The organism is Shewanella sp. QJM3NY_23 (assembly GCF_056173105.1).
In genome coordinates, this window is the sequence record NZ_CM149657.1 from 2825903 (window position 1) to 2941245 (window position 115343).

A 115343-nucleotide genomic window follows, 5' to 3' on the forward strand; every position below is an offset into this window, starting at 1 on the left:
AAGTTATCTTCATTGCAGTTTAACTTGAGACGATTAACCCGGTTTTTAAACTGCGATAACGACTCCTCAGCGGTGCAGTAGAGTGACGGCATGATCTGCGACATGCGTGACACCAAGTCGGACAATATCGTGGTTTTACCCGCCCCTGGATCGCCAGAAATAATATTCACTGAACCTGTGGTTAAACCGCCGCATAACACCCGGTCAAGTTCTCCAATACCCGTGAGCATTTTTTTGGCTTCAAACTCCTCCACTTCACTGAGTTTTTTCGAGCCACCGCCCACCGCACCAGCGTACCCCGATACCGATGTTTTAGTCGATTTACTTGGGGCTAATCGCACCTCAGTAATAGTATTCCACTCATGACAGGCACTGCATTGTCCCTGCCAGCGCGGAAAATCTTGACCACACTCGTTACACACAAACGCTGTTTTATTCTTAGCCATAATCAATTCTAATGCCGTATTTCGATATAAATCGGTCGCACTGGCCGACCATAATGCCTTACACTGTTTCGATAATAATAATCATCAGTGTTCGCGGCAAAAAAATTTGTTTTAATAAACAGAAGGCTATCAAGTTTTCCCACTTGTTGCCGACACAATATTAGCCGTCACTGAATCATTTCGCACCTTAAAAAGATACCGCCGATGAGTTTTGAGCAACACAACGCCTTGATTGAACAGCTAAAACCTTTACTCATGGAAACTAATTTCGATGAGCTGTTCGATAATTTGACCGCGCAAGAGTCGAACTCTACGCGTTTCTTACTCAAGATGGAACTCAAACGGCTATCCTCATTATGCACCCGTATCATAGATTTAAGAGACAAGTCAGAGCTACCCTGTGAGATTTTCACCAGTGGCGAGCAGAGCCACTTCATCGATACCCCAGCCAAAAACAGTTTTATCGAAGCCCTAGCTCTATATCAAGGCCATTATACCCTTGGTGTCTATGAGCAAGTGATGAGTGCCCATAAATTAAGACGCCAAAAATCCCGCAATAATAGGGCCACAAAAGAAGTGGTGCAGACCCCTTATCTCGCCTCAGGCGCTGTATTAGGCAGTTATTTTAGCCGCAGCGAAGAGCGTATGAACTACTCCATTCGCATTGGCGTCATTCAAGCGCCATTAAGCGAGATCAGTGGTATTACCGTAGATTTATCTGTGGGAGGCGCCCGGATCCGCTTGCCGCTGGAACATGGACTCAATACCGACAAACCACTACGAGTCAAACTGTTAGAGCTTAGTGACGAGTACTATTTCCAAGACTTACAGCAAGGGGTCGACTACCAAGTGGTCGATATTGAGAGCAATCACGAATACAGTTGGTTACGCCTTAAGCGCATTGGCGGTAGCGACGCGTTATCAGACATGTTAGGCAAACTGATCCACAGTTATAAGTTTCGCTACAAGGTCGATATCAACGATATTCTAGTGGCGGCTAACGGCTTGGGGTTTGAACGTCACTACTTACCACATCTGCCGCACCTGCCCTTATATGTCGAGCAAAATAACGGACAATATGTAGTAACCCATAAATTACTCAGCCGTGATAATCAGCGCTTACAACACTTCTTTATCGATGAAAAAGAGGTTAGTCAGCTGTCGGGCATGCTCACGCCATCACGGCTCAATGCCTTGATTAATCAGCCCAATAATGAAGCGCATGCGCTATTTTTTTGCTTTACCTTTCAGACTCAAGGCAATATCTTTTTTTACTCAGCCACTTTAGCTGAGCTGTTAGAGCAGGATCTGCTGGGACTGTTTATCCACTTTGGTGCCAGTAAATCCAGTTGGAGCATCTTTAAGCTTGTCAGTCACCAAGTCGATCATCAAACCTCTTATAAATCGAGCATTTTGCCTGGTGATAGTAGCCATTATTCAGCGCTCACAGAGGCGCAGCTTAAGCGTTTTACCCATGTGTTACAGCTAATCGATTTGACTAATGAAGAGATGCTAGAACGTTACCGTCAGTGGCAACCTCAAGGGCGAGAGGTCAATGAACTCAAACCCTTTGGCCAACAAAAAATCAACGAAAGCCAAATTAAGCTCTTATCACTCCAGTTTACCGAAAGGCGCAATGAAGCCAGGTTCTCATTTAAAACTCAGGTGACCATTAGCCAAGGCAAACAGTCGGTACCCGGCTTTACCTTAGACATCTCGGGCAAAGGCTTACAGGTTAACTTAAATGATCCAGCCGACTTTGACAGCAGCGAACCCTTACTATTGAGCTTTCCCAAATTGCAACCTTTAGCGGGTAAAGCCAAGTTATCACAACTGCCATACCGATTAATCCGTACCCGTAAAAACGGCGTTACCATACATTTAGCCGCCATGATAGGTCACACTCAGCATGTCGGCGTCGCCTTTTTAAACCGATTAATCGAGACCAATCGCGATAAACTTAAAAAATTAACCGAAGCCAATGGTGACATGAAAGAGTTGTCAGATGGATTAAAAAACATACTCATGCGCAAGCTAGCTTCTGTACCTTACTTTATCGAAAAAAATCCAAAGTCGGCGACATTAAGCGTATTAGGTGTGAGTAAGCATGCTAATGAAATCGCTGATTTATTTGCCGCCACCGCACAGCAATCGCTGCAATATAATCTGGCCAGCGTACTGGATAACGGCCGTCTTAAACGCGACTTTATCGATCCTATACGTCAGATGAAGCCTCAAGATGGGCTCAACTTTTTTGAAGTATTCCTGCAGGTTTCAAGGCAATCTCAGGGGCGCATAAAACTAAAGTGCATGACCCCGCAAGAGGTTGGCGATGAAGCTGCACAAATTCATTTTATTCGCCAAAGCCAAAGCTTAGGTAAATTTATGGCACTGCGGATTTATCGCGGCGCGACAGCAAAACCGGATCTGAGCTACATTAAGCGCGAGTTAGAACACATTAGCCTGCACGCGCATCACAAGGCCACGCAGCTAGAACAATTGATGTGGCGGATCATAGGGGTAGGTGAATTTCTCGATATTACTGGCGAGGTACTATTGCGCTACCCTAATCGTTATCATGAACTTACCCAGCCAGTTAAACATTAATTGCTCAACACCTTAGCAAGCTGACTTATCAACACCATTTGCGCTTAGATACCAACTGAGCACCTGCGGGAAGTGATCGTCACTGGCATCTTTATGGGTGAGCATTTCAGCGTGGCCATAATCATGGCGATAGCCGTTGGCTTTAGATAACAAGGTGTAGTTAACATCATGGCAGTGACATTCGGCTAACATCCGCCGCACATCAGCGGGATTACCCAGTACCGCATCGCCTAAACCGGCAATAAACCAAGCCTTAGGCCAACCTTTGCGAGCCCCTAACTGCTTAGCCGCCTTTGCATAATTAAAGCCATCATCATGATCTATCCAATCGCCTCGCACCCAATCGATACTTTGCGCGAGTGACGCTTTGCTCTCGTTGTCCATCCCCATGCGCCAACGGTCGGCGGCCAGATACCCATGACCTTTCGCAATGGCAGGTGCAAGGGTATTCCACGCCACATCGACCATCAACCACTTCTTAAACGAGCGCACTTTGATGGCACGTTTACTGCCAAAAGTGAGTAATGAGGCCACATTGTGCTGAAAAAAATCGAAACGAGCAATCGCACTGGCCATCAAGACTCCGCCCCATGAATGACCGCACCAATGCACTTTGCCAGCATGTGGGTGCTGAGACAAAATATAGTGCTGCACTAACGGCAACTGCTCGCGGATCACCTCACCTTGGCCATGGTTGGCACCCGCGGCGAGCTTGGGCGTACTTAAGCCTCTGCCTAAGGTATCCAGTACATACACCACAAACCCTGCCTGAGCTAAATAACAGCCTAAACCTTTGCCGCTATCGCTATAAAACACCCGTCCATTAGACATGGCACCATGGAGCATCAATATTGGCGGTTGACTCATATCGGCATCGGGTAATTTAAGCTGCTTAAGGTGTAACTGACCTTGACGATAGGGAATATAAAGCGATTGCTGCATTAGTTTCAAAATGGCATCAACTAAAAATGAATTTTAACTAAGCTACTGACAAATATGAGCTAAAACAAGCAAATTAACCTAAACCGCACAGCTGGATCGCGCTAAGTAAACACTTGTTTAAAAAAATCAACTTATAGATCAGGCAATAAATCTCTGATTAAAACGGTGAGCTTACAATAAATAATGTGAGCGCTAAATAACAAACTCAGCGCTTATCGGCACGTAGGGGAAATAATAGGGACGACCATTCAGTCGCAGTCGCCCCAGCCTTATTCACTATTGCTCGCTAAGATCGAGCAACATATAAGGTAAAACACGTAAATCTAAATGCGCTATAGCCGCATCGGCAGCAAGACGTAATTTGGGTTTGGCATGAAATGCGATACCAAAGTCGGCCATTTGCACCATAGGGATATCATTAGCACCGTCACCAATGGCGCAGCGCTGACCCGCTTTTATGTCCCACAGCTCGGCGCAGCGCGCTACGGTATCGGCCTTAAACTGTGCATCTACCACAGTGCCACGCACCTCACCTTTAAGGGTACCCGATTCGATCACCAGCTCATTAGCATAGGCTGCATCTAACCCGAGCAAGTCTTTAAGGTGGCCGACAAATGGGGTAAACCCACCCGAGGCTAACACCAAACGCCATTGGCATGCTTGTAACAGGGTTATCATGGCTTCGAGACCCGGCATCAGAGGGAGCGTAGCACATAGCTTATCTATGATGCTCGCATCGGCTCCGGCGAGCTGGCTCACACGAGCGCGTAAGCTTTGCTCAAAATCAAGCTCACCCTGCATGGCTCGCTCTGTGACTTCAGCCACCGCCTCGCCGACACCCGCCATTTTCGCCAGCTCATCGATACATTCTATCTCAATGGCGGTGGAGTCCATGTCCATGACCAATAAACCGGGGAGATCTAACCTGACAGGCTGCTTAGGCATCTCAATCACCTCAAGCTTAGGCAAGGCGGATAAGAGAGCACGCTGCATTTCGGTTAAAGGCGAATTTAAACACAGCTCAACACACCAAAGTCCTAACGGACGTTGGATGGTCGCCATGCTCACCAACGAAGGCAGCAACATAAGACTATCTGTGAGTGGCGTTTCAAGGTCGACAGAGTCATAAACCAAACGAACTCGCAAAGTCCCCTCTGGCACCTCTGCCTCTGTATGGCGACCAAACGGCTTGCCTTGGTATTCAAACTGGTCGCTGGCCTGTTCATATAGCCACGAAAACAGTGAGGTTTGGTGCTGACTTTCCATTGGTGTTGCATCTCCGGCTATCGGGTTTAACCATAATCAATTATGATTAATCAAACCCTTATCATCTTCAGGTACAAAGTGTTTTTTCTTAAAGGACTCAAAAAAACCCAGCGGCTATCGCGATTACTGCAAATTGGCATTGCGCTAGTGCTTATGGTGGGCCTATTTCAATTATGGGAAACAAGCCTACTACAAGGTCAGCAGCTTCTAAAGTCCCAAACGCAAAAGATGGCACGATTACTAGTGCAACAGACCGCTTATGGCGCAGGACCTGCATTGCAATTGCAAAATGATGAACAACTTCAGTGGTTAACCAGTGCATTAGTACTGGATCCTAAAGTCATGTCTGCCGCTATTTATAGTGAGCAAGGCCAACGGCTCTCATTTGCGCAAAGCGTGACTAAGCAGGATTTAGATCCCGACTCCGAAGAGTTAAAGGCCTTGTTAGCCGACTATCCGCCTTATGTTGAGGCTGTACTGCAGGGAGATAAAAATTTAGGCTATGTAGAGGTGCGTTTAGTGCCGGAACTGTTTTTTAACGAAATTAAAGAGGCGCATCAGCTCAATATGGAGCAACAACAGATGATGCTGATCATCGCTGGTCTGATTGGCATGTTGTTATCACGGGCATTATCGTTTAAGCGAGCCCACTTCGATCGCTTAAAGAGTAAAAGTAGGCTCGGGAAAAAATTGGCGGCAGCCCTCACGGCAGACTCGACAGCGAGCCCCAGTGCAGATCAATCTGACACGACACCACAAGCAGAATCTGAACTTGAACCAACTAAGAAGTCCACACCGGATAACGCTAAAACACAGGCAAGCAAATCTGATTAACGTCACCTAAATCAGACATTTGGTTAATGCTAACTCACATATCATGCGAGCAGGCTTGTCTAATGTCAGTCAGTTAAGAAAAGTATAGATACAACAAGGGCTACAGAAGGTTTACTCATAATCTCCCGGTAGCCCTTCGCGTTTCTGATGTTGGGTATTTATTGTGATATACAAAACTATCTCACAACTGAATATATGGTGACTAAATATTCAAAAAAGTGCTTAACTGATAAGCATTAAGCAGGCTTGCCAACATAACTTAAAGCAAAGGGCTTAAAGCAAGGTGATATCTTGTTTGTACTGATATAACTAAGAGGTCGGTGCAACTGATATCAGCCCACCGATAACGCAATTAGTTTAATATGGGCAACAAAAAAACGGGCACTAGGGCCCGTTTTAATCGATTAAAAGTGGTTGAGCCAATTACAGAGTAATTGCAGCTTCCAATGTCATTTCAATCATTTCGTTGAAGGTAGTTTGACGCTCTTCTGACGTGGTTTTCTCACCGGTACGGATATGATCTGATACGGTGACAACACATAAGGCTTTAGCACCAAACTCTTTAGCGACGCCATATAGACCAGCCGCTTCCATTTCGACACCTAGTACGTCCATTTTTTCCATTACGTCAAACATTTCTGGATCTGGCGTATAGAACAAATCGGCAGAGAACACGTTACCTACGCGGTACTTAGTACCACGAGCGTCGGCAGCTTTAACCACAGCGCTTAGTAGGCTGTAATCACAAATTGCAGCGAAGTCTTGGTTTTTGAAACGCAGACGGTTAGTTTGCGAGTCAGTACAAGCACCCATACCGATGATCACATCGCGCACTTTAACGTCGGTGCTGATCGCGCCACAGGTACCAACACGGATTAGGTTTTTAACACCATAATCTTTAATTAATTCAGTTGCATAGATTGAGCATGAAGGAATACCCATGCCAGAACCCATAACTGAAATGCGCACGCCTTTGTAAGTACCAGTGAAACCTAGCATGTTACGCACGTCAGTGACTTGCTCAACGTTCTCAAGGAAAGTTTCAGCAATGTATTTAGCACGTAGTGGATCGCCTGGGAATAACACGGTATCTGCAAATGCACCGTCTACTGCATTAATATGTGGTGTAGCCATCTATTTAACCCCTATTTTTTTAGACTTAAGTCTTTCTAGTACTGGCGGAAAATCAGCTCCGCCAAATCAATAATTCTAGACCATTTACAGGTAGATTAACCTACAAATGATGTGCCATATTCCATCGGTTCAAGCTCAAAGTAGCTTGCGATACTCTGGCCAATATCGGCAAAACTGTTACGCAGCCCAAGCGAGCCTGCGGTTAACCCGGCGCCATAGGCTAATACCGGTACACGCTCACGGGTGTGATCGCTACCAGGCCAAGTCGGGTCACAACCGTGATCGGCAGTCAGGAGTAATAAATCATCGTCATCTAGCAGTGCCAATATTTCAGGTAAACGGCTGTCAAAATATTCCAGTGCACGAGCATAGCCAGCGATATCGCGGCGATGACCGTAATGAGAGTCAAAATCAACAAAGTTGGTAAAGACTAGAGTACGGTCACCCGCCAGCTTAACTTGCTCAAGTGTTGCATCGAATAGGGCTTCTAAGCCAGTCGCTTTCACTTTTTGAGTAATGCCACAGTGAGCGTAAATATCGGCAATTTTACCGACACTGACCACTTCGCCGCCAGATTCTTTCAATTTATCCAGTACGGTTTTTGCTGGCGGCTCAACCGCATAATCACGACGATTGCCGGTGCGAGCAAAATCACTAGGGCCTGTGCCAACAAAGGGACGCGCAATAACGCGGCCAATGTTATATGGCTCAAGTTCTTCACGGGCGATAATGCACAGCTCATACAGTTTCTCGAGACCAAAGGACTCTTCATGGCAGGCAATTTGGAATACCGAGTCGGCTGAGGTGTAAAAAATTGGCATACCAGAACGCATATGCTCTTCACCCAGCTCTTCTAAAATCGCGGTGCCAGAAGCGTGACAATTACCTAAATAATCGCTCAGACCCGCTCTTGCCAAAATCTTATCAGTCAGCTCTTTCGGAAAAGAGTTGGTTAGATCGCTGAAGTAGCCCCACTCATAAAGCACTGGCACGCCCGCCATTTCCCAATGGCCACTGGGAGTATCTTTACCCGAACTTAATTCATCGGCATGGCCATAAGCCCCAATGATCTCAACGTCATCGCTGAAACCTTGTGGCATCTTGCCCGTGCTCTCTTTAGCCGCTAACGCTAAACCCAGTTTAACAAGGTTTGGCAACTTTAATGGCCCTTCGCGACCATCGTTAGCTTTACCTTCGGCGCACGCTTTGGCGATATTACCAAAGGTGTCTGAGCCCACATCACCAAACGCTTGTGCATCTGATGCTGCACCGACGCCGAATGAGTCAAGCATCATAATTACTGTTCTTTTCATCGTTTACTCTCCTAGAGATCAGATTGACGAATGTAACGATAGATCTCTGGTGTTTTTTCTGGCGCGGTATCGCCAATATGAATCGCATTTTGTACGGCCTGCGCCGCGGCATCAAATGCATCTTCCGATTGTGCATGGATCATGGCTATGGGTTTATCGGCCGTGATTTCATCACCTAATGCACAGACTTGGGTTAACCCGACACTGTAATCGAGTTTATCCCCTGGTTTACGCCGTCCACCACCTAAGGTCACCACAGCTAAACCCAGTTCGCGAGTGTCCATTGCCGTAGCAAATCCGCTGCGGTTAGCATACACAGGACGAATAATAGATGAGTGTGGCAGATAGTTGGCGTAGTTTTCGATAAAGTCACTCGGACCACCAAGACCAGAAATCATCCGACCAAAAATTTCGGCAGCTTTACCGTTATCAAGCACGCGATTAAGCATGTCACGCGCTTGGGCTTCGTTGGCCGCTAAGCCACCCAGTTGCAACATCTCGGCGCACAGCCCCATAGTGACAGCATATAAACGGGGATTACGATACGCGCCCGTTAAGAAATCGACCGCCTCTTTCACTTCAACGGCATTCCCCGCACAAGACGCCAAGACTTGGTTCATGTCGGTTAATAATGCGGTGGTCTTTGTTCCTGCGCCATTGGCAACAGCGGTGATAGAACGTGCTAATTCTTCAGATGCTTCGTAGGTCGGCATGAAAGCGCCGCTACCCACTTTGACATCCATCGCTAGCGCATCAAGGCTGCAGGCCAGTTTTTTCGACAAGATAGAAGCGGTGATAAGCGAAATAGATTCAACCGTGGCGGTATTATCCCTGATAGAATAAAAACGCTTATCGGCAGGGACTAAGTCACCCGTTTGACCAATAATAGCAACGCCAACGTCTTTAACCACCTGTCGAAACAGCTGACTGTCGGGCTCAGTTTGGTAACCTGGAATAGCATCAAACTTATCTAGCGTACCACCAGTATGACCAAGCCCTCGGCCAGATATCATCGGCACATAACCGCCACATGCAGCGGCCATGGGGCCAAGCATGAGGCTTATCACGTCACCCACCCCGCCGGTACTGTGTTTGTCGATAATTGGGCCATTTAGCCCCAAACTATCCCAATTAAGCACGGTACCAGAGTCACGCATCGCCGTGGTGAGCGCAATACGCTCATCCATATTCATGTCATTAAAATAAACCGCCATGCCAAGGGCAGCGATCTGCCCCTCTGACACACTATTATCAGTGATCCCTTTAACGAAAAACTGAATCTCTGCGGTGGTTAATGCTTCGCCATTACGCTTTTTACGAATAATTTCTTGTGCTAAAAACATGGTGCTGCCTCCAAGTTTGCCGTTAATGCTATGCAATAGCGACAAACTCTTTTATAAGACGCCATGCCAGTCTACGGATAAGGTAAAACTCTGGCTGAAATGGCGTCTTCAATTAGATTTAGATCACACTTAATTTAAACGCTAACTCACTAAACTGATTAAGCCTTAGCTCAAGCTTTAGTAGCCTTGCGGCCCTTTGGGGGCATCGGCTAACTCTAAAGTATGTAGCAAGTTAGTGAGTAGGCTAGATGCACCAAAGCGGAACGTTGCAGGACTGACCCAATCATCACCGAGTATGCGTGCAGCAAGGCCTAAGAACTCGGCGGCGGCAGCTGCATCACGAACACCACCGGCAGGCTTAAAGCCCACTTTAGGATTCTTTTCGCTGATCACTGTCATCATGATTTCAGCCGCTTCTAAGGTAGCATTTACTGCAACTTTACCTGTTGAGGTCTTGATAAAGTCAGCGCCAGCATCAATAGACAACTCTGATGCACGGCGAATTAATGCTGGATCTTGCAACACACCCGATTCGATAATGACTTTTAGCAAGACATCATCACCGCACTCTTCTTTACAGGCTTTAACAAGTTCAAAACCTATGGTTTCATTGCCTTCCATTAACGCACGGTAAGGGAACACAACATCCACTTCATCGGCGCCATAAGCCACTGCCGCGCGGGTTTCGAGTACCGCAATAGCAATGTCATCGTTGCCATGAGGGAAATTAGTCACTGTGGCGATTTTAATCTCTTCACAGCCCATATCATTGAGGGTTTTGCGCGCAATAGGAATGAAGCGAGGATAGATACAAATGGCGGCGGTATTGCCTGCAGGGGTCTGCGCTTTATGACAAAGCTCAATCACTTTTTGATCGGTATCGTCGTCATTTAACGTGGTCAAGTCCATCAATTGAATGGCTTGTTGTGCTGCTTTTTTTAAATCGCTCATAATAGCTCTCCGAGACGTAATTTATTAATTGAAAATAATAAAAAGAGATCGACGTATGACAGCGCCTAAGAGTTGGCAATTGTGATTATTGTTATGGCCGGGCCTTCAGCGTTGGCATAAAACAAGCCAATACCCATTACAGGAATATGGCATATGCTTTACACATTCAGGAGTTCATTGCCGCACACTATGTTGCGAGCCATCCTGAAACAAGGTAACGACTTGAATCCTTGAAGACCGGGAAGGGGAACGAATTATTATCACTGTAGAGTAGTGTTCCTGCCTTTCCGCGAAAAATCCATTTTAGCGCGTAAAACGACTAACCTTTATCTAAACAAGCTCTATCAATATAGTTCATGCTTAAGTAAAAATTAACCTATCTCGTAAGATGAAGCTCCTTTACAAGATAATAATTTGGAGCCGCCAACGCGGCTCCAAATACTCACTTATTCTATTCTTAGAACTTGTAAGTTGCTGAGAAATAGTGGCTGATGCCGGTAGATTCAAAAGCATCAGTATCTTGAATCAAATAGACTTCGTTGTATGCTTTCAGACCATAGCCAAGAGCGTAACGATCTGAATGCCAATATAGACCTAAGAACGCTGCACCACCATTAGTAGCTTGCTCGCCACCATGGTACTCTTTATCTGCACCAAACTGGTAATCAACATAGCCTTGGAATGATAGGAAGCTCTTGTTGTCGAAGAAGTAAAATGGCTTGAACCAGTTAGCAGAGAACTGGTAACCGTTCCAATCTTTCTTGTTCAGATCATAAAGACCATAAAGGTTCACACCAGTTTTGCCTAACCAAGGTACCATTACATCGGCACCTATACCCCAGAAAGAGTTATTTGGATTAAAGTCACCATGCCCACCACCCCAGTTAAATAGAGTAGAAAAATAAACTTCTGTTACTGGGCCAAAAGATAGGTCTTTGCCTGTCAGCGCATCGATAGAAACACGTGGAGCAAACTTCATGAACATTTTATCAGAGTCTGCTTTATCGCTTGAACTTCTCTCTGTAGGGTTAAATAGATCTACATAGCCATAAAGATCAAAAATACCAGAACGACCACCAAATTCCATTTCAAGATAATCATGACCTGAATGAGCATCTGGCGAACGCGGTTGTTCTTCTAGAGCATACATATAGTTGAACTGCATCCACTTGTAATCGCTACCGTGTAGGTCTGAGCGATCAGCAGCAAACGCTGTACCTGACATTGCAGCTACGGCTGTAGCAGCTAAAGCTAAAGTTTTAACGTTTTTCATCATCAACCCCATTATTTTATGGTTTTACTGCTCTTAAAGAGTCAGTGCTTCTTTTTGTTTCGCGCCGCATTTTACCCAAATGGTATTAAATCACAATACAATTAACGTAAAAATGTGAACACAATTTTCTAACATAAAAACAAACTGCAATAATTGGTAATCGTTAGTAAATATTGACCCTATTTACTGACCTGACTTATCTGAGTTCGTTGGTCTAGCATCCTCATAAATCTGCCGCCTGCAGCAACAAACACATGATTAGCTAGTACAGTGTTAATTAATAACGCTGTTTTGCTTGTTATGAAAAATGGTGTAGTTAACTTTGACTCTGCCCTGCTGGGCAGAGTCATCATTCAGGGGCATCCCCCCAAGGAATTACCTGAGACTTATAACGCTAGGAATAGACCCGCAAGCGTCGCACTCATCAAGTTTGCTAATGAACCAGCAATCACAGCACGGAAACCTAGCTTAGCAAGGTCGTGACGACGGCTTGGCGCCATTGAACCTAGACCACCAAGTAAGATAGCGATTGAAGATAAGTTAGCGAAACCACACAGTGCGAATGAGATGATAGCTTTAGTTCTATCCGTCATCACAGCATTAGTTGCTTCAACTAACAGACCACCATCAGCCACATCTTTTAGGTATGGAGCGAAGTTTAGGTATGCAACGAATTCGTTAACCACAATCTTTTGACCGATGAAAGAACCGGCAACTAAAGCCTCGTTCCAAGGTACACCGATAAGGAATGCAAGTGGCATAAACACATAGCCTAAAATTAGCTCTAGGGTAATACCCTCTAAGCCAAACAGACCCGTTACACCACCAATGATGCCGTTAAGCATGGCAATCAGACCAACGAAGGCAAGTAGCATAGCACCCACGTTTAATGCTAAATGCATACCCGATGAAGCACCTGCAGCAGCAGCATCTAATACGTTAGCTGGCTTATCTGGATCTTCTGGAAGCTCAGCCATTTCATTAACCGTTTTATCGGTTTCTGGATGCATAAGCTTAGCCATTAACAGGCCACCTGGAGCCGCCATGAAAGATGCAGCAACAAGATACTGGATAGGTACACCCATCTGCGCGTAACCGGCTAACACCGAACCCGCGATTGAGGCTAAACCACCAACCATGATGGCAAACAGCTCAGATTGCGTCATAGTCGCGATAAACGGACGAACCACAAGTGGCGCTTCAGTTTGACCAACGAAGATGTTGGCAGTCGCAGACATAGACTCAGTACGGCTAGTACCCAAGGCTTTTTGTAGCGCACCACCGATAATACGGATGATCCACTGCATGATGCCTAGGTAGTAAAGTACGGCGATAAGTGAAGAGAAGAACACGATAACCGGTAGCACGTTAACCGCGAAAATGAAACCAACTTTGAAGTTAGCTAGATCGCCGAAAAGGAAGCTAATACCGTCTTGTGCGTAACTAATAACGCTTGATACGCCATTAGAGACTGTTTGAAGAATATCTTTACCGACTGGAACATATAACACGAAACCTGCGAAGAACGCCTGAATAGCAAGCGCGCCAAACACAGTGCGGAAGTTAATAGCTTTTTTGTTATTCGATAACAAAAAACCTATTGCAAGTAGGGTGACCACCCCTACCAAGCTCATTAAAATATCCATTAACCATCACCCTATTGTTAATAATTTTTAATTATGTTGTTAACCAACCTTTTTTCAACTCCAGATTATACCCGAGCGATTGGCTAAAATCGTCGTTTTGATCAAGTTTTTGAAGTTTTATTTCAATACGTTAGACCATAAATTTGATGCGGCCCACATCTGTTTTTTAAAAATCAAATTAGAGGTCAAAGAGTTGCATGGTATTTAGAAACACTTGTTCTGAAACTAGAACGCGAGATTTTTTCTGCAATGTCGCAATTTCTGCGATCAGTAAATGCAACATTAAGTTCGATTCGCTGATATTATCGGCAACATCTGGTTTTTCCTGCTGTAAAGCAAGAGCCAGATCCGTTTCAACCACTAGAGATGCTAATGGAAGGTTGACAATGGACTCTCGTAGCTTTTTGGCCGTTTGGTTTAATAGTAGATGGCCGATCCCCAGCTTCATACCACAATCAAGATACTGCTGCGCCAATTGAGTACTGCCATAAAAGCCATGGATCACTCCCGCTTTTTTTAATGGATAACGTTTAAGTAAATGCAGTACTTCATTATGAGCTTTGACACTGTGGATTATCACTGGCAAGTCAAAACGCTGCGCCAAACTTAACTGCGCCTCAAAACAATCAATTTGCGCATTCCAAGTGTCACGATATCCGCCATCGAGGCCACATTCACCAATCGCCACTAAGCGTTTGTCTTGCTTATTTGTTATCAGTAATTTTTCAAGTTGAGCAATTTCGCTAGGCCACTGCTGATTGCAATACCAAGGATGAATGCCTAAGGCATAACTGCAATCATATTGCTTCGCTACGGCGCGTTGCTTAGCCCAATGGGCAGCAGATACCCCGGGGATAACCGCATGCACTAAACCCAGTCGCTGCATGTGCAACATCAATATGTCACGTTTTGCATCGAACAAATCAAAATCTAGATGGATATGGCTGTCAATAACGGGCATCACAGGCGCCTTAGCATTAAAGGTAAAACAATTGACCATATGCTTAAGTCCTCCCTTTAATGGCTGTCATGCTGTGAACACTTTGCCGATGGTTCAATTTCATCAGACGTCAACTTGGATGAAGTTACATCTTGCGCTTTAGCCTTTTGCGCCGAGCGCGCATTACTTAAACTCGGCTCAGCCAATCTAGGCGCGCAGCATCGCTGGCTATTTTCGGTAAATCCCATGCGATCGCACCAAGCAATGTAGGCTTGCCACCATTTATATTTCATTTAACGCCTCTCGCAACGAGCATGCTTACAATAAGGGGTTTAAATTACACGACTAAAGCCACTCTATTTTAGGCACAAAAAAAGCAGACGGGTCTGCTTTTTTATCTGCAATGCTGAGCTCAATAATATCGAGCCACGCTTGATTAAACCTTAGTTTTCGCGTGTTTTGGCAAACTCAATATCTGGATAACGCTCCATCGACAAGTTGAGATTAACCATTGTGGGGGCGATATAGGTTAAGTTATCGCCGCCATCAAGTGCTAAGTTATTGCTGCACTTGCGCTTAAAATCATCCAGCTTTTTGTGATCGTCACAATAAACCCAGCGGGCCGTTGCTACGCTGATCGCTTCGTAAATGGCTTCCACTTTGTATTCGCTTTTTAAGCGCTGTACAACCACCTCAAACTGCAGCACACCGACAGCGCCGACGATTAAATCGTTAGTATCTAAAGGTCTAAACACCTGTACGGCACCCTCTTCCGACAGTTGCACTAAGCCTTTTAGCAGTTGCTTTTGTTTTAATGGATCTTTTAAGCGAATACGGCGGAACATTTCCGGGGCAAAGTTAGGGATGCCGGTATAGCGAAATTTATCACCTTGAGTAAAGGTATCACCAATTCGAATAGTACCGTGGTTATGCAGACCAATAATGTCGCCAGGATAAGCCGCCTCAGCGCGATTACGATCTCCAGCCATAAAGGTCAAGGCATCACTGACATTGACATCTTTACCTATGCGCACATGATGCATCTTCATGCCTTGTTCGTAACGTCCAGTGCAGATACGCATAAAGGCAACACGGTCACGGTGTTTAGGGTCCATGTTGGCTTGAATTTTAAACACAAAACCACTGAATTTTGGCTCTTCAGGGTCCATGACTCTGACATCAGTTTCTCGAGGCTGAGGACGCGGAGCCCACTGCACGATACCGTCAAGTATATGGTCAACACCAAAGTTACCCAATGCAGTACCAAAGAAAACCGGAGTCAGCTCACCTTTTAGGAAGGCATCTAAATCAAACTCATTAGAGGCGCCTAACACGAGTTCCATCTCATCACGGATCTCTTGCGCATAGCTGCCAATGGCTTGGTCTAGCTCCGGATTATTTAACCCTTTAATGACGCGCGAGTCTTGAATCGTATGTCCCATACCATTTTGATACAGGATCACCTCATCACGTAATAGGTGATAGACCCCTTTAAACTCTTTACCTGCACCAATAGGCCAAGTGATTGGAGCACAAGCAATATTGAGTACATCTTCAACTTCGTCCATCAACTCAATCGGATCTCGAATATCACGGTCGAGCTTGTTCATGAAGGTGACAATAGGCGTATCACGTAGACGCGTCACTTCCATTAATTTGATGGTACGTTGCTCAACACCTTTAGCCGAATCGATCACCATCAAACAAGAGTCAACGGCAGTCAATGTGCGATAAGTGTCTTCCGAAAAGTCTTCGTGACCGGGAGTATCAAGCAAGTTAACCAAGGCATCACGATAAGGAAATTGCATCACAGAGGTGGTAATAGAAATACCACGATCTTTTTCCATCTCCATCCAGTCTGATTTAGCATGCTGGCCTGATTTTTTGCCTTTTACCGTACCGGCTTTTTGCAAAGCGTTGCCGAACAGTAATACCTTTTCAGTAATGGTGGTCTTACCGGCATCGGGGTGAGAGATAATAGCGAATGTTCTTCGCTTATTGATTTCGTTAAGGAAAGTCTGGTCAGCCATTAAAAGTTCTTTTTAGTTGGTACACGAAATTGAGCACGCGTTACTGTAACCCATGGGGCGACTGCGTTAACCAATCCGTTAGGTGAATAATCATTGGCGCCTATTTTCACCGATTTAGGCGTTATAAACAATCAATGCGGTGCAGATAGATGGGGCTTTTTTACTAAAGCCTAAGATCAAGATGTGAGGTTTAGTGTAACACTAGCACTAAACCTCAATCATAAAGACATAGATTTAACGTCATATTGACTAAAGAAATAATGCGATGGCATATTTACTGCTTAGCACGCAACCTGCTAACCATTTGAAAGTAAAGCTTATTATAAAAGCGTTTCACTCTTCACGGTCACAAGGAAAATGATAAGACATTGAACAAATTATTATTCTTCCAGCCAAAACAATGCAATTTATCTCATTAGAATAATCACTCTTCGTTTAAGCTTTGGCTGATCCTAGCTAACTCAACTCTGGCATATCTATGTTCGACAAAATCATAAATATTGGTGGCCAGCGCTAAACGGAAGTAATTAGCGGCATCATTGTAGCGCTGCTGTTGTTGTGCCACTTTGGCAATATAAAAATAAGCTTCACATAGTCGCTCAGCATATTCATTAGGGTGTGTTAACCCCTGCTTGGCTAAATCAAACACTTTTTCTCGGCTAGCATCGCCTAAATAGTAGTCAATGATAATCGTCGACCAAGCACTATCAGCCAATTTATTACGGTGGGCTCGTAAATTCTTTTGTGCTCGTTCAATATCGATTTTAGCTTCAGTTATGTATAACCATAATGCACGATAACCATCTTGATCATCACCATCATAAAAGCTCTGCATATCGGTTAGCGCTAACTCATTACGTTCACCGTAGTAGAGCGCGATACCACGATTTAAATAGGCATAGTCATAATCGGGTGAAAGTTCTAATACGGCATCGAAAGCCTCATAGGCACTCTCAAACTCACCTTCTTGAGTATAATAAATACCAAGAAAATTATAGGCATCGGCTAAATTTGGCTGTAGTTTTAACGCTTGATGAAAATCGATTCGGCTTAAAATGCGTAACCCAACACTGTCGTAAATGACGCCACGATCATAATGAAAGCGCGCACGTTGCTCTGTGGTCAATTCAGCTGAAGCTAAGATGTCATTTAGGCGGGCAAGGGTCACTTCTAACTTATAATCGGGCATTACTGGTGCAACAATCAGTTGGCCCTGCTCTGCATTTTGTCCTAATTGAGTCGATACACATCCTGTAAGCAGTATACTCAGAGCAGCCATCACCGCGACTGTAGTTGTACGCAATTGATAAGTCATCCATTTAACCTTATTTGCTTCGCTAATAGCCTCAATCATAGCAATCCCTAATAGCAACGGCTATCTGCATTTTAAAAATTCCAATAAAAAAGGAGACCTAAAGGTCTCCTTTAATTAATTAGCGAAAAAATTACTCGCTAGCAGTTTCCGCTTTAGGCTGAGCTTCTTTCATTGAAAGACGTACACGGCCTTGACGATCAACTTCCATCACCTTCACTTTTACATCTTGACCGACTTCAAGGAAGTCAGACACATTCGCTACACGCTCTTCAGCGATTTGAGAAATGTGTACTAGGCCGTCTTTACCTGGAAGAATGGTAACAAACGCACCAAAATCAACGATACGAACCACTTTACCGTTATATACAGTGCCCACTTCAACTTCTGCAGTGATCTCTTGAATACGACGAATCGCTTCTTGAGTCGCTTCACCGTTTGAAGATGCGATCTTAACAGTACCATCATCTTCAAGCTCGATAGTCGTGCCAGTCTCTTCGGTTAGAGCACGAATAGTTGCACCACCTTTACCAATCACGTCACGGATCTTCTCAGGGTTGATCTTGATAGTGGTGATACGTGGAGCGTGATCAGAGATATCGTCACGATGTGAACCAATGGCTTGGTCCATCACATTGAGAATATGTACACGAGCGCCATAAGCTTGTTGCAGTGCAATTTGCATGATCTCTTGTGTGATACCTTCAATCTTGATATCCATCTGCAATGCAGTGATACCGTCGCGAGTACCCGCCACTTTAAAGTCCATGTCACCTAAGTGATCTTCATCGCCTAGAATGTCAGAAAGCACGACGAAATCATCACCTTCTTTAACAAGACCCATAGCAATACCAGCAACAGACGTCTTGATTGGAACACCCGCATCCATTAAGGCTAACGAGGTACCACAAACAGAAGCCATTGAACTTGAACCGTTAGATTCAGTAATTTCTGATACGACACGAACACTGTATGGGAACTCTTCAGCAGATGGCATAACCGCATTAATACCACGCCATGCTAGCTTACCGTGACCAATTTCACGACGCTTTGGTGAACCAACCATGCCTGTTTCACCAACAGAGTATGGAGGGAAGTTGTAATGCAACATAAAGCGATTAGTGTATTCGCCCATGATGCTATCAACTTTCTGCGCATCGCGCTCGGTACCTAAGGTACAGGTTACTAATGCCTGAGTTTCACCACGAGTAAACAGTGCACTACCGTGAGTACGTGGCAATACGCCAGCCATCACGCTAAGCGCACGTACCATATCAGGTTCGCGACCATCGATACGTGGGTTACCTGCGATAATACGGTTACGTACGACACTCTTTTCTAAGCTGCCCAGTAACTTGTCTAGCTCACGTAAATCAACGTTAGCATCTTCTTCAACTAACTTGGCAACGGTCGCTTCTTTTAATGCACTAACGGCATCACGACGTTCATGCTTAGCAGTGATTTGGTATGCTGCTGTCATCTCTGCTTCAGCTAATACCTTAATCTTCGCCACTAAGTCTTCATCCGCTTTTGGCGCAGTCCAGTCCCAAGCAGGCTTACCAGCTTCGGCTTTTAGTTCGCTAATCGCATCGATAACTAATTGCTGTTGTTGATGACCATAAACCACACCACCTAGCATAACTTCTTCTGGTAGTGCATCGGCTTCTGATTCAACCATCAGAACTGCACCTTGAGTACCAGCAACAATCAAATCGAGTTGGCTATCAACAAGTTGACTAACTTCAGGGTTTAATACGTACTCGCCATTGATATAACCAACACGAGCAGCACCCAAAGGACCATTAAACGGCAGGCCTGAGATAGCTAGCGCCGCAGAGGTACCAATCATAGAAATAACATCAGGATTGATTTCAGGATCGACAGAAAGTACTGTGATAATTACCTGAACTTCATTCTTGAAGCCATTTGGAAATAGTGGACGGATTGGACGGTCAATAAGACGTGCAATCAGTGTTTCGTTTTCAGATGGACGACCTTCGCGCTTGAAAAATCCACCTGGGATCTTACCTGCTGCGTATGTCTTTTCCTGATAATTAACGGTTAGCGGGAAAAAGTCACGACCTGGCTCTTCAGCTTTCTTTCCGACAACAGTTACCAGTACTGTTGTATCACCCATACTTGCTAAAACAGCAGCGTCAGCTTGACGTGCAATAACCCCAGTCTCTAATGTGACTGTATGTTGACCATATTCAAAACTTTTTACGATTGGATTCACGTGAACCATTCCTTAATTTAATAACCTTATTTTCCCGTGTAAGTATACTTCAAGTCTATTCAATAGATAAAGAGCACATGTGGATGACAAAGCTTAATCTTTTCTCTAAAGTGGAAAGTTAGGTGGTTTTCTGCAATCTCTAGCGGCTTTTTTTGTAATATACTGTAAAGAGTCGCCAAAATAGGAATGGCAAATGAGCGCGAGTTTCAAGTCATTAACATGGAAACAGACAACCTTAGTGGTATTTTCGGCGCTTTTTTTTGCCATTGCCATCTTCATTGTCGAAATTGCACTAGTCAGCATTTCGGCCAGACAACAATTGCTCGAAGCGCAATTTGAACTACTCAACTCTGTTGAGCAGCCTGCCGCAAATGCGGTATGGGCGCTGGATGATCATTTAGCCAAGCAAACCTTAACTGGCGTGTTAAAGGTCGAGCATGTAGCACAAGCCAGTATACAGCTCGATGACGGCATACAATTTGTCACTATGGCCAATGCGCCAAGCGACAGGGCCATCATAGGTCTACTCAGCCAAAGACTGTTTAGTGACCTAAAACAAACATCACGGACATTACACCGCCCCTCAACATCCGACGTTGCCATATCACCAGAAATTATCGGTACCTTGATTGTTCGTTATAACACTCAACAATTAACCGACTCACTACTGTCACAGCTTAAATTTAGCTTCTTGGCAACTTTACTAAGGGCACTGTTGGTAACGTTGGTATTATCGGTACTGTTTCACCGCTTTTTGACTAAACCTATAGCACAAATAAGCGAAGCGATTGATAAAATTGATCCTGAATCCCCTGATGAAAACTTACTGCCAATGTCACCTGAGCATAAGGATGATGAACTAGGTTTAGTCACCTCTAAATTTAACCAAATCCTCATTCAGTTTGGTCAAACTCAAAATAAACTCCGTAAAATGGCGACCCGCGACCCGCTTACGGGGCTTTCTAACCGTACCTTATTACTCGAAACAATCGCCATATCGATACAGCGTGCGCGCGTACATCAACAAGCTTTTAGCCTACTTTTTATCGATCTGGATCGTTTTAAAAACATTAACGATTCACTGGGACACGCGATGGGAGATCAATTCCTCGCCAGAATCGCTAGAGTATTAGAACGAGTGATTGGCGACACAGGCACGGTCGCAAGGCTCGGCGGTGATGAATTTGTTATTTTAGCTAATGAAGCACATACACCGGATCAAGCCGCTGACTTAGTCGACAAACTGTTAGTGGAACTCAACCTCCCACTGCAACTTAACGAGCACACTATCCATCCAGCGGCATCAGTCGGTATCGCACTATACCCAGATGACGGCTTAACTGCTGAAGACTTGATCCGCCATGCCGATATTGCCATGTACAGCGCCAAAGCAGCCGGCACTAATCAGTGGGCATTCTTTAAACAGCAAATGACAGAGCGCGCTGCAGTACGGTTAAGAACCGAAGCCTCATTACATGATGCCTTTAAAAACAATGAGTTTTTATTGTACTTTCAACCCAAGTTTAATATTAAAACGGGTGAGGTCGTCGCCTGTGAAGCGTTAATTCGTTGGAAAAAAGAGGGACGTCTGATCAGCCCAATGGCATTTATTCCCATCGCCGAGGAGACTGGCATCATCATTCCACTAGGGCGCTGGGTTATAGAAGAAGCCTGCAAAACCCTCAAACATTGGCAACGACGTTACAACGTAGCATTACCTATAGCCGTCAATGTGGCCTCACAGCAGTTTGCGGACCCCAGTTTAGTACCTGATATCAAACAGCTCTCCTTAAGGTACCAAATCGAGCCACATTTACTTGAGTTTGAGATCACCGAAACGTCATTGATGAACGATATCGAATTGGCCATCAATAAACTGGAGCAGCTAAAATCGGCCGGTTTTAGTATCGCTGTGGATGACTTTGGTATCGGTTACTCATCTTTGTCTTACCTCAAGCATTTGCCTATTACCACCATGAAAATCGATCGCTGTTTCGTAAATGACTTGCCACACGAAAGTCCGATAGCCTCGACAATTTTAATGTTAGGTCAGCAACTTAATTTACACATTGTTGCAGAGGGCATTGAAAATGAAGCCCAATTGAATTGGTTAAAGCAGATGAATTGTGAAATTGGTCAGGGATTCTATTACAGTCAACCACTGCCATTAGATGAATTTGAAGCTAAATATATTGCGCCAAATACCGCAACTATTAGTCAGATATAAAACGAGAAATAGATAGCTAATACATAGTGTATATTATTCATTGATTTTACTGAAATATAAGCAAAAAAAAGGAGGCTTAGCCTCCTTTATTTACTACCATACACTAATGTAATATTAGCGACGTAGACCTAGCTTTTTGATCAGTTCTTGGTAGCGAACGTTTTCAGTACGCTTAAGGTAAGCAAGAAGCTTACGACGAGAGCTAACCATACGAAGCAAACCACGACGTGAATGATGATCATGGATGTGCTCTTTGAAGTGACCTTGCAGATGGTTGATCTGTGCAGTCAAAAGAGCTACTTGAACTTCAGTAGAACCAGTATCATTCTCACAACGACCGAAATCAGCCAAAATTTGTGCTTTTACTTCTGTACTTAGTGACATTTTTATCTCCAAAAATAATATAAATACTTTAGCCGATCACTAACTCAGCCAAAGAGAGCGCGATATAGTAACGATTTTAGTCATCACTTGCAAGCATTAAGCCTGTTCATCACGTAAAACAATCAGGCGCTTGGGCGCTAGCAAGCCGTCATCATTCATTTCACCAATACCAACAAATTTGTGCTCATCACCAATGGTAATTCTCACTAATTGGTCAATAGGTAAATTGGCTACCTGAACTGGATTACCATTCATGAGGTAATGTGCCAACTCACTAGATACATTGATCTCTTTAAAGCTACTAACCGCGGTATCCATTGGTAGCAATAACGGGTCGAGTAGCTCTTTCGGTGGGCGCTGCTCACTTTCAGCTCGGGCTAATAACGCCTCTAACTGTTCAAGCGTGACCATCTTGTCATAAGGGTAACCAGCCACACCAGTGCGGCGCAGCATGATGACATGAGCACCGCAACCGAGCATCTCACCTAAATCATCGGTAATGGTGCGAATGTAGGTACCTTTAGAACAATGGATCTCCAAGGTTAGCTCATCACCATCTAGCTTAATAAAATTAAGCTCATATACGGTTATAGGCCTTGCCTCTCTAGGTACTTCAATCCCTTCACGCGCATACTTATACAGTGGTTGACCTTGATATTTCAATGCCGAAAACATTGAAGGCACTTGCATGGTCTCACCGCGAAAAGACGCTAAGGCCTCTTCAAGTTGTGCCTGGGTAAAATTGAGCGGACGCGTTTGTACCACTTCACCATCAGAGTCACTGGTATCGGTGCGTACACCCAGTTTCGCCGTGACTAAATAACGCTTATCTGCATCAAGTAAGTGCTGCGAAAATTTGGTCGCTTCACCAAGGCAGATAGGTAACATACCGGTAGCTAATGGATCTAAAGCACCGGTATGCCCCGCTTTAGCGGCATTGTATATACGCTTAACACGCTGCAATGCAAAGTTGGAGCTCATCCCAGTGTCTTTATCGAGTAGCACTATGCCGTCGATAAACCGACCTTTAGGTTTACGCGCCATTACTTATCACCTTGCTCATGTTCATCAGTGTCTGCTACGTCAGAACCATGCTCTTTCGCTTTAGCCTGATCAGAGCTGATCACTTGGCTCACCAAGTTAGACATACGCATACCTTCAACTAACGATGCATCATAAATAAATCGAATTTCAGGCATCACACGCAGCTTCATACGGCCGGCGACCAATGAACGAACATATCCAGCGGCGGTTTCTAATGCAGCAAGCTTTTCCTCGACCACAGCTTTGTCCTCTTCAAAGAAGGTAACATAGACTTTGGCGTAGCTGAGATCGCGAGACACATCGACGTCATTGACGGTAACCATACCAATACGCGGATCTTTTATATCACGCTGTAACACTTGAGCAAGCTCTTGCTGGAGCTGCTGAGCAATACGACGGGTACGACTAAATTCTTTTGCCATAATTATTGCCATCTCTTAACTAAAAAAGGCGGCTTGCGCCGCCCCTTTTCGATTATAAGGTTCGAGCGATTTCGATCGTTTCGAAGACCTCTATCTGATCGCCAACTCTGACGTCATTATAGTTCTTCACACCGATACCACACTCCATGCCATTACGCACTTCGCTAACATCATCTTTAAAGCGACGCAGTGACTCAAGTTCACCTTCGTAAATAACCACGTTATCACGCAGTACACGAATTGGCGCGCTACGCTTAATGGTACCTTCGGTAACCATACAGCCAGCAATAGCACCAATCTTAGGCGACTTAAACACATCACGAACTTCAGCAAGACCAATGATCTCTTGCTTAAATTCTGGCGCTAACATGCCGCCCATTGCAGCGCGAACTTCATCGATAAGATGATAGATAACGCTGTAATAACGTAGGTCAACACTTTCGCTGTCGATAGTCTTACGCGCTTGTGCATCGGCACGAACGTTAAAGCCAACCATAATCGCATTTGATGCTGCTGCAAGTGATGCATCAGTCTCGGTCAATCCACCTACACCGCTAGCAATGATGTTAACTTTAACTTCATCGGTAGACAGCTTGTTAAGTGAATCAGAAATCGCTTCAAGTGAACCTTGTACATCGGCCTTAAGCACGATGTTAAGCTCCTGAACTTCGCCTTCTGTCATGTTAGCAAACATGTTTTCAAGCTTAGACTTCTGCTGACGAGCAAGTTTCACATCGCGGAACTTACCTTGACGGTACAGTGCAACTTCACGCGCTTTACGCTCATCACGTACAACGGTTGCTTCGTCACCAGCTGATGGTACACCTGACAAACCTAAGATCTCGACAGGAATCGATGGACCCGCTTCAGTGATAGCATTACCGTTCTCATCTTTCATCGCACGGACTTTACCGTACTCAAGACCACACAGAACAACATCACCTTGTCTTAGGGTACCTTCTTGAACCAGTACGGTAGCCACAGGGCCACGGCCTTTATCAAGCTTAGATTCCACAACAACACCAGCTGCCATACCTTCACGAACCGCTTTAAGCTCTAATACTTCGGCTTCAAGCAAGATACCTTCAAGTAATTCGTCGATACCTTCACCAGTCTTAGCAGACACGTGACAGAACATGTTGTTTCCGCCCCAATCTTCAGACATTACGCCGTGCTGAGATAACTCAGACTTAACGCGATCAGGATCAGCCTCTGGCTTATCAATTTTGTTCACTGCAACGATAAGCGGAACACCACCGGCTTTAGCGTGTTGAATCGCTTCAATCGTTTGTGGCATCACACCATCATCTGCTGCAACCACCAAAATAACAATATCGGTTGCCTTAGCACCACGAGCACGCATAGCGGTAAACGCGGCGTGACCAGGAGTATCTAAGAAAGTGATCATGCCATTTTCGGTTTCAACGTGGTAAGCACCGATATGCTGGGTAATACCACCCGCTTCACCTGAGGCCACTTTCGCACGACGAATATAATCGAGTAGCGATGTTTTACCGTGGTCAACGTGACCCATGATGGTCACAACTGGTGCACGAGGCTCAAGCTTAACGTTAGCGTCACGATCGGCAAGCACTTGATGTTCAAGTTCGTTTTCACGAGTTAGCACAACCTTGTGACCCATCTCTTCGGCAACCATCTGTGCAGTTTCTTGATCAAGCACTTGGTTAATAGTAACCATAGAGCCCATCTTCATCATCTGCTTGATGATTTCAGTGGCTTTAACAGCCATCTTCTGAGCTAACTCAGCAACCGTTACCGTTTCACCAATGCTTACATCACGGCTAACAGCAGCGACAGGCTTGTTAAAGCCATGATCCATTGATTCTGGAGCGTTACGCTGATTACGGCCATTACGGTCGCGTCCACCACGGGTATCTTTACCGCCACGCTTCTTATTCGTAGCAGCTTTGCCGCCTGCAGGTTTACGCACACGACGACCACGTTTTTCAGCGTTCATATCAGCAGTATCTTCTGCCGCACGCGCTTCGGTAGACGTAGTGACGTGATGATCAGCACTTTTTTCAGATTCTTTACGCAGACGTTCTTCTTCCGCCCAACGCTTCTCGTTTTCTTCAGCTAAACGACGAGCTTCATCCGCTGCCGCTTTGGCTTCTTCATCGAGCTTTTGTTTTGCTGCTGCTTCTTTTGCTGCTAACAAACGCGCCTCTTCAAGTTTGGCTGCTTTCTCTTCAGCAGTTTCTGGAACTGCTGGCTTAGCTTCAGCGGCTTTTTTAGCTTTGGCTTCAGCTTCTGCTTTTGCCTTAGCTTTTGCGGCTGCATCGGCCTCAGCCTTGGCTTTAGCTTCTGCTGCGGCTTTTGCCTTAGCTTCTGCTTCTGCTGCAGCTTGAGCTTCAGCTTCTGCCTTGGCTTTAGCTTCTGCTTCAGCTTCTACAGCTGGATCGCGCTTAACAAAAGTACGTTTCTTACGCACTTCTACTTTCACGTCTTTAGATTGACCACCACTACCTGCAACACTGAGTGTTGAGACAGATTTACGCTGTAATGTCATCTTGGTTGGCGCTGCATCGCCACCATGCTGTTTCTTCAAGAAATCCAGCAGTTGCTGCTTTTCTTGTTCTGAAACAGTATCGCTTTTACTTTTCTTAATACCAGCCTCGGAAAACTGCTCAACTAAACGTTCAGCACTTTTGCCAACTTCTACCGCCAGTTTTTCTACTGTAGTTTCTGCCATCTGTAAAATCCCCTCTGTTGATCGACTTATGCTTCTTCGCCAAACCAACAGATATTGCGGGCTGCCATGATGAGCTCACCAGCCTTTTGTTCTGTTAATTCTTCAATCTCGATCAAATCATCAATGCCTTGTTCGGCTAAATCTTCAAGCGTAATTACGCCTTTACTTGCCAGCACATACGCCAAATGACGCTCTAAACCTTCTAAGGCAAGTAAATCTTCGCTCGGCTCAGCACCATCGAGTGCTTCTTCGGACGCCAGAGCCCGTGTAGAGATAGCGGCTTTCGCACGTTCTCTCAATGATTCAACGATATCTTCGTCGAATCCGTCGATGTCCAGTAGCTCAGTTTCTGGTACATAAGCAATCTCCTCTAATGAAGTAAAACCTTCATCAGCAAGTACCTGAGCAAAATCTTCATCGACATCCAATGCGCTAACAAACAAGTTAACTACCTTCGCACTTTCCGCTTGGTGTTTAGCTTGCATATCAGCCACTGTCATTACGTTTAGCTCCCATCCCGATAACTGGGTTGCTAGACGCACGTTTTGACCGTTACGGCCAATAGCTTGCGCCAATGAATCTGCTTCAACAGCAATATCCATTGAGTGGTTATCTTCATCAACAATGATAGATGCCACATCAGCTGGTGCCATAGCGTTGATAACAAACTGTGCTGGATTGTCATCCCAAAGCACAATATCAACACGCTCGCCACCTAACTCATTAGAAACAGCTTGAACACGTGCACCACGCATACCAACACATGCACCGATAGGATCGATACGACGGTCGTTGGATTTAACAGCGATTTTGGCACGAGAGCCTGGATCACGAGCAGCCCCCATGATTTCAATCATTTCGTCTGCAATTTCAGGTACTTCAACACGGAACAGCTCCATGAGCATTTCCGGTTTAGTACGCGTTAAAAACAGCTGTGCACCACGCGCTTCTGGACGTACGGCATATAACAATGCACGAACACGGTCACCAGGGCGGAAGCTTTCACGTGAGATCAAGTCTTCTTTAAATAACACTGCATCAGCATTGTTACCTAAATCAACCACGACACTTTCACGGTTACTCTTCTTCACCACACCAGTGATCAACTCACCTTCTTTCTCGCGGAATTGATCAACGATTTGTGCACGCTCAGCTTCACGTACTTTTTGTACGATCACTTGCTTAGCTGTTTGGGTCGTAATACGGTCAAACACCACAGATTCGATCTCATCTTCGATATAATCACCGACTTGGATCTCTGGGTCTTCGTATTTCGCCGCTTCTAATGTAATTTCGCGAAATGGATTTTCTAACGCTTCACCATTATCGTCAACCACCATCCAACGACGGAAAGTTTCATAAGCACCCGTTTTACGGTCGATAGCGACACGAACTTCAATATCGCCTTCATACTTTTTCTTGGTTGCTGTGGCGAGCGCTATTTCTAACGCTTCAAAAATCTTTTCGCGCGGCACGGCTTTCTCATTTGAAACCGCCTCAGCGACTAGCAGAATCTCTTTATTCATCCTCTTGCCTCGTTCACCTTGAATCCATCAAAACTTAGCGATTAAGTTGCCTTTACGGATGTTATCCAGGGCAATAATCAGTTCGTTGCCATCGACAGCCAGAGTAAGCATTTGCCCCTCTACACCCACGACGGTACCTTTTAAATTACGACTACCTGCAACAGGCATAGTCAATTGAACCTTTACAGTTTCACCGATGTAGAGCGCATATTGCGCCGCATTAAATAGCGGTCTATCTACACCTGGAGAAGAAACTTCTAATGTGTATTCGGTTGAAATGGGGTCTTCGACATCGAGTACGGCACTGACTTGACGACTCACGTCGGCACAATCGTCAATAAAGATGCCTTTTTCATTGTCGATATAAACACGCAAGATTGAATGTTTACCCGCATGTACGAATTCAATACCCCAAAGACTGTGGCCTAATGCTTCAACTGGTGCGATAAGCATCTGTTCCAGTTTACTTTCTAAAGTTGCCAAGGTTACCCCCCGAAAAACAAAAAAGGGCCTAAAGCCCCAGTATGACATCGCTAAATAGCGATATTTTAAAAGTCCAGATAACAAAAAACCCCGTAATCACGAGGTCATAGCATTCAGAACCTGTAACAGAAATGAAGAGTATCTTCACTACTGGGAAACTGGTTGCGGGGGCCGGATTTGAACCGACGACCTTCGGGTTATGAGCCCGACGAGCTACCAAACTGCTCCACCCCGCGACAACTGCTGCAATTATATGGATAGTGACCCATATTTGCAATAATAAAGCTGCTTATATCGCTACTTTATTTAACTCAGACCAATGTGATATTAATCTAAATTTGGTGCGGATGGGGGGACTTGAACCCCCACGAGCATAGCTCACCACCCCCTCAAGATGGCGTGTCTACCAATTCCACCACATCCGCATGTGATTGTTACACTTTAACTATCTTGTCTCTATTTAGTTGGTAATGAGGATTACCAAGAGACTTAATAGTCACGTCAATAACATTGACGTCTTGATTTAGCCTATTAAGCTAAAACCTTAGTCAGGAATTTTATCTTCTGACTGAGTTTGGCTTTCAGTTGCATCAGTCACTTGTTCAGTAACTGCTGCAGCGTCTGCACCTAAATCTTTCCACGATTCTTCATTTTTAGCGTGATTTGCACTTAAGTTACCTATGGTTAGACTTAATGCAAAAAATGCAATTGCCAAAATGGCAGTAGAACGTGTTAAAAAATTACCCGACCCTGAAGATCCGAATAATGTTGCTGATGCTCCGGCGCCAAAAGAGGCTCCCATATCAGCACCTTTACCCTGCTGGATTAAAATTAGGCCTACGAGACCTAGTGCAACCAACAAGTATATAACCATTAGAACTTCGTACATATTATGCGCTCATTGCTATCGAACATAAACTTAAAAACTCGGTAGAGTTTAAGCTTGCACCGCCTATCAGTCCACCATCTACATCAGGTTGAGCAAATAGATCTGCTGCATTACTCGGCGTTACGCTACCACCGTACAAAATCCTGATATTCTCTCCAATAAATGGAGACACTTCAGAGAGACGCTTGCGTATAAACGCATGAACTTCTTGTGCCTGCTCTGGCGTAGCGCTCTTACCCGTTCCTACTGCCCATAAGGGTTCGTAGGCGATAATCGCGTTATCAAAAGCCATGGTACCATTTTTTTCAATGACTATGTCTAGCTCTTCAGCAATCACTTCAAAAGTGCGTCTTGCTTCACGAGCTGGACCTGACTCACCAACACATAAGATTGGGGTCAAACCGTGCTTTTGAGCTGCAGCAAATTTCTCTGCTACGATATCACTAGTTTCGCCGTACATACGACGACGTTCGGAGTGACCGATAATAACATATCGACATCCTGAATCTTTTAGCATTTGCCCTGACACTTCACCAGTATAAGCACCGAAGTCATGTTGACTTACGTTTTGTGCGCCCATTCTGACTAGACAACCATTTAAGGCTTCTTTATTAGCATCAAGCTGCTGCCGTACACTTTCAAGAAATATACTTGGCGGACATAAGACTACTTCCGCAGAATCGTTTTGAAGCTTGGTAGCGAATTTATTAAATAGCTCTTGCGCTAATTGCGCTGTGCCATTCATTTTCCAGTTACCAGCGACCATTGGGCGTCTTAGTGCCATCACTGTCTCCTTCTGAAAGCGGCGTGAATAATAGCGAACCACTTGTTAACTTACAATACCTAAATAGCGAATTTTTGCTATAAACGTACCGCTCGGCTACTTTTTACCCTTAACGGATGGTAAACGAACAGGATTTAACCTTAAAAGATTAAATCCTGTTGATCTTACGCGTAAAAACTAATTAGACCAATGCCCTGATAGCATCGGCGATGGTATTTGCGTGACGAGTCACATCACTGGCTACATCTCCCTCAACCATCACACGGATCAGCGGCTCAGTTCCCGACTTACGTAACAATACCCGACCGCGATCGCCCAGTAGTTTCTCGACCTCAATTTTAGCCGCTAACACGCTCTCAGCTTTGAGTGGATCATGGCTGCCTTCAAAACGAACATTAACCAGGACTTGCGGTAGCATTTTAATGCCTTCGGTCAGTTCTTCCAACGTCGCTTGCTTACGGCACATTGCGGCTAAGACTAAAATACCCGCAATGATACCGTCACCAGTTGTACCGTGATCTAAATTCAAAATATGACCTGAATTTTCGCCGCCAATACGCCATTGGTTCTTTTTCAGCATCTCCATCACATAGCGGTCGCCGACTTTAGAGCGAGCAAAAGCGATGCCTCGCGCCTTAAGGGCAAGAGCTAACCCGAGGTTGGACATTAAGGTACCGACAACCCCACCTTTAAGTATGCCTCTGTCCTGTGCATCACAAGCTAAAATATATAGGATCTCGTCACCATCGATCACCTTACCATGACGATTGACCATCATGATGCGATCGCCATCGCCATCGAGTGCAATACCTAGATCGGCTTGTTCTGCAATGACCGTTTCACGGATCTTGCCCATTGAGGTGGCCCCCACCTCATGGTTGATATTGGTGCCATTAGGCGATGCACCAATCACAACAACATCGGCGCCAAGCTCACGAAAAACATTAGGGGCAATATGATAAGTGGCGCCATGGGCACAATCGACCACAATTTTAAGCCCTTTGAGGGTATGTTCGGCGGGGAAATTACCTTTGCAATACTCAATATATCGGCCAGGTGCATCTTCGATACGTGACACTTTACCTAGTAGATGAGACTCAACACAGACAAGCGGCTTTTCTAGTTCAGCTTCAATCTCAAGCTCGATGGCATCGTCCAATTTACTGCCATCATTGGAAAAGAATTTAATGCCGTTATCATAATAGGGATTATGTGACGCACTGATCACTACGCCCGCTTCGGCTCTAAAGGTACGGGTTAAATACGCGACCGCAGGCGTCGGCATCGGCCCCATTAGCATCACATTTAATCCGGCAGCAGACAGGCCCGCTTCCATCGCAGATTCAAATAGGTAACCTGAAATTCGAGTATCCTTACCAATAATCACCTTATTGGTACCAGACCGCGATAATACCCTACCCGCTGCCCAGCCCAATTTTAACGCCAATTCAGGCGTCATTTTACCTGAGCCGACCTTGCCTCTAATGCCATCGGTGCCAAAAAACTTTCTCACAATATTAACCCCTTGAGTCCTTTCTTAGGACTTCATTTTTTACAATGTGTACTGATAAGCATCACTGACTAAGCGACCCAAAAGTGCCGACACTTAACCACAAATGCTGTATTTTATCGCTTATCAAGCTCACTTACAGTGTTTTATAGTGCTCCATTGCCTGCATAACGGCAATCATGTCCACAGTCTCTTTTACATCATGCACTCGAAGAATATGTGCACCGCGCTGAAGACTCAACATACCCGCGGCTAAACTGCCAGCTAATCTCTGCTCGACACTTGCTGATAATAATTGGCCGATCATACTCTTACGCGATAACCCTATCAGCAGTGGCAATTCAAAATGCTTAAACTCAGCCAAACGATTCAGTAACTCGTAATTGTGTGCCAAGCTTTTTCCGAATCCGAAACCTGGATCTAGAATAATGTGTGAGCGAGGTATTGAAGCATCAATACAGGCTTGAATACGTTCAGCAAAAAATTGAGTAACATCAGCAATAACATCATTATATTGAGGCAATTCTTGCATAGTACGAGGCTGACCTTGCATATGCATTAAACAAACAGGAACGCCGAGGGCTGCAGCCGTTGTTAACGCGCCCGGTTCTTGCAGTGCCCTGACATCATTAATGAGATCTGCTCCAGCTTTAACCCCCTGCGCCATCACCTGCGCTTTACTGGTATCGATAGATATCCATACCTCGTGACGGGCATGAATATATTCTACCAGTGGGATAACTCTATCTAGCTCTTCTTGTAAAGAAACCTCTGCCGCACCAGGGCGGGTAGACTCGCCGCCAATATCAATAATGTCGGCACCAGCAGCAATCATCTGCTCGGCATGCTGGCAAGCATGTTCAAAATGCGAGTACCTGCCGCCATCAGAAAAAGAATCTGGTGTGGTATTTAATATCCCCATGACTCTAGGTTGGTTTAAATCTAATGTTTTCTGTCTACTAACTAATTGCAAAAGAGGATCCTCGACCTTATGACTATTTTTACGCTGAGTAATACTAACCTGCTCCCTCAATAAGGCTCATTAAGTTGTATCGCAACCATAAAGGTATTTAAATATCAATTTAAATCAATGCCTTGAATTCAACTCGGTATATTGCAAACGACCATAGACTCATATTCAAAAGCAGTCTGCTAACTCATGGTTAATAAAGCTATCTTAAAAAAATGTTTCTCACATTATGCCTTAAAACAAGAAAACCCCTTACGGGGTTCTCTTTTAGTAGCGATATAGTATTAATACGCTAACTTATTTGGTCACGGGTGACTCATCGACATCTTTAACGTCACCTTGATCAGTCACATCCTTTGGCGTTACCGCATCATCCTGGACATCTGAAGAAGTTGAATCGTCTGTCGCGGTATTGGTGTCACTGGCGGCCTTTTTACCACCTTTATCACCACCGTTGCTACCATTCTCATCCAAATTCCAATCGGCAGGCTGACGCACTTCACGACGAGCCATTAGATCTTCTATTTGGGCCGAATCAAGGGTTTCATACTTCATTAACGCATCTTTCATGGCATGAAGAATGTCCATGTTATCGGTCAAGAATTTTTTAGCTCTGTCGTAATTAGAATCGATCAGCATTTTGACTTCATCATCGATGATTTTTGCTGTCTCATCTGACATATGTTGCGACTTACCCATGCTGCGGCCTAAGAACACTTCGTTCTCATCTTCAGCATACAGTACAGGCCCCAACTTTTCCGAGAAGCCCCACTGAGTCACCATGTTACGTGCGATAGACGTTGCATACTTAATGTCTTGTGATGCTCCAGTAGAGACTCGCTCGCTACCATAAATCAACTCTTCAGCTAGACGGCCGCCGTAAGCGACTGATATCTGACTCTCAAGCTTTCTGCGGCTCTGGCTGATGGCATCGGCTTCAGGTAAGAAGAAAGTCACACCTAACGCACGGCCACGAGGAATGATAGTCACCTTATGCACAGGATCATGCTCTGGCACTAAACAACCCACAATCGCGTGGCCTGCTTCATGGTAAGCAGTCATCTCTTTCTCTTCTTCCGACATCACCATAGTGCGACGCTCAGCGCCCATCATGATTTTATCTTTAGCACTCTCAAACTCTTCCATGCCCACCACTCGGCGATTATTACGGGCAGCAAACAATGCCGCCTCGTTCACCAAGTTGGCCAGATCAGCACCAGAGAAACCAGGTGTACCACGGGCAATCACGCTGGCTTTAACATCGTCAGCCAGAGGCACTTTACGCATATGCACTTTAAGAATTTGCTCACGACCACGCACATCAGGTAAGCCTACGACCACCTGACGGTCAAAACGACCTGGACGCAGCAGTGCAGCATCGAGCACATCTGGGCGGTTAGTCGCAGCAATAACGATAATACCTTCGTTACCCTCGAAACCGTCCATTTCAACCAACATCTGGTTTAGTGTTTGCTCACGCTCATCGTGCCCACCACCGACACCAGCGCCGCGCTGGCGACCAACGGCATCAATCTCATCGATAAAGATGATACAAGGCGCTGACTTTTTAGCCTGCTCAAACATGTCACGCACACGTGATGCACCGACACCCACAAACATCTCTACGAAATCAGAACCCGAAATAGTAAAGAAGGGGACTTTAGCCTCACCAGCAATCGCTTTAGCCAGTAATGTTTTACCTGTACCTGGAGGGCCGACAAGTAAAACACCTGTTGGAATACGTCCACCCAGTTTTTGGAATTTAGTGGGCTCTCTAAGGTAATCGACCAGCTCTTTAACGTCTTCTTTGGCTTCGTCACAACCTGCAACATCGCCAAACGTCGTCTTAATCTGATCTTCACTCATCAATTTGGCTTTACTCTTACCAAATGACATCGCGCCCTTACCGCCACCGCCTTGCATCTGGCGCATGAAGAAAATCCATACCCCGATGAGCAGTAACATAGGGAACCAAGAGATAAATATCTGAGTTAAGAAGCCAGATTCTTCCGCTTCTTGCCCCTTCATTATGACCCCTTTACGATCAAGATCATTTATCAGATCTTGGTCATACATAGGCATAATAGTGGTAAATTTCTCGCCGGTTTTTTTAGTCCCTTCGATAGTACGCTGATCACTTTTGATCTCAACAGTATTAACCTGTCCGGCACGCACATCGTCCAAGAATGTTGAATAATCCATCTTCAACGAATTTGATGAAGAGGGGGAGTAGCCCTGAAACACTGACATCAACACTACGGCGATGACAACCCAGAGAATTAAATTTTTTGCCATATCACTCAAAATTACTAGACCTCATACAGTCTTGCGGTTACTGACGTTAGGTTACTACAACTTGTATCCTGTCGCCACAAGATAGACTTCACGCGAACGCGGTCGCGAAGAGTCTGGCTTACGTGTTTTAACGGTTGTAAATGCTTCTTTAACCGTTTTCATATAATCGTCAAAGCCCTCCCCCTGAAAGACTTTGACCGCGAAACTGCCATTAGGTGCCAACACTTGATGACACATATCTAATGCAAGTTCGACCAAATACATGGCCCGCGGCTGATCGACGCCGCCTGTACCACTCATATTGGGCGCCATATCAGATAGCACAACATCAACTTTAGCATCACCGACACGTTCAAGTAAGGCCTCGAGCACTTTATCTTCTCGAAAGTCTCCTTGTAAAAAATCGACCCCAACGATAGGGTCCATAGGTAAAATGTCACAGGCGATGACTTTACCCTTATCACCAGCCAGTTTAACCGCGATTTGCGACCAACCTCCTGGTGCAGCCCCTAAATCAACCACAGTCATTCCTGGGCGGATTAATTTATCTTTCTGCTGAATTTCTTCAAGTTTAAACGCGGCACGCGAACGTAAGCCCCGTTTTTGCGATAATTTAACATAGTGATCATCGAAATGTTCCTGCATCCAGCGAGAGGAACTTGCTGTTCGTTTTTTACCTGACATTTAAAATCCGTAACAAATATGAGTTACACAAAGGCTATATGAGGGTAGAATAGCGTTTTTTCAACAGTAACTCAGCATAAAGTTGGTAGAAATGAACTTAACAACCAAACAAAAACAGCACTTAAAAGGCTTAGCACATAACTTAAAGCCTGTTGTACAGCTTGGTTCCAATGGTCTGACTGAAGGTGTACTGGCTGAAATTGATAATGCACTCTCTCATCATGAATTAATCAAAGTGAAAGTAGCCTCTGGAGACAGAGAGCTAAAAAATGCAGTCGTTGACGCCATCGTACGCGAAACACAAGCTGAAAAAGTTCAGCTTATCGGTCACGTATTGGTCCTTTTCCGTCAATCTCCAGAAATGAAGATTGCCATTCCTAGAGCAAAGTAAATTCATTTTGCTTAATAAAAAAGCCGCTATTAATTAGCGGCTTTTTTGTATCACCTTGTCGACTAGATATATTCAACTTTAATGATTTCAAAATCACTGGTGCCACCCGGCGTAGTGATTGAGATTTCATCATTGACGTTTTTACCTATCAAACCACGGGCGATAGGTGAACTAACCGACAACAAATTTTGTTTAATATTGGCTTCATCTTCACCCACAATGCGATAGGTGAATTCCTCTTCGGTATCAATATTTAAGATAGTCACTGTCGCCCCAAAAATCACTCGGCCAGTATTTTCCATCTTAGTCACATCGATGATCTGTGCATTAGACAGTTTACCTTCGATGTCACGTACGCGCGCTTCGCACAAACCTTGCTCTTCGCGGGCCGCATGGTATTCAGCGTTTTCTTTCAAATCACCCAGCTCTCTGGCAATGCCGATCGCTTCAGCAATCTTAGGACGCTTATCAAACTTTAAAAAATCTAACTCTTTACGTAGTTGTTCTGCGCCAACTACAGTCATCGGAACCTTATTCATAGGAACGATCGTCTCCTTAAAAACAAAAGCATCCTAGCCAGCCTGACCCAAGTTTAGGCCACTGACTAAGTAAAATAACGCATGGAATGACCCTATTCTATACCGTGATGCCACTAGATGCTATTGAATCACGCTCAGTTAGCCGTAAGCCCATAAGAACGGTGTTTTTTACTCCGCCTAGCTTGACATACAACAAGGACTGCACAGCGTGAATAGTAGGCAAACTATGACTAAACAGCAAGACGCCACAAGGCTCATCATTGTAAATCAACCCCATAAAAAAGGCCGCTATCGCGGCCTTTTTAACGCTCAATAACGCCTTAACCAGTAATACGCTTGTGCAACTCTTGCACCGACGTCACATTGGTACGGTCATCTGCAGCGTGCGCCATGCACGTGGCAAAAGCCGCGTTCAATGTCGTGGTGTAGTTAACCTTATAACGCAATGCACCCCGACGAAGTTGACGTGAGTCTTCAATCGCTTGACGACCTTCGGTGGTGTTCACTATGTAGGTGTATTCATCGTTCTTGATGCGATCAAGAATATGAGGACGACCTTCGTGCACTTTATTAACTAAGCGAGGGTTGATCCCTGCCTCGCCCAGCACCACAGCAGTACCGTGCGTTGCATCAATTTCATAGCCAAGTTCTATCAACTTAGCCGCTAAATCGGCTACACGATTCTTGTCACTGTTACGCACAGACAACAGCGCACGACCAGACTTAGGCACTTCAGATGTCGCACCAAGCTGTGCTTTAGCGTAGGCTTCGGCAAACGTATCACCCACGCCCATCACCTCACCTGTTGAGCGCATTTCTGGGCCAAGCAGAGGATCAACACCTGGGAATTTATTGAACGGCAATACCACTTCTTTCACTGAGTAGAAAGGCGGAATCACTTCTTGAGTAAAACCTTGCGATGTTAACGATTGGCCCGCCATCACGCGCGCGGCAATCTTAGCTAACGGCACACCCGTCGCCTTAGAGACGAATGGCACGGTACGTGCTGCGCGAGGGTTAACCTCAATCATGTAGATGTTGTTATCTTGCACCGCAAACTGCACATTCATCAGGCCAACCACACCCAGCTCCATTGCTAGCTTGCCAACCTGCTCGCGCATTTCAGCTTGAATCGCTTGGCTTAGGGTGTATGGTGGCAGTGAACAACCCGAGTCACCAGAGTGAACTCCCGCTTGCTCGATATGCTCCATAATCGCACCAACCACCACGATTTCACCGTCGCAAATCGCGTCGATATCCACTTCAATCGCGTTGTCGAGGAAACGGTCCAGCAGCACAGGCGAGGCATTAGAGACGCTAACCGCTTCATTAAAGTAGCGACGCAAATCCTGCTCGTCATAGACAATTTCCATTGCGCGCCCACCCAGTACATACGATGGACGTACCACGAGCGGATAGCCGATACGCTCGGCGGAAATCACCGCGCCTTCAACCGTGGTTACGGTATCATTTTCAGGCTGTTTCATCTCGAGACGCTGAATCGCTTGCTGGAAACGCTCGCGGTCTTCGGCTCTGTCGATGGCATCTGGGCTGGTACCAATAATAGGAACGCCAGCGGCTTCTAAATCTCGAGCCAGTTTAAGTGGCGTTTGACCACCGTACTGTACAATCACGCCCTTGGGCTTTTCGATTCGTACAATTTCAAGCACATCTTCAAGGGTTATCGATTCGAAATACAGTCTGTCGGAGGTGTCATAATCGGTTGATACCGTCTCTGGGTTACAGTTGACCATAATGGTTTCGTAACCGTCTTCACGCAGTGCTAAAGCGGCGTGAACACAACAGTAATCAAACTCAATACCTTGACCAATACGGTTTGGACCACCGCCAATCACCATGATTTTTTCACGGTCTGACGGGTTAGCCTCGCACTCTTCCTCATAGGTAGAGTACATGTAGGCCGTATCGGTTGAGAACTCAGCCGCACAAGTATCGACGCGCTTGTACACCGGATAGATCTCGTGGCGGTAGCGCAATTTGCGCATCTCGGCTTCACTGACACCTAGCAGCACGGCAAGGCGAGAATCGGCAAAACCTTTACGCTTGAGCTTGTATAAGAAATCCTTATCCATGCCCGACATACCGAGGTCTTTGACTTGCGTTTCTAAGTTAAGTAGCTCTTCAATTTGGATAAGGAACCAAGGATCGATATTGGTCAGCTTAAAAATCTCTTCTAAGCTCAGTCCCGCGCGAAACGCATCGCCAATATACCAAATTCGGTCTGCACCAGGCTCTTTTAATTCGTGTCGAATACGAGACAACGCATCCTTTTCTTGAATATCGATGATAGCGTCTAAACCATTGACGCCCACTTCCAATCCACGCAGCGCTTTTTGCAGCGACTCTTGGAAAGTACGGCCAATCGCCATCACTTCACCCACAGACTTCATCTGGGTAGTTAAACGGTCATTGGCACCGGCAAATTTTTCGAAGTTAAAGCGCGGTACTTTAGTGACAACGTAATCGATTGCAGGCTCAAATGAAGCAGGGGTCGCGCCACCAGTAATGTCGTTGCTTAGTTCATCTAGGGTAAAACCAACGGCAAGTTTTGCGGCGATTTTAGCAATGGGGAAACCTGTGGCTTTAGATGCCAATGCCGATGAGCGAGACACCCGAGGGTTCATCTCGATGATCACCATACGGCCATCTAGGGGGTTAATACCAAACTGCACGTTTGATCCACCGGTTTCAACGCCAATTTCACGCAGTACCGCAAGTGATGCATTACGCATCAACTGATACTCTTTATCCGTTAACGTTTGCGCCGGAGCCACTGTAATAGAGTCCCCCGTATGCACGCCCATCGGATCGAAGTTTTCGATTGAACACACGATAATACAGTTATCGTTGCGGTCACGAACCACTTCCATTTCATACTCTTTCCAGCCAATTAACGACTCATCGATAAGCAATTCATTGGTTGGTGAAAGGTCTAGTCCTTGCGAACAGATCTCTTCGAACTCTTCCTTGTTATAAGCGATACCGCCGCCGCTGCCCCCCATGGTAAATGAGGGACGAATAATACAAGGGAAACCGACCTCATCGAGCACGCCATAAGCGTCCTCCATGCTACGGGCGATACCGGCACGCGGACATTCAAGACCGATAGCCTTCATTGCCTTATCGAAGCGACTGCGATCTTCCGCTTTGTCGATAGCATCGGCTGTCGCGCCAATCATCTCGACATTAAATTCACTCAGTACACCTTCGCTTTCTAGGCGCAGTGCACAGTTAAGTGCGGTTTGACCACCCATGGTAGGCAAAATTGCGTCTGGACGCTCTTTGGCAATAATATTGCGCACCACTTCCCACTGAATCGGCTCGATATAGGTCGCATCGGCCATTTCAGGGTCGGTCATGATAGTCGCAGGATTCGAGTTAACCAAAATAACTCGGTAACCCTCTTCACGAAGTGCTTTACAGGCCTGAGCGCCCGAGTAATCGAACTCACACGCTTGCCCAATCACAATCGGGCCGGCACCTAAGATTAGAATACTTTTTATATCTGTACGTTTTGGCATTGCTGAAACCTTCTCCCGGACTACTTAGCGTGGTGACGATATTGTTCAATCAACTCAATAAAGTGATCAAACAAGGGGGCCGCATCATGTGGACCTGGACTCGCTTCAGGGTGCCCCTGAAAGCTAAAGGCAGGTTTATCGGTAAGATGGATACCTTGCAACGAACCATCAAATAACGACTTATGCGTCACTCTGATATTATCGGGTAGGCTAGCTTCATCAGCAGCAAAACCGTGGTTTTGGCTGGTGATCATCACGTTGCCGAGTTCGATGTTGCTCACTGGATGGTTAGCACCATGGTGACCAAACTTCATCTTCAAGGTTTTAGCACCGGATGCTAGTGCCAGTAATTGATGCCCTAAGCAGATACCAAATACAGGAACGTCGGTTTTTAAGATATCTTGAATCGCGCTAATGGCGTAATCGCATGGCTCTGGATCGCCTGAACCATTGGATAAAAACACCCCATCAGGATTCATCGCTAACACTTCGCTAGCAGGCGTTTGGGCGGGAACCACTGTCACATCACAACCGCGGTCAACTAACATACGTAAAATATTGCGCTTCACACCATAGTCATAAGCAACGACTTTAAATTTTAGTTCTGCTTTTGGTGTGTCGTCTGGTAGACCGCCGACTAAGCGCCAACTGCCACTGCGCCACTGATATTGCGTGTCAGTGGTCACTTCTTTGGCTAAATCCATGCCTTTTAATCCGGGAAAGGCTTTAGCGGCAGCAAGGGCTTTAGCTTCATCCGTATCACCGACGACAATAGCGCCAGCCTGCGCGCCTTTTTCCCTTAAAATACGCGTCAGTTTACGCGTATCAATATCAGCTATGCCGACAACATTATTGGCTTTAAGATAATCACTGAGGGATTGCTGATTTCTGAAGTTACTGGCCATTAGCGGTAAATCTCTAATGACTAATCCGCATGCATGCACAGCATCTGATTCGGTATCTTCACTATTGGTTCCTGTGTTACCAATGTGTGGGTAGGTTAAAGTAACAATTTGACGAGAATAGGATGGATCAGTAAGAATCTCTTGGTAACCAGTCATTGAAGTGTTAAAAACCACTTCTCCTACTGCCAGTCCATCAGCACCAATTGCAGTGCCAGAGAATACGGTTCCATCTTCGAGTACGAGTAAGGCAGACTTTGTCAACGCGACCTCCGAAAAGAGCCAAGCCATTGTATAATAGGGTTTTATTTTACTTTTAAAATACCAATTTCCGCTGAAATACGAAATTTTGACAAATTCCGTCAATTCTATAGGTCAAGTAGCAACTCGTCTATAGGTAGCGGGTATTTTATTTCAAAAAAAAACGCCATATGGGCGTTTTTTATTAAATACTAATCTTTCAGGCCTAACACCTGCTGCATGTCATAAAGACCCGGATCTTGATCGCCAAGCCAAAATGCGGCGCGCATTGCACCATTAGCAAAGGTCATTCTACTGGATGCTTTATGGGTGATCTCCAAACGCTCACCGATATCGGCAAACATCGCCGTGTGCTCACCGACTAAATCGCCAGCACGGATCGTCGAGAAACCTATGGTCTCGCGCGAACGCTCTTCCATTATGCCCTCGCGGCCATAAACGGCACATTTTTCAAGATCGCGGCCCAACACCTCAGCAATCACCTCGCCCATTTTTAACGCAGTGCCCGATGGTGCATCTTTTTTATGTCTGTGATGGCCTTCGATGATCTCGATATCGGTATAGTCGCCCATCACCTCGGCGGCTAATTCCAACAAACGCCACATCAAATTCACCCCAACAGACATATTGGGCGCCATCACGATAGGCGTGGTTTCGCCATATGCAGCAATCTGTTCTTTTTGAGCATGGTTAAAGCCTGTGGTACCGATAACGATACCCTTGCCATTGCGTGCACACCAATCGGTATGTACCACGCTGGCTTCAGGAGAAGTGAAGTCGATCAAAATATCAAAGTCATCGACAGCTTGATCGAGCGAATCGGTGATCGCCACATTCATCGCCCCGACACCAGCAAGCTCACCAGCATCGACACCAATCAGTGTCGATCCAGCACGCTCAATCGCAGCACCTAAAAAGATATTGCTACTCAGTTTGGCCGATTCAATAAGAGTTCGACCCATTCGGCCGCTGCCACCAGTAATAGCGACTCTTACTTGCTCTGTCATCTACTTCTCCCTTCGATCTATATTGCGCTGTTTTACGGTTTATTATTATGTCCAATAGACCACAAAACTCGCTTTAAATACAATACAAAAAAAAGCCTAAGCAATGGCTTAGGCTATTTTTATTAAAGTATATCGAGCAACTCAACTTCGAACACTAACGCCGAGTATGGCGGGATTGATGCACCAGCACCACGCTCGCCGTAAGCTAGGTGATGCGGAACATACAGCTTCCACTTAGACCCAACAGGCATAAGTTGTAGTGCTTCGGTCCAACCGGCAATCACGCCAGACACAGGGAACTCGGCAGGTTGATCACGTAATACTGAACTGTCAAATACGTCACCACCGATAAAAGTACCATGGTAGTGAGTACGAACAGTAGAATCATAAGCAGGCCTATCACCATTACCTTCGGTAATGATCTCATACTGCAGACCAGACTCTAGGGTTACGACACCTTCACGTTGTTGGTTTTGCGCAAGGAAAGTATCACCTTCAGCAGACGCAGCTGCTGCTGCAGCTTCTTGTACCTTCTGAATACGCTGACTAATTTCAGTGAAGGCAGTTTGAAGATCTTGCATAGAAACCGCACTCTCTTTACCGTCAAACGCATCAGATAGACCAACTTGTACAGCTGAAATATCAATACCTTCAAAAGAGTTTGCCGCTAATTGCTCGCCTAATTGGCGACCGACACCGTAGCTGGCATGCTGTTCAATTGTGGTGAACTTGTCAGACATAATGATAATACTCTCATTTATTCAATTAATTTCGCGGCGGATTTTACCATACTATGCAACAAAAAACTCGCGAATAGCCAATTAGTCACAGCTATTTTTTACCTTAGCTTGGCTTGCCTGATATAAGGGCATCACCTTAGGTTGCATCTGTTGTAAATCGGCAATACGGCGTCCGTGAGACGGATGTGTCGAGAGCAACTCAGGTCCTTGGCTGCCGCCCGCCTTGGCCATATTTTGCCATAGCTCGATACTTTGGCTGGGATCGAACCCCGCCCGAGCCATTAACTCAACGCCCATAATATCGGCCTCACTTTCTTGCTCACGACCATAGGGCAATACAAAGCCCACTTGGGCACCTAAGCCAAGCGCCGCCATATAAAGGTCGCGATTGCCCACCCCGCTGACATCCAGTGCCGCATTCGCCAGCTGCATGCCAACCCCAGTCATCTGCGCCCGAGAGACTTGCTCATTACTGTGATTGGCTAGCACATGTGCCACCTCATGACCGATAACGGTAGCTAGCTGATCTTGATTCGTCGCCACTTTGAGCAAGCCGGTGTACACCCCAATATGGCCACCAGGCAATGCAAAGGCGTTTATCTGCTCAGACTCAAATAGCACGACTTCCCATTTGGGTTGCCCGGCAGGCAATACCGCGGTAATGCGATCTGCCACGCAGCGAACATAGGCGATACGTTGCTTATCTTTACTTAAGGCTTGTTGCTGTTTCATCTGCTCAAATGATTCGGCGCCCATTTGATCCATCTGCTGCGCCGAAAACAGCAAGGTTTGCGATCGCCCTGTGGGCGACTGATTTGTGGCGCAGCCAGCTAATATGACTAGTATTACCACTGTTATCATTTGTTTCATCATCAATTCCTTTAGGGTTCACCAGCCAGCGACTATAGCCGCATTATGCAACGGATACTCTATCATCATAATACTAGCCCTAATCACAGTAATCTTCCGTCGCAGCAATGGCTCGATATCATGGTTCGATACTATGGCTAGATATCATGGCTAAAGGAGCTAGAGGCTATGGGCTTAATCGTTTGATGATAATGCCGAGTAAAGTTGAGCCGTTACAGCATATATTAGCGAGAGTAAGCCATAAAAAAACCTCGCTATGCGAGGTTTTTTTAGTTGCCAACTACAGACGTTAGCTATTTAAGTCTTGAAAGAACTTTTTCACACCATCGAAAAAGCCTTCAGCTTTAGGGCTGTGCTTCTTTGCCGAACCCGTCAGTGTTTTGTCAAAATCACGCAGTAACTCTTTTTGCTTGTCGCTTAAGTTGACTGGTGTTTCCATCACAACTTTACACAGTAGGTCACCCACTGCATGGCTGCGAACCGATTTCACCCCTTTGCCGCGTAAACGGAACATACGTCCTGTTTGTGTCTCGGCTGGGATCTTAAGGCTCACCTTACCATCAAGGGTAGGCACTTCAATCTCACCGCCCAGGGCTGCTGTGCTAAATGAGATAGGCACTTCACAGTACAGGTTGTTGCCATCACGCACGAAAATAGCATGTTCTCGCACCGTGACTTGAACATATAAGTCACCTGCTGGTGCGCCAAACTCGCCCGCTTCACCTTCACCAGAGAGACGAATGCGATCGCCAGTATCCACCCCAGCGGGGATTTTAACTGACAGGGTTTTACTCTTCTCGACGCGACCTTCGCCATGACACTTGTTGCAAGGATCTTTAATGATCTTGCCACGGCCATGACACGTTGGACAGGCTTGCTGTACGGCAAAGAAACCTTGGCGCATCTGCACTTGGCCTTGGCCATGACAGGTGCCACATGTGGTTGGCGATGAGCCTCTTTTCGCGCCGCTACCATCACACGCATCACATGTTGCAAGGGTTGGAATGCGTAGCTCTTTGGTTAAGCCTCTCACCGCTTCTTCAAGCGACAATTCGAGGTTGTAACGTAAGTCACTACCGCGCGCTGCTTGACGCTGACCACCACGACGGCCACCACCAAAGATATCGCCAAACACATCGCCGAACACATCACCGAAATCGGCACCGCCGCCGAATCCGCCACCACCACGATTAGGATCGACACCCGCATGACCAAACTGATCATAGGCGGCTTTCTTATCGCTGTCGGTTAGGATTTCGTAGGCTTCTTTTACCTCTTTAAAGCGGGTTTCTGCCTCTTTGTCACCCGGATTACGATCTGGGTGAAACTTCATGGCTAGCCGCTTATAAGCCTTTTTAATCTCTCGTTCGCTGGCGTCACGACCTACGCCTAATACTTCGTAATAATCTCGCTTTGACATAGTCTTATACTTTCTGCGCTAGAGTTGTACGAACGGGCGTTAGAGTTTCCCCATAACGCCCGCTGGAAATAATTTAGGCTAAACCTGAATTATTTTTTGTCGTCTTTAACTTCTTCGAACTCAGCATCGACAACATCATCAGCAGACGAATCAGTTGATTTTTCAGCTTGTTCGCCTTGGCCTGCTTGTGCCTTAGCTTGAGCAATTTCCATCAACTTAGCAGATGCTTCCATCAGTGCTTGAGTCGCTTTCTCGATAGCTTCTTTGTCGTTACCTTTACTTGCAGCATCAACATCGGCCATCGCTGCTTCAATTTTCTCTTTGTCTTCGCTTGGTAGCGCATCACCTGCTTCTTCGATCTGCTTCTTGGTCGCATGTACCATGCCATCGGCTTGGTTACGGGCGGTTACAAGCGCTTCGAATTTAGCATCTTCGTCTGCGTGTGCTTCAGCATCACGAACCATAGCTTCAACTTCTTCTTCACTTAGACCAGAAGAGGCTTTAATAGTGATAGCCTGTGCTTTACCTGTCTTCTTGTCAGTCGCAGACACATGCAAGATACCATCAGCATCGATATCGAACGCCACTTCAATTTGTGGCATACCGCGTGGTGCAGGCTCGATACCTTCTAGGTTAAATTGACCTAGAGACTTGTTGGCACTTGACTGCTTACGCTCACCTTGAAGTACGTGAATCGTCACCGCACTTTGGTTGTCATCTGCTGTAGAGAAGGTTTGACTCGCCTTAGTTGGGATAGTCGTGTTCTTCTCAATTAGCTTAGTCATTACACTACCCATGGTTTCGATACCAAGAGAAAGTGGTGTAACGTCTAGCAATAGTACGTCTTTTACGTCACCAGAAAGTACACCAGCTTGAACTGCTGCACCGATAGCTACCGCTTCGTCTGGGTTAACGTCTTGGCGGATCTCTTTACCAAAGAAGGCAGAAACTTCTGCGCGTACTTTAGGCATACGAGTCTGACCACCAACCAAAATCACTTCGTTTACATCTGATACTGTTAGATCAGCGTCAGCTAAAGCCACTTTTAGAGGCTCAAGTGTACGAGCAATCAAATCTTCAACCAGTGACTCAAGTTTAGCGCGAGTGATCTTAACCACTAAGTGTTTAGGACCTGTCGCATCTGCCGTGATATAAGGCAAGTTAACTTCAGTCTGTGTGGTGCTAGAAAGTTCAATCTTCGCTTTTTCAGCAGCTTCTTTTAGACGCTGCATTGCTAGCGGATCGTTACGTAGATCGATTGACTGCTCTTTCTTGAACTCATCAGCTAGGTAGTTGATTAGACGGTTGTCAAAATCTTCACCACCTAAGTGAGTGTCACCGTTTGTGGCCAGTACTTCGAATGTTTGCTCGCCATCTACGCTGTCGATTTCGATGATAGAGATATCGAATGTACCACCACCTAAGTCGTATACCGCAACAACGTTATCGCCTTGCTTCTTATCGATACCGTAAGCCAATGCCGCAGCTGTTGGTTCGTTAATAATACGTTTAACTTCAAGACCCGCGATACGGCCAGCATCTTTAGTCGCTTGACGCTGTGAATCGTTAAAGTATGCAGGAACGGTAATTACCGCTTCTGTTACTGGCTCACCTAAAAAGTCTTCGGCAGTTTTCTTCATCTTCTTCAGAATTTCTGCAGACACTTGTGGTGGCGCCATTTTTTTACCGTGCGCTTCAACCCATGCATCACCGTTGTCAGCACCGATGATCTTAAATGGCATGATGTCTACATCGCGCTGTACTTCGTCATCTTTAAAACGACGACCAATAAGACGCTTAATCGCAAAGAAGGTGTTCTTTGGGTTTGTTACCGCTTGGCGCTTAGCTGGCTGACCCACTAATACTTCTTCACCTGTGTAAGCGATGATTGAAGGAGTCGTGCGATCGCCCTCTGCGTTTTCAATTACGCGAGCCTTGCCACCATCTAATACTGCAACACAAGAGTTGGTTGTACCTAAATCGATACCAATAATTTTACCCATGGAGTCCTCCAATAAAAACTTTTAACGAATGCTAAATTTGTCATCTGATTCAGATATGGGGATAGGCGTCGTGATTTTCAAGCCTTACTATCCAAACCAATATCTTTCCTTAACACCCTATATTGGGCCGCCTGAGATGATTACAAGGGTTAAAAATATAAAAATTAGCTTAATTGAACATTTTTTTGGCTGAAAGTCAGTTCAATAACCGGCCTTATAGGTATAATGTATACAATTAGTAATCCAAACAGCCCACAATAGCCATGCTCTATGGCCATTTCAGTTAACGAGATAAGTCAGTGAAATCATCTAATCAAGCCTACTTCTATGCCATTGGTGCCATATTACTCTGGTTCACCGTCGCCACCGCATTTAAGTTAGCCTTGAGCCACTTTACGCCATTGCAGTTGGTGTTTATTGCCGTCTCCAGCTCCATTGTGGCACTGACTGTCATCCTGCTAATTATGGGCAAATTTCACCTAATTCAACGCCAATGGGCTCGCCGCCCTTGGTTTTATTTACAAAGTGGGCTGCTCAATCCGTTTCTCTATTATTTGGTGCTGTTTAAGGCCTATGACTTATTACCGGCGCAGCAGGCGCTGTCGCTCAATTACACTTGGGCCATTCTATTGCCGTTATTATCGGTGCCGCTACTCAAACAAAAGCTACGCAAAAGCGATCTCACCGCGGCGCTTATCGCCTATCTAGGGGTGTTTATTATCGCCACCAATGGTCATATTACCGATATCCACTTTGATAGCGCAGCTGGAGTCATGCTCGCACTGACCAGCACCGTACTTTGGTGTCTTTATTGGATAATCAACACCAAAGACAGTGGCGACCCTGTGGTTAGCTTGCTACTCAGTTTTTTAATGGGCTTGCCTTTTATTGTGGTGACATTGCTACTGACCGAATCGCTGCCCACTTGGAACGCCAACGCCTTTGGCGCTGCGGTTTATGTGGGGTTGTTTGAGATGGGTGTGACCTTTGTTCTGTGGTTAGTGGCCCTGAAAAAAGCCGACCGCACTGCCAGCATGAGCACGTTAGTGTTTATCACACCAGTATTATCGGTGGGCTTTATCGCTTGGATATTACAAGAAACCATTACCCGCTCGACCTTCATCGGCCTCGGGTTAATTTTATCGGCACTGGCACTGCAGCAGTTATTACCACAGCTAAAACGGCGTCCGCCCAAAGCCCCGCTATCTCCAGGGCTATAGTCTATTGGGCTATAAGATGCCCTTCCCCAATTGAGACTAGCGATTAGGTGCTCGGAAGCCATTTTATTTTGTCGTACAAAATAAAATGGCTGCACTGAACAACAGCCCAGCACAGACACCTTTAAACATAAAAAAGAGAAAGCATTAGGGAATAGCTGCTTTCTCTTTAAGCCGTGTTAGTTTTACAGGCGTTGACTCAAGTCAACGCCATTAGCGACGGGCGGTATAATCCCCAACCCCTATCCACTTATAGGTGGTTAAGGCTTCAAGCCCCATCGGGCCCCGCGCATGCAATTTTTGCGTCGACACCGCTACTTCGGCACCAAGCCCAAATTGACCGCCATCGGTAAAGCGCGTGCTGGCATTGACGTATACCGCAGAGGCATCGACCTGATTAACAAAGTAGGCGGCGGCGTGGATATTGTCAGTTAATATCCCCTCAGAATGACCACTGGAATAATGACGAATATGGGCAATCGCGGCGTCAATATCATCGACCACCTTAATGCCTAATGTGAGTGCTAACCACTCCTGTGCATAGCTGTCCTCAGTGGCATCATGCATATCCACAGCTAAACCATCAGCCAAGGTTTTGGCCTGCGGACAGGCATAAAAGCTCACGCCTAAATCGGCCAATTGACGATACAGTTTAGGCAGCAACTGGCCAGCGATGTCTCGATGCACTAGCGCGGTATCGAGCGCATTACACACGGTAGGACGCTGCACCTTAGCGTTGGCGATCACGACTATCGCCTTGTCGATATCGACCTCTTTGTCTGCATACAGGTGGCAAATCCCTATCCCGCCCAATATCACGGGGATAGTCGCTTGCTCGGCGCATAAGCGCTGCAGATGTTGGCCACCACGGGGCACTATCATGTCGATATAATTATCGAGCTTTAACAGTCCCGTCACTAAGGCACGGTCGGGGCTTTGGATCAACTGCACCGCATCGGCTGGTAGCTCTTGCGCGGTTATGGCCTCACGAATCGCATCACTGAGTGCCACATTTGACAGCAATGTCTCTTTACCACCACGCAAGATAACGGCATTGCCGGTCTTTAGGGCCAACACTGCGATATCGACGGTGACATTTGGGCGCGCCTCATAAATCACCCCAACCACCCCTAATGGCACGCGGCGACGCGACAAACGCAGCCCGTTATCGAGCAACTGACTTTCTAGCTCGGTCCCGACAGGATCGGCAAGGCGTATCACATTGTCGATATCGGCTATGACATTATTAAGCCGGTCCTTATCAAGCAGCAAACGGTCGATCATCGCATCATTAAGGCCGCTGGCACGTGCGTTAGCCACGTCTTGCTGATTGGCCGCGATAATGGTGTCGCTACGGGCGGTTAACGTGGTCGCGATGGCGCTCAGTAGCTGCTGTTTCTGCTCACCACTGAGATTGGCCAGTGCATAGCTTGCCTGCTTTGCTTGCTGACCGAGTGTCTGCAAGTAGGCTTGATGATGTTCAATCACACCCTTACTCCTAAAGTTATCTCAGCTGTTACTGAAATGATTAATATTATGTACTTTTACAGCACCACCATATCGTTACGGTGTACAACGGCAGCGCCATAATCGTAGCCAAGGATAGAATCGATTTCATCAGAGTGCTTGCCGGCAATGGCCAGCAGATCCTTAGCACTGTAACGAGTCATGCCCCTTGCATATTCGCGGCCCAACTCGTCCACCAGCTGCAAGGTCGCACCACGCTCAAATTGGCCACTGACGCTGACAATACCTTTTGACAGTAGGCTGCGACCTTTTTGGGTAACAGCCACAATCGCGCCACTATCGAGTACTAATTTACCTTTAGTGGCAGGTCCTGCTAAGATCCATTGCTTACGGCTTTCAAGCGGGTTTTCTAGCGCGGTAAAGTGCGTACCCACCGCCTCTTTACATACCGCATCTTGGATGACCCTTGGTCTATGGCCTGATGCTATAACCACTTCAATACCGGCGCGGCGCGCGATATCGGCAGCCTGCAACTTGGTCGCCATGCCGCCAGTACCTAAACCAGATACGGCTCCGCCAGCAAGCCGCCGTAAACTGTCATCAATATTAACCACCTGTTTAATCAACTTGGCATCAGGATTAGCGCGAGGATCGGCATCGAACAACCCTTTTTGGTCGGTTAATAAAATCAGAAGGTCGGCATCACACAATAGCGCCGCCCGAGCCGATAAATTATCGTTATCGCCCACTTTTATCTCGTTGGTCGCCACCGCATCATTTTCATTAATGATAGGAATGATGCCATTGGCTAATAATGCATTAAGCGAGTCTCTCGCATTGAGATAGCGTTCTCTGTCATGCAGATCGGCGCGGGTCAGCAACATCTGCCCGACATGCAACCCATAAATGCTAAACAGTTGTGACCACGCCAGAATCAGTTGTCCTTGCCCCACTGCGGCCAATAGTTGCTTATTGGCCACGGTATCGGGCAGGCTGGGGTAACCTAAATGTTCGCGCCCAGCGGCTATGGCACCCGAAGTACACAATACCACTTCAACACCAGACTTCATTAAGCTTGCCATCTGGCGTGCCAGCTCAACCATATGCGCCTTATCTAACTGTCTAGAGCCAGATGTCAGCACACTGGTACCCAATTTCACCACCACACGGCGGTAACCAATCTCACTTAAGTTCATTTTTATAAGGGAAGAAAAAACCGAAGTTAAGGTTATACCCAATCCCTTGCGAAATTGGTAGTGAACAAGGTAAAAGTTTAGCGCTATATCGACATGGGTAAATCAGCCCCAATAAAAAGGGCCATACTGCGTATGACCCTTAATGACATTGCGGTAAATAAACTAGTTAACCTATCACCATAGCGTGCTTAAATGCCGATGAATAACACCCACGCCATTAATATTCAGCATTAGCCGTAGATAAACTTAGCTAAAAATAGAACGGCTAATACCGCCACGCCTAGGCTCAAATCTTTATAACGACCACTCAGTAGCTTAATCGCCGCATAGGCAACAAACCCCATGGCAATACCCGTTGCAATCGAGAAGGTCAGCGGCATTAAGATGCATACCACCACCACTGGGGCCGCTTCGGTTAAGTCATCCCAATCAACATGCATTAGGCCCGACATCATTAAGATAGCCACATAAAACAAAGTGCCTGCGGTGGCATAGGCTGGCACCATACCGGCCAGCGGCGAGATAAACAGCGATAATAAAAACATTACCCCAACCACCACGGCGGTGAGTCCAGTACGGCCACCGGCACTGACACCTGCGGTACTTTCAATGTAACTTGTGGTTGTTGAGGTGCCTAACATGGCACCAGCAATGGTCGCTGTGCTGTCGGCAGTCAGCGCGCGGTTCAATCTAGGCAACCGGCCTTTATCATCCAGAAACCCACCACGATGGGCAACAGCCACTAAGGTGCCAGAGGTATCGAACAGATCGACAAACAAGAAGGCAAACACAACCGAGAGCATGCTGATCTCTAGGACACTAGAGAGGTCCATTTGCATAAAGGTCGGTGCAATAGAGGGTGGCATCGCCATCAGGCCATTATATTGCACATCGCCAAATAATACCCCCAGCACGGTGATCGACAGAATGCTGACGATAACGGCCGATTTCATGCCGCGATGTACCATGGCGATGATCATAAAAAAGCCCAGCACCGCCATCACAGCAGGAAATGCCGTCACATCCCCCATACTGACCAAGGTCGCGGGGTTCGCCACAACAATACCGGCACTCTTTAGCCCAATTAACGCCAAAAACAGGCCTATGCCCGCCGCAATACCTAAACGCAGCGACATAGGAATACTGTTAACAATCCACTCGCGAATTTTGACTAAAGACAACACGAGAAAACAGACGCCAGACAGAAACACTGCACCTAGTGCCGTTTCCCAGCTATAACCCATTTCACCGACAACTGTGTAGGTAAAAAAGGCATTGAGCCCCATGCCTGGTGCTAATGCTATGGGGTAATTAGCCACTATCCCCATAATTAAACAGCCAATGGCGGCCGCAAGACAGGTCGCCACAAATACTGCGCCGTGATCCATGCCGGCATCAGCAAGCATCATAGGGTTAACGAAAATGATGTAGGCCATGGTTAAAAAAGTGGTTAATCCGGCCACCACTTCTTGCTTCAAACTAGTTTGATGTGCTTTTAATTTGAATAATTTTTCTAACATGGAACAAGGTTCCTTGAATAATAAGTCATTGTAGGGGTTAGTAATATCACCAGAGCACTGGGATATCGCGCGCCGATTATACTCGACAATGCCCCAATAACAGTCAATCAGAGAGTAACAAGATGCAGAACACTGAATTTTAGGCAAAAAAAAGCCTGCTCAAAGAGCAGGCAAGACATGTATCAAGTGTTCCTAACGGAAAAGAGTTACCGCGCTAGCGGATGACACTGACATATCATTCATGGGTCAATATGAACAATATGCAACTTGAGTCTAAAATTCCCCAATATTGGGGTAAGGTTGATGGATGATGCAACTACTTGCTATCAAGTGAACTAGGTTCAATTGATAAAGGGGTAGTTAACCCTTAAAGGACATAGCAAACAATCCGCCACGCAGAGCATCAGTGTTAAACCAAGTATTCTGCCAATAAACGTATTGCATTCCTGTATAAGACATAGTCAAAACTCCTAACAAAGTTGAATAAATGAAACTTGATATTAGTCGCTCAAATAGGGCGATATACCGCAGAGTCAACTTGTCGCTCGATTCCTTGGAGAATTATCCATCCTGGATAGACTTATGTTGGATGGCCTGTGCCAATCAACGAGGCTATTATAGCTAAAACCGTAATTTTATTACAACCCTTTATGGCATTTTTTTGTAAAAAAGGCTGTTTTTGTAGTTTTAATACAACAAAGCAACTTTGATGGCTCATTAGGATCACACTTTTCGGCATTTTTTGAACTAAAAGCGACAAGAGGCAAGCCTAAGCCTGCCTCCGTCATATAAGCTGGCTTAGCATTAAAAATGCTAAGCTCATTCTAAACACCAGCTCAATGCTCCCCTGCTATTGCGCCAGTTACCCGACTCTACGTTAATCGATGCCCACATCAAGTGAGCGCGAGTGCCATTGTCGCAAACACATTATTCATCGACACACATATACTGAAACAGACTCACTAAAGGAGCCGCCGTCGGTTTACCATAGAGTGGCGAGCCTTCAATGGCACTGCCTGCAATATCCACATGGGTATAAGCCAGCGGTTTGTCACTCATTAAGCCGTGGGCTTCTAATCCTGAAGCTTTAAGTAAAAATGCAGCAGGGTATTGATGACCACGAGCCGTGACCGAAGAAGGCGCATTATTGGATGACACAATATCGGCCGCCGCAGAGGGATCGATAAGCATCTTATAATCTTCACGGCGCAAACGAGACACCTCGATGGGCTCTGCCCACGCTTCACTCACCTCTTGCATCTGCTCTGCCACGCGCTGCGAACGCGCCACGGCATTTTCAACTACAGCAGTATAATTGCCATAACAGCGCACCACATGCCCTGTTAGGGTTGCGACCGAAAACAGCTGCGGCGCCACCGCATTAGCAGCCTTGATACGTAAATGCGACAAGAGATCGGCCAAGACTAAACGTCCTTCGGCATCGGTATTACCGATGCGCACGCGCACGCCCGCATGGCTACTGATGATCTCATCGGTAACAAAGGCTTCACTACCAATACTATTGCGCACCAATCCAAGCTCGGCAACGACGCGTATTCCCTTTGGCTTGAGTATGGCCAAGGTTTTCATCAGCCCGGCAATCGCTGCGGCCCCGCCTTTATCACGGCTCATGCCCGCCATGCCGCCACCAACCTTAATATCGGCGCCACCAGTGTCGTACACCACCCCTTTACCGGCAAAAAAGTAACTGCGGGTGATCTCGTCATCGGCACAATATTCCACCTTAACTACCCTAGGTTGATGGCGCGATACCGCAAAAGAGGAGCGCCCAACGGCGCTCAGCAGAGGATAATCACGCTCAAGCACATCCCGGTCTTCAATTACGCTCACGCTTAAGCCCGAATCTTGATACGCCTCGAGGCAATACTGTGCAAACGCGGGGGCCGACATCCGCTCGGGCTCGGTACCGCACAGATCTCGCGCAAGATGGCGCCCAGCTTCGATGGCATTAAGTACCTTGGCCTGCACATCACTAACCAATAAACCAACAGTGTCGATACCATCGGTGAGTGCTACCGCTTCACGCAGCTCTAATGCTTGCCACAGCTCTTGGCCACAAGCCAAAGCCGCAACAGCAAGTGATTGACGATATTGGTGGGCGTTACTCGGTGAAATAATCAATAGTGGCTTACGAGCCCCAGCATCTTTAGCCAGCGCAATGCCTTGACGGGCAGCGTCGGCGTAAATACGCACATCTTCAACATCCTTGTCATGACCCAGTACTGGCGCGACGATTAAACGCCCGCCAGCCAAACCGGGCGCAAATAATAAGGTGGCACTAAGCCCTACTCGCGCATCGACATTAGCGCCATGGCGCGCCAATAAACTGATTTCGTCGATACCTATAGCATCGATACTTGGCGTTACCACGATAAGTGCATCCCAGCCTGCACCTTCAAAAATGGCATCATTATCTTGTACATCAACAAACGTTATTGGATTCATATCCATTCCCTATGCTTGTGAACTCGATACCGCTCTGCGGCGGATCATCGTAGTCAGATTGTTGTGGTATTATTCACTTTATGTAGCGATAAAGCCAAGTCAAATCAGAACTATTGTTAATCTATCTGGCAACTTTGTATGACAGTTATCACAGGCAAAATCGACTTTAATCAACCCGAGTAAAATCCCCCTATGATAGACTGTGGCCAATTTTGACCTCAAAGACCTATATTAAAGAATGAAAGAGGAGTTTGTCCGTGAGCACATTAAGTCAATTGCAACCTCAAGCCTTGTGGCAGTGGTTTGAACAGATCTGCGCCATTCCCCACCCATCAAAGCATGAGCAAGCGTTAAGTCAGTTTATTCAGCAGTGGGCCAAAGAGCAGCAGCTCAGCGTTATCGAAGATAAAGTTGGCAACCTGATCATTAAAAAACCCGCCACACCAGGCATGGAAAACCGTAAAGTCGTCGCCCTGCAAGCCCATATCGATATGGTGCCGCAAAAAAATGCCGACAAAGAACATGACTTTGAAAAAGATCCTATCGAAGCTTATGTCGATGGTGATTGGGTAAAAGCCAGAGGCACAACCTTAGGCTCAGACAACGGTATCGGCATGGCGTCGGCCTTGGCTATTCTGGGCAGCAATGATATTGCTCACGGCCCATTAGAAGTGCTACTGACCATAGATGAAGAAGCAGGCATGACCGGTGCATTTGGGTTAGAAGCAGGTTATCTTGATGCTGAGATCTTGATCAACACCGACTCGGAGCAAGAGGGTGAGATCTATATGGGCTGCGCCGGTGGCGTTGATGCTCAAATCAATGTGCCTATGGTATGGCAAGCGCCAGAGCCGTCAAACGCGACCTACACTCTGTCGATTTCAGGTCTCAAAGGCGGGCACTCAGGTGTTAACATTCATTTAGGCCGCGGCAATGCCAACAAGCTTCTGGCCCGTTTTTTATTTAATCACGCCGATGAGTTAGCACTTGAACTGACCAACTTTACTGGCGGCTCGCTGCGTAATGCCATCCCCCGCGAGGCAAGCGTCAGCTTTATGCTGCCCAGTGAAAATGTGGCGCGCCTAAATGAGTTAATGCAAGAGTTTACCGCTCTCGTTCGACAAGAGTTAGCCATTGCCGACCCAGATATGCAGTTAACCCTGCAAGAGGCTCCAGCGGCGAAACAGGTAATGAGTGAAGATGCGCAGCAAACGCTTATCGATCTGCTGCATGCATGCCCTAATGGCGTGATGCGCATGAGCGATGAGATAGCAGGCGTAACAGAAACCTCGTTAAACGTTGGCGTGATCTCAACCGAAGCAGAATCAGTCAATATTCTTTGTTTAATTCGCTCGCTTATCGATTCTGGTCGTAAAGAAGTGGAAGGCAACCTAACAGCACTGAGCAACTTAGCGGGCGCAGAGGTGGAGTTTAGCGGTGCTTACCCCGGCTGGAAGCCAGACAGCAGCTCCCCAGTGATGGCGATTGTCAAAGACACCTATGAGGCAATTTACCATAAAGAGCCAACCATTATGGTGATCCACGCCGGGCTTGAGTGTGGCTTGTTTAAGAAGCCTTACCCTGAGATGGATATGGTCTCCATTGGCCCCACCATCCGCTATCCTCACAGCCCAGATGAGATGGTATTGATTGAGACCGTCGATCAATACTGGAAGCTGCTTCTAGCCGTACTCGAACGTATTCCAGCCAAAGCCTAAGCGGCGATACATCAAAAAGGCGCCTATGAGTCATCATAGGCGCTCTACGATTTCATCCATGAAATCGAAGGCCTCAGCCGCACCTACACCGAGTTATCACTCTCTTCGATTTGACCCTGTAAGAAAGTGTTGGACAAAAGTGTGTTGGCCTTCGAATGAAGGTGTTGGCATTTTTGGATTTTGCATTTGGCTGAGTTAGTGTTGGTAGAGTGTCTTTGAAATTTGTATCTTCACTGTTATCAATCGCCTGTCCGGCAGGGAGTGTGTAGATACTGCTGCTACACGCCGTGAATCCATCCGTGGAGGCTCGACGATGGCATCCCTGCCATCAACGTCCGCAGCCGCATCTACACTGGGTTATTCTGTCTCTTCGATTTTGCTTCATTTCGTGCGAGTAGCTAGTTAAAAAGCTAACTAGGTTTTGGACAAAAATCGTTTAGTTCTTAGGCTCTAAATTATACGATTCACATTATCATTAGTAATGACGATCTTAAGAAAGCAGGATTGTATTCACTGAGAGATGGATGGATCGCGGTTCACTATCCGAACCAGAAAACAGGTTAGGCGTTCTAAATGAACCGCCCTCGGCTCTGGCATCCTGCTTCGCCCTATCTCCTAAATCCATTTAGTCGTGTGCGGAGCCGCATGCAGGGTGGTGTGGGGCTGGAGGCTAGATACCTCCGGCTACCCGATTATGCCACTTCGTTCTTCAATTTCTCATATGAGTCGTTAATTCGTTGCATCATAGGTTTGCTTCCACCTTTATCTGGATGATGTATCGATGCTAGGCTTTTATAACGCTTTCTAAGTTCTTGGCTACTGGGTAACGATTCATACCCAAGAATATCGCGTTCAGTTAAGGTGCAGTTAGATTCAAGCAATTGACTTCTCAAATTGGTATTTTCCTGAGTCAGAAAATCGATATCCCTCTCAGCCTTACTAAGTAACGATTTCAGTTCATTTATTCGGTTGTTAGCTTTACGGATAGTTTCATTCGCTTTGTCTAACAAAGAGTTCTCACTTTCTTTGCTTTCTCGTTTAGAGCCTGACTCTAAATATCCCAGCTTAGCTAATACGTATGTAGCCCTTTCTCTTTCGGTATCGTTGTAATAATCAGTGTGGAGACGGCTTAACATTAACTTAGCAGTTTTGACTGAAAGCTCCTCACTACCTTCAAACAAAACTGCTCTCTGCTCAGCATGAGAAGACGAAAAAATATCAAACATGATCAAAGTAACTCACAAAAAACATAGGGTAATAATAACAAGTAAGTTGTCGAAGATATACTTACAGTGGCATAACGCCAGCCAGCATGCGCGGCTACGGAATGGAGGCGAAGCCGCAATGCAGTGGGCGTCGCGTGCCTGGCCTTGTTATATATGATTTCCACTTCAGTGGCTTCCCAGTAACAATTGAAATGTCTCGGGAAGCTGAGGTAACCCGACGGCAATAGTAATGGAAGAAGCCACTGAAGCCAGGACGTCAACTATGGTTCGGCCAATGTCAGTATTAGTGAGCGCATGTCGGTACTCGGCATCAAAGAACGCGTGGCCAAGCGTAACTTCCATGGCATCCAAGATCGGCGCGGCACCAGAGATTCGGTATTCATCAATCGCGACAATAATTCTCTGAAGTCCCCTAACGAGGTAGTTTTTTATTTCATCAGGAAAATTACTCTCCAAAACGTCTTTAAGAACGCCGTCGATTTTATCTCGCGTGTCTTGCAGAGTATTTTCGTTTAGAACAAGAAGTGAGCCACCCATAGAACAAGAAGTGAGCCACCCATAGTTAATTAATAACATAGCACCATTATTTGCAGATTACTCCTATGCTGCCCATGATAGGCATCATAAATGAGAAAACGCATTGAGATGGCTGCGAGCGGAGCATCAGATAGGTTGGATTTGATAGAAAAAAGACAAAAAGGCAGAGTTTAAGGCATCACAAATTGACCTGAGTGACAGGCCAAGTGCAAAAGGGCGAGACGACTAAATACTAGCTAAATTGCAGATGCTGACAACTGCTTGCAAAGTGCCTTCGTCGTTTTTCTAGGTGGGTATAATAATCATCAAGCTCTTGCACTGAGCCAACAGGCCCTCTAAAAAGTTTGCCAAAATCAGTCGTTAATTTTAGCCAGTTTTCGGCGGGGAGATTAAGCCTTTGTAAGATATTTTCAGCACTTTTAGAAATAGCGCCTCGTTTATCTTCTCGGATAACTCTTCCGGTTTCATCCACCAACTCAAGGTAATCTTTAAAGCTGAACGCTATGCCTTTCGGTTGTTGTGCTCGCTCATTGCCAATAAACGCCAAAAGATGCTTAGGCTGCTCACCTTTCAGTGCAGCATTAACACGTAATTGGATACTGGTGTAGTCACTGTGCTCTGGAGTACTGGCCATCTTGGCTCTAACAGGGTTTAACTCAACATACGCCATACAAGCTAACAGTGCCGCTTCATCAAGTAAGGCCTGGCTTTTAAAGCGCCCCTCCCAAAAATGTCCTGTGCAGTTATCCTCCATGTTGGCTTGCCTAGCGATGGGCTCATTGAGGCAGCGCATAAACCAACTGATATCACTGAGCCTTGAACGATATGTGGCAATAAGGTGTTTTAACTGGCTAACGTAATGCACTTCAATTAGCTCACCTTTGGCAAAGCGTTGAGTTAGGTCATTACCAGTAAACAACTTATGCCACTGTTCAACCACTTGCCTATCTGACCAGTTATTAGCCGTCTCGATATCGATATGAAGCACTAGGTGAAGATGATTGCTCATGACACAATAGGCCGCTACATCAATGGCAAACACTTCTGACAGCTTGAGTATTTGGGCTTCAACCCAGCCACGGCGATGGTCATAGTTTTTACCCGTGTATTGGTCTTCTCCGCATAAGAACGCACGGCGAACGACGCGGCTACAACAATGATAATAGGGTGTGTCTTCGATACTTATTTGAGTTCTGCGAGGGCGTGGCATAAAAACCTCCTTGTTCAATGCTCAATCAAAGCATAGCCGGAGGTTAACTTCTGCGCCATTAACGATGGATGTCTCAGTCAACTGCCTATGGATGTCTCAGTCAACTGCCTATGAAGCGATTTACCATAAAGAGCCAACCATTATGGTGATCCACGCCGGGCTTGAGTGTGGCTTGTTTAAGAAGCCTTACCCTGAGATGGATATGGTCTCCATTGGCCCCACCATCCGCTATCCTCACAGCCCAGATGAGATGGTATTGATTGAGACCGTCGATCAATACTGGAAGCTGCTTCTAGCCGTACTCGAACGTATTCCAGCAAAAGCCTAAGCGGCGATTCATCAAAAAGGCGCCTATGAGTCATCATAGGCGCCTTTTTTGTCGGCAAACAAAATGTTGCTGTTATGCGGTATTCAACGATATAGGTGTTTACCTAACGAACGCTAGCGTTAACCTTTATTGATTTGAATTGCTTGCAGCATGCCTTTCGTACAGGTACTTCTGAGGCTCGCTGACTTTTTGTTAAACAAGAGCCATCCTTGGGCGCTCTGCGATTTCATCCCTGAAATCGAAGGCCTCAGCCGCACCTACACCCGAGTTCTTAATCTCTTCGATTTGACCTTACTAGTGTCACTCGGACAATCAAAAGTTAAGTTGTTTTTGGACAAAAATATCTTGGCCTTCGAATGAAGGTGTTGGCATTTTTGGATTTTGCATTTGGAAGAGTGAGTGTTGGTAGAGTGTCTTTGAAATTTGTATCTTCACTGTTATCAATCGCCTGTCCGGCAGGGAGTGTGCAGATACTGCTGCTACACGCCGTGAATCCATCCGTGGAGGCTCGACGGTGGCATCCCTGCCATCAACGTCCGCAGCCGCATCTACACTGGGTTATTCTGTCTCTTCGATTTTGCTTCATTTCGTGCGAGTAGCTAGTTAAAAAGCTAACTCGGTTTTGGACATAAACGGCTTAGAGCATTCAGTCTAAGTTAACTGATGCTGATTAGAAAAAGTATCTCAAACCATAATGAAGACCATCCTTAACTATGCAGTGAAGAATCGGATCACGGAAGTCTAGTTAGGATGGTAATAATCAGAAAAGGTGTGCAATCCGTTTTCTTTATCTAGTGTCTATTGTTCTAGGGGCTTACCATTGCATATTTTCAAACAAAAGATGAGGCGACTGACAAACCGAAATTGGGGCGTCAGTATGGGTTATCAATTGTTTAAAGTGCGTCACTCCTTATAAAACAAGAAGGCAAGGCTCGATTAACTACTTTGGCATGGTAATCCCCCCGAAAAATAACAGCTGTTAAAAGTAGAGTTTTCTCGTAAGTTAAACGCAGGAGGTTCTATATGAAAAAGTCGCGGTACACGGATAGTCAAATTATGACGATTTTGAAGCAAGCTGAAGCTGGTACGCCCGCACCTGAGCTTTGCCGAGAGCACGGTATGAGCAGTGCAACGTTTTATAAATGGCGTGCTAAATATGGGGGAATGGATGCATCACTCATGGCTCGGATGAAAGAGCTAGAAGATGAAAATAGGCGACTTAAAAAAATGTACGCAGAAGAGCGTCTTAAAGCTGAAATCATTCAGGAAGCTATGGCAAAAAAGTGGTAAAGCCCTGTGAGCGAAGAGAACTCGCTCAGTTTGCGGTGGCTAACCACAACATCAGTATTAGTAAGGCCTGCTCGGCTTTCTTTATCAGTGAGACATGCTTTCGTTATCAAGCAAAATTATCGGCGGAAAATACACAGATTTCAAATTGGCTAATTAAGCTGACCGAAGATGAAAGTGATTGGGGCTTCGGTCTGTGCTTCGATTATTTACGTAATGTAAAAGGCAAGCCATGGAATCATAAGCGAGTGTACCGAATTTACTGTGAGCTAGCGCTGAACCTGCGTATTCGTCCAAGACGTCGACTCAAACGAAATGCACCGGAACCACTAAAAGAGCCGATAAAACCTAACCAAGTATGGTCTGTCGACTTTATGCATGACCAGTTATCAGATGGTCGAAATTACCGATTATTTAATGTCATAGATGATTATCGGCGTGAAGCTTTAGTGATTGAACCAGGATTTTCACTTCCTGCTGTAAGGGTTATTAGAGCGCTAGAGCAGGTATTTGAGTATCGAGCTAAGCCAACAGTTATTCGCTGTGACAACGGCCCTGAGTTTATCAGTACTGAGTTTACAACGTGGGCTAAATGCCAGAATATTCGAATTGAATATATTCAACCAGGTAATCCACAACAAAACGCTTATATCGAACGACATAACAAAACAATTCGGTACAGTTGGCTCAGCAAGTACCTGTTCGAATCAATTAAAGAGGTGCAGGACTATGCAACTAAGTGGTTATGGTTTTACAATCATGAAAGACCACATAAAGCTAATAACGGCAGGCCACCACTGATGGCTGCCTAACTTCTATTTTTAATTGCAGTTAAAAATGGGAGGATTACCATATTTTTCCTTAGTCACTCGTTTTATATGTTCGTCTTCATTTTCGTTCTCTTTCTTTGAAGCCCCAAAAATTCGATTAAAAAAGAGTCCCGTTCCTAGAGAATACAATCCCTTTTCTTTCCCACCAATCGCATTATTCAACTGAGACTTAAGATCACAATCCAATAAATCGATAGTTGGATTAGAAAGGAAAATATCCCCTATGCGCTGAAGCCTTAGAAGCTGAACTGATAATTTCGCTTGGACAATTGAGTAATGCTCTTCCAATTCACTTTTTGTCAGTTCAGAGAAAACAATTTTATGCCTACCACGAGAAAGATTGAGCAATTCATCACCAGTTTGAATTAAATCACCAAGAATAAAGTAGCTTTCAAAAAGCTCTACAATCTTGTCTTCATGCTTACCATCTCGATATAGTTGAAGTATTTTTGGAAGAGCACTTGTTAAAGCACTGAGAAATTTACCTAAACTATCGAACACATTTCCTCCTTAAAACATAACGCCGCAAGCAGCGGCGAGCGTTAGCGAGTCCAGCACCGAAGGTGCGTTGCTGACTTGCCTTGTTATACGTTTTTGTAGATGTCATGCAATAACTCACCTGACTTCTCGTTTAATTGCACACCACCGAGCGATAAACTAAGGTCGCTTGATGTGCCAACCGCTGATGTCGAACGAACTCCATCTAGAACGCACAGAAAGCCAAACACAGATTCGTGCACGGCTTCAGAAATAATCTCTCCCACCATTTCACGATCACTTGCATTCAGTGACTTGAACCATGCAGATTGGGCAAGTAACCGATTATCGGGATTGCGACCAGGAGGATCATTTAGGTTATCAATTGTGCTGTCTATCGCTGACTGGGACACAACCTCTTTGATTCTTTTTGTGAACTCTACCTTATCCACTGACTCTCCGGTAAAACGTATAACGCTTGCCGTAAACGGCACAAAATAACAGGCTAAAATTTGCGACGAAGGAGCACAAGCCTGCTGTTTTGTGTCCATGGTTTAACGGCTTTGTTAGCACTTGTTCTATCTAAAATTTCTTCGAACACTATTTATGTAGCTTAAATCCGTAGGGCATTGATTGGAGGGCATCATTAAACTTTTAACTCCAAATACTAATCCTGCACCAGCAACACCAGCGACTAAAGGTGTCATACCTATCATTGAAGAAATTCCTGCACTCCCTAAACCAGCACCGGCAATACCAGAGAAATCTTCGTTAATAACATTTCTTAAATGCGTTGTTACTCTTTTAATACCTGAAGCATTTAAAGATTTATCAATATCTTTTAAAGCTAGCTCTAAACGAGAAACTTGAGCGTTTTTAGCTCTAGGTATATCTTTAGAATTCAAGATACTTTCATTTATTTCATCAATGTGACATCGAAATGCTGTAAGTTCATCTCGCCTTTTCTCTTTAAACTCTAAGATTTCTGCCAAAGGAGTATCAGCACTCGGAACTGGAAGCATATCAAAGATTTCAACCTCAACACCAAGACCATTTATTTGTTCAGTGTAAAAGGGAACATCTGAAAGTTGAGCAATTGACCAGCATCCAGGTTCTTCAGTATCATTCTTTCTAAAAGCTGCCTCCTGAGCTTTAATAAAGAATTCCCCTCTGCCAGAGCTTACCCTTCCTTGAAACATAATATGAGTCCTTTTCACGGCGCCAACTTGTAGAAGATACTCAATATCAGGTGAGCTAATATCAATCAACATATTAGATGGATAATCTATCTCATCCCAATATGTTAAATATTTCCTCATTTCAATTGGATCAATATCACCACCACACGAAATACCACCTGTATAAATCGGTTTAAAAGGAGGAGAAACAACAATTCCTTTTTTATTCATACTTACCTCAAGATAGAGTGCTAACGATCTAGTTCACGAGCCGAAGGTCTCGTGTAACGGCTTGTTCTTTACTTTCGGAGAGAGGAGGTTATCGCTACTCAATCCGTGAGTTCATATTCCATGCCCTTGGGGCTGATGTGAGCCCCCTGCGGCGTGAGGGAAGCATCGCTGCTTTACTTGAAGACTCTTGCAGGTCTCTTTGAAAGCTTCGCTTTACGAGCCTTAGCAAGGGCCTTCAAGCTACCATAAATAAGGCGTTTCTTCCATCGCGTTTGGCTCTATCTATGCCTTCGGCTAGACTGAAATATCACTTCTTGTTTGCTAAAAATCGTCTACCGCAGGTCAAGAACAGCTTATTGATTAGCAGCAGGATAACCTCCTGCTTTCTTGTAAGTCTCTTCGTCAAAATATCACTTGTAAGTGTTTGTTGTAAATATATTTTTTAACAAAAAATACAGGTTAAATATGACAATTTAGCAGATAAAAAAGATGCATAGGTGTTTACGAGGTCTGCATAGCACTTTTATATATATTACAAACTATTGATAATAATGAGTTAATGTTTAAAAGTTAGTATTATCGATGCGCCAATCAAACGATTTATGCATCTTTTTCATAGTAATTATCTTAACTTGAACTATAACTGTATATACATACAGTGCGCTAGTGAGGTAACGGTTATGGGGCAATTAACATTTTTGGAGGCTATACGGACAGAGATCAGGGTACGCCATTACAGCTATCAAACAGAAAAATCCTACCTCTATTGGAACCGCTATTTCATTCGACATTGCAATATTCGTCATGGCGCTGATATAACCCCCGCTTTGATTGAACAATTTCTCTGCTTTTTAGCTGTGGAGTGTGAAGTGTCGGCGAGCCCCCAGAAACAGGCCCTATGTGCCATTGTATTTGCTTGTCGCCATGTGTTAAACGTTGAGCCCAATGAGTTACAATTTCCCTATGCAAAAGCCCCTAAACGAATACCGCAGGTATTGTCTAACGAAGAAGCAAAACTGATCATCAGCAATTTGTCAGGCTACCACTATTTAATTGGTGCCATCCTATTTGGCTCAGGCCTAAGATTAAAGGAAGCCCTAAAACTTAGGGTAAAAGATATTGATCTAACCACTAAATCTATCTTTGTGTACCGAGGTAAAGGGCAAAAAGATCGAGTTTGTATGCTACCTAACGGATTGATTGATGCTCTAAAGTCACAAATAAAACAGGTAAAAAAGCTCCACAAGACGGATTTGTCAGATGGCTTTGGACTTGCTTCATTGCCCATCTCTCTCATCAGAAAATACCGCAGTAACGCCTCTAAGTTTCATTGGCAATATATCTTTCCTGCTAGCCGCCGTTGTATGCACCCAAGTGACAACTACGTGTGCAGACACCATATTCATCCAACGGCTTTTTCACGAGTATTAAGGCAAGCTACCACTAACAGTGGTATAGATAAGCGCGTTACCGCCCATACTTTCCGCCATTCATTTGCAACATCTTTATTACTCAAAGGGCATGATATTCGTACCATCCAAGAGTTATTGGGACACAGTGATGTCAAAACAACCGAGATATATACCCATGTGATTGGTGGCCATCATACTGGGGTCATAAGCCCTCTTGATAGTCTTTAAGGCATACTACAAGACAAGTTACTAGGGCCTTATCTTTTGCTTTCCGCATTAGTTAATATAAGGTAAACACAGAAACACAAAGTTCGAATGAGTAATTGTTCTAAATGATAAAGGGGCAAAAGCTTCTTAGCCTTTAACTCACTAGTCGTATCAAATGAAGTCCAATCGAAGAAGCGTTAGAGATAGGTGTAAGCGCGGTTTTGGCCCTTGGCGGCATGGCCAAAAATGTTCCTTACATTTTTTGGCATTCCCTCCATCCATGGAGGTCAGATGCCGCCGTGGAGCGTATAGGGATGGCGCACAACGATATCCCTATCTAAAAGCCAGTTCGACAATCCCTGTCTCTCGTTCATAAGCACGAAGCTATGCTTCACTCACCGAGCCAAAAGAGCGCTTGCACATAAAGCCTGCGGCAGGCTATTAATTGCCATTAAGGTGCGTTTTCATAGCACATCAATAAATGAAAATTCAGCATAACGCTGCTCAAGTAAACTTAAAAAAATGCCAAGCCTTCATTTCAAGGCCACCAAACTTTGGGGCAAAAGCTTCTTAGCCTTTAACTCACTAGTCGTATCAAATGAAGTCCAATCGAAGAGGCGTTAGGTAGAGGTGTAAGCGCGGTTTTGGCCTTCGAAATCATGGATGATTTCGCAGAGCCCACACGGACGTGCTTGAACAACGTCCATGCCTAAAAGCCAGTTCGGCATCCATGCCTCTCGTTCGTAAGCACGAAGCTATGCTTCACTCACCGAGCCAAAAGAGCGCTTGCACATAAGCTTGCTGCAAGCAATTAACTCACATTGAAGGTTCGACCTTCAAACACACTTAACAAATAAGATGTAGCCGAACGCTACTATAGCTAATCCCAAAAATGCCAAGCCTTCATTTCAAGGCCAGCAAACTTTGGGGCAAAAGCACGTTAGCTTTTTACTCATTATTCGTATCAAATGAAGTCCAATCGAAGAAGCGTTAGAGATAGGTGTAGGCGCGGTTTTGGCCCTTGGCGGCATGGATGCCGCCGTGGAGCGTATAGGGATATATTCACAGCGAGCCAAAAGAGCGCTTGCACATAACGCCTGCGGCAGGCTATTAATTGCCATTAAGGTGCGTTTTCATAGCACATCAATAAATGAAAATTCAGCATAACGCTGCTCAAGTAAACTTAAAAAAATGCCATACCTTCACTTCAAGGCCACCACACTTTGGGGCAAAACTGAGTTAGCTTTCTACTCGCCACTCACACCAAATGCAGTCAAATCGAAGAGATGAAATAGCCCTGTGTAGATACAGCTGCGGACGTTGATGGCAGGGATACCATCGTCGAGCCTCCACGGATGGCTCACAACGATATCCCTATCTAAAAGCCAGTTCGACATCCTTGTCTCTCGTTCACGAGTATATGGCTGTCGCCAAGCTCACCGTGTAGCAGAAGTGTTTACACATAAGGTCGTTCTGTCACATCCATGTGATCACGACATTTGCGCATCCATGCACTGCACCCGCCGGACAGGCGATTGACCACAGTGAAGGTACGCCTTCAAATACTCTAAACCAATACCAACTAAACCAAACGAAAAAATGACAAACCTTCATTTGAAGGCTAACCCTAAAACCCGAGATCCATCTGTGCAGCATTAAATTCATCTTCACTGTCACTGATGACAGCAGCACTCTCTAACCCTACCGACACACCGAGCAAGCGGATGCCGCGTCCCTCTTGGCGTGCTAACGCTTGCGATAACAGGTCATAAAACAATTTAACCGACACCTGATCGCTGCGATGCTCTATCGTGGTCTGTTTAAAATCATCAAATTTAAGTTTAACCACTTGCTTATGAATACGTCGCGCCGACGCGCTGCGACTAATGCGTGCCCCTAACTCTTGGATAAGTTGCGGCATAACCGATTCACACTGCTCCAAGGTATAGATATCCTTGGCCAGCGTAGTTTCGACTCCCACCGACTTTCGTTCCCGATGAGGCGAAATACTGCGATTATCGATCCCTTGTGCTCGCTCGACTAAGACACCACCAAACTTACCGAAACGCTCGATTAACGCCGTTTTAGAACACTGCTGCACATCCAAACAGGTGTTCAATCCCATCTGCGCTAACTTGGCGGCAGTGACTTTTCCCACTCCGGGGATCTTTATCAGGGGTAAGGTTTTAACAAATTCGGTTATGGCATCCGGGGTGATCACATATTGGCCATTGGGTTTATTGAGATCGGAGGCAATTTTGGCTAAAAACTTAACTGGGGCTATCCCAGCCGATGCAGTGAGACCTGTAAGGTCAAATATCTCTTGCCTAATCGCTTCTGCAATTAAGGTCGCAGAGCCTTTATGGGCATCGCAATCGGTGACATCGAGGTAGGCTTCATCGAGCGATAAGGGTTCGACTAATTCGGTATAGCGATTAAAGACGCTGCGGATCTGAGTGGAGACCGCTTTATACACATCCATTCGACCCGGCACCAAAATTAAATCGGGACACAACTTTAAGGCATAGGCTGAGGCCATAGCCGAGCGTACACCAAATTGCCGAGCCTGATAATTACAGGTACTGATCACCCCGCGGCGATCGCTGCGCCCGCCCACGGCTATCGGCTTGTCTCTTAACTCGGGAAAATCTCGCATTTCAACTGCCGCATAAAAGCAGTCCATGTCCACATGAATAATCTTTCTCAATGGGCATTACCTCCACCCGCAAGAATACTGTATATTTAAACAGTGCACAAACACTTATCCATGCCAACTCACCTAAACCTGCCACAGCAGTAGGCTTAAAGGCCCTACCGCCTTAAGCGTAAACAAAAAACCACAGCATTATGCTGTGGCTTAGATCTAACGTTTTAGCTATCGGCTACTTTTATCCGCCATGATTAGAACAACCAAAGTGAACTTGGAGCAATTCAAATAACCGCGACTTGCACTACCTTAGTTGCAGCCCACAGCTTATAACCTTACATCTTAGACTGCAGGTAATTTTGCAGCCCAATTTTATCGATGAGACCCAGTTGTTTCTCTAACCAATACATGTGATCTGACTCGGTTTCCTCAAGTAATACCTCGAGCAATTCGCGTGAGACATAATCTTTGTGGGCTTCACATAAGGCGATGGCTTTACGCAGGTTATCGGCAACTTGATACTCATAGTTAAGATCATTTTGTAGCATCTCTTGCGGATCTTTACCTATGTGCAGTGCTTCGCGGCTGGCTACATCGGGTGTGCCCTCGAGAAACAGTATGCGCTCGACCAACTTTTTGGCATGTTCACGCTCATCGTCTGACTCATGGGAAATGCGCTCATGTAGCTCAGTTAAGCCCCAATCGTCGTACATCAGCCCGTGTACAAAATATTGATCCATCGCCGACAATTCGCCAGTAAGCAATTGATTAAGTGTATTAATAACGTCTTGATTACCTTTCATCCTAAACTCCTACTCTGACTCTATCTGCGCTTGTAAATAGTTCTGAATCCCTGTCATCTTTATCAAGTCTTGCTGCGCTTCAATCCAATCAAGATAGGCCTCTTCATCTTCGAGTAGATCTTCTAGGATTTCACGGCTGACATAATCTTGCTCAGACTCACAGAGACTTATCACGTTACGTAGTTCACTCAATTGTGCTTCGAGCATGGTTTTATCGCATTGCAGCATCTCTTGTGGATTTTCGCCAATATGCAGTTTTTCAAGTTGCTGCAGGTTAGGCAGCCCTTCGAGAAACAATACCCGCTCAATTAACTTGTCGGCATGTTTCATGTCCTGTATCGACTTTTTATAACATTTTTCGTTGAGCTCTTCTAAACCCCAATTTTTATACATACGCGCATGTAAAAAGTATTGGTTAATGGCGGTGAGCTCAAATGTCAAAATCTTATTGAGATGCCGAATGACATTCGGATGACCTTTCATAGCAATTATCCTTATGTTCTATGAGAAATAGTGAGTATCTGACCACGTTACTAACGCTGACAGTGTCGATGAGCCTCATGCTCTTACACTGCAGGGCAATAATCTGTAATACCACTCTCAAGCTACTGGATCACGCCAATGAATACAATGTTGTGAGGGGGCTTAGCAAGATTCACCAAGGGATCCTTGGCCGTGATGGGATAACAGTATAGCCTAAAGTGATAGTAACAAACGGTGATACGCTGGGAATGCGACATTGAGAGGACAATAAAAAAGGCACCGATATCGGTGCCTTTGTGACATAAAATTAAGGGATTATATGATGCGGTCTTGATTAAATTTGTTGCTGCGCTCTTCTTCAGCCATTTTAGCTTTACGCTTGTCGCACGGATCATCGCAATCGCACGCTTTATCGATGCCTAAGGCACCTAATCCACCACAGCTACCCGCAACTACTTTTTGCTTGACGATATAACCTATCGACATTAATACGAAAAAAAGCAGTAATACCACAAACGCCGCTAAAAAATTGCCCATCATATACTCCAAATGCTTACCACCTACACTGCAGGCAATATGCGTCAAAAATCAATTGGGTGACTCTGCCAAACACCTCTAGATGCATGACAGCGTCTGTATTATATCACAAGCCAACGAAGGGCTTAAACGCATCACTATAATAGACCTTGAAACCGTCAGGCTGTTTTTCTATTAGCATGATGGCAAGATGGTGCTCTTGGGCCAAGGCTAATGAGTCTTCAGTGCCCATCACCATCATAGCGGTCGCGTAGCCGTCGGCTATCATACTTTGCTTATGCAGCACAGTGACAGAAGCGAGGCGATGATTCACCGGATAACCGGTTCTAGGGTCAATAATATGGGTAAAGCGTTGACCGTCTTCTTCGTAGTAATTACGATAATCACCTGAGGTTGCCATCGCCATATTGCCGGGTGTTATCACCTGCTGAACTTGACGTTCATCAATATCGGGCTGCTCGATCGCTATACGCCATGGACTGCCATCGGCTTTAGTGCCATATAGGCTGACTTCTCCGCCAATCTCCACCAAATAACCTTTAGGCTGATATTTAGCCAAAAGGTGAGCCACCTTATCAACTCCAAAGCCTTTAGCAATGGAAGATAAATCGACATATAAATCTGGGTTGTCTTTACGCAGCTTTAACCCATCAACACTTAAATGCTCGATGCCTGTTTTTGCTCTGGTCTGGGCGATTAGCTCGTCGCTAGGCACTTTGACGGGGCGCTTATCGGGACCAAAGCCCCACAAGTTCACCAGCGGCCCTAATGTGATATCTAATGCCCCGTCGGTGAGCTCATACAAATCGATCCCGGCTTGGATAACTTGGGCAGTATCAGAGGACACCTCGATAGTGCTAGCCAATGCCATCTGATTAAAACGTGACAGTTCGGAGTTACTTCGATAGGTCGACATCTGGTTGTTGACTTTTTCTAGTGCCAGCTCAATTTCGGCCTGCAAAAGCTGCTCATTTGGCACCTGTTCACCACTGACCAACTTGATGTGATAGGTGGTGCCCATGGTTTGGCCTGATAGCGAGATCATGGGAGCCGCTTGGTTACAAGCAGAAACAAAAAAGGCTAGCCCAATTAAGACTAACCTATTGATAAAGGTCTTCAACATATTGACCGTATTCCTTAATAATCAATCAGATTAACAACAATGGATTTCACCACAGCACGCCTAAGCGCCCTGGGTGAAATCACATAATGCTGATTCGATATTATCACAAGAACCTGCGATTAACCGCCGAAGTCATCCAATAAGATGTTTTCATCTTCAACGCCCAAATCTTTTAGCATACCGATAACGGCCGCGTTCATCATTGGAGGACCACACATGTAGTACTCACAATCCTCAGGCGCTTCATGGTCGCGTAGGTAGTTTTCATACAAGACGTTATGAATAAAACCTGTGTAACCATCCCAGTTATCTTCTGGCTGTGGATCTGACAAGGCAACATGCCACACAAAGTTAGGGTTCTCTGCTGCTAGGCCGTCAAAATCTTCAACATAGAACATTTCACGCTTAGAACGTGCACCGTACCAGAAGCTGATCTTACGCTTAGACTTAAGACGCTTGAGCTGGTCAAAGATGTGTGAACGCATTGGGGCCATACCTGCACCACCACCGATAAAGACCATCTCTGCATCGGTATCTTTAGCGAAGAACTCACCAAATGGACCAGAAATAGTTACCTTATCGCCCGCTTTCAGGCTCCAGATGTACGACGACATCTTACCGCAAGGCAAGCTCAAGTTACGTGGAGGCGGCGTAGCAATACGCACGTTCAACATGATGATACCTTCCTCTTCAGGATAGTTCGCCATGGAGTACGCACGAATGGTTTCTTCGTCCACTTTTGATTCAAGATTAAAGAAGCCAAAATGTTCCCAATCACCACGATATTCTGCTGGTACATCAAAATCAGCATATTTTACATGGTGAGCAGGCGCTTCAATCTGAATATAACCACCAGCGCGGAAAGGCACTGATTCGCCATCAGGAATTTGCAGCTTAAGCTCTTTAATGAAGGTCGCTTTGTTATCGTTAGAGATAACTTCACAATCCCACTTCTTAATACCGAAGATCTCTTCTTCTAGTTCGATCTCCATATCGGCTTTCACGTTTACCTGACACGATAAACGGCAGCCGTTACGGGCATCGCCTTTAGAGATATGGTCGCGCTCTGTTGGCAGAATATCGCCACCACCCGACTTAACAATCACTTTACACTGACCACAAGAGCCACCGCCACCACAAGCCGATGAAACGAAGATACCGTTTTCAGCGAGTGCGCCAAGTAGTTTGCCACCAGCACTGGTTTTAATTGCTTTGCCAGCATCATCATTGATGCCAATTGTGATATCACCACTTGGGACTAATTTTGATTTGGCAAATAAAATAACCAATACCAACACTAGTACAATGGCAGTAAACATACTCACACCGAGATAGACGTCGATTGGAGTAGATTCAATAATACCCATGAACTTATCCTTTAAGGTTCAAAATCTGAAGCCGTTAAGGTGTCTCTTTACAGAGACACACCTGAGAACGACATAAAACCTAACGCCATTAAACCCGCGGTAGCAAAGGTAATACCTAAACCACGTAGACCATCAGGTACATCAGCATACTTTAACTTCTCGCGAATACCGGCCAGCAACACAAGTGCCAATGCCCAACCGATACCAGAACCGACACCAAACACTAAACTTTCGGTCAAGTTGTAGTCACGCTCAACCATGAAAGACACCGCACCAAAAATCGCACAGTTTACCGTGATTAACGGTAAGAAGATGCCTAGCGCGTTGTATAGTGGTGGAAAGTACTTATCCAGTGCCATCTCGAGGATTTGCACTAAGGCGGCGATCACACCGATAAAGGTGATGAACTTCAAGAAGCTCAAGTCAGCATCAGGAACGCCTGCCCAAGCAAGTGCACCAGGGGCTAAGATCCCTTGATAGATAATTTGGTTAACGGGTACAGAAATCGCCAGTACCACAATAACGGCAACACCTAAGCCCATGGCGGTGGTGACTTTCTTCGATACCGCCAAGAAAGTACACATACCAAGGAAGAAGGATAACGCCATGTTTTCAATGAAAACAGAACGGACTAAAAGACTAATATAATGTTCCATAGCGCTTACCCTTTTGCTTCTACTTGATCAGGCTTCATAGTACGGATAATCCAGATCAGTGCAGCAATCAGGAAGAACGCACTCGGCGGTAGCAACAACAAGCCGTTTGGCTGATACCAACCACCGTCAGAAATCTTACTTAAGATCTCAACGCCAAATAGAGAACCGTTACCAAACAGCTCACGAATGAAGCCGACTGATAACAGGATGGCACCATAGCCTAAACCATTACCGATACCATCCATGAAACTCATCATTGGCGGTGTCTTCATCGCATAGGCTTCAGCGCGGCCCATTACGATACAGTTGGTAATAATCAAACCTACGAATACCGACAACTGCTTAGCAACGTCATAGGCATAAGCTTGCAGCACTTGGTCAACCACAATAACCAAGGACGCAATAATCGTCATCTGCACGATAATACGCACACTGCTTGGAATGTGGTTACGGATCATAGAGATGAACAAGTTAGACAAGGCCGTTACTGCAGTCAGAGCGATAGTCATCACTAATGCTGTTTCCATCTTACTGGTCACAGCCAAAGCACTACACACACCCAAGATTTGCAATGCAATCGGGTTGTTACTAATAATAGGTCCAGTCAGAACCTGTTTAAGTTCTTTAGCGTTAGCCATTAGCTCAGCCCTCCGTTGCGCGCCTTTTCAATAAAGCGAGCATAACCTTCTTCACCCAACCAAAATTCGAGTGAGTACTGCACACCATTACTGGTTAGGGTCGCACCCGATAGCGCGTCAACACCGTGTACCGAGTTTGCAATAGCTGGGTTTTTGGTCACTTTAATCGCCAGGTCGCCCTGCTCGTCATAAAGTTTTTTACCTTCCCACTTAGCAATCCACTGCGGGTTTTGCACTTCGCCACCCAGGCCAGGGGTTTCACCTGATCCAGTAAAGTCGTAATAGACTAAACTGCGTACGGTATTGAGATCAGACTCGACCGCCAAGAAAGCGTACATCGTTGACCACAAACCATAACCTTTAATCGGAATGATCACGGTTTGCAGCTCACCTTGGTCGTTGTTAACCAAGTAAACTACGCCGGTGTTAGCCACATTTTTAACCGATGCAATATCATTTTTAGGTTTAAATGAGGTCTCAGGGTTACGCGCTGCTTTATCGGCGTCAAAGGTGTTGGCATCGCCTTCAACCCACTCACCCGACTTAAGGTCAACCAGCTTAGCTTCAACATACTTATTGTAAGTGGCTAAGATTTGATCTTTCTCAACGTTACCCGACTTAGTGTTTACCAGGCCAGCAGCTTCAAGAATGTACTTTTGCTTATCAAGCAGCTTGTTTTCTTGTTGCGTCGGTTTTAGCAGTACCGCAGCGGTAGATACAAATACCGAGCAGATGAAACATAATCCAACAACAACAAACAGTGTTCTACCGAACGAATCTTTATTACTAGCCACGTGCAATCCTCCGCTTGATATTCGACTGAACCACGAAATGGTCAAATAATGGAGCAAACAGGTTCGCGAACAAGATGGCCAACATCATGCCTTCTGGGAAAGCAGGGTTGATAACACGAATGAACACCGCCATAGCACCGATAAGGATACCGTAAGCCCATTTGGCATTATTAGTGAATGACGCAGAAACCGGGTCTGTCGCCATAAACATCATACCGAACGCAAAGCCACCTAACACCAAGTGCCAGTACCAAGGCATAGCAAACATAGGGTTAGTGTCGCTGCCAATCGCGTTAAGCAGTAGCGATACCGCGATCATACCGGCAAGTACACCGCCCACAATGCGCCATGAAGCGATACGGGTATAAATGATAACCGCGCCACCAATCAAGATAGCGAGAGTTGACACTTCGCCCACTGAACCTGGAATGAAACCAAAGAAGGCGTTCCACCAGTCTTGGGTGAGTCCATACTCAAGGGTACCTTGCGCTGCTTGGCTCAGTGCAGTAGCACCTGAGTAACCGTCAGCAACGACCCAAGTGGTATCGCCTGACATGTTGAGCGGGTAAGCAAAGAATAGGAAAGCACGACCGGCAAGGGCTGGGTTTAAGAAGTTACGCCCAGTACCACCGAAAATCTCTTTCGCCACAACCACACCAAAGGTAATACCTAAAGCAACCATCCACAGTGGGATAGTGGCTGGCAGGGTGAGCGCGAACAGGATTGAGGTAACAAAGAAACCTTCGTTAACTTCATGGCCGCGAACTGTCGCAAACAACACTTCCCATATACCACCCACGGCAAAAGTCACCGCGTAAATAGGCAGGAAGAAACAGGCGCCGTACCACATTAATGCGGCCACACCAGAGTCGGCAGTTAGCTCGGTACCAAACAACCCAAACAAGGCGGTTTGCCAAACGTCAGGCGTCGCAAAGCCAGCGGCTAAGGCGTCTTGCGCTTGCAGGCCCACGTTGTACATACCCACAAACATGGCGGGAAATGCACAAGCCCAAACCGTAATCATCATACGCTTTAGGTCGAGGTTATCACGCACATGGGTACGACCCTTGTTTACGTGACCTGGGGTATAAAATACTGTGTACGCGGCTTCAAACAGCGCGTACCACTTTTCGTATTTACCGCCTTTTTCAAACTGCGGTTCAATACTTTTGAAAAACTGTTTCAAGCCCATTAGCCTTCCCTCACAATCGTATCTAAACAGTCACGCAGATATGACGCATAGTCATATTTACCGGGACATACGAATGTACATAGTGCCAAATCTTCTTCATCTAACTCCAGCGCACCTAATGCAGCGGCGCCATCGATATCACTTGACACTAGGTCACGTAATAGCATGGTAGGAAGAATATCCAGAGGCATCACACGCTCATAGTTACCAATTGGCACCATAGCACGGTCAGAACCACCTGTGCTGGTCGTCATATTAAACAGACGTGAAGGTGACAAATGACCTAAAAACGCACGCGTAATTGAGAACTTATCAGCACCAGGCATAGCCCAACCGATAAAGTCTTGCTGTCTGCCTTCTTCAAGTAGTGATACTTGATTATGGAAGCGACCAATATAAGCATGTGCGCCTGCAGCGGTTTTACCATTTAAAATGGAACCTGCAATCACACGAACATCGCCGTCTGCCATTTCACCTGCGGTCAGCTCAACCGTCGATGCACCCGCTAAGGTGCGAACCAATCTAGGCTTAAGCGCCTTAGGACCGGCAACAGCAACCACACGCTGGGTATTTAACTCACCCGTTGTGAACAGTTGACCGATAGCGATCACATCTTGGTAGCCGATATGCCAAACAGTACGTTTTGCAGATGCTGGTAAGACAAAATGTATATGTGTACCGACAAGACCCGCAGGATGCGGACCGGCAAACTCTTCAACCTGTGCATTGGCAGCTGGAATATCAGCACCAGGCGCTTTACACAGATATACTTTTCCTTCGGTCAATCTGGCTAAGACTTTTAAGCCATTAGCAAAATCTTCCTTGTGCTCGTTAATGATAACGACAGGATCGGCAGCAAGAGGTTGAGTATCGATAGCGGTGACAAAGATACCAGCGGCAGAAGAGTCTACGGCGGGCGCTTTGCTAAAGGGACGAGTGCGAAGTGCGGTCCACAAACCTGATTCAATCAAGTTGTCACGCACCAGTTGCTGGTCAAGAGAGTCTAAAGCAGATGCATCATATTTAGCAAAGGCAACGCTATCGTCCCCTTCCACTTCAATGACGACCGACTGTAGAACACGCTGAGCGCCCCGGTTAATGTCTGAAATTGTGCCACTGGCTAAAGCAGTATATTTAACGCCAGGATTCTTTTTGTCTTCAAAAATCACCTGACCTTTTTGCACTTTATCGCCCACTTTAATCTTCATGGTGGGACGTAAGCCAATATACTCTTCACCCAAAGTAGCTACATGTTTAATGGCTGGGCCATTATGGATAACTTGCTCTGGTTCACCTGTTATAGGTAGGTCCAATCCTTTCTTTATTGTAATCATATCCACAAGCACTACGTTATGAAGGAAAGATAATGCGTCGCGTTCCTGCTAAATGAGAGAAGCTTCAAGCAAATCCTATCTCATTGAGCTAGCGCAGATTTATTACAGAAATGCGATCGCAATCACGCTGGTCGGGCGCATTTTACCGTAAATAAATAGTTATCGCCATGGCAAATACAGGTGTTTTAAAAGGAAAGCGGGATTTTTATTGTGGGCAGTTGATCACAATTCTATGTTTTTTTAATCATTAGATTAAGCCGAATTAATTTAGCCCCTTGTCCTAGCAGGGTTATAGCATTTGAGCGAATCAAAAAGTAGGTAAAACTCTGGCTCAATAATTAAGTAACACCAAGTTATCGTTTGCATAAAAATTAGACTAAGGTCTAGCGATACTCGCCAACCTTCAGCTTGAAAAAGCAGCAGTTTAATAGCGGTGATTAGCTTAACTAAGGTAAAAAGTGGAGATAACTTCACCATACGCTAATTAAAGCGAGACGCCTTTTATGACAAGCCACCATGACATTGGCATGGCAACAATGACATCCAATTAACACACCAATACAGATACAAAATAAAAGCAGCCTGAGCTGCTTTTATTATTAAAGTTCACGGTTTAATTGGCCCCACGTAGAATTGGAGCCCTTTGAGTGAATTAGAGCCCCTTGAGGATCTCATCACTGAGTTTGAGGTCATCATTTTTATTAACATTAACCCCTGCTGCAATAATATTGCGGGCGATCTCTTTGGCCTGATCTAGCGAATGCATCTCATAGGTGCCACATTGATATTCATTGAGCTCAGGGATCTCTGACTGTTGCTTAACTTTAAGTACATCTTCCATCGCCGCTAACCAGCAATCTGCCACAACAGATTCTGATGGCGTACCAATAACACTCATATAAAAACCAGTGCGGCATCCCATAGGCGAAATATCAATAATTTCAACATTATCGCTATTGAGATGATCCCGCATAAAGCCCGCGAACAGATGCTCTAGGGTGTGAATACCGCGCTCACTTAAGATCTCTTGATTCGGAACACAAAAGCGTAAATCAAATACCGTGATCGCATCGCCACTGGGGGTTTTCATGGTTTTAGCCACTCGAACCGCTGGGGCGTGCATGCGAGTATGATCGACGGTAAAACTATCTAATAACGGCATTGCTTTTATCTCCTTTTTGCGACTCAACCATTATTGCCAATGGTTGATACAGCAACTAAAACTCAACTAAAGTGGCGGGGAATCATCACCCACGCAGTATTACGCTGGACTTAATATGCGTCACTGTTAATCGGATGTAAAGTATCTGCAACTAAGATTGCCCCACTTGGCGAGCTCACTCATGCTAACCCAACGCCATGGCGCACCTTCTCCACCAGAAACAAATACGGTGCGGCGATAAATTGATCCTGCGTTCTATACCAACCAAGATACGGCGAAGATTGATGAGTAATAAAGCTTAAGTGATTTACCAATAAAAAAGCGCTTAGTGATAAGCGCTTTAATGAATGAGTCATGCGATGTGGGCTCGGTTATTAACCGCGGCATTTAGGAGAATTAGGTATTTCTGCTTCGGCCTGCCACTCGCTCGGTGTAAAAGTATGCATAGACAAGGCGTGCAAGCCATTGGCAAATTCATCCGCTAAGGCTTGGTTGACACTGCGGTGACGCCCTATCAAGCGCTGCCCTTCAAATGCCTCACTGGCAATAATCACCTTAAAGTGAGTTTCTGAATTGGGCGGCACATGATGATTGTCGCTTTCATTAATCACTTCCAGATAAACAGGAGATAATGCAGCGGTAAGCTTTTCAATAATAATCTGTTTGACGGACATAGCCATTGTCTCAATTGAGTACAAAAATGATGGCGGCAGATTACTGCGCTGACGCCAAAAGGTCAACCATCAACCCAAACTCACCCGGGCATCCTTTGACACACCTTCCAATAACTCAACCACACTGGCATCACTCACCTCATCTGGCACGATGATAGCTAGCTGAGATGAAAATACCGTTTGGCCAATTGTCGAAACATGGACTCGATTAAACTCCATATGCTCAATCTCTAGGTTTAGATTGGACAGGAGGTCGACAATTTCACGGGTCAATCCTGGGCGATCGCGACAATCGACATTGCATTTTAATATGCGCGTATGCTGAGGTGGTGACAACGCTTGATCGCTATAGTTAAACAGTAACTGTGGAAATTTTTGTGCAAACGCTTGTTGTAGTTCAGCGATTGCATCTACTGCGATTGCCACTTTCAACAGGGCAGCAAACTGGCTATCGAGCTTAATCACCTTACTGGTGACCCATTCGCCGCCTACAGCGCGTGTGGTATCGGCTAAGGCTTTTATCACCCCAGGGGTAACACTGCCCACAACGGTTGTAATCATCATTTTTTGCATCGCTGGCTCCAATAAATGCTCCCATAGCTTACTGAGCATAAAACATTCACTTATGTCGAAGTGAGAGCTGGCTAACAAAAGTCAGTGATAAGCTCTGCCCACTATTGTCATATAAACGAGTGTGGTCTCTGCGCAATAGGCCGCGCCTGTCATAACCAGCGCCAAACTATCGGCGTTTAGCATTGGTGAAAATGAGGCGTTAATTGCCTAAAAGTGTAATTAACCCGCGTTTGTTTAACCCCAAGCCGTTTAGGCAGACAGTGCTGCCAATACGCTTGCATCGGCCAGTGCATGATCAGCAGATCGCCACTGTGCAAGCTTAAACTTATCTTCTGCTTTGTCTGTTTATGGCGCAGTAAAAAATCTCGACTCGCCCCCAAGGTGACCGAAGCAATATCGCTTTGAGGCGCTATTTCAGGCTCATCATCGCTGTGCCACCCCATAGACTCTTGTCCATCTTGATAACGATTAACCAGCACGCCGTTACTGGTTAGCCGCCACTCTCGAGCGAGCTTTGCCTGCAAACGCTGAGCATATTTAGGCCAAGGCAATGCCTCGATAAATAATCCCGAATAACGATAATCACACCCTTTGTCACCAAACCATACCTGACTGCGCGGAATCGCATGCTGTTTACCAAAAACGTAGATATGGGGACGGTTAAAAGGGTAATCCATCGACTCTTGCCACAATGCCTGTTGCTGCGCCATTGAAAGATACCCTTCAACTAAGGTAAAAGGCGCACTGATATTGGCCCCTTGGGCTTGCTCCTCTAAATCCAGACTCGGTTGATACACTCTGGCTTCTTTAATCATTATCGTTAACTCTCATTATCGCCAGTAGAAAACGGATATTAACATGGGGCAAGCTCCACACTTGGTTAGTACTCAAATTGACCAACGCCTTAACAACAGTAAGCGAGGCGTCTTATGCCTTAACCTTTAAATTTTAGGTATTAGGGCTCACTCGCTTAACTATACCTGATGGGGGAAATCTGCGATAATCGCGCCCCCAAATTCAACGTAGCAGTGCAGTCATGACAACTCAATTCTCCGTCGCCGATATCGAACTTGAACTTTATCGTTATCCCGCCAAGCAGGAATCTAACCTGCAGGCCTGGGACGCCGCCGATGAGCACTTGATTAAACACTTAACTGAGCAACAGCAAACTGCATGTCGCACTGCCATTATTAATGATAATTTTGGCGCCTTAGCCTGCGCCCTGACTCACCAAAATAGCGCTTGGCCATTGCTTGTAGAAACCGATGCGAAAACCAGCCAGCTAGGCACCTTACAAAATCTTGGCCGTAACCAACTGCCTGACGATAATATTCAATGGTGTAATAGCCGCGATGTATTACCGCAGCGCCCTGAATTGGTGTTGATGAAATTACCCAAAAACCTTAACTATTTGGCCCATCAACTCGACAGGTTATCTCAGGTGCTCGCCAAGGGCACCACAGTCTATATTGGCGCCAAAGCCAAATCGATAAATAAGGCGCTGCTGCAACTACTCAAGCAGCATTTAGGCCCAGCGACGGCCAGCCTCACCTGGAAAAAGACCCGCGTTATCACCTGTATATCAGACGGCATCGCCCGCCCGCTGCCATCGGAGATCCGCTGGAATGTGCCTAAATATCAATTAATGATCAGCAATTTAAGCAATGTCTTTGCCGCCAACAAACTCGATATTGGCGCACGGATCATGTTAGACAATATGCCCCAAGGCGATTTTAAGTCCATTGTCGATTTAGGCTGTGGTAACGGGATATTGGGACTCAGAGCCAAACAGTTGTTTCCTAATGCCCGGCTGCATTTTGTCGATGACTCAGAGATGGCCATCGCCTCAGCCCGCAATAACTGGCAGCTCAATCAACTGGATAATCCAGACCTTGAGGGCGAGCAAGCCTGCTTCCATTGGGATGACTGCTTAACCCATTTGGGCGATGAGGTTCAGCCCGATTTAGTCTTATGTAATCCGCCGTTCCACCAAGGCGAAGCCATCACTGATCATATTGCTTGGCAGATGTTTTTAGATGCCTTTAGGCGACTCGCCGATGGTGGGATCTTGCATGTGGTGGGTAATCGTCATTTGGCCTACCACGTTAAACTGCAGCGCATCTTTAAAAACTGCGCCACAGTGGCATCCAACGGCAAATTTGTGATTTTACAAGCCAAAAAACAGGTTAATAAATCTAAATCAACCGATTAACGCGCCTTATTTGCCTGCGCCGCATCAGGCTCTGTACTCGCAGCCATGGGCATCGCTGTGGTTTGCGCCACAGTGCTTGGCGGCGCAAATAACACCCTTAAACGCTGCCTCAGCCTAAGCCCTTTAGCGAAGGCCTCAGCCAACATATCGCGCCACTCAGCAAAGGTGACCACCAAAGGATTAACGCTATTAATTGGCTTAGTGATGCCATACTCCACCGTCTCCTCCTCTTTAACATAAGTGCCAAACAGTCGGTCCCAAATGATCAACACGCCGGCATAGTTTTTGTCAATATACTGCGCATTGCGACCATGGTGCACTCGATGATGCGATGGGGTATTAAAGATCCACTCTAGCGGCCCAAGGGATTTAATCGCTTGAGTGTGAACAAAAAACTGTAAACCTAAGTTCAATAGCACCACAAAAACCACCCAGTTGGGATCGAAACCCATAATAACCAGCGGTAGCCAAAACAACCACATGCCTGCCAATGGGTACATTAAACTCTGCCTAAACGCCGTACTAAAATTCATATGCTCTGAGCTGTGGTGCGCCACATGGGCCGCCCACATCCAGCGTACTCTGTGGCTGGCGCGGTGAAACCAGTAATAGCAAAAGTCTTGGGCGATGATAAGGGCAATAAAGCTGACGACGCCCATCTCAATATCAAACAGGCGCCAACCAAATACCCACAGATAGACGTGAGCCACCAGCAAACCAGTAAGGATGTCGCTGGCTTGATGCAGCGCCGCTAAGGTAAAGTTACATAACACTTCGGGCCAATGGTAAGCCGCATTCGCCGGCAAGCGGCCCAACCGAGCGCCAAACTGCCACTCGAGTAAGAGACAGATAAAGAAAATCGGCGCTAAGGCCAAGAGCAACACTTCAGGGTGTGATATCAACCAATCAAAATCCATCTTTTCTATCCCGCTCAATCGTTAATAAAATCAACCTGCACATCGGCTCTTACCAGCGCGCAAAATGATCTTCAGTTAAACCAAGCACCTGCTGCAAATGATGCCGCTGGCCTTCACCATCGATAACCTCGCCTTCAAAGTGACCTATGTACTGGCGAAAATTACTCTGTAATAGCCATAAATTGAGTTTTTCCTGACGACCATTACGCGCCTTAAAACGCAGATCCACCCGTCCATCAAGTGACGTTATTCGCCAACAGTCATCGCTCATATGATCACTGTTGCGTAAAAAATCAAATTGCACAGGCCCCAATAGATGCCGCGCCCCGTTAATCCACAATACATTTTCTGTGGCGCCAGTTTCATTAACCCCTGCCGCTAAGTTAAGCCCTATGATGGTATCACCCACTCGAGCATTAATGCTCGCCCAGCGCCAACTGGTCTCGCGGCGCATATAGCCTGCAGAATAGTCATAACCTGCTAGTGCATTGTTAAGCGGCTGCGGCTCATGCTTAATGGTCAGTCGCCCTTTGGGGATCAAGCCGTTGTGCTTTTGGGTATAGGTCCAGCCGTTATAGCCTGTTGGGGTGCACATCGCCATTGGCAAGCTCAGCGCCAAAGGATGCAGCTCAAGCTCGGCGCTTATCTGTGGCGTCTCTAGGCTCAATTGCCATAAGCCATCGACCAGATTAAAAGTAATACTGCCGCGGCGACCGCCAATGCACGCTTTACCCTGACGAGGCGATGGCGACATCGACATCCCCTTGGCGAACGGTTTGAGCCAAGTGGTTTCAACCAGTGTATTGGCCGCAATATCGTACAGATAACAAAAGGCGCTGCCCACATAACCAATATCGGCCAACGCCACACCAATCACATATCGGGGCGTGAGGAGCGACACAAATTGAAACTGCTTAAAATGAAAATGCCGCGCCCAGCGACTTGCCAGCTTATCCATGTTATTGCGGTACTCAAAGTTCGCCAGTCCCAAAGAGTCAACGGGACCATCAAAGTGGCCAAACTGGACTTCTCCTGAGGGTAATATCAGGCTCTCTGGCGCCGCAGGGGAGATTAACTCTGTCACTGGAACCTCGCATTAACTGTTCAGGTTTAACCATAAACAAGCGCTGCTACTGAGCAAATCCCCCAAGGCGCCGGGATAACATGGCAAGGGATTAGGCAGCGCTGAGCACGGTTTTTTGCTATCGATTTTTTACTCTAACGGTTTCTAAGGTAAGTTAACAGCCCAAAGCAACAAACACGTAACATATCACGTCATCAGCCCCCTCAAGGGGGCGTGCTTAACAGTGGAATCGACGGCCGATTCTGGTATGCTGATGCCACCTTTTGACTATAAAAATCACCACTATGCGACGCTTAACTTTACTTATCGCCACCGCAGGCATTTTGTTTGGGTGTGCCAGTAACGCCCCCACTCACATGGCATTGAATCCACAGCTGCCAGCCATCAGCGCCCACACGATGGCAGCCAAACCGATTGCCATTAAAATGATCGATACTCGCTCGGCCAACTTTGTCGCCCGATTCAATCATGATGGTGATGCCGCACGTTTAGTGAGCCCATCGGAAGCGCCGCGTCAACAGCTCGATGCGGTCTTTCGTCAAGGATTTAGCCAAGCCGGTTACCAAATTGACCCTGCTGCCACTAACCATATGCAGCTGCAATTAGAGAAACTCTTAACCGACGTCAATGAGACCACGTTTGGCTATGAAGCCAGCAATGACATTATCATCAACGTTATTGCCACAAATAGCAGCCAAACATTCACCAAGCGGTATACCGCGCGCAATACGGTATCGGGACCGCTGAGCGCCGACTTCGCCACATTAGAGCTAGCCGTCAACGATCTATTGAGCGATTTAACCGGCAAAATCATTAACGATCCCGAACTCAATCAGTTTATTCAGCAATAAGCCCATCGAGGAGCAATAGATGAAACAGTGGATATTGGCATGGGTTTTACTGTCGCTGTGCAACATGGCCCATGCGGTCGATATACAAGCTGACACCCTTTACCCTAAGGTAGAGCTGCAAACCAGCATGGGCAACATTGTGGTTGAGCTCGACCGTCAACGCGCGCCTATCACAGTCGATAACTTCCTCACCTATGTCGTAAAAGGGCATTATGACAACACCCTGTTTCATCGGGTGATTGCCGACTTTGTGGTTCAAGGTGGCGGACTCGACCCAAGATTTAACGAAAAGCCGACCGATAACCCCATAGTCAATGAAGCGGGTAACGGCTTGAGTAACAGCCTAGGCACCATCGCCATGGCACGGGAAAATGATCCGCACTCGGCCACGGCGCAGTTTTATTTTAACGTGGCCGATAACAAACGCTTAGATCCCTCTAAACGTCGCTGGGGCTATGCCGTATTTGGTGAAGTGACCGAGGGCTTGGCGGTGCTTGAAGCCATGGCGCAGCAACCCACGGCTATCAATAGCAAGCTCGGATGGCCCGATGTGCCTGTTACGCCAATAATCTTAACCAAGGCAACGCTATTACCGCGAGAATAGTTGCCCCGAAAGTCGTTAGCGTTAAAGGTCGTTGCCGCGCAAATAGTGGCCACAAAAATAAGCGTTAGCCTCATCACAAAGTCGACCAATCAAAGTGGCGCATATCCCCTAGCGCCACAATACTCAAGCAGAATCGCGTTATCCTAATCTAGCGCCACAGCAGCATATTTCGCCGACGGCTGATGAGATGGATAAAATTGCAATAACAAAAAATGGCTGACTATACTTACTTCGGTGTAGCAGCAAGGAGGCGAACGGTGACCCCTAATGAGTTCATCGATAATAAAGCGCCCCAGCTGGCTCTATATGGAAAAGCGTTTTTGAATAATCAACTCGATTTCAATGAGATCCAGCTTTATTTATGGGACACCCTTGAAGAATGGCAGCAGTTCAATCATCAGGGTGATGCGCAAAGTGATATGGAGAAAGTGTTTTGGCACCTAATACATGCCTTCAACAAATGGCCTGACTGGAGTATTCGCGGCAATCAATTTTTGCGCAAGCAAATAGACGAATGCTGTGACTTCTTGAGTCTTGGCGGCCAATGTCCAAGTGGCTGTATCGGTAACAGGCCCTGCTCTTTATCATGATAACGTCTAAAAAAGCTCAGCCCGTATAGGCTGAGCTTTTTTATGACCGATTTTCGCTTTTTATTTGCCGCCGTAGCGTTTAAGCTAAGTTCACCTTACTGTAAACCTGTTGTATGTCTGTGACCCTTTCTCATGTAAAAGACGCCCTCTCTATTTACTGTCACAAGCGGGTGTTAATTCTGCTGTTGTTAGGCTTTTCTGCCGGCTTGCCTTTAATGCTGGTATTTTCCACTCTTTCCTTCTGGCTACGTGAAGCTGGTATCGACAGAACCGCCATCGGTTATTTTAGTTGGATAGCCTTAGCCTATGGCATTAAATGGACTTGGTCGCCCTTAGTTGATCGCCTTTCACTCCCCCTCTTTACCCGCTTACTCGGCCGACGACGCGGATGGATGCTGTTTGCCCAGTTAATATTAGTGGTCGCTATTTTGGGCATGAGCCAGAGTGATCCGGTACAAGATCTGGAACGCTTGGCACTCTTTGCGCTTATGGTGGCCTTTGCTTCAGCGACGCAAGATATTGTGATTGATGCCTTTCGTATCGACTCAGCACCAGTAAAAATGCAAGCTGCGCTGGCCGCCGCCTACCAAGTGGGTTACCGCAGCGCCATGATTGTGGCTACAGCTGGCGCCTTAACCATCGCCGCATGGGTCGGCCCCAGTAGCGAAGCCTATGATCTTGCTTCATGGCAAACCGCGTATCTGGTGATGGCCGCGCTGATGTCTGTCGGCATTATCACCACCTTAATGAGTAAAGAGCCCCTGGTGGAAACTAAAGAGGCTGACGCTAAAGAAGCAGAGCTTAACATTGCCCTCGCTAAGCGTCATCATAGAGTGGTGGCTGCGGCACTTTCATGGTTTTATACCGCCAGTATTTTACCCTTTATCGACTTTTTCAAACGCTATGGCTACAGCGCCATGCTCATCTTACTGTTGATCTCCTGCTATCGTATCTCAGATATCGTCATGGGGATCATGGCGAATGTGTTCTATGTCGACATGGGGTTTTCCAAGGCTGAAATCGCCGCCATCAGTAAGGTTTATGGCTTAATCATGACCTTAGTTGGTGCGGGCGCGGGTGGCGTATTACTGGCCCGTTATGGCACCATGAAGATATTATTTTTAGGCGCCTTGATGGTCGCTCTCACAAACCTGTTATTTGCCTATCAGGCGATGATAGGTTATGACGTTAATCTGTTAACGGCGGTGATCTCCATCGATAATTTCAGCGCGGGCATCGCCACCGCGGCCTTTATTGCCTACCTCTCTAGCTTGACCAGTAGCGGCTATAGCGCGACACAATATGCATTGCTGTCATCAATTATGTTGTTATTCCCTAAGTTTATTGCCGGATTTTCAGGAGCCTATATCGACGCTTTCGGCTATATCAACTTTTTTGTTGCGGCCAGTGTTATTGGTTTTCCCGTATTGGGCTTAATTGTGTTGGTGCAGAAATTCGCGCCCCATCCGAGTGATGATTTAAGTGCGTCCCAAGCCAGTACAGAGCCAAAATCTGCGGCCGCGAAAGCAGAGCACTAACCTGCAGTAATCCATGCTCGATAAGGTCGATATTAGGCTTACAGCCATAAAAAGCCCCACGTGATGACTCACGCGGGGCTTTTTATAATCGCGGGCAGGTTGGGCTTAGTTAAAGCCGCAGTCGATGCGCTTAAACCTGATGTACTTAGACCTGATACGCTTACGCACGATGAGATGTCATCTGGTGCGACAGCATGTTAGTCACGGAAGTTATTAAACTGGAATGGCTGGCCTAAATCCGATTCGCGGGCCAATGCCATTACCGCCTGTAAATCATCACGCTTCTTACCCGTCACTCGCACCGAGTCACCCTGAATCGCTGCCTGCACTTTAAGCTTGCTATCTTTAATCTGTTTAACCAGCTTTTTCGCCACTAGGCTTTCGATGCCCTCTTTAAAGGTCACTTTAAGCGAAAAGGTTTTACCGCTGTGGATCGCCTTATCGGCGACCTCCATCGAAGCCGGATCGACATTGCGTTTACTCAATTGGTTACGCAACATATCGAGCAGTTGTTGGCATTGAAAATCTGACTCTGAGGCCAAAGTCACCTGATGATCTTTGTAGGTAATTTCAGCTTCAACGTTGCGAAAATCAAACCGAGTGCTCAGCTCTCGACGGGTATTATCGACCGCATTACGTAGTTCAACTTCATTCACTTCCGATACGATATCCATTGATGGCATGTTTATTCCTCATCTCGCCGCTCAATCTAATGGCGCTAGTTTACCTTTTTGCAGTCAGTGGGGGCAAAAAAAGTTAACGCTAGCGCGAACGACTCAGACTTAATTATTAATGACTTTAGGGTGACATTTTCCTATGATTGCTAAAATTCGCTGATGTATCGTGACCTGTGAACTCAAGAAAACTCATTTTTAAAATCGCCCTACTTATCGCCTTACTGGTGATCAGTTATTTAGTCTTTTCTCGCCCGAGTTATTCGCAAGCGATCCCCAATCTAGATAAAATTGGCCATCTAGGCAGCTTTTTCTGCCTAGCCCTACTCACCCATTTGGCCTTTGAGCCTAAATGGTATGGTCTGGCTGCAATACTCGCCGCTTACGCCTGCTTTATCGAAGCGGTGCAATCGCGCCTGCCTTATCGCAGCGCCTCACTCGGCGACTTTATCGCTGACATGCTCGGCGTCATGCTGTTTTATTGCGGCTTGTGGTTGTATCGGCGTTACCTTAAAGCCAGTGCGTTACAGCAAAGTTGAGCGAATGACGAGCCCTCAAATCACGCCGCAAAGCCAGCCTGTCCACTGCCAGCCCAACATTGCTATTGTCGGCGCTGGGGCTATCGGTCAGTTACTGTTTCATCAATTCGCCAGCGTAGGACAAGCGCCGCTGCTGATCGGCCGGCAACAAGCTAGCGCCGACAATACGCCTACCTTGCTGCAATTTACCGACCTAAACGGTGTCTCATCAACCCGCACCGCTCAAGTTATCAGCCCTAACAGCGATGATGCGCAGGCTGACTTAAAGCACATCACGCTACTGATTGTCTGCGTCAAAGCCTATCAAGTCATTGATACTCTCAAACCGCTGCTGCCGCGCCTTAATCGAGAGTGCCAACTGTTATTGCTGCATAATGGCATGGGCCCACACCTAGACCTTGCGCCCCATCTCAACGGGCGAACCCTCTGCCTTGGCACCACATCGCAAGGGGCGTTAAAGCAGCAGCGCTGGCAGGTGCGTCAAACCGGTGCAGGCCTTACTCAGCTTGGCTTGTTTAGCGGCCAGGAGCTGACGCAAACGACGAAAGCCTATCTACTTAATGCCATTCCCAATAGCCAGTGGTGTAACGACATTATTCCTATGCTATGGCAGAAATTGGCGGTCAATATTGCTATAAATCCCTTAACCGCTATTTATCAATGCCGCAATGGGGCATTGGCGGCCCCTGAATATCGTCACACCATCTTAGGACTGCTCGATGAGGTGATCTTGGTGGCTCAGGCTGAGCAAGTGCCCCTTGCCAGAGCTCCCCTCATTGCGCGGGTATTTGACGTTATTCACTTAACCGCCAATAACTTCTCGTCGATGTATCAAGATATTGCCCATCGGCGACCAACCGAAATCGATGCCATAACAGGTTATCTTATCCATCGCGCAGCCGCTCATGGTATCCCTACGCCCCATAATCAGGCTATCTATCAGCAGTTGACGACGCTTGAACAGCGCTCGAGCTAACCGAATTTACGCTGCACACTTCACTGCTTGTCTTTGTTTTAATGTGTTTTCCATACTCATCCATGGATTAACGGCTACAGTTAATTAAGGCATTAACGGACCAGCCGACACGAGGTGAGTGATGAAGCGAGAGCAATGGAATTCGAGGGTGGGGTTTATCTTAGCCGCAGTGGGTTCTGCCATTGGGCTAGGTAATATTTGGCGCTTTCCCTATATGGCTTACGAAAATGGCGGCGGCGCCTTCTTTGTGCCCTATCTGTTTGCCATGCTCACCGCGGGCATCCCATTTATGATCATGGAATTCAGCCTAGGCCATAAACTCAAAAAGACCGCCCCGCGTATCTTTAGTCAGCTGGGCACCAGCTTAGGGCTCCGCCTCGAGTGGTTAGGGTGGTTTCAGGTGTTTATTGCCGCCATCATCGCGGTCTATTATGTGGCCATTATCGGCTGGACCATCTCTTTTTTGGGCTTCTCTTTCGGCCAGAGTTGGGGGGATGATCCTAACGCCTTCTTCTTTGAGCAGTATCTACAGTTAGGTAATAACTCCCCAACGAATTTAGGTCAGTTCCAGTGGGGCATTGCCGCCGCCATGAGCTTAGCTTGGGCCATCACGACAATGGCGGTGTTCACAGGGGTTAAAGGCGGCATTGAGCGGGCGAGTAAAATCATGATGCCAATGCTATTTATTATGGTATTGGTGTTGATCACCCGAGTGCTGTTGTTACCCGGCGCACTATCGGGTCTTAACTACTTGTTTGAGCCAGATTTTAGTCGTTTATTGGATATTCAAGTCTGGTCCGCCGCTTATGGGCAGATATTTTTCACCTTAAGCGTCGGCTTTGCCATTATGCTAGCTTACTCCAGCTACCTGCCCACCAAAGCCGACATCAACAATAATGCCTTTATGACAGTGCTGATCAATTGTGGCTTCTCTATTTTGGCGGGTATATTGATTTTCGGGGTGCTCGGTTACATGGCTGAGCAGCAGATGAAGCCCTTGACCGAAGTGGTCAGCTCAGGCATCGGACTTGCCTTTGTGACCATCCCGACGGCCATCAATTTGATGCCACTGCCACAACTGCTTGGGCCGCTGTTTTTTGTGGCCTTAGTTATCGCAGGATTAAGCTCACACATCTCTATCATAGAAGCGGTTATCAGCGCGATCATCGACAAGTTTCATCTGCCACGAAAAACGGCGGCCATTATCGTGTGCGCTGTCGGTTATCTAGTGTCGATGGCCTTTGCCACCAGTGGTGGACTGCTACTGCTGGATCTGGTCGATTACTTTATTAATAACATCGCCCTGTTATTGAGCTGCCTAGTAGAGCTGCTGATTATCACTTGGATGTTAAAGGTCAATTTGGTGAGACGCCACGCTAATCATTGCTCTGAGTTCCATGTAGGGCGCTGGTTAGAGATCTGTTTACAGGTAATAAGCCCCGCCATTTTAGCCACTATATTAGCTAAGAATCTCTATAACACCCTGATCAATGGCTACGGTGATTACCCTATTGTCGACCAACTTTTGTTGGGCTGGGGACTGGTGGCGGCCATGTTGTTATTTGCGCTCTTGATCGATTTTGCCAGTAAGCGCTCACGTCATCAGGGGCTGTGGCAAAAGCTCCCCCCACTATCATCGACTAAAGGAGATAACCACCATGAGTAACAGTGCCTTAATCATGATGTGTCTTGCATTAACGCTCACTTGGGGAGGCGCGGCGCTATGCATTGCGATTGCCTATAAACGCCGCCAGGGTAAACGATAAGTTGCTGATATGGGTTAACGCATTTGCCCTATCTGTTGCAACGAATACGCCGTCAGGGGATCAATCTCTTTTACCAGCTCTTGGATTTTAGTGATCGCCTCTAATGAGCTGCTATCTTTGCGATAAGAAAGATAAATAGGCCGATGCCAAGGTTCGACGTCCGCAACACGATACAGCTGCTTTGATGCCAAAAAAGGCTCAACAATCGATAACGGCAGATAAGCCGCGCCCGCTTTATCGAGAATAAAATCAAGCGCGATACGCCCAGTCGAGGTACGCAAATACGGCGGCACCGCACAATGATGACGCTCGGCGTGCTCCGAGGCAAAACGTGTGCCCCAATCCACATACACATATTTATCCGCTAATGCCTGCTCTTGGACACATGGCGACGTCGACACCAGTACCAGCACTAAATCGGCCACCTGTTTACAGACTAATTCGTCTGATTTTAATGGGTCAAAAGCAAACGCCATATCTAAGGTGCGCTCAATGAGGTTGCGATTAAGCTGCTCACGGCTAAGCGCCTGTGCCATAAAACCATAGCCACCAAAGGCGTCAGTGACCTTGCTTAAACAGTGCTGCAAATAGGCATCCCAAATGTTAGGCGTCCCCGCCATGGTCAGTTGCAGCGCTTTATTGTTGGTTAAGGCTAACTCATTTTTGGCTTGCTCTAAGGTATTGACCATCACATGGGCATAACCGACTAAACGCTCGCCTGCCGAGGTCAATTTAATGCTGTTGCGGTCTCGAATAAAAAGTGCTGAATCAAAAAAAGACTCTAGCTGCTTAATTCGAGCACTAACAGCAGCTTGGGTAATATATAAGTTCTCAGCGGCGCGGCCAAAATGGCGGGTTTGCGCAACTTCTAAAAACGTTTTAAATACTTTGACGTCCATTTTGGTCTCTCTATCGATTTGACCGAGAGAATAACAACTAATCCTGATGGTGACGACAAAAATGTTTTGTTTCTCTTTTGCCCCCAAAAAACATAATTTCGCGATCGAATATCCCTGTAGTTAAAGCGTTTAAATCACAGTTAGAGGTTGCCATGTCAGAAGAGTCATTCCGTTTTGGTCAAAAGCGTTTTTTTGATGACAAAAACTTTCCAAGAGGGTTCAGCAAGTCAGGAGAATTTACCTTATCCGAAGCGGAGTTGTTAAGCCTATACGGCGACACAATGCAAGCCTTCGAGGCCGGGCAATTAGACCCTGAGACTGCAGAGGAAAAACATTTTATTAAGGTGCTCAAACACCCCAATAAAGCCAATACTAAGCTCGAACATGTGTGGATGAAATACCTAAAACTCACACGAGAGCCAAAGAAGTTTCACACGCTCAATAGCACAGTTAATCAGCGTGTTGAACAATACACTTATGTAGAATCACACCCGGAAGATGAGGTTGCTTAACTAAGATGCACATTTGCTTTTTGATGTACCCGTGGGAACGTATCGATGCTGAATCCGATACCACCCTAAGACTAGTTCATGAGTGCGCTCAGCGTGGTCACACCGTTGCCATAACCACCACCAGTGGTTTAACCATTCGAGACAGTAGCGTCTACGGGTTTTGCCAAATCATCAAAAAGGGCATGAAAATTCCGGATAATATTCCGCGCTTTTATCGCTCAGTTGAGTTTCATAAGGCGCGTCTGCCAATGGCTGGGTTTGACTGCATTTTTATGCGCGCTAACCCACCACTGGACAACTTAGCGTTAAACTTTCTCGACTCGGTAAAAGGTGACACCCTGATCATTAACGATCTTGAAGGGTTAAGGGTTGCCAACAACAAACTGTACACCGCCAGCATGAGTGGTGCGGCGAGTCGCTATATTCCTACCACCCACGTATCCAAAAACCGCGACTACTTGCAACGTGTACTCGAAGAGAGTGACAGTGACAAGATGATCCTTAAACCCTTAAACGGTTTTGGCGGTCATGGGGTTATCGTCATTGAAAAAAGCGCACGGCAAAACTTTAGCTCGCTACTCGACTTTTATATTGGCACGGATGATCAGAGTAACTATGTGATCTTACAAGATTACATTGAAGGTGCAGAAGAGGGTGATAAACGCATTTTAATGCTCAATGGCGAACCGATTGGTGCCATGAGACGCGTCCCCGCCAGCGGTGAATTTCGCTCTAACGTGCACGCCGGGGGTACCGTCGTCAAACACACCATCACCCGCGAAGAGCGCGAATTGTGCGCCGCGATTGGCCCTAAACTGGTGCGCGATGGTCTCTACTTTACCGGCCTAGACGTGATAGGTAATAAATTGGTCGAGGTAAACGTGTTAAGCCCAGGTGGCATAACCCGTATTAACAAGCTTAACCGCGTGAAACTGCAAAAGCAGGTGATCGATTTTGCCGAAAACATCATCAATTCAAAAGACTTATTGATGCAACGTAAGAGTACATATCGACGTGCGGTAGAAGATGCAAACCTATAGTTTAGAGCAAATGTTAGGCCTGATTAAGCGTGGCGAAGCGTTCTCGGGGCAACTCGAATCGTCAGGTTGTTTTATTAAAATTGAAGAATACCTGCCTGTAGTGTGTACCGCTATCCATGCGGGCCATACTCTGCGTCATGAGCTGATTAAACTCGGTCAGCTCAGCGCAGAGGAACGCTATTTTGAGGAAGACCCTTATACCGACGAGGTGATTGCATCACAACCCATCACGTTAGTGGGTACTGACTCACGTTTTGAGTACGATCTGAATCGACCCAAAAGTTTAAGCACCTATTACAAATCAGCTTGGTTAAAACAGGTATGGCGTAAACCGCTTAGTGCCAAACAGCGCGCGATCAGCCAAGCCAAACACAATGATTTTTATCTTCTCTATGAAGCACTAATCTCCAAACTAGAGTCCTTGTTTGGCATGGTGATTGTGTTTGACCTGCACTCGTACAATTACAAACGCATCGACAAACCCGTGCCGGTATTCAATATCGGCACCGCGCAAATCGACATGGAGCGTTGGGCACCTGTGGTGAAAAAGTTCCAGAGTGAACTTAACCAGATCACCCTACCCAATATCGAAGTTGACGCCAAAATTAACGCGATTTTTGAGGGTCGTGGCTACCTTATTGCCCATACCAATGCCCACTTCGACCGCACCTTAGTGTTACCCACTGAGATCAAAAAAGTGTTTATGGATGAACTCACTGGCGAAGTTTATCCTATCGTGCTCGATGACTTAAAGTTAGGGCTTAAAAACGCCTTCAGTGCCACCAGTGCCTATTTTCAGCGCAAGTTAAATCGACGCAGTAAAACCCGTAGCGCCGACATGCTCAGCAGTGCCATCGAGCCAGCAGTACTGGACATCGATGCCGCCCTGTTTCGCTTAGCGCAAAAGGTCGACACCTTAAAGTATGTCAATCCGACCAACTTGGTCGCTGAGCGCAAACGCTTTTTTAGCGCGCCAAGCCGCTATAAGCCGAACTTTCGCTACCGTCAGCTGCCTATCGATGCCAACGAGTTTAAATATAAGTTGTATCGATTACCGATAGACAATATCTCTGATCCTGCGCTCAAACAGATGTACAGCGATATCGTCAACAAGCTCGGCGAACAGGTCGACTTACTGACCAGTGTTGGCCAAGAAGGCTTTGTTTATAATTCGCTACGCTACCATGGCCGCCCCGATTCGCATGCAATTAACAATGCTAAGTTCTTGTTATATGCCAAAGAGATTGCTGAGGTTGCAGGTGAGCAATATGATGCCAAAACCGCCACCGAACTCATGAAGCGACAAGCTGAGCAATGGGACATGCAGTGCAAGGTAAGCCTTAGCTCATCGATTGTGGCGCGGGCCATGGTGAGCTCAATGCCACCACAGCTGACCGTTAACAGCCATGCGACATTTTCCCATGCAGAGGTGCAGCGGCTGATCCAGCATGAACTGGGGGTCCACATGGCAACCACCTTAAATGCCAAACAGCAGCCCTTAAAGGTGTTACGCCTTGGATTACCGGGCGCCACCTATACCCAGGAAGGTTTGGCTATCTTGGCCGAACTAAAGGCTGGCTTTATGGCACACTCACGCCTCAATACCCTCGCCTGTCGCGTATTGGCGGTTGAATCTATGCTCAAAGAGCAAGATTTTTATCTCACCCATAATTACCTAGTAGATGAGGTGGGTATGGAGCCTGGTGACGCTTTTGTGACGACGGCGCGGGTCTATCGCGGCGGCGGTTTCACCAAAGACCATCTTTACCTCAGTGGTTTTCTGCAGATGTTGCAGCTCTCAAGTAGCCGCAGCTTAACCAATCTTTTGGTGGGAAAAACCAGCGTGCAGTATCTGGATTTACTCGATGAGCTAGTGCAGCGTAACTGGCTCATCGCCCCTAAGTTTAACGTCACTCCGACCGCAAACTTAGAGGACAACCCCAGCCTCAATTATCTGATTGAGAGCCTGCGTAGCTAATAAAAAACGCCATGTTGATCATGGCGTTTTTCTTATCCTCTTGGCTCGCTACACAGTCACTCTTTGCTCAACGTGGTAGTTCTAATCTCAGGTGAGTGAAGCGTCTAGAACTAAAAGTAGGTATAGCTGGCTCCTAAGCCCAGTGGTAACCCAAGTGACCAATACAGCAATAACCAGGCACTCCAAATCGACATCAATGCCACACTAAAAGGCAACATCATGGCGATTAAGGTGCCGATGCCTATGCCTTGCACATATCGCTGACAATAGACCACCACCAAGGGAAAATAGGGCATCAAGGGAGTAATGATATTAGAGCTCGAGTCACCGACACGATAGGCTGCCTGCGACAAATCTGGACTAATATTGAGCTGCATTAACATCGGCACCAATACCGGCCCAATCAGTGCCCATTTGGCTGACGATGAGCCGACAAATAAGTTAACAAAGCCCACCAGTATTATCATGCCGACAATGGTGACTTCGGCAGACAAGTTAAGCGCCTTGAGTGCACCAGCCCCCTCTACCGCGATTAATGCCCCCAAATTAGAGGCTGAAAACGCCGCGACAAACTGGGCGCAGAAAAAAGCCATCACAATATAGTGCGACATGCCGCTCATCGATTTAGACATCGCCTGCACCACATCGGCAGATTGAGTAAAGGTCTTAGTGAGATAGCCATACACTAGCCCAGGCAACATGAAGAAGATAAAAATCAATGGCACGATCGACTTCATCAAAGGGGCGCTAAAACTGGTGAGTGAGCCGTTAGCGTCGCGCAAGGTCGAGGTTTCAGGCAGGGTTAACGAGAAAAAGCCAATAATCGCCACCAGCATCGTTAGGCTGGCGATACGAAAAGCCTTAAGCTCGCTCGGCGTTGTCAGCTCCATCTCAGGAATATCTACCGCGTCGCGATTGACCTTGTGGGTTCGATTAAGACGCGGCTCCAACACTTTGTCGGTGAGATACCAAATAATCAAGGTGATCGGAATGCACGATGAAGCGGCAAAAAACCAGTTATTCAGCGGATTAATTTGAATATCGGCATCGACAATCTGCGCCGCCGATTGGGTAAAACTTTGCAGTAATGGGTCGATGCCCGAGGGAATAACGTTGGCACAAAAGCCGCCAGAGACACCCGCAAAAGCTGCCGCGATCCCCGCCAGCGGATGGCGGCCAACGGTGAAAAAGATCACCCCAGCCAGCGGAATCACCACCACATAGCCCGCATCGGTCGCGGTATGGGAGATAATCCCCACCACAACCACTGCAGGAGTTAACAATTTAGCCGGCGTTATCTTTAGCATCTGCTTTAACGCAGTATTGATGTAGCCAGAATGCTCCGCCACTCCCACACCCAACATCGCCACTAACACCACACCTAAAGGCGCAAAGGCGGTAAACGTCGATACCATGGAGGTTAGAAAGTGAGTCAGCGCCTCGGCGCTCAATAGGTTGGTAACTATGATGGGCGCATCGGTACGAGGGTCGATAGCATCAAAACTGACCCCAGATAACAGCGCCGATAGGCCCCACACCGCAAACAGTAACATTAAGAATAACATGGCAGGATCGGGCAATTTATTGCCCACTCGTTCTATGGTATCCAGTGCCCGCCCCAATAAACCGGGTGCCTGCGCGTTTGTTGTCATCATCACTCCTTGTACTTAAGCGTACTTGTTATTATCGTCTGTCATTGCAGCGTTCATTATAGCCAGCCTAATACATATCGGCTTGGCTCAAAAAGACTCAGCGTGCGCTAAACGCCTGAGGTGGCATTCGCGCCCATCAAATTAAATCAATAAGCTATTTATGAATAACCCAATGGGCTTATACCAGGCATCAATAACATAACGAGTTATCCTACTGATAAAATGTATCCCCCCAACTGCGCATTATTAGTCATCAAAATGGCCAGCTGATTCATGGGGTAGGTATAAGTATTACACTGAATATTCAACACCATACTGAATAAGACTGTAGCCAACCTTAAAAATAGTCAAAAAAAAGCCTCGCAATGGCGAGGCTTGATAAAGTGACGTTAAGTTATTATTTACTGGTATCGATAGGCTCGAATGATTTAACCAGTTCATCCACCGCCTTCATCTGCTTGAGGTAGTTTTCCAGCTGGTGCAGTGGCAGTGCACATGGACCGTCACATTTAGCGTTATCTGGATCGGGATGCGCTTCAATAAACAGACCGGCTAAGCCTAATGCCATACCACTGCGGGCAAGCTCAGTGGCTTGAGCACGACGCCCACCGGCACTGTCGCTGCGGCCACCCGGGCGCTGCAAGGCGTGGGTCGCATCGAAGATCACTGGGTAACCCGATTGCTTCATCTCATCCATACCCAACATGTCGACCACCAAGTTATTGTAACCAAAGCTTGAGCCACGCTCGCACAGCATGATCTCATCGTTACCCGCTTCATTAAACTTAGTGATGATGTGGCGCATCTCGTGTGGCGCTAAAAATTGCGGTTTTTTAACGTTGATGATGGCACCGGTTTTGGCCATTGCTACCACCAGATCTGTCTGGCGAGCTAAAAACGCGGGCAACTGAATCACATCGACCACTTCGGCAACTGGCGCACACTGATGAGTTTCATGGACGTCGGTGATTAACGGCAAGTTAAAGGTCGATTTTATCTCTTGAAAAATCTTCAGCCCCTCTTCCATACCTGGGCCACGGTAGGAGTTCACCGAAGAGCGGTTGGCTTTATCGAATGAGGCCTTAAACACATAAGGGATCCCTAATTTTTGAGTAACTTCGGCATAGGTTTCCGCGATCTGCATGGCTAAATCACGCGATTCAAGCACATTCATGCCGCCAAACAACACAAACGGCTTATCGTTTGCAATCTCAATGCTACCTAACTTTATGGTTTTATTACTCATCGTTACTTCTCTCTTAAGAAGCTAAGGCCACACCTTAGCATTGTTCAAATAGGTATCGCAGCAGGCGATTATAGCGCAACTGCCTGTAAAATTTGGCCACATAACCATGCCATATAAGTGCCTACAGCATAGCCCAACACCGCCAATAACACACCGACGGGCGCTAATGCGGGGTGGAATGCCGCCGCCACAACCGGCGCAGATGCTGCGCCGCCCACATTGGCTTGACTGCCCACCGCCATATAAAACAGCGGCGCCTTAATCAGTTTAGCCACCAGCAGCATAAAGCTGGCATGCACTAACATCCAGATAATACCGATGGCGAAATACCAAAGATTTGCCGGATCAAATAGTTTAAACACATCCATATGCAAGCCAATGGTGGCAACCAGAATATACAAAAAGGCCGACGCCACTTTAGAGGCGCCAGCGGCTTCTAAATGGCGCACCGGGCTAAATGACATCGCCAAACCGATAGTGGTGACAGTGACGATTAGCCAGAAAAATTTAGACGTTAGACTGTAATCACGTGTCCACGGATAGTTGGCTTCGAAAAAAGGCCCGAGGAAATCGGCAAACATGTGCGCCAGTCCGGTAATACCAAAACCGACCGCCACTATCATCATCAAGTCACGTAAGCTGGGAATACGTGAATGTTCGGCATGGTACTTCTCAACCTTGAGTTTTAAGGTTTCAATGGCACGGGTATCGGCGCCGGTTTTAGCATCGATCTCCTTGGCTTTAGAGGCCATATAGAGCAGTACCGCCATCCAGATATTGGCTACGATCACATCCACTGTCACCATAATTGAAAAGATGTTACCGCCCGCTTCATAGATCTCTTTCATCGCTGCTTGGTTAGCGCCACCGCCAATCCAGCTACCGGCTAAGGTGGTCATGCCACGCCAGACTGCATCGGGGCCACTAACACCTAAGATCTCAGGATTAATGCTGGAGATAATAAGCAATGCAATCGGCCCACCAATCACGATACCAACGGTGCCGGTGAGAAACATCACAATGGCCTTAGGGCCTAAGCCTAAGATCGCTTTTAAATCGACGCTTAAGATCAATAATACTAAGCAGGCTGGTAGTAAATAACGTGAAGCCACATAATAGAGCTTAGAGGTATCGCCATCGACAATATTAAATGAATTAAGCAGTGATGGCAGGAAGTAACACAGTAACAACGCCGGAATGTAACGATAAAATTTCACCCAAAATGGATGAGAACTGCTATTGGTATAAAACACCAAGCCTAAAATGGCTGCTAATAATCCCAGCCCAGTGGCATCATTGGTCACTAATGCGGTACCGCTCATATTTCCCCCTAATTCACATCTATTTTTAGTTTTATTTTTAATATCAATTTGTTGTTTTATTCGGCTTATCAAAGCACGTTATTTATTTGGCCTGTGATGCAAGCCTATTGTAAATATTAATGATGGTATTGCTGATTAAATGGTGAGTCGTTTTTAGCCTGTTACTGCAGGCGATTCAATATAAGACTGACAAGATTGCGAGCCGGCCAGCATAAAATGGCTCATAGCGCTACAAGGCGTTTATGGCCGTCATTAAACCGCATAAAAAAGCTGAAACCATAACGGCTTCAGCTTTTCTTTAATGGTATACCTCAAGATCTTCGCTTAACTCTTTAATCTGCAGCTTAACTAATTCAGTCACAGGATCATGCGGACTATTGTCGACAAAATGCTGTAAGTCCGCGGCGGCAACACTGATACACCCTAACTGCTGTGCAATAAAGGCTCGCTCACGATTGAGGTTGAGATCATCGCTATGCCATTGCAATAACAGGTTGCAACACTCCATCGCACTCTCAAACTGGTTCGATAAAATCGCTCCCGCTTTGAGCTCGTGGATCATGCGCGACAATAACCGCTTTAAACTTGCAGGCTTTAAGTAACGCGGTTTAAACGCCGCCCCATTACCCAACTCACCACGCACCAAGACATGTAACTGATGCTTGGTCAGTGACTGACCCGTTAATGGGTCGATATAACGCACCTGCCTATCGATTCGACTGCACAACACCGTATTGCCGGGCAGCAGCAAGGGCTCAAGCACTAGGTCTAACTGTTTCGCCAGTAACATCAATACGGTGGCCAAGGTCGTACTATTGCCCTGGCGAGTGAGTATGCAGCTGCCTAAATCGGCAGCTTCAACACTAAAATAGGCATCTCGAGCGCAAAAACCTAAGTCGCCATAAAACCACTTAAGCAGAGCATTCAATCTATCTTCACGGTCGACCACATAATGACTCAGCACTGAGCCAGCAAGTTCAAGCCAAGCCCAATTAGCACTCTTTTTATTGGAAAAACCCAAGTGCTGAGTGATGTCAAACGCGCTCTCGGGTAACAAGAGCTCATCTTGTAGGATCATCTGTGTCATTAACTCAGTAATATCGCTTGTTTAAACATGGCGACCTTACCTGCATAGGCGATCCAAGCGATAGCACCGAGGGCGGCAAACACCTTAAACAGCTTGTTGCGATTGGCTTTGAGCGCAATGGTCGCTAAGAAAATATAGGCCAACAACGCACCGATTTTTTCGGTCAGCCATGCATCTTGGAAAGGATATTGCTTGATGATAAAACACAGGGTTAAACCAGACAGCACCAGCAGAGTGTCGATAACATGCGGGGCTATCTTAACGAACTTCTTATCCATAATAGGCGACTGCTTTAAGTGCAGCGCAAAACGCACAATAAAAAACAGTACACTGAGGGCAATAAACGTAAGGTGAATATGCTTTATAGCAGGGTATAAACTGTCCATTTTAAATTCTTTGGTTGCTGACAAAGGCGCTAGTGTAACTGATCTACTCCAGCCGCACCAATAGCATCAACCGATTATCGACGATAAACACACCATAATTAGCATCGCGGCCAATAACACAAGATAATCACGAAAACGTGATGAATTTAAACAAGATAATGTCACTCGCAATGATCCCGTATTTATCCCCCCCAACTTATCCAATAAAAAACCACGCCAAGACCGCAGCTTTAGCGTGGTTTGAGCCGACTGCCAACCAATTATCACCGGCTACCTGTGGCAAGCGGCTGTCTGTTGAAATTAACCGTAAGCGGTGGCCTATTTGACCGTATCTGGCAGTGTGCCGGGGAGCAGTTCAAACTCCATGGAGAATTCGACCATTGCGCCCATTAGCTCATCGATTGCACGACGCTCTCCTTCCACCTTCACTTTGCCAGCTTTGATTTTATCGTCGAAACTCTGCGCGCCCATCATGACATCATTTAACTCGCTGCGATCTATCGTTAAGGTGAGGTCCGCTTGCGGTGATTGTACCCCTTCGATATTGGTCAGCGCCGAATTACTCAGTTCAACCAGATACTGCTCGCCATTATCCGGAGTGACCAAGTTAATGACAAAGTGTTTATCTGCAGTCTTGCTGGTATCAAGGCGAACTCCGAGGTAGTCAAGCCATAAACCGGTAGACATACCACGGATAATGTCGGGTCCAGTCGTTTTAGGCGAAGCACCTGTTGGCATACCATTACGCAATTCGTAAGCCGCCGCTAAAAAGCTATTTCGCACACTAGGGCTCTCTTTTTGATAACCAATTTGCTCATACACATTAGCGAGTAAATCTTTAGCGGCTTGATTTTGGGGCTCAGCAAACACCAGTTTATTGAGGATCTCTATGGCATGGCAATATTTTCCTTGCTCAAATAATTGCTGCCCTTTGGCAACAATCTTACTGCTGCCTCCCATCATCTCAACGTATAAAGGTGCGGAGTCTTCTGGTGATAAAGGCATTAAGGTCGCGGGATTAGCATCCCAATAACCTAAATAGCGATTCAACACCGCGCGGCAATTGTGCTCCTCAGAGCCATGATAACTATGGGCTGACCACTGCTGCTGTAAACTATCGGGGAGCTTATATACATTGTGAATTTGATTAATGGTCACACCTTGATTAGCCAGATGCAGCACCTGATTATTGAGGTGCGCATAGGTATCACGCTGACTGCGCATCACCTCTTGAATACGCTCATTGCCCCAACGAGGCCAAGAGTGAGCGGAAAACATCACCTCAGCCTGCTGACCAAATTTATACAGCGAAATATTAATTTGCTTAGACCATTCCAATGCGTCGCGTACCAATGCGCCGCGTAAGGTATAGATATTATGTATGGTGCCGGTTATATTCTCGGCGGCCCAAAAAGCGTTCAAGTCTGGGAACCAAGTGTTCATCTCTGCTGGCGCTTCGGTTCCTGGGGTATTTTGAAACACCATGTTGACGCCATCTATGGTCATTTCAGTAAAGGCTTTATCGATAATCACGTTAGGCGCGATTAAGCCTAAATTACCCGCCGCGGTATTTTTACCGATAGATTGATCCACATGACCATAGGGACTTCTGGGAAGTAGTACACCGTATTGAAAAACATCCTGCGCGTCATGGCATTACCGGCCATGACATTTTCGGAGACCGCATGATGCATAAAGCCTTCAGGGGCAATGACTTTCACCTTACCGCTTTGAACATCTTGTTCATCCACCACACCGCGAACCCCACCAAAGTGGTCGGCATGAGAGTGAGAGTAGACCACGGCCACGACCGGACGCTCACCCAATTGCTGATTAATAAAGGCCAATGCCGCCGCCGCGGTCTCTTTGGCCGTTAAAGGGTCAAATACAATCCAGCCCGTCTTACCTTTAATAAAACTGATATTGGCAAGATCATAACCTCGCACCTGATAAATATGGTCGGGTAACACTTCATACAAGCCATAAGCCATGTTGAGCACTGCTTGACGCTGCAAAGAAGGGTTAATGGTATCGAAGGTTTTACCTTCATCGAGCAGCCACTCATAACTGCCCATATCCCACGCAACGTTACCCGCTTCGGCCATAATTTGTTTATATTCAGGTGCAGCGATAAAGCCTTTTTGGGCTTCTTCAAAGTCACGCTTATCATCAAACGGCAAGGTTTTACGCAAACCATTTTGTAACGCTATGGTATATTGTGACGGCTCTTGCCCTTTAGGATCAAAGTGTTTATTCGGATCACTTGTTACCACACTGCCACCACCTGCGGCGTTGGCAATCATATGGGTCGATATTGTCACACTGATGATGCTGATAGTAGCGCGGCGTTGGCTAATTTTGTATTCATAGACCTAGCTCCTTGGTTATTACTGAACAACAAGTTACCCAACTGTTTTGGTAAGTATTTGATGACTTCTACACTTAGCAAACGACGACGATGACTAACCTATCTACAGGTGAGTAAACATGACAATGCCTGCCCCACCAAAATATTAAGATAGTGTTGCGACTGAGTTTGTACAAGTAATGACTGGGTTTATACACGTCATTCTTGTCTAGATGAAAAAGCCCCCCTAACGAGGTTGATTTATTTTGCGCAGGTGCAAGTGGTGAAGAGGCATGGCTTAGTGTCACAGCCTTAACGATTGACCTATAAGCGGCGCTATGGATCTTGCTTAGTAACTAACCACATTAAAAATTCAACTTGTTCAATAGGTTAACAACATTAATTAACGAGGTGGCATTCATATTACGTTAATCCACTATCTAAAATAGAACCCATAGAGATAACGCTTAGCTCAATGACCATCAAGCAAGATACACAACAGTAAGATGTATAAACAAAAACGCCATTAGCATAAGCCAATGGCGTTTAATCACGTTAGTCGCTATCAAGCATCCGCGTGTCAGTTAACCCTGCCTAGGCCAGCGACCTAAGGTACAACGGTCGTTACTGCCAAAGTCTCTCACGGTCGACACCGACTCATAACCTAGCTCAATCATCTTATTGCGCACCGTAATGGCTTGCTCAAAACCGTGTTCGAGTAGCAAATAGCCACCGGGCGCCAGATAATCACGCGCCGACTGAGCAATATGGAACAGATCGGCATAACCATGTTCGGCAGCGGTCAGCGCACTCTGTGGCTCAAAGCGTACATCGCCTTGAGACAAGTGCTCATCTTCTTCGTCGATATAAGGCGGGTTAGAGACTATAAGATTGAAATCGTACTGATTGACAGCATCAAACCAATCACTTTGTAGCACCTCGACTTGAGGTAGCTTCAAGTTGTCACGATTCGCCTTAGCCAAAGCCACAGCTTCAATCACTTTGTCGACGGCCGTGATCTGCCATGTGCTGCGCTCAAAGGCTAACGACAGGGCTATTGCCCCCGTTCCCGTGCCTAAATCGAGCACCTTAGCATTTTGTGCTAACGGCAAGTTTAACGCGGTCTCAACCAAAATTTCGGTATCAGGACGCGGAATAAGCGTGGTGGGATTAACCATAAACGGCAATGACCAAAACTCGCGCTCGCCAACGATATGCGCGATAGGAGTGCCAATTGCACGCCTTGCGACCATCTGCTGAAACGCGGCGGATTGTTCACTGGTAATACGTTCATCGGGCCAAGTGTAGAGGTAGCTGCGCGGCTTATGGATGACATGCAGTAGCATCACTTCGGCATCTAGCTTGGCGGTATCAGAGATCTCAACAAGTTGAGAAGAAGCCCATTGAAGGGCTTCAGCTAACGTCTGGTACAAAAAAATATCCTTATTAACCTAGAGTCGCGATATTGAGTATATTAATCGTCTGCCAAAGCAGCCAACATATCGGCTTGGTTTTCTTGCATTAGCGGTTCGATAATCGCATCTAAATCCCCTTCCATCACTTCATTTAAGCGATAAAGAGTCAAATTGATACGGTGCTCACTGACGCGTCCCTGAGGGAAGTTATAAGTACGGATACGCTCAGAGCGATCACCACTGGCCACTAATGTACGGCGAGTCGATTCCTCTTCGCTGCGGCGTTTTTCATCTTCAACCGCTTGTATACGGGCCGTCAATACACTCATGGCTTGAGCGCGGTTTTTATGCTGCGAGCGCTGATCCTGACATTCAACAATGATGCCAGACGGAATGTGAGTAATACGGATAGCCGAATCGGTTTTGTTAACGTGCTGACCACCCGCGCCCGATGCGCGGAAGGTATCCACTTTTAGATCGGCAGGATTAATTTGAATCGCTTCGGCTTCGGGTACTTCAGGCATAACCACCACAGTACAAGCAGAAGTATGCACTCGACCTTGCGACTCGGTCTCTGGCACGCGCTGTACACGATGACCACCCGATTCAAATTTCAGTCGGCCGTAAACTCCATCGCCAGACACTTTAACGATGATCTCTTTAAAGCCACCGTGTTCGCCTTCGTTAGCGTTCATCACCTCGACCTGCCAACGTTTAGCTTCGCAGTAACGGCTATACATACGGTACAGATCACCGGCAAAGATGGCAGCTTCATCACCCCCTGCGCCGGCACGAATTTCTACGAAGGCATTGTTGTCGTCTTTAGGATCTTTAGGCAGCAGTAGGATCTGCAGTTCATCTTCGAGTGTCTCAATCACTTGCTTGGCGGCTTTAATCTCTTCTTGCGCCATCTCTTTTAGCTCGGCATCGTCTTCGGCTAACATCTCTTGCGCCGACTCGAGATCGGCCTGCGCCTGTTGAAATGCCTTAAAGCTTCTTACCACGTCTTCGAGTTGAGAGTACTCTTTGGACAGAGCGCGAAAACGCTCTTGGTCGGCAATCACGCTAGGATCGCTCAGTAGCGCCAATACTTCTTCATTACGCTCAAGCAAGCCTTCAAGCTTGCGAATCACACTGTCCTTCATTCCAACGCTAACCTTAGTCTTTATCTAATCCAAGCGCCGTTCTTAATTGTCCGATGCTGTTTAAGTCACCGCGTCGACTCGCCTGAGTAAGGGCTTGAGTCGGCGCATGGATCAATTTATTGGTTAACTTATTGGCCAGTTCCAGTATTAGCTGTTCGCTATCACCGCCTTGGGCTAACTTATTGATCGCGCGCTCTACCAGTTCATCTTTAATCGCCATACTTTTAGTACGGTATTCACGGATACTGTCGACCGACTCTAATGAGCGGATCCACTCCATGAAAAGATGAGATTCTTCTTCAACAATTAATTCGGCTTGCTCGGCAGCCTCACGTCTGGAGGCCATATTTTGTTCAATGATGCTTTGCAGGTCGTCAACCGTGTAGAGAAAGGCATCATCTAGATCCCCTACTTCGGCTTCAATATCTCTAGGAACTGCTATATCAACCAATAACATAGGTTGATGACGACGCTGTTTCAGCGCTTTTTCTACCATGCCTTTACCCAGTATAGGTAATGGGCTGGCGGTAGAGGATATCACGATATCGGCCTTAGGGAGAAAATCTGGTATCTGTTCGAGCGTAATGGCGGTCGCGCCAAACTCTTCGCACATGGCTTCGGCGCGCGAAATGGTCCGGTTAGCCACAATCATTGACTCGACGCCATTGTCTTTAAGATGCCGGGCAACCAGCTCTATGGTCTCACCAGCACCTATGAGTAACACTTTAGTGGCACTCAAAGCCGAGAAAATATGTTTAGCCATGCTCACCGCGGCAAACGCTACCGACACGGCCGCTGCGCCAATTTCAGTTTCGGTGCGCACTTTTTTGGCAACAGAGAAGGTATTTTGAAACAGCCGGTCCATGGTGACCGCCACTGTGCCCGCTTCTTTGGCCTTAACAAAAGATTGCTTAACTTGGCCTAAGATCTGTGGCTCACCTAAGATGAGTGAGTCAAGACCAGCAGAGACACGCATCAAATGTCGCACGGCCTCTTGGCCGCGATATTGGTACAGGCAAGGTAGCACATCTTCATGGGACAGCTGATGATATTCCTCTAACCAAGTAATCACGTCCTGCGCTTCACCGTTGTTACAGTAAAGTTCGGTGCGATTACAGGTCGAGATGATCACCGCTTCACCCGTCTTAGTTAGACTGGCGAGGCTTTTCATCGCGTCATGAATTTTATCGGGTGAAAACGCTACTTTTTCACGTAGGTCTACCGTCGCTGTTTTATGATTAATACCGATTGCTACAAGGCTCATCTGACTCTTTCTGGTCTCTAGGGTCTGTTTATCTTGCGAATTAGATTTGTTCTGGCTCAAGGCGGTGGTCAGAATACAAGCGAAAATGCGATTGGCTCATATTGCTCCACTAACGGCTTTGAGGCGAACGACTAGGGTTTAGCTTGCTGCTGACTTTTGCTGGCCATGCCTTGCTATCATATTTTTGATAGTCACAGGCGACACTTGGTTTAATGCGAGCGTGTCACATTGCCTCATAGAGTGGCGACAAAATCCTCATGCAAGGGCCATCGCCCTGATTCATCTCTCTTAGTGGCAGCCATTCTACTGAATTGAGCCAACTAAAAACAGAATACGCTTAACAAAACCGAATAATAATCTCGCTTGTTACGCTTTTTTCACATTAAAGCGCAGCAATAACCACCAAAATACAAGCCATTACAAAAACACTAAGCATTAGCTGAAAGCCTAGGCTTGGCAGGAAATTTAACGATTGCCATTGGTATTTATACACAGCACTCGTATGATATGGGCTCGATATAACAGTAATAGATAAATAATTTGAACTACTTCACAAAAATCTTTATTAGCGCCCTATTACTGACCCCTTTATTGTTAGGAGGGTGCGCCAGCCGCTCCGATATTGATCTGCAAGCCATCAATGTTGACCATGTAAAGCAGGCCAAAGCTTGGGAGATGCAGGGCAAGCTCGCGGCCAAAACCCGTGACGATAAATTTAGTACTAATTTATATTGGCTTCACACCCCTGACAGCGATCAATTACGCCTAACCACAATGTTAGGCACAACGATCATGCTGCTAGAGCGTGACGACAATGGCGCTCGTTTAATGATTGACGACAACACCTATGAGCATCATGATGCCGAGCAATTGCTCAAGCGGCTCACAGGCTGGTCTATCCCTGTCGAACATTTACCATTATGGATAACTGGCCAAGTGTCGCCTACAGATCAGATAGTCAGTTACGATAACAACCACAGACCTCAACGAGTGCAGTCAACCATGACTCAAGCCCCATGGCAGGTGGAGTTTAAAAGTTGGCAATCTCAAAGCGGCGCACAACTTCCTAGAACACTTGAACTAACCCGTGAAGATGTTCGATTAAAAATACAAATTAATCTATGGCAAGCACTTGCTAACAGCACAGAATTAACTGATTACGCCGGACTACCGCATGACCAATAAACGCTCTACCGCATGGCCTGCGCCAGCAAAACTTAACCTGTTTTTACACATCAATGGCCGTCGTCATGACGGTTACCATGAACTGCAAACTCTGTTTCAATTTATCGAGCAGGGTGATCTACTGGATTTTGCCATCAACCAGACTGGTGAACTCACCTTACACTCCAACATCAGTGATGTTGTCGCAAATACAGATAACTTAATTCTTCGAGCAGCAAAATCGCTGCAACAAAAAACCGCAACCACACTCGGCGCAGAGATATGGCTCGATAAAAAATTGCCTATGGGCGGTGGAATTGGCGGCGGCTCGTCAGATGCAGCCACAACCTTAGTGGCGCTAAATCACTTATGGAACACCCAGTTATCATTAGCTCAACTGACAGAGATTGGCCTAAGCTTAGGTGCTGATGTGCCTGTTTTTATTAATGGTTTAGCCGCTTTTGCCGAAGGTGTAGGTGAGAAACTGGTTGCGGTAGATTTACCTGAGCCTTGGTATCTGGTACTCACGCCTAATGTGCACGTGTCAACGGCTGAGGTGTTTAACGACCCACAATTACCACGAGATACACCAAAGTTATCTTTAGCCGATTTAATGACCAGTGACTGGCACAATGATTGTCAACAACTGGTCGCCAAACGTCACCCTCAAGTTGCCAAAGCATTGGCGTGGCTGATAGAATATGCGCCGTCTAGAATGACCGGAACCGGAGCATGTGTTTTCGGAACATTCGCTACTCGCGAGCAAGCTGAGCAGGTATTTGCCAAAAAACCTGCCGATATGAGCGGCTTTATCGCGAAAGGGACAAATAAATCACCATTAATGCTGCGCTTAGCGCAGGATTAGAATCATGCGGGATAAGGCTACTTTATCCCGGTCATTAAAATGAAGCATACGCCTGAGGTTCATACAGTGCCTGACATTAAACTATTTGCCGGTAACGCAACACCCAGTCTCGCAAAGAAGATAGCAGATCGTCTATTTTGTAAACTCGGAGACGCAGAGGTTGGCGTTTTCAGCGACGGTGAAATCAGTGTCCAGATTAACGAAAATGTACGTGGTGCGGATGTATTTATCATTCAATCTACTTGTGCACCGACTAACGATAACTTGATGGAACTTATCGTAATGGTTGATGCGTTACGTCGCGCATCTGCTGGCCGTATTACTGCGGTTATTCCTTACTTTGGCTACGCACGTCAAGACCGTCGTGTACGCAGTGCTCGTGTACCTATTACCGCTAAAGTGGTTGCCGATTTCTTGTCAAGCGTAGGCGTTGACCGCGTACTGACTTGTGACTTACATGCCGAACAGATCCAAGGCTTCTTCGATGTGCCAGTTGATAACGTATTTGGTAGCCCAGTACTGTTAGAAGATATGCTAGCCAAGAAGTTAGATAATCCTGTTGTGGTATCGCCAGACATCGGTGGCGTAGTACGTGCTCGTGCTGTTGCCAAACTACTTGATGACTCTGATCTCGCCATTATCGATAAGCGTCGTCCACAGGCAAACGTCGCGCAGGTGATGCACATTATCGGTGATGTTCAAGGCCGTGACTGTATTATCGTTGACGATATGATTGATACTGGTGGCACACTGTGTAAAGCTGCTGAAGCGTTAAAAGAACATGGTGCTAACCGTGTATTTGCTTATGCAACTCACCCCGTCTTCTCAGGCAACGCTGCTAAGAACATTGCTGAATCAGTGATTGATGAAGTAATTGTGACCGATACCATTCCGCTAAGCCCTGAAATTGCCGCGCTAGATAAAGTCACCCAGTTGACTATGTCAACAGTGATGGCCGAAGCAATTCGTCGTGTCAGCAACGAAGAGTCCATCTCTGCGATGTTCAAGCACTAATCGATTAGATTATTTAGCGAATATAAAACGCACTCGGTTGAGTGCGTTTTTTATGCCTTGTAGTCAGGAACCTAAATAATAAGTATAGCTCACCCCTACTTTACCCCCCCTAAATAAAGGCCTACTGCCCTCACATGCCCGCTTTGATATAGCTCTGTGAATACTATGAATATAGCCCGTGATGAAATAGCCCCGTGATGAGAGATAGCAAATGGTAAAGGCTATCAGGTTTATCACTATCGACCTCCCCTCATGACGATTGCCGCATCATTGACATAATACGCTAACGCTTCCTAAAACAGCCCTAGAATGGTTAATTCACAACGAATCTAATACCCATTACACCGATGAAATGACCAGATTGAACAAACTCAAGAAGCGAAGATTGAAGCGCTAATACGATGAAGGGTATCGACAACATGGCTAAAAATGTTCCTAACATTTCGTGAGTTAGTCATTTTCGTTGAGCTGGCAAGGATGCTTATGCGGCGGCCCGAGGTGGTATCGACGCAAAAGATCGTGAATATCAGCCCTCGATTTAAGTAAGTTTTTATCCCTAGGTATAAATCATAGCCTAAACCATCCCAAAGCCTCGCTAACGCCACTAACTCGCTGCCAACGGCTTAACTCAACACGTACACGTTAGAGCAACAAAGCATCTAAAATCGCGACTGTAAAGCGCTTAACGCCGCAGACAATATAGATTAATAGTAGAGGCGTACAGGCTAAAGGGGGCAAATTTTAGGCACAAAAAAGCCCGTCAAAAAGACAGGCTTATTTGTTTTTTAATAAATGGTACGGGAGGAGAGACTTGAACTCTCACACCTTACGGCACCAGAACCTAAATCTGGCGTGTCTACCAATTCCACCACTCCCGCACTGCATCATTTTTTACATCCTGATTAAAGATGATGGGTCTAACCCACTCACTTAAGTCAATGACTTAGGTGGTTGAATAATGGCTGGGGTACCAGGATTCGAACCTGGGAATGCCGAGATCAAAACCCGGTGCCTTACCGCTTGGCGATACCCCAAAAGCTTTCGCTTTTGTCACACCCTGTAGACCACAAGGCTGTAACTTAAAATAAATGGTACGGGAGGAGAGACTTGAACTCTCACACCTTACGGCACCAGAACCTAAATCTGGCGTGTCTACCAATTCCACCACTCCCGCACTGCATCTAGTTTTACATCTTGATTAAGATGGCATTAAGAATCTAGCGTGTCTAACTATCAACATCCACTACTCTCACGCTGCATCTAGTTTTACATCTTGATTAAGATGGTAACTCATTCAAGTTACGCCTTCATTTTACATCTGAATAAGATGGTAGCAATGGCGGGACTTGAACCTGCGACCCCAGCATTATGAGTGCTGTGCTCTAACCAGCTGAGCTACATTGCCACATATTATCATATAGATAATGGCTGGGGTACCAGGATTCGAACCTGGGGATGCCGAGATCAAAACCCGGTGCCTTACCGCTTGGCGATACCCCAAAACTGTGTGAAGCAAAAGAAATGGCTGGGGTACCAGGATTCGAACCTGGGAATGCCGAGATCAAAACCCGGTGCCTTACCGCTTGGCGATACCCCAATCTTTTCTTGCTTCAAGTTAAAGACTTTACAATCTCTAACTTAAAATAAATGGTACGGGAAGAGAGACTTGAACTCTCACACCTTACGGCACCAGAACCTAAATCTGGCGTGTCTACCAATTCCACCACTCCCGCACTGCATCTAGTTTTACATCTTGATTAAGATGGCATTAAGATATGGCGTGTCTAACTGTCAACATCCACCTCTCTTACGCTACACCTAGTTTTACATCTTGATTAAGATGTTGCCAACCCTATTTCTGCTGATTGATATACGTCAACCATCAACTAGTCGGCTTACCTCAAGTTTTACATCTTAGAGAAGATGGTAGCCACATTGCCGGGGCTTATACCGACTTGCTACGTATTCATTTTTCATCCGAATAAGATGGTAGCAATGGCGGGACTTGAACCTGCGACCCCAGCATTATGAGTGCTGTGCTCTAACCAGCTGAGCTACATTGCCATCGTTTTCTTACGCGTCCCTCTTGGTGAGGAACGGGGCGTATTATGCTTATTCAGCGTATTGAGGTCAACAGCTTTTTTCCGCTAATTTACACTTACCTCATCGTTCGCTTATAAACTCACCAAAGTGAGCAGCAGTTATTCAATAAAGCGGATAAAAGCGCCATATTAGGCCTTAGGCAGAGATTAAATAGCAGATCGATATAGGCCTTAAAATACAAAAACGGCTCAATAATTTATTGAGCCGTTTAGATTCTATAATGCCACTTGCTATTTTATTAGCAAGATTAGTCTCATGCTTATACGTTAAATAGGAAATGCATTACATCGCCATCTTTAACGATATAGGTTTTACCTTCGATACGCAGTTTACCCGCTTCTTTCGCGCCAGCTTCACCTTTATAGGTAATAAAGTCATCATAAGACATCACCTGGGCGCGAATAAAGCCGCGCTCAAAGTCCGTATGGATAACGCCAGCGGCTTGTGGTGCACTCGCCCCAACTTTAACGGTCCAAGCACGCACCTCTTTAACACCTGCGGTAAAGTAGGTGTGCAGATCCAGTAGCTCGTAACCGGCGCGGATCACACGATCCAATCCAGGTTCGGTTAAGCCAAGGTCGGCCATAAACTCTTCACGGTCTTCAGCGTCCATTTCTGCCAGTTCAGATTCAATGGCAGCACACACGGCAACGACCACGGCATTCTCTTTGGCCGCAATTTCGCGAACCGTATCCAGATGCGGGTTATTTTCAAAGCCATCTTCAGCGACGTTCGCGATATACATGGTTGGCTTAAGTGTAAGGAAATTAAGGTAAGCGACTGCCGCCAACTCTTCCTTAGTTAAGTCCATTGAACGCAGCATTTGACCTTCGTCCAATACTGGGCGCATCTTTTCTAACACGCTGACTTCGAACTTAGCTTCTTGATCGCCACCTTTAGCACGCTTTTGCTGACGCGTGATAGCGCGCTCGCACGAGTCTAAGTCAGCTAAGGCTAATTCGGTGTTGATCACTTCAATGTCACTGGCTGGCGACACTTTATTCGCCACGTGCACGATATTGTCATCTTCAAAGCAACGCACAACATGACCAATCGCATCGGTTTCACGAATGTTAGCAAGGAACTTGTTTCCAAGCCCTTCACCTTTAGAAGCGCCCGCCACTAGGCCTGCGATGTCGACAAATTCCATCGTGGTCGGCAAAATACGCTCAGGCTTAACGATTTCAGCCAATGCCGCTAATCGTGGATCGGGCACAGGCACCACACCGGTGTTAGGTTCAATCGTACAAAACGGGAAGTTAGACGCTTCGATGCCCGCTTTAGTCAGTGCGTTGAACAATGTCGATTTACCTACGTTTGGTAGGCCAACGATGCCACATTTAAAACCCATATTTTTACCTTTATTCAATTAGTATTATCAGCACAACTAATAATAACGCTGCTCACACCTGATTGCTTCAGAATGTGATGGATTAACCCGCCTTGTAAGAATGCAGTCTATGCATCGCCTTACTCATATCTTCTTTAAATAACAGTTCGGTGGCCCGCACCGCTTCGTCAATCACGTCTTCGATTAACCTTTGCTCAACTTGCGGCGCCTTACCTAAAACATAATTGCTCACTAGGCTCTTATCACCTGGATGACCGATACCAATGCGCAAACGATAAAAGCCTTTATTATTGGCAAGTCTAGCAATGATATCTTTTAAACCGTTGTGACCACCATGACCGCCACCGAGTTTAAACTTGGCCACGCCGGGCGGCATATCCAGTTCATCATGGGCGACCAGGATCTCTTCGGGTTCGATGCGAAAGAAATTAGC

The 115343-nt window shown here is 46.2% G+C and carries 98 protein-coding genes, 10 tRNA genes and 1 pseudogene (2 of these 109 running past the window's edge); 24 read left to right on the forward strand and 85 right to left on the reverse strand.

Going from position 1 to position 115343, the window contains the following annotated elements:
* Nucleotides 1-446 carry the 5' end (the start) of a DNA repair protein RadA gene (gene radA, locus AC0VXX_RS12545; protein WP_475514522.1) on the reverse strand. The gene continues 928 nt to the left of window position 1, outside the view, so the window shows 446 of its 1374 coding nt (coding positions 1-446); the start codon lies at nucleotides 444-446; the stop codon falls past the left edge of the window.
* Nucleotides 447-650: 204 nt separating this feature from the next.
* Here radA and AC0VXX_RS12550 point away from each other — a divergent pair, with 204 nt between their 5' ends.
* Nucleotides 651-3053 (forward strand): PilZ domain-containing protein, encoded by a 2403-nt coding sequence (locus tag AC0VXX_RS12550; protein WP_475514523.1) that lies wholly within the window; start codon nucleotides 651-653, stop codon nucleotides 3051-3053.
* Between the two features lie 12 nt (nucleotides 3054-3065).
* On the opposite strand, the gene AC0VXX_RS12555 is transcribed toward AC0VXX_RS12550, so the two are convergent.
* Entirely contained in the window at nucleotides 3066-3995 is a 930-nt protein-coding gene (locus AC0VXX_RS12555) for an alpha/beta fold hydrolase (protein WP_475517022.1), read from the reverse strand.
* Between the two features lie 276 nt (nucleotides 3996-4271).
* Nucleotides 4272-5261: a phosphoserine phosphatase SerB gene (gene serB, locus AC0VXX_RS12560; RefSeq protein WP_475514524.1), complete on the reverse strand. Its 990-nt coding sequence runs from the start codon at nucleotides 5259-5261 to the stop codon at nucleotides 4272-4274.
* A gap of 42 nt (nucleotides 5262-5303) precedes the next feature.
* Here serB and AC0VXX_RS12565 point away from each other — a divergent pair, with 42 nt between their 5' ends.
* On the forward strand, nucleotides 5304-6095 hold the full coding sequence (locus AC0VXX_RS12565) for a YtjB family periplasmic protein (RefSeq protein WP_475514525.1): 792 nt from the start codon (nucleotides 5304-5306) through the stop codon (nucleotides 6093-6095).
* 423 nt (nucleotides 6096-6518) lie between these two features.
* Here the strand turns inward: AC0VXX_RS12565 and deoD are convergent, their stop codons facing one another.
* From deoD to pnp, 11 genes are all read right to left on the reverse strand, one after another.
* Nucleotides 6519-7229 (reverse strand): purine-nucleoside phosphorylase, encoded by a 711-nt coding sequence (gene deoD / locus AC0VXX_RS12570; RefSeq protein WP_475514526.1) that lies wholly within the window; start codon nucleotides 7227-7229, stop codon nucleotides 6519-6521.
* Between the two features lie 95 nt (nucleotides 7230-7324).
* Entirely contained in the window at nucleotides 7325-8542 is a 1218-nt protein-coding gene (locus tag AC0VXX_RS12575; protein ID WP_110458225.1) for a phosphopentomutase, read from the reverse strand.
* 11 nt (nucleotides 8543-8553) lie between these two features.
* Nucleotides 8554-9885: a thymidine phosphorylase gene (deoA, locus tag AC0VXX_RS12580; RefSeq protein ID WP_475514527.1), complete on the reverse strand. Its 1332-nt coding sequence runs from the start codon at nucleotides 9883-9885 to the stop codon at nucleotides 8554-8556.
* Between the two features lie 177 nt (nucleotides 9886-10062).
* Nucleotides 10063-10836, reverse strand: a complete 774-nt coding sequence (gene deoC / locus AC0VXX_RS12585) for a deoxyribose-phosphate aldolase (protein WP_110458227.1) — start codon at nucleotides 10834-10836, stop codon at nucleotides 10063-10065.
* Nucleotides 10837-11293: 457 nt separating this feature from the next.
* Nucleotides 11294-12109: a nucleoside-specific channel-forming Tsx family protein gene (locus AC0VXX_RS12590; RefSeq protein WP_475517023.1), complete on the reverse strand. Its 816-nt coding sequence runs from the start codon at nucleotides 12107-12109 to the stop codon at nucleotides 11294-11296.
* A gap of 386 nt (nucleotides 12110-12495) precedes the next feature.
* Nucleotides 12496-13755, reverse strand: a complete 1260-nt coding sequence (locus AC0VXX_RS12595; protein ID WP_475514528.1) for a NupC/NupG family nucleoside CNT transporter — start codon at nucleotides 13753-13755, stop codon at nucleotides 12496-12498.
* A gap of 178 nt (nucleotides 13756-13933) precedes the next feature.
* Complete coding sequence (locus tag AC0VXX_RS12600) at nucleotides 13934-14755, reverse strand: TatD family hydrolase (RefSeq protein WP_475514529.1); 822 nt, start codon at nucleotides 14753-14755, stop codon at nucleotides 13934-13936.
* 17 nt (nucleotides 14756-14772) lie between these two features.
* Entirely contained in the window at nucleotides 14773-14988 is a 216-nt protein-coding gene (locus AC0VXX_RS12605) for a hypothetical protein (protein ID WP_475514530.1), read from the reverse strand.
* A 150-nt stretch (nucleotides 14989-15138) separates the two neighbouring features.
* Nucleotides 15139-16725: a peptide chain release factor 3 gene (gene prfC, locus AC0VXX_RS12610; protein ID WP_475514531.1), complete on the reverse strand. Its 1587-nt coding sequence runs from the start codon at nucleotides 16723-16725 to the stop codon at nucleotides 15139-15141.
* Between the two features lie 424 nt (nucleotides 16726-17149).
* Nucleotides 17150-18040 carry a lipoprotein NlpI gene (nlpI, locus tag AC0VXX_RS12615; protein WP_475517024.1) on the reverse strand — a complete coding sequence of 297 codons (891 nt, stop codon included), beginning with the start codon at nucleotides 18038-18040 and terminating at the stop codon, nucleotides 17150-17152.
* Between the two features lie 130 nt (nucleotides 18041-18170).
* Nucleotides 18171-20273 carry a polyribonucleotide nucleotidyltransferase gene (pnp, locus tag AC0VXX_RS12620; RefSeq protein WP_475514532.1) on the reverse strand — a complete coding sequence of 701 codons (2103 nt, stop codon included), beginning with the start codon at nucleotides 20271-20273 and terminating at the stop codon, nucleotides 18171-18173.
* 193 nt (nucleotides 20274-20466) lie between these two features.
* On the opposite strand from pnp, the gene AC0VXX_RS12625 reads away from it, so the two are divergent.
* Nucleotides 20467-22500 carry a putative bifunctional diguanylate cyclase/phosphodiesterase gene (locus AC0VXX_RS12625; RefSeq protein ID WP_475514533.1) on the forward strand — a complete coding sequence of 678 codons (2034 nt, stop codon included), beginning with the start codon at nucleotides 20467-20469 and terminating at the stop codon, nucleotides 22498-22500.
* 114 nt (nucleotides 22501-22614) lie between these two features.
* Here AC0VXX_RS12625 and rpsO read toward each other — a convergent pair whose 3' ends face one another.
* From rpsO to rlmE, 14 genes are all read right to left on the reverse strand, one after another.
* Nucleotides 22615-22884 (reverse strand): 30S ribosomal protein S15, encoded by a 270-nt coding sequence (gene rpsO / locus AC0VXX_RS12630; protein ID WP_119978316.1) that lies wholly within the window; start codon nucleotides 22882-22884, stop codon nucleotides 22615-22617.
* A gap of 96 nt (nucleotides 22885-22980) precedes the next feature.
* Nucleotides 22981-23928, reverse strand: coding sequence for a tRNA pseudouridine(55) synthase TruB (gene truB / locus AC0VXX_RS12635; RefSeq protein WP_475514534.1), 948 nt, complete (start codon nucleotides 23926-23928; stop codon nucleotides 22981-22983).
* Nucleotides 23928-24350 (reverse strand): 30S ribosome-binding factor RbfA, encoded by a 423-nt coding sequence (rbfA, locus tag AC0VXX_RS12640; RefSeq protein WP_475514535.1) that lies wholly within the window; start codon nucleotides 24348-24350, stop codon nucleotides 23928-23930. The genes truB and rbfA overlap by 1 nt, the downstream gene beginning before the upstream one ends.
* Nucleotides 24351-24402: 52 nt before the next feature.
* Nucleotides 24403-27063 (reverse strand): translation initiation factor IF-2, encoded by a 2661-nt coding sequence (gene infB / locus AC0VXX_RS12645; protein WP_475514536.1) that lies wholly within the window; start codon nucleotides 27061-27063, stop codon nucleotides 24403-24405.
* 26 nt (nucleotides 27064-27089) lie between these two features.
* Complete coding sequence (gene nusA, locus AC0VXX_RS12650) at nucleotides 27090-28589, reverse strand: transcription termination factor NusA (RefSeq protein WP_119978318.1); 1500 nt, start codon at nucleotides 28587-28589, stop codon at nucleotides 27090-27092.
* Nucleotides 28590-28616: 27 nt separating this feature from the next.
* Nucleotides 28617-29072, reverse strand: coding sequence for a ribosome maturation factor RimP (gene rimP / locus AC0VXX_RS12655; RefSeq protein WP_110458239.1), 456 nt, complete (start codon nucleotides 29070-29072; stop codon nucleotides 28617-28619).
* A 159-nt stretch (nucleotides 29073-29231) separates the two neighbouring features.
* Nucleotides 29232-29308 (reverse strand) — tRNA-Met (locus tag AC0VXX_RS12660).
* A gap of 103 nt (nucleotides 29309-29411) precedes the next feature.
* A tRNA-Leu gene (locus AC0VXX_RS12665) sits at nucleotides 29412-29497 on the reverse strand.
* A gap of 119 nt (nucleotides 29498-29616) precedes the next feature.
* Nucleotides 29617-29961: a preprotein translocase subunit SecG gene (gene secG / locus AC0VXX_RS12670; RefSeq protein WP_110458240.1), complete on the reverse strand. Its 345-nt coding sequence runs from the start codon at nucleotides 29959-29961 to the stop codon at nucleotides 29617-29619.
* 1 nt (nucleotide 29962) lies between these two features.
* A complete protein-coding gene (gene tpiA, locus AC0VXX_RS12675) occupies nucleotides 29963-30745 on the reverse strand; it encodes a triose-phosphate isomerase (protein WP_110458241.1) in 783 nt (260 codons plus the stop codon).
* Nucleotides 30746-30926: 181 nt separating this feature from the next.
* A complete protein-coding gene (gene glmM / locus AC0VXX_RS12680; RefSeq protein ID WP_475514537.1) occupies nucleotides 30927-32258 on the reverse strand; it encodes a phosphoglucosamine mutase in 1332 nt (443 codons plus the stop codon).
* Nucleotides 32259-32391: 133 nt separating this feature from the next.
* Entirely contained in the window at nucleotides 32392-33177 is a 786-nt protein-coding gene (gene folP, locus AC0VXX_RS12685; RefSeq protein WP_475517025.1) for a dihydropteroate synthase, read from the reverse strand.
* 345 nt (nucleotides 33178-33522) lie between these two features.
* Complete coding sequence (gene ftsH / locus AC0VXX_RS12690) at nucleotides 33523-35520, reverse strand: ATP-dependent zinc metalloprotease FtsH (RefSeq protein ID WP_475514538.1); 1998 nt, start codon at nucleotides 35518-35520, stop codon at nucleotides 33523-33525.
* A gap of 54 nt (nucleotides 35521-35574) precedes the next feature.
* Nucleotides 35575-36204 carry a 23S rRNA (uridine(2552)-2'-O)-methyltransferase RlmE gene (rlmE, locus tag AC0VXX_RS12695; RefSeq protein ID WP_110458245.1) on the reverse strand — a complete coding sequence of 210 codons (630 nt, stop codon included), beginning with the start codon at nucleotides 36202-36204 and terminating at the stop codon, nucleotides 35575-35577.
* 91 nt (nucleotides 36205-36295) lie between these two features.
* Between rlmE and yhbY the strand changes: the two genes are divergently transcribed.
* Complete coding sequence (gene yhbY, locus AC0VXX_RS12700) at nucleotides 36296-36595, forward strand: ribosome assembly RNA-binding protein YhbY (RefSeq protein WP_110458246.1); 300 nt, start codon at nucleotides 36296-36298, stop codon at nucleotides 36593-36595.
* Nucleotides 36596-36657: 62 nt separating this feature from the next.
* On the opposite strand, the gene greA is transcribed toward yhbY, so the two are convergent.
* The 8 genes from greA to dnaK form a co-directional block, all read right to left on the reverse strand.
* The gene (gene greA / locus AC0VXX_RS12705) at nucleotides 36658-37134 is read right to left on the reverse strand and encodes a transcription elongation factor GreA (protein ID WP_475514539.1); all 477 of its coding nucleotides are present in this window, start codon (nucleotides 37132-37134) and stop codon (nucleotides 36658-36660) included.
* A 320-nt stretch (nucleotides 37135-37454) separates the two neighbouring features.
* Nucleotides 37455-40676 carry a carbamoyl-phosphate synthase large subunit gene (carB, locus tag AC0VXX_RS12710; protein WP_475514540.1) on the reverse strand — a complete coding sequence of 1074 codons (3222 nt, stop codon included), beginning with the start codon at nucleotides 40674-40676 and terminating at the stop codon, nucleotides 37455-37457.
* Nucleotides 40677-40696: 20 nt separating this feature from the next.
* On the reverse strand, nucleotides 40697-41869 hold the full coding sequence (gene carA / locus AC0VXX_RS12715; protein ID WP_475514541.1) for a glutamine-hydrolyzing carbamoyl-phosphate synthase small subunit: 1173 nt from the start codon (nucleotides 41867-41869) through the stop codon (nucleotides 40697-40699).
* A 161-nt stretch (nucleotides 41870-42030) separates the two neighbouring features.
* Nucleotides 42031-42846: a 4-hydroxy-tetrahydrodipicolinate reductase gene (gene dapB / locus AC0VXX_RS12720; protein ID WP_475514542.1), complete on the reverse strand. Its 816-nt coding sequence runs from the start codon at nucleotides 42844-42846 to the stop codon at nucleotides 42031-42033.
* Nucleotides 42847-42968: 122 nt separating this feature from the next.
* A complete protein-coding gene (locus AC0VXX_RS12725) occupies nucleotides 42969-43586 on the reverse strand; it encodes an FKBP-type peptidyl-prolyl cis-trans isomerase (protein WP_475514543.1) in 618 nt (205 codons plus the stop codon).
* 81 nt (nucleotides 43587-43667) lie between these two features.
* Nucleotides 43668-44459, reverse strand: a complete 792-nt coding sequence (locus AC0VXX_RS12730) for a M48 family metallopeptidase (RefSeq protein WP_475514544.1) — start codon at nucleotides 44457-44459, stop codon at nucleotides 43668-43670.
* Between the two features lie 286 nt (nucleotides 44460-44745).
* Nucleotides 44746-45876, reverse strand: a complete 1131-nt coding sequence (gene dnaJ / locus AC0VXX_RS12735; RefSeq protein WP_475514545.1) for a molecular chaperone DnaJ — start codon at nucleotides 45874-45876, stop codon at nucleotides 44746-44748.
* A gap of 89 nt (nucleotides 45877-45965) precedes the next feature.
* Complete coding sequence (gene dnaK / locus AC0VXX_RS12740) at nucleotides 45966-47879, reverse strand: molecular chaperone DnaK (RefSeq protein WP_475514546.1); 1914 nt, start codon at nucleotides 47877-47879, stop codon at nucleotides 45966-45968.
* Between the two features lie 299 nt (nucleotides 47880-48178).
* Between dnaK and AC0VXX_RS12745 the strand changes: the two genes are divergently transcribed.
* Entirely contained in the window at nucleotides 48179-49099 is a 921-nt protein-coding gene (locus AC0VXX_RS12745) for a DMT family transporter (RefSeq protein ID WP_475514547.1), read from the forward strand.
* A 210-nt stretch (nucleotides 49100-49309) separates the two neighbouring features.
* On the opposite strand, the gene AC0VXX_RS12750 is transcribed toward AC0VXX_RS12745, so the two are convergent.
* From AC0VXX_RS12750 to AC0VXX_RS12765, 4 genes are all read right to left on the reverse strand, one after another.
* Nucleotides 49310-50584: a glutamate-5-semialdehyde dehydrogenase gene (locus tag AC0VXX_RS12750; RefSeq protein WP_475514548.1), complete on the reverse strand. Its 1275-nt coding sequence runs from the start codon at nucleotides 50582-50584 to the stop codon at nucleotides 49310-49312.
* A 56-nt stretch (nucleotides 50585-50640) separates the two neighbouring features.
* Nucleotides 50641-51759, reverse strand: a complete 1119-nt coding sequence (proB, locus tag AC0VXX_RS12755) for a glutamate 5-kinase (protein ID WP_475514549.1) — start codon at nucleotides 51757-51759, stop codon at nucleotides 50641-50643.
* A gap of 230 nt (nucleotides 51760-51989) precedes the next feature.
* A complete protein-coding gene (locus tag AC0VXX_RS12760) occupies nucleotides 51990-53279 on the reverse strand; it encodes an NCS2 family permease (protein WP_475514550.1) in 1290 nt (429 codons plus the stop codon).
* Nucleotides 53280-54206: 927 nt separating this feature from the next.
* Nucleotides 54207-55745, reverse strand: coding sequence for a M17 family metallopeptidase (locus AC0VXX_RS12765; protein WP_475514551.1), 1539 nt, complete (start codon nucleotides 55743-55745; stop codon nucleotides 54207-54209).
* 257 nt (nucleotides 55746-56002) lie between these two features.
* Here AC0VXX_RS12765 and AC0VXX_RS12770 point away from each other — a divergent pair, with 257 nt between their 5' ends.
* Nucleotides 56003-57463: an aminoacyl-histidine dipeptidase gene (locus tag AC0VXX_RS12770; protein ID WP_475514552.1), complete on the forward strand. Its 1461-nt coding sequence runs from the start codon at nucleotides 56003-56005 to the stop codon at nucleotides 57461-57463.
* 692 nt (nucleotides 57464-58155) lie between these two features.
* Here the strand turns inward: AC0VXX_RS12770 and AC0VXX_RS12775 are convergent.
* The 3 genes from AC0VXX_RS12775 to AC0VXX_RS12785 form a co-directional block, all read right to left on the reverse strand.
* Nucleotides 58156-58689: a J domain-containing protein gene (locus AC0VXX_RS12775; RefSeq protein ID WP_475514553.1), complete on the reverse strand. Its 534-nt coding sequence runs from the start codon at nucleotides 58687-58689 to the stop codon at nucleotides 58156-58158.
* A 165-nt stretch (nucleotides 58690-58854) separates the two neighbouring features.
* The gene (locus tag AC0VXX_RS12780) at nucleotides 58855-59265 is read right to left on the reverse strand and encodes a hypothetical protein (protein WP_475514554.1); all 411 of its coding nucleotides are present in this window, start codon (nucleotides 59263-59265) and stop codon (nucleotides 58855-58857) included.
* Between the two features lie 193 nt (nucleotides 59266-59458).
* The gene (locus AC0VXX_RS12785; RefSeq protein ID WP_475514555.1) at nucleotides 59459-60436 is read right to left on the reverse strand and encodes a transposase; all 978 of its coding nucleotides are present in this window, start codon (nucleotides 60434-60436) and stop codon (nucleotides 59459-59461) included.
* 109 nt (nucleotides 60437-60545) lie between these two features.
* On the opposite strand from AC0VXX_RS12785, the pseudogene AC0VXX_RS12790 reads away from it, so the two are divergent.
* Together AC0VXX_RS12790 and AC0VXX_RS12795 are read left to right on the forward strand one after the other, a co-directional pair.
* Nucleotides 60546-60764: pseudogene (locus AC0VXX_RS12790) on the forward strand (cytosol nonspecific dipeptidase); the annotation flags it as partial.
* 1023 nt (nucleotides 60765-61787) lie between these two features.
* A protein-coding gene (locus AC0VXX_RS12795; protein ID WP_475514310.1) for an IS3 family transposase occupies nucleotides 61788-62863 on the forward strand; the annotation gives its coding sequence in 2 pieces (ribosomal slippage) (nucleotides 61788-62040 and nucleotides 62040-62863; 1077 coding nt in all).
* Nucleotides 62864-62872: 9 nt separating this feature from the next.
* Here AC0VXX_RS12795 and AC0VXX_RS12800 read toward each other — a convergent pair.
* From AC0VXX_RS12800 to AC0VXX_RS12810, 3 genes are all read right to left on the reverse strand, one after another.
* The gene (locus AC0VXX_RS12800) at nucleotides 62873-63382 is read right to left on the reverse strand and encodes a hypothetical protein (RefSeq protein ID WP_475514556.1); all 510 of its coding nucleotides are present in this window, start codon (nucleotides 63380-63382) and stop codon (nucleotides 62873-62875) included.
* Nucleotides 63383-63465: 83 nt separating this feature from the next.
* Nucleotides 63466-63909, reverse strand: a complete 444-nt coding sequence (locus AC0VXX_RS12805) for a hypothetical protein (protein ID WP_475514557.1) — start codon at nucleotides 63907-63909, stop codon at nucleotides 63466-63468.
* A gap of 27 nt (nucleotides 63910-63936) precedes the next feature.
* Entirely contained in the window at nucleotides 63937-64767 is an 831-nt protein-coding gene (locus AC0VXX_RS12810; protein WP_475514558.1) for a DUF6236 family protein, read from the reverse strand.
* Nucleotides 64768-65447: 680 nt separating this feature from the next.
* Here AC0VXX_RS12810 and AC0VXX_RS12815 point away from each other — a divergent pair.
* On the forward strand, nucleotides 65448-66407 hold the full coding sequence (locus AC0VXX_RS12815) for an integron integrase (RefSeq protein WP_475514559.1): 960 nt from the start codon (nucleotides 65448-65450) through the stop codon (nucleotides 66405-66407).
* Nucleotides 66408-68013: 1606 nt separating this feature from the next.
* Here AC0VXX_RS12815 and dinB read toward each other — a convergent pair.
* From dinB to AC0VXX_RS12890, 15 genes are all read right to left on the reverse strand, one after another.
* Nucleotides 68014-69093 (reverse strand): DNA polymerase IV, encoded by a 1080-nt coding sequence (gene dinB / locus AC0VXX_RS12820; RefSeq protein WP_475514560.1) that lies wholly within the window; start codon nucleotides 69091-69093, stop codon nucleotides 68014-68016.
* A gap of 275 nt (nucleotides 69094-69368) precedes the next feature.
* Nucleotides 69369-69836, reverse strand: coding sequence for a bacterioferritin (gene bfr, locus AC0VXX_RS12825; RefSeq protein ID WP_475514561.1), 468 nt, complete (start codon nucleotides 69834-69836; stop codon nucleotides 69369-69371).
* Between the two features lie 9 nt (nucleotides 69837-69845).
* Nucleotides 69846-70319: a bacterioferritin gene (gene bfr / locus AC0VXX_RS12830; RefSeq protein WP_475514562.1), complete on the reverse strand. Its 474-nt coding sequence runs from the start codon at nucleotides 70317-70319 to the stop codon at nucleotides 69846-69848.
* A 315-nt stretch (nucleotides 70320-70634) separates the two neighbouring features.
* The gene (gene nqrM / locus AC0VXX_RS12835; RefSeq protein WP_475517026.1) at nucleotides 70635-70856 is read right to left on the reverse strand and encodes a (Na+)-NQR maturation NqrM; all 222 of its coding nucleotides are present in this window, start codon (nucleotides 70854-70856) and stop codon (nucleotides 70635-70637) included.
* Nucleotides 70857-70962: 106 nt separating this feature from the next.
* A complete protein-coding gene (locus AC0VXX_RS12840) occupies nucleotides 70963-71979 on the reverse strand; it encodes an FAD:protein FMN transferase (protein ID WP_475514563.1) in 1017 nt (338 codons plus the stop codon).
* Between the two features lie 119 nt (nucleotides 71980-72098).
* On the reverse strand, nucleotides 72099-73346 hold the full coding sequence (gene nqrF / locus AC0VXX_RS12845) for an NADH:ubiquinone reductase (Na(+)-transporting) subunit F (protein ID WP_475514564.1): 1248 nt from the start codon (nucleotides 73344-73346) through the stop codon (nucleotides 72099-72101).
* Nucleotides 73347-73393: 47 nt separating this feature from the next.
* Nucleotides 73394-74002 carry an NADH:ubiquinone reductase (Na(+)-transporting) subunit E gene (nqrE, locus tag AC0VXX_RS12850; protein WP_475514565.1) on the reverse strand — a complete coding sequence of 203 codons (609 nt, stop codon included), beginning with the start codon at nucleotides 74000-74002 and terminating at the stop codon, nucleotides 73394-73396.
* A gap of 5 nt (nucleotides 74003-74007) precedes the next feature.
* Nucleotides 74008-74640, reverse strand: a complete 633-nt coding sequence (locus tag AC0VXX_RS12855; protein WP_110457792.1) for an NADH:ubiquinone reductase (Na(+)-transporting) subunit D — start codon at nucleotides 74638-74640, stop codon at nucleotides 74008-74010.
* Entirely contained in the window at nucleotides 74640-75434 is a 795-nt protein-coding gene (locus AC0VXX_RS12860; RefSeq protein ID WP_475514566.1) for a Na(+)-translocating NADH-quinone reductase subunit C, read from the reverse strand. Before AC0VXX_RS12860 ends, AC0VXX_RS12855 begins: the two co-directional genes overlap by 1 nt.
* Nucleotides 75427-76626, reverse strand: coding sequence for an NADH:ubiquinone reductase (Na(+)-transporting) subunit B (locus tag AC0VXX_RS12865; RefSeq protein ID WP_110457794.1), 1200 nt, complete (start codon nucleotides 76624-76626; stop codon nucleotides 75427-75429). The genes AC0VXX_RS12860 and AC0VXX_RS12865 overlap by 8 nt, the downstream gene beginning before the upstream one ends.
* A complete protein-coding gene (locus AC0VXX_RS12870) occupies nucleotides 76626-77960 on the reverse strand; it encodes a Na(+)-translocating NADH-quinone reductase subunit A (RefSeq protein WP_475517027.1) in 1335 nt (444 codons plus the stop codon). Before AC0VXX_RS12870 ends, AC0VXX_RS12865 begins: the two co-directional genes overlap by 1 nt.
* Before the next feature lie 652 nt (nucleotides 77961-78612).
* Nucleotides 78613-79122 carry an S-ribosylhomocysteine lyase gene (gene luxS / locus AC0VXX_RS12875; RefSeq protein WP_475514567.1) on the reverse strand — a complete coding sequence of 170 codons (510 nt, stop codon included), beginning with the start codon at nucleotides 79120-79122 and terminating at the stop codon, nucleotides 78613-78615.
* A 374-nt stretch (nucleotides 79123-79496) separates the two neighbouring features.
* Nucleotides 79497-79796, reverse strand: coding sequence for a BolA family protein (locus AC0VXX_RS12880; RefSeq protein ID WP_475514568.1), 300 nt, complete (start codon nucleotides 79794-79796; stop codon nucleotides 79497-79499).
* Between the two features lie 69 nt (nucleotides 79797-79865).
* Nucleotides 79866-80369, reverse strand: coding sequence for an ACT domain-containing protein (locus tag AC0VXX_RS12885; protein ID WP_475514569.1), 504 nt, complete (start codon nucleotides 80367-80369; stop codon nucleotides 79866-79868).
* A gap of 176 nt (nucleotides 80370-80545) precedes the next feature.
* Entirely contained in the window at nucleotides 80546-81184 is a 639-nt protein-coding gene (locus AC0VXX_RS12890; protein WP_475514570.1) for an alpha-ketoglutarate-dependent dioxygenase AlkB family protein, read from the reverse strand.
* A 221-nt stretch (nucleotides 81185-81405) separates the two neighbouring features.
* On the opposite strand from AC0VXX_RS12890, the gene AC0VXX_RS12895 reads away from it, so the two are divergent.
* Complete coding sequence (locus AC0VXX_RS12895; RefSeq protein WP_475514571.1) at nucleotides 81406-82581, forward strand: methyltransferase; 1176 nt, start codon at nucleotides 81406-81408, stop codon at nucleotides 82579-82581.
* On the opposite strand, the gene AC0VXX_RS12900 is transcribed toward AC0VXX_RS12895, so the two are convergent.
* Together AC0VXX_RS12900 and AC0VXX_RS12905 are read right to left on the reverse strand one after the other, a co-directional pair.
* Complete coding sequence (locus AC0VXX_RS12900; protein ID WP_475514572.1) at nucleotides 82578-83498, reverse strand: sterol desaturase family protein; 921 nt, start codon at nucleotides 83496-83498, stop codon at nucleotides 82578-82580. The two genes, AC0VXX_RS12895 and AC0VXX_RS12900, sit on opposite strands and share 4 nt — an antisense overlap.
* Nucleotides 83499-83547: 49 nt before the next feature.
* Nucleotides 83548-84582 carry a DUF2804 domain-containing protein gene (locus AC0VXX_RS12905; RefSeq protein WP_475514573.1) on the reverse strand — a complete coding sequence of 345 codons (1035 nt, stop codon included), beginning with the start codon at nucleotides 84580-84582 and terminating at the stop codon, nucleotides 83548-83550.
* A gap of 284 nt (nucleotides 84583-84866) precedes the next feature.
* On the opposite strand from AC0VXX_RS12905, the gene AC0VXX_RS12910 reads away from it, so the two are divergent.
* The 4 genes from AC0VXX_RS12910 (at nucleotide 84867) to AC0VXX_RS12925 (ending at nucleotide 88165) form a co-directional block, all read left to right on the forward strand.
* Nucleotides 84867-85433: a YajG family lipoprotein gene (locus AC0VXX_RS12910; RefSeq protein ID WP_475514574.1), complete on the forward strand. Its 567-nt coding sequence runs from the start codon at nucleotides 84867-84869 to the stop codon at nucleotides 85431-85433.
* Nucleotides 85434-85452: 19 nt separating this feature from the next.
* On the forward strand, nucleotides 85453-86037 hold the full coding sequence (locus AC0VXX_RS12915) for a peptidylprolyl isomerase (protein WP_475514575.1): 585 nt from the start codon (nucleotides 85453-85455) through the stop codon (nucleotides 86035-86037).
* 257 nt (nucleotides 86038-86294) lie between these two features.
* Entirely contained in the window at nucleotides 86295-86627 is a 333-nt protein-coding gene (locus tag AC0VXX_RS12920; protein ID WP_475514576.1) for a hypothetical protein, read from the forward strand.
* Between the two features lie 113 nt (nucleotides 86628-86740).
* A complete protein-coding gene (locus tag AC0VXX_RS12925; protein WP_475514577.1) occupies nucleotides 86741-88165 on the forward strand; it encodes an AmpG family muropeptide MFS transporter in 1425 nt (474 codons plus the stop codon).
* Nucleotides 88166-88362: 197 nt separating this feature from the next.
* Here AC0VXX_RS12925 and AC0VXX_RS12930 read toward each other — a convergent pair whose 3' ends face one another.
* Nucleotides 88363-88848 carry a YajQ family cyclic di-GMP-binding protein gene (locus AC0VXX_RS12930; protein WP_110457805.1) on the reverse strand — a complete coding sequence of 162 codons (486 nt, stop codon included), beginning with the start codon at nucleotides 88846-88848 and terminating at the stop codon, nucleotides 88363-88365.
* Between the two features lie 167 nt (nucleotides 88849-89015).
* On the opposite strand from AC0VXX_RS12930, the gene AC0VXX_RS12935 reads away from it, so the two are divergent.
* From AC0VXX_RS12935 to AC0VXX_RS12950, 4 genes are all read left to right on the forward strand, one after another.
* Nucleotides 89016-89378, forward strand: coding sequence for a VanZ family protein (locus tag AC0VXX_RS12935; RefSeq protein WP_475514578.1), 363 nt, complete (start codon nucleotides 89016-89018; stop codon nucleotides 89376-89378).
* Between the two features lie 4 nt (nucleotides 89379-89382).
* A complete protein-coding gene (locus AC0VXX_RS12940; RefSeq protein ID WP_475514579.1) occupies nucleotides 89383-90354 on the forward strand; it encodes a ketopantoate reductase family protein in 972 nt (323 codons plus the stop codon).
* Between the two features lie 121 nt (nucleotides 90355-90475).
* The gene (locus AC0VXX_RS12945) at nucleotides 90476-92020 is read left to right on the forward strand and encodes a sodium-dependent transporter (RefSeq protein ID WP_475514580.1); all 1545 of its coding nucleotides are present in this window, start codon (nucleotides 90476-90478) and stop codon (nucleotides 92018-92020) included.
* Nucleotides 92013-92120: a MetS family NSS transporter small subunit gene (locus tag AC0VXX_RS12950; protein WP_475514581.1), complete on the forward strand. Its 108-nt coding sequence runs from the start codon at nucleotides 92013-92015 to the stop codon at nucleotides 92118-92120. The genes AC0VXX_RS12945 and AC0VXX_RS12950 overlap by 8 nt, the downstream gene beginning before the upstream one ends.
* 14 nt (nucleotides 92121-92134) lie before the next feature.
* Here the strand turns inward: AC0VXX_RS12950 and AC0VXX_RS12955 are convergent, their stop codons facing one another.
* On the reverse strand, nucleotides 92135-93019 hold the full coding sequence (locus AC0VXX_RS12955; protein ID WP_475514582.1) for a LysR family transcriptional regulator: 885 nt from the start codon (nucleotides 93017-93019) through the stop codon (nucleotides 92135-92137).
* A gap of 152 nt (nucleotides 93020-93171) precedes the next feature.
* On the opposite strand from AC0VXX_RS12955, the gene AC0VXX_RS12960 reads away from it, so the two are divergent.
* The 3 genes from AC0VXX_RS12960 to AC0VXX_RS12970 are packed head-to-tail and all read left to right on the forward strand — an operon-like array spanning nucleotide 93172 to nucleotide 96549.
* Entirely contained in the window at nucleotides 93172-93531 is a 360-nt protein-coding gene (locus AC0VXX_RS12960) for a MaoP family protein (protein ID WP_119978353.1), read from the forward strand.
* 5 nt (nucleotides 93532-93536) lie between these two features.
* The gene (gene gshB / locus AC0VXX_RS12965; RefSeq protein ID WP_475514583.1) at nucleotides 93537-94571 is read left to right on the forward strand and encodes a glutathione synthase; all 1035 of its coding nucleotides are present in this window, start codon (nucleotides 93537-93539) and stop codon (nucleotides 94569-94571) included.
* Complete coding sequence (locus tag AC0VXX_RS12970) at nucleotides 94558-96549, forward strand: flavohemoglobin expression-modulating QEGLA motif protein (RefSeq protein ID WP_475514584.1); 1992 nt, start codon at nucleotides 94558-94560, stop codon at nucleotides 96547-96549. The genes gshB and AC0VXX_RS12970 overlap by 14 nt, the downstream gene beginning before the upstream one ends.
* A 110-nt stretch (nucleotides 96550-96659) precedes the next feature.
* Here AC0VXX_RS12970 and AC0VXX_RS12975 read toward each other — a convergent pair whose 3' ends face one another.
* The 10 genes from AC0VXX_RS12975 to hemA form a co-directional block, all read right to left on the reverse strand.
* Nucleotides 96660-98201 (reverse strand): AbgT family transporter, encoded by a 1542-nt coding sequence (locus tag AC0VXX_RS12975; protein WP_475517028.1) that lies wholly within the window; start codon nucleotides 98199-98201, stop codon nucleotides 96660-96662.
* A 397-nt stretch (nucleotides 98202-98598) separates the two neighbouring features.
* Nucleotides 98599-99447: a 3-deoxy-8-phosphooctulonate synthase gene (gene kdsA / locus AC0VXX_RS12980; protein ID WP_475514585.1), complete on the reverse strand. Its 849-nt coding sequence runs from the start codon at nucleotides 99445-99447 to the stop codon at nucleotides 98599-98601.
* A gap of 68 nt (nucleotides 99448-99515) precedes the next feature.
* A complete protein-coding gene (locus AC0VXX_RS12985) occupies nucleotides 99516-100769 on the reverse strand; it encodes a DUF819 family protein (RefSeq protein ID WP_475514586.1) in 1254 nt (417 codons plus the stop codon).
* A gap of 298 nt (nucleotides 100770-101067) precedes the next feature.
* Nucleotides 101068-101856 (reverse strand): transglutaminase family protein, encoded by a 789-nt coding sequence (locus AC0VXX_RS12990; protein ID WP_475514587.1) that lies wholly within the window; start codon nucleotides 101854-101856, stop codon nucleotides 101068-101070.
* A complete protein-coding gene (locus AC0VXX_RS12995) occupies nucleotides 101856-102242 on the reverse strand; it encodes a SirB2 family protein (protein ID WP_475514588.1) in 387 nt (128 codons plus the stop codon). Before AC0VXX_RS12995 ends, AC0VXX_RS12990 begins: the two co-directional genes overlap by 1 nt.
* A gap of 318 nt (nucleotides 102243-102560) precedes the next feature.
* Entirely contained in the window at nucleotides 102561-103835 is a 1275-nt protein-coding gene (locus AC0VXX_RS13000; protein WP_475514589.1) for an alkyl/aryl-sulfatase, read from the reverse strand.
* Nucleotides 103793-104563: an MBL fold metallo-hydrolase gene (locus AC0VXX_RS13005; protein WP_475514590.1), complete on the reverse strand. Its 771-nt coding sequence runs from the start codon at nucleotides 104561-104563 to the stop codon at nucleotides 103793-103795. Before AC0VXX_RS13005 ends, AC0VXX_RS13000 begins: the two co-directional genes overlap by 43 nt.
* A 610-nt stretch (nucleotides 104564-105173) precedes the next feature.
* Nucleotides 105174-106022, reverse strand: a complete 849-nt coding sequence (gene prmC, locus AC0VXX_RS13010) for a peptide chain release factor N(5)-glutamine methyltransferase (protein ID WP_119978359.1) — start codon at nucleotides 106020-106022, stop codon at nucleotides 105174-105176.
* Between the two features lie 41 nt (nucleotides 106023-106063).
* Complete coding sequence (gene prfA, locus AC0VXX_RS13015) at nucleotides 106064-107149, reverse strand: peptide chain release factor 1 (RefSeq protein ID WP_475514591.1); 1086 nt, start codon at nucleotides 107147-107149, stop codon at nucleotides 106064-106066.
* A 13-nt stretch (nucleotides 107150-107162) separates the two neighbouring features.
* Nucleotides 107163-108413 (reverse strand): glutamyl-tRNA reductase, encoded by a 1251-nt coding sequence (hemA, locus tag AC0VXX_RS13020; RefSeq protein ID WP_475514592.1) that lies wholly within the window; start codon nucleotides 108411-108413, stop codon nucleotides 107163-107165.
* Between the two features lie 531 nt (nucleotides 108414-108944).
* On the opposite strand from hemA, the gene lolB reads away from it, so the two are divergent.
* The 3 genes from lolB to AC0VXX_RS13035 all read left to right on the forward strand — a co-directional run bounded on the left by lolB (nucleotide 108945) and on the right by AC0VXX_RS13035 (nucleotide 111456).
* On the forward strand, nucleotides 108945-109598 hold the full coding sequence (gene lolB / locus AC0VXX_RS13025) for a lipoprotein insertase outer membrane protein LolB (protein WP_475517029.1): 654 nt from the start codon (nucleotides 108945-108947) through the stop codon (nucleotides 109596-109598).
* Complete coding sequence (ispE, locus tag AC0VXX_RS13030) at nucleotides 109588-110442, forward strand: 4-(cytidine 5'-diphospho)-2-C-methyl-D-erythritol kinase (RefSeq protein WP_475514593.1); 855 nt, start codon at nucleotides 109588-109590, stop codon at nucleotides 110440-110442. Before lolB ends, ispE begins: the two co-directional genes overlap by 11 nt.
* 66 nt (nucleotides 110443-110508) lie before the next feature.
* Nucleotides 110509-111456: a ribose-phosphate pyrophosphokinase gene (locus AC0VXX_RS13035; protein WP_110457872.1), complete on the forward strand. Its 948-nt coding sequence runs from the start codon at nucleotides 110509-110511 to the stop codon at nucleotides 111454-111456.
* A gap of 793 nt (nucleotides 111457-112249) precedes the next feature.
* Here AC0VXX_RS13035 and AC0VXX_RS13040 read toward each other — a convergent pair.
* From AC0VXX_RS13040 to pth, 10 genes are all read right to left on the reverse strand, one after another.
* A tRNA-Leu gene (locus tag AC0VXX_RS13040) sits at nucleotides 112250-112334 on the reverse strand.
* Between the two features lie 81 nt (nucleotides 112335-112415).
* Nucleotides 112416-112490 (reverse strand) — tRNA-Gln (locus AC0VXX_RS13045).
* 55 nt (nucleotides 112491-112545) lie between these two features.
* Nucleotides 112546-112630 (reverse strand) — tRNA-Leu (locus tag AC0VXX_RS13050).
* Nucleotides 112631-112784: 154 nt separating this feature from the next.
* Nucleotides 112785-112861 (reverse strand) — tRNA-Met (locus tag AC0VXX_RS13055).
* A 20-nt stretch (nucleotides 112862-112881) separates the two neighbouring features.
* Nucleotides 112882-112956, reverse strand: a tRNA-Gln gene (locus tag AC0VXX_RS13060).
* A gap of 22 nt (nucleotides 112957-112978) precedes the next feature.
* A tRNA-Gln gene (locus AC0VXX_RS13065) sits at nucleotides 112979-113053 on the reverse strand.
* A gap of 51 nt (nucleotides 113054-113104) precedes the next feature.
* Nucleotides 113105-113189, reverse strand: a tRNA-Leu gene (locus AC0VXX_RS13070).
* A 254-nt stretch (nucleotides 113190-113443) separates the two neighbouring features.
* Nucleotides 113444-113520, reverse strand: a tRNA-Met gene (locus AC0VXX_RS13075).
* Nucleotides 113521-113818: 298 nt separating this feature from the next.
* Nucleotides 113819-114910 (reverse strand): redox-regulated ATPase YchF, encoded by a 1092-nt coding sequence (gene ychF, locus AC0VXX_RS13080; RefSeq protein ID WP_475514594.1) that lies wholly within the window; start codon nucleotides 114908-114910, stop codon nucleotides 113819-113821.
* Nucleotides 114911-114992: 82 nt separating this feature from the next.
* A protein-coding gene (pth, locus tag AC0VXX_RS13085; RefSeq protein ID WP_110457825.1) for an aminoacyl-tRNA hydrolase crosses the window boundary here: on the reverse strand, nucleotides 114993-115343 show its 3' portion. Its footprint extends 237 nt past the window's final position; the window shows 351 of its 588 coding nt (coding positions 238-588); its start codon lies off the right edge, out of view — the gene reads right to left on this strand; it ends in the stop codon at nucleotides 114993-114995.

Coding starts and splice junctions, on each gene's coding strand:
- AC0VXX_RS12550 (WP_475514523.1), top strand. CDS start 651: ATGAGTTTTGAGCAACACAACGCCTTGATTGAACAGCTAAAACCTTTA.
- AC0VXX_RS12555 (WP_475517022.1), bottom strand. CDS start 3,995: ATGCAGCAATCGCTTTATATTCCCTATCGTCAAGGTCAGTTACACCTT.
- serB (WP_475514524.1), bottom strand. CDS start 5,261: ATGGAAAGTCAGCACCAAACCTCACTGTTTTCGTGGCTATATGAACAG.
- AC0VXX_RS12565 (WP_475514525.1), top strand. CDS start 5,304: ATGATTAATCAAACCCTTATCATCTTCAGGTACAAAGTGTTTTTTCTT.
- deoD (WP_475514526.1), bottom strand. CDS start 7,229: ATGGCTACACCACATATTAATGCAGTAGACGGTGCATTTGCAGATACC.
- AC0VXX_RS12575 (WP_110458225.1), bottom strand. CDS start 8,542: ATGAAAAGAACAGTAATTATGATGCTTGACTCATTCGGCGTCGGTGCA.
- deoA (WP_475514527.1), bottom strand. CDS start 9,885: ATGTTTTTAGCACAAGAAATTATTCGTAAAAAGCGTAATGGCGAAGCA.
- deoC (WP_110458227.1), bottom strand. CDS start 10,836: ATGAGCGATTTAAAAAAAGCAGCACAACAAGCCATTCAATTGATGGAC.
- AC0VXX_RS12590 (WP_475517023.1), bottom strand. CDS start 12,109: ATGAAAAACGTTAAAACTTTAGCTTTAGCTGCTACAGCCGTAGCTGCA.
- AC0VXX_RS12595 (WP_475514528.1), bottom strand. CDS start 13,755: ATGGATATTTTAATGAGCTTGGTAGGGGTGGTCACCCTACTTGCAATA.
- AC0VXX_RS12600 (WP_475514529.1), bottom strand. CDS start 14,755: ATGGTCAATTGTTTTACCTTTAATGCTAAGGCGCCTGTGATGCCCGTT.
- AC0VXX_RS12605 (WP_475514530.1), bottom strand. CDS start 14,988: ATGAAATATAAATGGTGGCAAGCCTACATTGCTTGGTGCGATCGCATG.
- prfC (WP_475514531.1), bottom strand. CDS start 16,725: ATGGCTGACCAGACTTTCCTTAACGAAATCAATAAGCGAAGAACATTC.
- nlpI (WP_475517024.1), bottom strand. CDS start 18,040: ATGACTTATCAATTGCGTACAACTACAGTCGCGGTGATGGCTGCTCTG.
- AC0VXX_RS12625 (WP_475514533.1), top strand. CDS start 20,467: ATGAGCGCGAGTTTCAAGTCATTAACATGGAAACAGACAACCTTAGTG.
- rpsO (WP_119978316.1), bottom strand. CDS start 22,884: ATGTCACTAAGTACAGAAGTAAAAGCACAAATTTTGGCTGATTTCGGT.
- truB (WP_475514534.1), bottom strand. CDS start 23,928: ATGGCGCGTAAACCTAAAGGTCGGTTTATCGACGGCATAGTGCTACTC.
- rbfA (WP_475514535.1), bottom strand. CDS start 24,350: ATGGCAAAAGAATTTAGTCGTACCCGTCGTATTGCTCAGCAGCTCCAG.
- infB (WP_475514536.1), bottom strand. CDS start 27,063: ATGGCAGAAACTACAGTAGAAAAACTGGCGGTAGAAGTTGGCAAAAGT.
- nusA (WP_119978318.1), bottom strand. CDS start 28,589: ATGAATAAAGAGATTCTGCTAGTCGCTGAGGCGGTTTCAAATGAGAAA.
- secG (WP_110458240.1), bottom strand. CDS start 29,961: ATGTACGAAGTTCTAATGGTTATATACTTGTTGGTTGCACTAGGTCTC.
- tpiA (WP_110458241.1), bottom strand. CDS start 30,745: ATGGCACTAAGACGCCCAATGGTCGCTGGTAACTGGAAAATGAATGGC.
- folP (WP_475517025.1), bottom strand. CDS start 33,177: ATGGGGATATTAAATACCACACCAGATTCTTTTTCTGATGGCGGCAGG.
- ftsH (WP_475514538.1), bottom strand. CDS start 35,520: ATGGCAAAAAATTTAATTCTCTGGGTTGTCATCGCCGTAGTGTTGATG.
- rlmE (WP_110458245.1), bottom strand. CDS start 36,204: ATGTCAGGTAAAAAACGAACAGCAAGTTCCTCTCGCTGGATGCAGGAA.
- yhbY (WP_110458246.1), top strand. CDS start 36,296: ATGAACTTAACAACCAAACAAAAACAGCACTTAAAAGGCTTAGCACAT.
- greA (WP_475514539.1), bottom strand. CDS start 37,134: ATGAATAAGGTTCCGATGACTGTAGTTGGCGCAGAACAACTACGTAAA.
- carB (WP_475514540.1), bottom strand. CDS start 40,676: ATGCCAAAACGTACAGATATAAAAAGTATTCTAATCTTAGGTGCCGGC.
- carA (WP_475514541.1), bottom strand. CDS start 41,869: ATGGCTTGGCTCTTTTCGGAGGTCGCGTTGACAAAGTCTGCCTTACTC.
- dapB (WP_475514542.1), bottom strand. CDS start 42,846: ATGACAGAGCAAGTAAGAGTCGCTATTACTGGTGGCAGCGGCCGAATG.
- AC0VXX_RS12725 (WP_475514543.1), bottom strand. CDS start 43,586: ATGTCTGACAAGTTCACCACAATTGAACAGCATGCCAGCTACGGTGTC.
- AC0VXX_RS12730 (WP_475514544.1), bottom strand. CDS start 44,459: ATGATGAAACAAATGATAACAGTGGTAATACTAGTCATATTAGCTGGC.
- dnaJ (WP_475514545.1), bottom strand. CDS start 45,876: ATGTCAAAGCGAGATTATTACGAAGTATTAGGCGTAGGTCGTGACGCC.
- dnaK (WP_475514546.1), bottom strand. CDS start 47,879: ATGGGTAAAATTATTGGTATCGATTTAGGTACAACCAACTCTTGTGTT.
- proB (WP_475514549.1), bottom strand. CDS start 51,759: ATGAACTTAAGTGAGATTGGTTACCGCCGTGTGGTGGTGAAATTGGGT.
- AC0VXX_RS12760 (WP_475514550.1), bottom strand. CDS start 53,279: ATGTTAGAAAAATTATTCAAATTAAAAGCACATCAAACTAGTTTGAAG.
- AC0VXX_RS12765 (WP_475514551.1), bottom strand. CDS start 55,745: ATGAATCCAATAACGTTTGTTGATGTACAAGATAATGATGCCATTTTT.
- AC0VXX_RS12775 (WP_475514553.1), bottom strand. CDS start 58,689: ATGTTTGATATTTTTTCGTCTTCTCATGCTGAGCAGAGAGCAGTTTTG.
- AC0VXX_RS12780 (WP_475514554.1), bottom strand. CDS start 59,265: ATGTTATTAATTAACTATGGGTGGCTCACTTCTTGTTCTATGGGTGGC.
- AC0VXX_RS12785 (WP_475514555.1), bottom strand. CDS start 60,436: ATGCCACGCCCTCGCAGAACTCAAATAAGTATCGAAGACACACCCTAT.
- AC0VXX_RS12805 (WP_475514557.1), bottom strand. CDS start 63,909: ATGGACACAAAACAGCAGGCTTGTGCTCCTTCGTCGCAAATTTTAGCC.
- AC0VXX_RS12810 (WP_475514558.1), bottom strand. CDS start 64,767: ATGAATAAAAAAGGAATTGTTGTTTCTCCTCCTTTTAAACCGATTTAT.
- AC0VXX_RS12815 (WP_475514559.1), top strand. CDS start 65,448: ATGGGGCAATTAACATTTTTGGAGGCTATACGGACAGAGATCAGGGTA.
- bfr (WP_475514561.1), bottom strand. CDS start 69,836: ATGAAAGGTAATCAAGACGTTATTAATACACTTAATCAATTGCTTACT.
- bfr (WP_475514562.1), bottom strand. CDS start 70,319: ATGAAAGGTCATCCGAATGTCATTCGGCATCTCAATAAGATTTTGACA.
- nqrM (WP_475517026.1), bottom strand. CDS start 70,856: ATGGGCAATTTTTTAGCGGCGTTTGTGGTATTACTGCTTTTTTTCGTA.
- AC0VXX_RS12840 (WP_475514563.1), bottom strand. CDS start 71,979: ATGTTGAAGACCTTTATCAATAGGTTAGTCTTAATTGGGCTAGCCTTT.
- nqrF (WP_475514564.1), bottom strand. CDS start 73,346: ATGGGTATTATTGAATCTACTCCAATCGACGTCTATCTCGGTGTGAGT.
- nqrE (WP_475514565.1), bottom strand. CDS start 74,002: ATGGAACATTATATTAGTCTTTTAGTCCGTTCTGTTTTCATTGAAAAC.
- AC0VXX_RS12855 (WP_110457792.1), bottom strand. CDS start 74,640: ATGGCTAACGCTAAAGAACTTAAACAGGTTCTGACTGGACCTATTATT.
- AC0VXX_RS12865 (WP_110457794.1), bottom strand. CDS start 76,626: ATGGGCTTGAAACAGTTTTTCAAAAGTATTGAACCGCAGTTTGAAAAA.
- AC0VXX_RS12870 (WP_475517027.1), bottom strand. CDS start 77,960: ATGATTACAATAAAGAAAGGATTGGACCTACCTATAACAGGTGAACCA.
- luxS (WP_475514567.1), bottom strand. CDS start 79,122: ATGCCGTTATTAGATAGTTTTACCGTCGATCATACTCGCATGCACGCC.
- AC0VXX_RS12880 (WP_475514568.1), bottom strand. CDS start 79,796: ATGTCCGTCAAACAGATTATTATTGAAAAGCTTACCGCTGCATTATCT.
- AC0VXX_RS12885 (WP_475514569.1), bottom strand. CDS start 80,369: ATGCAAAAAATGATGATTACAACCGTTGTGGGCAGTGTTACCCCTGGG.
- AC0VXX_RS12890 (WP_475514570.1), bottom strand. CDS start 81,184: ATGATTAAAGAAGCCAGAGTGTATCAACCGAGTCTGGATTTAGAGGAG.
- AC0VXX_RS12895 (WP_475514571.1), top strand. CDS start 81,406: ATGACAACTCAATTCTCCGTCGCCGATATCGAACTTGAACTTTATCGT.
- AC0VXX_RS12900 (WP_475514572.1), bottom strand. CDS start 83,498: ATGGATTTTGATTGGTTGATATCACACCCTGAAGTGTTGCTCTTGGCC.
- AC0VXX_RS12910 (WP_475514574.1), top strand. CDS start 84,867: ATGCGACGCTTAACTTTACTTATCGCCACCGCAGGCATTTTGTTTGGG.
- AC0VXX_RS12915 (WP_475514575.1), top strand. CDS start 85,453: ATGAAACAGTGGATATTGGCATGGGTTTTACTGTCGCTGTGCAACATG.
- AC0VXX_RS12925 (WP_475514577.1), top strand. CDS start 86,741: ATGTCTGTGACCCTTTCTCATGTAAAAGACGCCCTCTCTATTTACTGT.
- AC0VXX_RS12930 (WP_110457805.1), bottom strand. CDS start 88,848: ATGCCATCAATGGATATCGTATCGGAAGTGAATGAAGTTGAACTACGT.
- AC0VXX_RS12940 (WP_475514579.1), top strand. CDS start 89,383: ATGACGAGCCCTCAAATCACGCCGCAAAGCCAGCCTGTCCACTGCCAG.
- AC0VXX_RS12945 (WP_475514580.1), top strand. CDS start 90,476: ATGAAGCGAGAGCAATGGAATTCGAGGGTGGGGTTTATCTTAGCCGCA.
- AC0VXX_RS12950 (WP_475514581.1), top strand. CDS start 92,013: ATGAGTAACAGTGCCTTAATCATGATGTGTCTTGCATTAACGCTCACT.
- AC0VXX_RS12955 (WP_475514582.1), bottom strand. CDS start 93,019: ATGGACGTCAAAGTATTTAAAACGTTTTTAGAAGTTGCGCAAACCCGC.
- AC0VXX_RS12960 (WP_119978353.1), top strand. CDS start 93,172: ATGTCAGAAGAGTCATTCCGTTTTGGTCAAAAGCGTTTTTTTGATGAC.
- gshB (WP_475514583.1), top strand. CDS start 93,537: ATGCACATTTGCTTTTTGATGTACCCGTGGGAACGTATCGATGCTGAA.
- AC0VXX_RS12970 (WP_475514584.1), top strand. CDS start 94,558: ATGCAAACCTATAGTTTAGAGCAAATGTTAGGCCTGATTAAGCGTGGC.
- AC0VXX_RS12975 (WP_475517028.1), bottom strand. CDS start 98,201: ATGACAACAAACGCGCAGGCACCCGGTTTATTGGGGCGGGCACTGGAT.
- kdsA (WP_475514585.1), bottom strand. CDS start 99,447: ATGAGTAATAAAACCATAAAGTTAGGTAGCATTGAGATTGCAAACGAT.
- AC0VXX_RS12985 (WP_475514586.1), bottom strand. CDS start 100,769: ATGAGCGGTACCGCATTAGTGACCAATGATGCCACTGGGCTGGGATTA.
- AC0VXX_RS12990 (WP_475514587.1), bottom strand. CDS start 101,856: ATGACACAGATGATCCTACAAGATGAGCTCTTGTTACCCGAGAGCGCG.
- AC0VXX_RS12995 (WP_475514588.1), bottom strand. CDS start 102,242: ATGGACAGTTTATACCCTGCTATAAAGCATATTCACCTTACGTTTATT.
- prfA (WP_475514591.1), bottom strand. CDS start 107,149: ATGAAGGACAGTGTGATTCGCAAGCTTGAAGGCTTGCTTGAGCGTAAT.
- hemA (WP_475514592.1), bottom strand. CDS start 108,413: ATGAGCCTTGTAGCAATCGGTATTAATCATAAAACAGCGACGGTAGAC.
- ispE (WP_475514593.1), top strand. CDS start 109,588: ATGACCAATAAACGCTCTACCGCATGGCCTGCGCCAGCAAAACTTAAC.
- ychF (WP_475514594.1), bottom strand. CDS start 114,910: ATGGGTTTTAAATGTGGCATCGTTGGCCTACCAAACGTAGGTAAATCG.